Source organism: Leptotrichia sp. oral taxon 223 (genome assembly GCF_013394795.1).
Classification (GTDB): Bacteria; Fusobacteriota; Fusobacteriia; order Fusobacteriales; family Leptotrichiaceae; genus Leptotrichia.
In genome coordinates this window covers 173,015-288,357 of the sequence record NZ_JABXYU010000004.1, presented here as the reverse complement: position 1 = coordinate 288,357, position 115,343 = coordinate 173,015, and the positions used below count along the sequence as shown (strand labels likewise).

Below are 115,343 nucleotides of genomic sequence, written 5' to 3'. Positions count from 1 at the left end.
AAAGCCTGTGTTAGTTTCTGGAACTGACGGAGTTGGGACAAAATTAAAAGTCGCATTTGAAACAGGGATTTACAACACAGTTGGAATAGACTGTGTAGCAATGTGTATAAACGATATTTTGTGTCACGGAGCAAAGCCATTATTTTTCCTAGATTACTTGGCTTGCGGGAAATTAGACTCAAATGTGTCAGCTGAAATAGTAAGCGGAGTTGTGGAAGGATGCTTGCAGTCAGAAGCTGCCTTAATTGGTGGAGAAACGGCTGAAATGCCAGGATTCTATACTCCGGGAGAATACGATATTGCAGGATTTGCAGTAGGGGCAGTAGAAGAGGATCAAATTGTGAATGGTTCAGATGTTAAGGAAAATGATGTTTTAATTGCAATTCCATCAAGCGGAGCACACAGTAACGGCTTTTCACTAATCAGAAAATTATTTACTGACTTTACTGAAGTTTACAATGGGAAAACAATTGGAGAGCATCTATTGACTCCGACAAAAATTTATGTAAAACCAGTTCAAGCTGTAATGAAGGAAGTAAAAATCAACGGAATGGCCCACATCACGGGTGGAGGGCTTATCGAAAATGTTCCAAGAACAATACCTGATGGACTTTGTGCAAATATACAAAAATCAAAAATTCAAATTCACGAGTTATTCAAGCACGATGCATTTTCAAGAGTAAGTGAAGAGGAAATGTGGGGAACATTTAATATGGGTGTAGGATTTGTATTGATTGTAGACGCAAAAGATAAGGAAAAAGTGATTGAAATTTTAGGACAAAATGGAGAAAATGCTTATGAAATCGGATATATTGAAAAAGGTGATGAAAAAATATGTCTAAAATAATCGAAAATTCAAAAGATAAATCAAAAAATAAAAAAACACGTATAGCAGTCTTTATATCAGGTTCAGGCTCAAATTTACAGTCAATCATCAACAACATCGAAAATGGCAACTTAAACTGTGAAATTTCCTATGTAGTAGCCGACAGGGAATGCTTCGGACTGGAAAGAGCTGAAAAACATGGAATAAAAAGCATAATGCTTGATAAAAAATTATTTGGAAAAAATTTGTCAGATGAAATAAACGCTATTTTGGAAAATGATACAGAAAGAACGGATTACATCGTACTCGCAGGCTATTTGTCAATTTTATCAGAAAGTTTCATAAACAAATGGAATCGTAAAATTATAAATATCCATCCATCACTTCTCCCAAAATACGGTGGAAAAGGAATGTACGGAATAAAAGTCCACGAAGCTGTAATCGCAAACAAGGAAAAAGAAAGCGGCTGCACAATTCATTTTGTAGACAATGGAATCGACACAGGAGAAATCATAACAAATGTAAAAGTCCCTGTTTATGAAGAGGACACACCTGAAATTTTACAGAAAAGGGTGCTGGAAAAAGAGCATATTTTGTTAATTGAAGGGATTAAAAAGTTATTGGGACAATAATTTTGAAAAGTAAAGGAATGAGTTAAATATGGATTTAGAGGGAATACTAGTAGTTGTTGCGATGATTGCGGGAGGATTAACTGGATTCTTGATGGTAAAATTTATTCAGAAAAAAATAAAGGATAAAAATAGGAATAATTAGAAGGCGTAAAAGTAAAAATAGATATACGGTAATATTCTAGATAAATTTCTTTGATTAAATATTACCGTAGCTCTGGGAAATAGAAACATAAAAACTGAGAGGAGATGAAAATGAAACCTAAATTTTTAATTTTGATGCTGTTAATTTTTAGTTTTTCAATAATTTATGCAGCAAATGGCGATGAGGAATTTAAAAAAGGAAATAGTTATATTGATGAAAAAAAATATAACGAAGCGGAAAAATATCTTTTGGAAGCATTGAAAAAAGGCAATACACAGGCTTATAACGCTTTAGGATATTTATATTCTGTTCAAGGTAAGTTTGAAAAGGCAGAATACTATCTTTTGAAGGATTTAGAAAATACTAGAGATGAAAAATTAAAAGAAAGAATGAAAATTAATTTGGCATATATTTATATAAAGCAAAACAAGGAAAAAGAAGCAGAAAAGCTGTTAAGAAGCATTAAAAATAATGATGCTACGGTATTTAATACATTAGGAATCCTTTATTATAATAACCAAAATTATAAAAAAGCAATAGAATATTATAAAAAAGCATTGGATAAAGGAAATGACATTTCAATAAGTAATTTAGTAATAAGTTATAGTGAAATTGAAGAAGCAAACGATGAAATAAGAGAATTGGTAAACAAAGAATATAAAAGAGGAAATATATATGCTTATGGATTTTATGGAATAGCTAAAATTTATGATGAAGGAGCTGAAGAAGGTAAAAAAATATGTGAATTAGGTATTAAAAAAGGTGATCCAAATTCATATCTCTGTATGAGTGTATTTTATGAGAAAAAAGGTAATAAGATTAAGTCTAAAGAATTATTTGAGAAATATAAAGTAGAAATGGGAAAATTGGAAGATAAATTGGAAAAAAATGAAAAATAGAAAGAAATTTTTTAAATAGGATTTATAATATTCTCCATTAAAACAATGGATTTGTTATAAATTCTGTTTAGCAAGAAGTCTTGACTTCTTGTCAGAAAATAAATAAAATATTAGTTCTATTTTTCAAATGAGTATTAGATTAAATAAATATAATAAAAAATAGAGAGTTTTTTGAATAGCATTTTCAATTTTCTCTCTATTTTTATTTATCCTAATTTTTAAAATTCAAAAATATTATAAATTATCTTGAATAAACTTTTGTCAATTTAGCAATTCTTTCTGCCAATTCATCTGTCAATACACCGTCTTTTAATCTCCATTGCCAGTTTCCGCTAGCAAGTCCAGGGGTATTGATTCTAGCTTCACTTCCTAATCCTAGGAAATCTTGAATTGGGGCGATTGCCATGTTTGCAACTGAACTCCAAGCACCTCTTAGGGCGTCCCAGTGGATTTCGTTATCAGAGAATGAATGTAGATAATCTCTTGCAAATTGTTTATCTTCTTCTTTTGCTTTTGTAAACCATCCGATCAGTGTGTCGTTATCATGAGTTCCTGTATAGACTACACAGTTTTTTGTGTAAGTGTGAGGCAGGTATTCATTTTCTTCGTTAGAATCAAATGCAAAACCTAAAATTTTCATTCCTGGGAATCCAGTTGCATCTCTTAAGTCAATAACTCCTTGTGTCATTAATCCTAAATCTTCTGCAATAATTGGTAAATCTCCCAATTCTTCCTTTATTTTGTTAAATAAGTCAATTCCAGGCCCTTTTACCCATTGCCCGTTTATTGCAGTATCTTCTCCAAATGGAACTGCCCAGTATGCTTCAAATCCTCTGAAGTGGTCAATTCTTATGATGTCGCAAGTGGAAAGATTGGCTCTAACTCTGTCTATCCACCATTTGTAGTTTAGTTCCTTTAATTTGTCCCAGTCGTATAGAGGGTTTCCCCAAAGTTGTCCTGTAGCACTGAAATAATCAGGTGGAACACCAGCTACTTTAACGGGTTTTAGTTCAGGATCGAAAAGGAAAATTTCTGGATTTGCCCATGCGTCAGAACTGTCTACCGCAACGAAAATTGGTATATCTCCAATTACTTTGATTCCGTTGTCATTAGCATATTTTTTCAAGTTGTCCCATTGAGTAAAGAAAAGGCATTGAATAAAGTTGTTGTACTCAATTTCATCAGCTAATTCTTTTTTATATTTATTAACGGCAGCTTTTTTTCTAATTTTAATGTCGTGTGGCCATTCACTCCAAGGAAGCCCATTAAAGTGATTTTTCAAAGAGATAAAAAGGCTGTAGTCATTTAGCCAATCGTTATTTTTAGCTTTAAAAGCGTCTAATTTTTCTTTTAAATCCTTATTTCCATTAGCTTTAAAGTTTTCATACGCCTTTCTCAGCAAAGGGTATTTTTGATTATAAATAGCACCATAATCAATATATTCTTCGTTTCCTCCAAAATCAACATTTTTCAAATCTTCCTCAGTTAATAAATTTTGCTCGATTAACAAGTCAAAATCAATTAAATATGGGTTTCCAGCGAATGTTGAAAAGCATTGGTAAGGTGAATCCCCGTATCCAGTTGGCCCAAGCGGGAAAATTTGCCATAATTTCTGATTTGCTTTTTTTAGGAAATCCACAAATTTGTATGCTTCTTTCCCTAAACTTCCAATTCCATATTTCCCAGGAAGTGAAGTAGGATGTAACAAAATTCCAGAACTTCTCTCAAACATTTCTATATCCTCCTTAAAATTTATTAATAAAATCAAATTTTTTATTTCTCATACTAAATATACTATATTTTATGCCAAAAGTCAACATATACGTAAATGTATAATTGTTAAAATTTGAAAAAGGGGCGGGAGTATTGGAAATAAAGGACTTTCAGAGATTTAATAGTTTTTAAATTTTTAGAGAAAATTCTGTAAAAATACGTAATTTTTTAACGGTAGTATACAAGTAGTATACAAATTTGCTAGCGAGCTATGCATAAAAAATACCAGGATATTTGTTCCCGGTATTGCATTTATTAATTTATTTTCTCCATTTCCTTTCTCATTTTCTCAATATTAGTGTGAGTGTACTTTCTTGTCATTTTGATATTAGTGTGGCCTAAAATCTGAGTTATCGCACTCTCATTAGTTGACACATCTGTTATCATTGTTGCAAAGGTGTGCCTTGTATCGTGTACAGTATGCTCCATTCCCAGTTTTTTCATTATCTTCATAAATTCATTCTTTCTGAAATTATTGTATAGATAATATCCTTCTTCTGACTTATTTGGGATTAGGAAAAATGTTTTGTTGGACATTCTTCTAGTTATAAGTGGAAGTATTTTGGGGTGTATCGGGATTACTCTATTTTTACCTGCTTTAGTTTTATTTCCACCAATTATAGTATTTTCTTCAAGGTTTATATTTTCTTTTGGAAGTTTTAACAGTTCATTTATTCTCATACCTGTGTAAATTAATATGAGAATTACATCAACGTAATCAAATTCGTTCAGATTAGTCCATAATATAGCAATTTCCTCTTCTGTAAATACTTTTCTTTCAATTTTATTTCTATGTTTAGGAAGTTTTATAAACTGACTGTAGTCCTTATCTATAATATCCAGTTCCATAGCTTTTTTTAGCACCAGTCCAATAAATGATTTTAAATTCTTCAAAGTTCCAGTCGAGAGTTGAGGCATACTGTCGATAAAAGTTTGGAGTTCAATAGTTTTTACATCTCTAATTTTTTTATTGTGCAGCGGCTTTAAATACCTGTAATACATTTTATAAGACTTTAATGTTAAATTTTCAATTGTTTGTTCCTTTTCTTTAATAAATCTATCCATAACCTCTCTAATCGTAATTTTTTCCAGGTCTATGTCATAGGGATTGGCATTGTATTCAGCGAGGGCCTGCATAGCCGCTTTTCTTGTTTCAAAATATCCTATATATTTAAAAGTTTGTTTTCCGTTATTGCTATAACCAGTTGTAATTCTGGCACCAAAGGGCTTTCTTCTTTTTCCACCCAGTTTTATAACGGATCCATATCCATTTGGATTTTTCATAAAAAAATCACACTCCTTGTATTGAATTTTAAAGGTTTGTGTGATATACTTCTATTGGTGTTTGTGAGTATATCACATTGCTTAGTCCCTATTGCCGTAGGGGCTATTTTTTTGTTTATTTTAAATCAATTTCTATATTTCCACCTGTGTTAGAGAAAAAAGTACTTCCAAGTTTCAGTTTTAAATTCTTTGAATCCGCAATACCTTTTGGAATGTCAAAAAACACCCGCTTTTTGATTTTGACCCCAGGGTTAATGCTATCGTAGTTTAACCCATCATCCACCATAATCATAGTAGGCGAATATTGAGTGTCCTCTGAAAAAAGCTGGAAACTTCCCGAATCAAGAGAAATCATCTCTTTCGATATGTTTTTTATTGTAACGTGTAGAATCAAAAATTTATTATCCTCTCCATCAGGTTTGAATGATAAAAAACCACTTTTATCGCTAACACTAGATGCCGAAGTCTTATCGTTTACTGTAAGTTCAATATTTTTAGTATTCACAGTATCTCCTATTTTAAATTTTTCAATCTTATCTTTCTCGTTAGGTGTTGATGTTTTAGCTGTACTGGATACATTGTTTTTATCTTTTCCTATATTTCCAATAATCCCAATTACAATTAGTACAACCAGTAAAATAAACCACCATCGCTTGTAGATAGGTTTTTTCTCATAATAGATCTTTCCGTCCTCTCCAATAATTTTTCTTGCCATAATTCTTCCTTTCTATAATTGTGGTTTTATAAATCCGATAATCGTTTTCTTAACTAAACTTATCCAAGTTAATCTGCTAAGTTTAACAGTTTTTGTTGCGATGATTTTATTATAACGCATCTGATAGTAGGTTGGTAATTTCGTTGCAATCAACAAAAATTCCAATATTATTATTTGCTTTATTTAAAGTGGTAATATTAGAAATTATAATTCCCCCAATATAATACCTAGAGTTTCCAAAATTATCATTGGCAATATACACAGCGGGGCTTCCGTCGAACATATGGACATCCCAAGTTGCGATTACAGAATGCCCTGTGTCAGTTCTATCTAAAAACACTAGAACATTGTTTGATATTGGGTTTTTAGAAGCTCCGCCTAAATAACTGTATGTAATATATTGTACACTCCACTGGCTTGGTTGTAGGAAATTAGCTCTCATACAATATCTTATGCTAGTTAGTATATTTTTATTGTAAACTTTGTTTTTATGCACAATCTCATTTCCTGCCACTTTTAAATCGTTAAGGGGAATGTACATTAAATAATCACTTTGCCCAACATGAACCCTTGAAGAAACATTGAACTCTAATTCTTGAGTAAGATACTTTCCAATAACAGTTACAACGATGTCCCCGTCAAAATCTAAGATTTCATTGTTTTTAGGGACGATGAGCCCCATTTCATCATTTTCTCTAAAAAATACTCCTTGAGTAAAAATTTCATAATTTTTGTTGTTTTTCTTTATCATTATGTTCAATCCTACGATAGAATCCCCAGGATTATACATGCTTACACCATTATTATAGTTACCAAATACCATTTTATATTAGCCTCCATTTTTAATTTTATTTTATGATGTTGTTATAACTTGTTAATGTCCCTATATCCATGTCTATGAATTTCAGTAACATTTCATAAATAATAGTAATTTTATCGACATCTAAACGGTTTAACATATTTACTATATCAGATATTTTGGAATCCAAGTCAGCGTTTCCACCAAGGTTAATGTCCGACAATTTACGTTTTATGTTTGTTAATCCTATCAAATAATTCATGTCAACATCAAAGAATTTAGCGTATGCTATTATGTGTTTATTATCTGGAACTGCTGTTCCATTTTCCCAACGAGACATCATACTCTTATTAATTTTTAAGTCAAATTTAGATGAGAGTTTTTTACATAAATCATCCATGCTCAAACTATTCTCTGGGTGTCCGATAGGCTTTCGCAGTTCTTTTAATCTATCACCGTACTTAAATTTAACATTTTGCATAAAATTATCACCTCCTTAAAATTCTTTATTGTCAGTAGTATTATACCACAAGTTTCAGAAAAAGCAAGTTTTTGTTATTTTTTTAAAAAAGTTGTTGACAAAGAAACTTTTTTGTGATACACTTGTGTTATCGTAAGTGATAACAAAAAATAATTTGGGAGAGGATGTGAAAAATGACATGTACATTAGATTGAAGCAATTCCTGATAGAAAAAAACATAAAAAATAAGGACGTTGCTTCCCAACTTGGGATGTCTGAAGGTAGTTTCAGCAAGAAAATTAATAACAGAAAAGGTGCAGACTTTAATTTGATTCAGGTGAGAAAAATATGCAAGATGTATAATTTAGATCCAAATGTTTATTTTTTTTCAAACAAAAGTTTCTTAAACGACAACATAATGAAACACAAAACTTAAAAATAACAAAAGGCGAGTTAAAATTGATGAGTATTGCAAACATCTAAAAAAATGCTGGTTGGAACGAGAAAAATTAAATAAAGAAAGGTGGAGAGATGGAAAAAGAAACAAAAAATGAATGGAGACGATTTAAACCAAAAGGGACGGAAGAAGAAATGGAAGAATTAGATCGCCTAATGTCAGAAAAAGAACTAACAAGAGACGATTTAATCTTAATTTTTAAATGTTTAGAGCCTATATGGAAGAATATTTTGTAATCAATCTATCTAAAATATCTTTTAACTCTTCTTTGGAATAAGCGTACAGCATGTCTTGTCTGTCAAGACGATTGTCAGTATTCCAAACATAGATTATGGCTTTGTATGATCCTTTAGAATTTAACCCTGATATTTCAAAATCGTATTTGTCTAATTTAAGGTAAACGCAAGGTTCTTTGTCAACAGTTTTAACAGAATATTCAGGGCCTAAAAATTTCAAAGTTTCATTAAATTTTTTACCCATAATGAAATTAACCTCCTTTCAGTTGTAAGTTGTTTTTATTATACCTTGAAGGGAAAGGAAAATCAAAATAAAAGGAAGTGATTAAATGAAGCATAAATATCGTCAAGGGACTAAGTAATGAGAAAACAAACACCAAAAATTAAAGGGACGGCAATCCCAGAAAGGAAAAAAGCTATGGAAGTTTCGGAATCCTGGATAAGGAAACAGGCTACAAAATTGCAATTGACAATAAAGGAAGCCGCTGAATTTGTTGGAAAAGGGCAGCAATATGTAAGAGTCGGCTTACAGACAGGAAGACTTAAATTTGGAACTGCAATACCAAAATTCAAGGATGAAAAAGATGAGCAAGCAAGAAGAAGGGCTGGGAAGCACAATTGGGATTACGATATTCAACGTATTCAAGTTGAAAAGTACGTTGGGATAACATATGAAGAGTTTTTAAAAATGAAATTTGGAGGAATTTAAAATGAGATATGATGCTTTAGTAATGGTAAACAATCAAAATAAAGAAACAAGAAGAAAAATGGAAGAAAGAAAAATTAAGAACAGAATCAAGAAACTTGTAAGAAAGGTTGGGTTATCGAAATGACAGTCAGGGAAAAACTTGAAATAGAAATGGACAAGGAAGAGATTAAAAAATGGGAGGGAGAAAATGCTGACAGTGAAAAATCTGATAAAGATAATATTCCTGATAACAATGACAGTTCTTATACAGCTGGAAGTGATTAAGGAAAAAGGGCGATGGGTTGCTGGAGGAAACTTGGCATTTCCAATACTGCTGGCTGTACTTCTTTGGTGGAACTGGTTTTTTAAGAAATTGAAATAGTGGAGCAGGTTATGAAATTAAAAAGGAAATTAAGAAAGCAGAAAGAAAAGCGGGAACTGGTGTCAAAGGCACTGGACTATAAAGAGTTTTCAGCACAGAAGAACGAAAAGACAAAAGTTTTCTCAATGATGGCGTTGTCAAATCTGTGCAAGCATTACAGAAATTATTTCAACATACCGGGCATTACGGACGAAAATCTTGTAAATGGCGATACAAAAATACCTGTGCTGACTGAGAAAAATACCCTCTGGTGCACTTTTAAGCTTGAGGACATTATTCAAAGAACTTTCAGGGCTGTAAGCAGGCTCATACAGGAATATGAGTATGAGGATCTGCAGAATCCGAACCAGCGTAAGATAAAAGATTTTAAAAATGAATTTGTGATTGTTGAGTTTTCCAAGATGTATCAAAAAGAACTGATGGAATTAAAGTTCGGATTTGGTAAATATCTGAAAAGCAATTACAAAGAAACCGAGAAGGCTTTGAAAGAGATGATTGTGCTGTTTGCCTACTATGAAATATTTAAAAAGCAAATCCAGGACAAACTGAATGATTTTAGTAAAAACAACAGGATGTACATGAAAACTTTTATCACGAAGACAGACAGGAAATTTGAAGAAATAAAAGATGTCATTATAGAAGGCGGAGAACCTGACTTTAAAAAGGATATGTTGGAGCTTCTGAAATTTGAGGAGGCTGGAATTAAGATCAGATGGATAGGATACAACAGGAAAACAGCTTTGAAAATGAAGCTTCAAGGAAAAAAAGTGGAGGTATAGAAATGAGAGAAATTAAAGCCGATAAAGATGAACTTTTGATAGATGGAACTATTAAATGTGAATCAGAAGAGGATTATTATATGATACTTGATGAGCTTTACAGAGATAGAAGGGAGGAAATAGAAAATGAGAACTTTGACTGAGACTGATGTTCCGATAGGAATAAATGGTGAAATTCATTATGCTGATGTGATGGTGCATGGAAGCGTTTCAGAAAAGACAGAATGGATATTGGAAGAGTTTAAAAAGTTGCCACTACATCTTCAGGAAAAAATGCTGAATAATTTAGAAATTCTGCGAAAAAAAATGCCGATACTGCAAATATCGACAACATATAAAAAGAAACTAAGTAATTATACCACTAAGAAAGGAAAAATGCAACATGTCAGATAAGTTAAATGCGACAGTTAAAACTTGGGAGCTTTTGGAAGCCGTTAAAGTCGTGGAAAATTTTATAAGCAGTGAAAGAATAGGGAAAGACTACCTTAAAGGAGTCTGTATCGAAACAGACAGAAAGGAAAACACCTTGATTTTGAGAACTACGGATCTGAAAATGGCTGCAAAAGTTGAAATATTGGGACGAGTAAATAAGGATGGGAAAGCTGTGGTTTCGTGCAAAATCTTTAAAGGTTTATTAAAGGTCATCTCTGATACTGATGTCAGCATAGCAATTGAAAAAGATAAAATGATTATTCAAACGGAAAATTCTAAAAGTACAATTTCCTTAATGGAGGATGCGGAGTTCCCGGTATGGGTTGGGGTAGACAAACTAAAATATTATTCAGTGCGAATATCAGATTTGAAAAATCTCTTTGAGAATGTAAAATTCTCTGCCTCAGTTAATTCTGAAAATGAGGCAGTGAATTGTGTAAGACTTGAGTACGAAGAGGAAAAATTGAAAGCCGCTGGAACAGATACATACAGATTGTCCTACGCTGAAATTGATTTAAAGAATGTTGAGGGACACCCAGGAGAAAGACTTAATGCAAGCGTTCCTTTGAAAGCGATTGACGGGATTGTTAAGTCTATGAAATCAAAATTAATAATACCTAGAGTAAAAGTGCTGATCACTTGTGGCGAAGATAAGATCTTGTTTAAGTTAGCGGGAATTGAAATTGTGTCTGAATTAACTAGGCTAGAGTTTCCGGATTATAAAACTATAATTAAGAATTTGAATGTGGATAAACAAGCAATTCTTCATACAAAAGATTTTATTGCTGTACTTAAGAGGGCTTACTCCATAGCAAAAGGCAACAAGGAAGCTAAAAATGGTGCGATATTTGATTTTAGCCGAAATAAACTGGCAATAAAATCAATTGATGAATACTCGGAATTTAAAGAAGAAATCGCAACACTTTACACTGGAGAGGATTTAAAAATATCATTGAATGTAAAATTTTTAATTGACTTTATTGGTAAAGTTAAGGATAAAACGGCAGTGATGAAAATATTAAACAATAAAAGTACTGTACTCATAAAAGGTGAAACTGATGATAACTGGATATATCTGACAATGCCTTTGGCGTTGAGAGAATATTAATTAAGGAGGATAAAAGAAATGGCAGAAAAGTTAAAACTACCAAAAAGACCGGTATTAAAATATGAAAAGGATTACGGCTACCCTATCAGGATTAGGAAAGCGACACATACCCTGCTTGACACTGTGTCAGATGAAACTGGATGGAGCAAGGTGGATGTAATCGCAAAAATGGTGGAGTTCGCTTTTGACAATATTGAATGGGTAAGTGCTGAGGAGTACATAAAAAAGGACAAAGAAGGTGCTGAATAATGAAACTGGAAGTACAAAAAAACAATTGTCAAATGAAAGCAAAATAGATGAAATTATAAAATTGATGAAGGAGATATTAAACAATGGAATTAAAATTAGTGATCGAGATTGAAGAAGGAAGCAAACCGATAATTGAGAAATTTTCAGAGGCGTTACTGCTTTTAGGAAATACAACAACTATTTCAAATCCTGCCGGAACAGTAGTTGGAAAAATTCAGAAATTTATGCAGACGACACGTGCAGAAGATGAGTATGTTAAACAAGAGATGAAAAATTGGCAGACTAACGATGTAAAAGAAGTTGAAGAGAAAAATGACAATGCGGAAAAGTCTGAGAACATTGTGGAAAAAGCTCAAAAGAAAGTTGAAGAGAAGCCGAGAGCAGAAGCCAAAACTGTAGAAACAGAAGCGCCTAAAAAAGAAGAAGCAAGTGTTCCATCAGCAGCTGTTCCAACTTTAACACTTGAACAGTTAAGAGCTGGATGTGCTGAAATGTCAAGGCTTGGAAAAGGTGCTGAATTAAGAAATCTCATAAGAGGAGTTTACGAGATACAAAAACTGGATGACCTAGATCCTAAAAACTACGAAAGTTTTGCGGATAATTTAAGAGAGTTAGGAGTAAGAATCTAATGGAAGGAAACCACAAGGATAGAAACCACGCCCTGCTTAGTGCTAGCGGGGCCAGCAGATGGATGAACTGCAACCCCAGTGCAAGGCTTGAGGATATGTTCCCTGATTGTTCAAGCGAGTATGCGGAAGAGGGAACTTTAGCTCATGAAATATCGGAGCTGAAACTGTTAAAATATACAACTCCGATGTCGCAAAGGGCATTCAACAGCAAAATGAAAAAGCTGAAATCATATAAGCTGTACAAACCTGAAATGGAAAACTACACAGATGTTTATGTGGATAATATAAAGGAGCTTCTGATGTCATTTGATAAGCCAGGTACGGCTGAGATTGAAAAAAAAGTTGACTTTAGTGAATATGTTCCAGAAGGTTTTGGGACTTGCGACTTTGTTACAGTGGATAATGGCACTTTATACATACGTGATCTAAAGTATGGGAAAGGTGTGCCTGTATCAGCACAGGATAACCCACAGCTTATGCTTTATTCACTAGGAGCTTATCTTGAATTTTCACTGTTCAATGACATTGAAAATATAAATATGGGAATTATACAGCCGAGACTGGACATTGTAAGCATATTTGAGATTTCAGCAGACGAACTTGTGAAATGGGCAGAAAACGAAGTCAAGCCTAACGCTGAAAAAGCGTTTAATGGTGAAGGCGACTTTAAGATTGGGCAATGTACGTTCTGCAGGGCAAAGGCAATATGCAGGGCTAGGGCAGAAGCCAATATGTCGCTTGAAACAGAGATGAAACTTAAAGGGAACATATTAAGCAATGAAGAAATAGGGGAAATTCTTAACAGGGCAAGGGATGTCGTAAAATGGGTTAAGGATATTGAGAATTACTGCCAGCAAGCAATACTTCGAGGAGAGTATGTGCCAGGATGGAAAGTTGTCGAGGGCAGATCTGTAAGAGCGTTTTCAGATACTGAGAAGGCGATGGAAGTTCTGAAGGAAAAAGGAATTGCAGAAGAGCTGATGTATGAAAGAAAAGTGCTTACGTTGACACAGCTTGAGGGAGTAATAGGGAAAAAAGATTTCAATGAGTATGTAGGGGATTTCATAATAAAACCTAAAGGTAAACCTACATTAGTGCCGGAGTCAGATAAAAGGGCTCCGTATGTAAATGATGTTATCAATGCAAGTGATGATTTTATAAATTTAGACAATAATGGAAAGGATGATTAGAATGGAAAATTTAAACGGAACTAGAATAACAGTAAGAGGGAGATTAAGCTTTGTGCATGTATTTAAACCGCATGCGGCTACACCAGGGGCAGAGGAGAAATTCAGTACAACGATTCTTGTGCCAAAAACTGATGTGGAAACAAAACAGAAAATAGATGCAGCAATAAAAGCCGCTACAGAGTTAGGAGTATCAGAAAAATGGGGAGGAAAAATGCCAAATACAGTATTTACCCCAATTTGGGACGGAGATGGTGTGAATAATAGTGGAGACCCGTTTGGTCCTGAGTGTAAAGGGCATTGGGTTTTTACGGCCTCTGTAAAAGTTGACTATCCTCCACAAGTAGTTGACAGAAGAGTGCAGCCTATAACAGATCAGAGTGAAATCTACAGCGGATGTTACGCAAATGTGGCGGTTAATTTTTTCCCGTATTTGTTCCAAGGGAAAAAAGGAATAGGTGCAGGATTAGGAAACGTACAGAAAATTAAGGACGGAGAAAGCCTTGCAGGTGGAAGAACCGCCGAACAGGATTTTGATGTTGTCGATGACGAAGATGACGCTTTATATTAATAGAATTTTAGATAACTGCGTAGGAGTTTTTATCCTGCGTAGTTATTCCAGACTAAGGAAGGATAAAAATCAGATGGATGTATTAAACATAGATATCGAAACGTTCAGCAGTGTGGATATAGCAAAAGCGGGGCTTTATAAATATGCTCAGAGTGATGATTTTGAAATCCTTCTTTTTGCTTATTCGCTAAACGGTTCTGATGTAAAAGTTGTGGATCTAGCTCAAGGGGAAAAGATTCCCATTGAAATAATTGAAAGATTAAACGATGGGAAAACTTTACTGCGAGCCTACAATGCCGCATTTGAGTGGTACTGTCTTAATCAGGCTGGGTATTCAACATCATTAAATCAGTGGGAGTGTACAATGATTCATGCGTATTATGCAGGCTATCCTGGCGGACTGGAAAAAGTTGGTAAGGCACTAGGATTTAAGGATGACAAGAAAAAATCAGCAACAGGGAAGGCTCTTATAAAATACTTCAGTGTTCCCTGTAAGCCTTCAAAGAGAAACGGTGAGAGAACCAGAAATATGCCGCACCATGAACCTGAAAAATGGCAACTGTATATCGAGTATAACAGGCAGGATGTTGTGGCAGAAATGGCAATTGCCGATAAACTTAGAAGCGTCGTTGTTCCTGGATTTGAGTGGGATTTGTGGAGAACAGACATAAGAATGAATACAAACGGAATCAAGATTGATACAGAACTTGTTGATAGCGCTTTGTATGTAAGTGATACCTGGAATGAGCATTTAATGGAAACTGCAAGACAGATAACAAAGCTCGACAATCCAAACAGTACGGCTCAATTGTCAAAATGGTTAAAAGAAAATGGTGTAGAAGTAGAAAACTTACAAAAAGCAACTGTGAAAAAACTGATTGATGAAACTTCAGGAGATGTGAAAAAAGTGCTTGAGATAAGGCAGGAACTTAGCAAGACAAGTACTAAAAAATATGTGGCAATGAGAGAAGCGTTAGGAAATGATGGAAGAGTAAGAGGACTTTTACAGTTCTATGGAGCCAACCGTACCGGACGCTGGGCTGGAAGGCTTGTCCAGGTTCAGAATCTTCCACGAAACTACTTAGCAGATCTTGACGACGCAAGGGAAATTGTAAAAAGAAGAGATGTTGATACGTTAAGCGTTTTATATAGCAACATACCTGATACTTTGTCACAGCTAATACGTACGGCTTTTGTTCCAGAAGAGGGGAAGAAGTTTGTAATCGCAGATTTTTCGGCAATAGAAGCAAGAGTGATTGCCTGGCTTGCTGGAGAGCGATGGAGAACTGAAGTATTTAGAACTCACGGAAAAATTTATGAGGCGTCAGCTTCACAGATGTTTGGAGTTCCAATTGAATCAATCGCAAAAGGTAAAGAAAATTATCATTTGAGGCAGAAAGGGAAAATTGCTGAACTTGCACTGGGGTATCAAGGCGGACCAGGTGCATTGACCGCAATGGGTGCGATAGACATGGGGCTTACTCAGGAAGAGCTGCCTGAAATAGTACGGATGTGGCGAAATTCAAACCGCAGAATAGTTGACTTATGGTACAGCCTTGGAAACGCCGCAGTAGATGTAATTGAATCGGGCTCAAGGGTGGCAGTAAAAGACCTGTTACTAAGTAGGGAAGGTGATTTGGCAAATGGTATGGATTTTTTCACCATAACGCTTCCAAGTGGGCGTAAATTATATTATGCCAACCCTGGAACTAGGGAAAACAGCTGGGGTTCGCAAGTTATAACTTACAAATCGAGCAATCAGACAAGCGGAAAATGGGAAATTACTGAAACCTATGGCGGAAAACTAACGGAAAATGTAGTTCAGGCTATAGCAAGAGACTGCCTTGCGGTATCAATAAAAAGATTAACTGAAAAAGGATTTAAAATCGTAATGCACATTCACGATGAAGTGGTCATTGAAGCACCTATGGAAACATCTGTAGATGAAGTATGCGAAATAATGGGGCGGGATATTGAATGGGCTGAGGGGCTTATATTAAGGGCTGACGGATTTGAAACATCGTATTATAAAAAAGATTAACGAAAGGAGGAAAAAATGACAAACAGGGAAATAATAATATCGACCGCTGGAAGCAGGAGAGAATCACACTGGAAAACTGAAAAGCTACTGTGGAGCGAATTTATTAAAAGACTTGAAAATCCTACAAGGACAACTGAAACATATGAAAGTTTTATGAAGCTGAGAAAATCTCAGCAGGATAATCTGAAAGATGTTGGCGGATTCGTTGCTGGAGAATTAAAAGACGGGAAGCGAAAAAACACAAATTTATTAAGCCGTTCGTTAATCACCCTGGATCTTGACAACATTCCAAGCGGGAAAACAGCTGAAGTTATGGAAAAAGTGAAAGCTTTGAATGTGTCGCATGTGATACATCCCACCCGTAAGCATTCTGAAGCTGCTCCGAGATTGAGAGTTATGTTTCTTACAGACAGGGATATGACACCTGACGAGTATGAACCCGTATCAAGAAAAGTTGCCCAGAGATTGGGGATTGAAATGTGCGACCCTACAACTTTTGAACCCGCAAGGCTTATGTTCTGGCCAAGCTGTTCGCAGGATGTGAACTATAAAATATACTACGCTTTTAACCTTGATAATCCGCCAGTATCAGTTGATGGTACACTTGGCTTGTATGATGATTGGAAAAATATGAGTGAGTGGCCACAAGTTCCCGGAGCTGAAAAAGTTACAGAAAGACTTCTTAAAAAACAGGAAAATCCATTAGAGAAAAGCGGACTGATTGGGGCTTTCTGTAAAACTTTTACCATAGTGGAAGCGGTGGAAAAATTTATTCCGGAAGAGTATGAAATTTCTGATGATGGTAAAAGAATGACTTATACTCAGGGGAGTACGTTTGGCGGGGCAATAATTTACGATGATGTTTTTGTCTATTCGCACCATGCAACAGATCCTTGTGGTGGGAAACTATGTAATGCTTTCGATATGGTAAGACTCCATAAATTTTTTGATTTAGACGAGGATTCAAAGCAAGGGACGCCTACAAGCAAGCTGCCTTCATTTACTGAAATGTCAAGACTTGCAAGGGGAGTGAAAGAAGTGTCGGCAATACTGAATAAGGAACGGTACGAAAAGGCGGCACAGGATTTTACGACAATTGATGACGAGGACACGGACATTGAGTGGATGATCCTGCTGGCAGAAAATGAGAATGGAAAGTATTTAAAGACTATAAAAAATATAGAAATTGTACTGGAGAACGACGTAAACCTTAAAGGAAAGTTTGCAATAGATGAATTTGCAAACAGGGTTATGGTTACGGGAGCCACACCATGGGACAGCAGAAATGAGGTAAGACAGTACGAGGAAGTGGATGACAGCGGTTTAAGAAACTATCTTGAAAACAGGTACGGCCTTACCGGAGAAAACAAGGTCAATGACGCACTTCTGCTAGTTTCCCATAAAAGACGATACAACAGCGTAAGGAATTACCTGGAGAGCGTTAAGTGGGACGGCAAGCCTAGAGTGGAAACGCTTCTGAGAGACTATCTCGGTGCGGAGGACAGCATTTATACAAGGGAAGTAATGAAAGTATCTTTGGCGGCTGCAGTTGCGAGAGCCGTTGAGGGCGGAGTCAAGTATGATTACATGCCAATATTTACTGGAAAGCAGGGAATCGGTAAAAGCACGTTTTTAGCAAAGCTTGGAAAAGGGTGGTATTCTGACAGCCTTCAGACTTTTGAGGGCAAGGAAGCTGCTGAAATGATTCAGGGAACATGGATTAATGAACTTGGGGAGCTTACAGGGTTTAACCGAAGCGAAACCAATTTGATAAAGCAGTTTTTAAGTAAGCAGGACGACATATACCGTAAGGCTTACGGAAGGGTTACAGAGAGATACCCTAGGCGGTGCGTGTTCTTTGGAACTTCAAACGATTCGGAGTTTCTGAGGGACAGGACAGGGAACAGAAGGTTCTGGCCGGTTGAAGTTGGGATTGCGAAGCCTAGGAAGAGCATTTGGGATAATCTAGACAATGAGGTTGATCAGATATGGGCGGAATCCTATACAAATTATATTATCGGAACAGATTTATTTTTAACTGGAGAGGCGTTAAAGATAGCGGAACAGAAGCAGGAAGAGCACAAGATAGTAAATGTTAAAGAGGGGATTATCCTTGAATTTTTGGAAAAAGAAGTACCGGAAGACTGGCGTTTATGGGATGAAGAAAGAAGAGCTTTTTTCCATTCAGGAGCAGATAAGTCAGGAATAAAGTTGGTTCTTCGTGATACAGTATGCGCAGTTGAGATATTAGTTGAGTGCTTTGGGATGAAAAAAGGGTATATAAGAAATTCGGACAGTATTGAGATTAACGGAATATTGGAAAATATGAAAGGATGGGAACGGATAAAACACCCTTTGAGATATGGGAGTTACGGGAAACAGAGAGGGTTTAAAAGGATAAAAACATAGGACGGGCAACAAAGTCTACAATCTTTTTAGAACTTTTTAAAATTAAAGGAATTAAAGAGTGAAAATGGCAACAAAATGGGCAACAAAATGGGAAACAAACTCAAAAATGGCAACAAACTTTTGTTGCCGCAAAAATAATTAAAAAAATGAACTTTGTTGCCTGTTGCCGACTTTGTTGCCGAGATTGTTGCCGCATAAACCCTTTATTAATCATACTTACAGTATAATTGGCAACAAAGACTACAATCTTTCCTATATAGAGTACAAAATAAAGGAATTAAAGAGATTAAAGAGTATAAATATGCGTATATAGAGTATATAAATCCTTTATTTAATAGTCTCTATACGCGCGCATGAAAAGTTTGTAGCTCTGTAAAAATTTGGAGGTAGAAATGTCAGAAAAAGAAATCGAAAATTACCTAGTTAGAAAAATAAAAAATAAAAAAGGAACCGCATATAAATTTACAAGTCCTGGAAATTCAGGAGTGCCAGACAGGATATGCATGCTTCCGAACGGAAAAATATTCTTTGTTGAACTGAAATCTCCCGGAAAGAAGCCGAGAGCCCTGCAGGTAAACCAGATTAGAAAAATAACTAATTTGGGACAGAGAGTCTATGTGGTGGATTCCAAAGAAATGGTGGACAGGGTATTAGAAAACGAACTGCTTAGCTGGAAGGAGGATTAAATGGAGTTCAAGGCACACAATTATCAGAAATACTGCATTGAGAAAGTTATCGAAACACCAAAGGTTGGGTTGCTACTTGATATGGGGCTGGGGAAGACGATTATAACACTTACGGCAATTGATGAGCTTAAATTTAACAGGTTTGAGGTTGACAGGGTTTTGATAATAGCACCGAAGAAGGTTGCCGAAAGCACGTGGCTTAATGAAGCGGAAAAATGGGATCATCTGAAATACTTAAAATTTTCAAGAGTACTTGGTTCAGAGAAAAAAAGAATAACGGCGTTGAATACGCCTGCGGACATCTATGTGATAAATCGTGAAAATGTCCAGTGGCTTGTCGAGTATTATAAGAATGACTGGTCATTTGATATGGTTGTAATTGATGAATTTTCAAGTTTTAAAAACCATGCAAGCAAAAGATTTAAAGCGTTGAAACTTGTACTTGGGAAAATAGAAAGGGTAGTGGGGCTTACAGGAACGCCAGCACCGAATGGGCTAAAAGATATTTGGGCGCAAATATACCTGCTGGACAAGGGAAAAAGGCTTGGAAAGAATATAACAGCTTTTCGTGAGAGATATTTCAATTATTCAAAATATGGTGGAAATCCTTTTGGGGAATACGAACTGAAGGAAGGGTCAGACAAGTCAATTATGAACAAGATAAGCGATATATGTGTTTCGATGAAAGCGGAAGACTATTTGGAACTTCCAGATATAATCTACAACACCATAACAATTGAGCTTGATAACAAATCAAGAAAGCAGTATGAGGAACTTGAGAAGCAGATGATTTTAGAACTGAACGAGTCCGAAGAAATATCAGTTGCGAGTGCGGCGGCATTGACTGGAAAACTATTACAGCTTTCAAATGGAGCCATTTACGATGAAGAACGTAAGGTTCATAAGATTCACGACTGCAAGATTGAACGTTTTATGGAACTTATAGAAGAGCTTAATGGAAAACCTGCTTTAGTATTTTACAGCTTTCAGCATGATTTGGAAAGAATAAAAAAGGCATTGGAAAAATCAAGGTTAAGAGTAAGGCAGCTTAAAACCCCAGAGGATGAAAAGGACTGGAACAGCGGGAAAATTGACATACTTCTGGCACATCCGGCAAGTGCGGCATACGGTTTAAACCTTCAGGACGGCGGAAATCACGTAATATGGTTTGGGCTTAACTGGAGTCTTGAACTTTACCAGCAGGCAAATAAAAGGCTTCACAGGCAGGGGCAGAAGGAAAAGGTTATAATCCACCACCTTGTGACACAGGACACAAGGGACGAGGATGTAATGAAAGCTCTACAGAGTAAGGGAGACGTTCAGGAAGAACTTTTACAAAGCCTGAAGGCAAGAATTGATAGATATAGAGAGGGAAGATGATAAATGAAGATACTTGATGTATGTTGCGGCTCACGAATGTTTTGGTTTGATAAAAATAATAAAAATACAGTGTATATGGATAATAGGAAATTTGAGGGTGTTTTATGTGATGGAAGAGAGCTAAAAGTCAATCCAGATGTGGTAGGCGATTTCAGAAAAATCCCTTATCCTGATAACAAATTTAATTTGGTTGTATTTGATCCGCCCCATTTAATTAGAGCAGGAGAAAATTCATGGACAGCCAAAAAATATGGAAAATTAGATCCTGAAACTTGGAAAAATGACATAGAACAAGGATTTAATGAATGCATGAGAGTCTTAAAAGTGAACGGAGTTTTAGTTTTTAAATGGAGTGAAGAGCAGATAAAACTGAAAAGCATATTGGATGTAATTGACTATAAACCTTTGTTTGGGAACCGAAGGAGCAAGACACACTGGTTGGTATTTATGAAATTAGAGGAGGAATAATGGCTAGCGAAAATGTGAAAGAAGAGGCGTTAAAAGAATTTAATATAGAGGAACTGCTGAAGAGACAGGCAATGCTGGATAAGAAATTTGATGAAAAGAAAACTATCAATGCAAGAACAGCTAAGGGTATTCAAGTTGCGTTGATAACAGAAATTGGAGAACTGATCCAGGAACTTAAAAGTGAATGGAATTACTGGAAGAATAGCACTGAAAAATTCAATAAATCAAAAGTGTTAGAGGAATTATCTGACGTATTGCATTTTTATCTCAGCTACATAAATGCAAGAGACGAAGAAACCAGAGGCAGAACGGTGCCATTTTTAGACGAAGCTTTAGTTGAATACAACAGAGAGGTATTATCAGTAAAAAGTTTAGAAGACATATTAATTACATTATCAGATTTTAGAATATTGAACGAAAACAAGGTTTTAGGCGGCATTTTGGCTATTTCAGAATACGTAGGAGTAACAGAAGAGGGGTTCTTGCAAGTTCATCACGAGAAATGGCTTAAAAATATGAATGAACGTACAAAAGAGAGTTATTAACTTATGTGTATACAAGTAAAGAGTATAAGTAGAAAATTAGACAGGAGGAATTAGTATGAGAAAAGTAGTATCAGCAATAACAATGACAATATATGTGGTAATTATTTTAGGGAGTTTAGGATTGATAGTGTATAAAACAATAAACGATATTTCAAACGTAAAAACATTGTTAGAATTTGTAAAATTGATGTTAATAGATTTTATATTGTTTATTTTTTGGGGCGCAGGAGTCCAGGTTTTAACTTTTATTTTTGGGATATTCAAATTTAAGGAGTACAGATGATAGCAAAAACACTAAACGGGAACAGTCATTCAATCAGACAATTAAAATACAAACTGGTAAATGCTGGAGAAAAAAATTAAAGAATGCGAATTTCGGGGAGGAAAAATGACAGAAAAAGATATTGACAGAATAGCGGACAGAGTTGCAGAAAAATTAAAACAGATGAAAAAAATTGACAAGTACAAAGAAACCGAAGCGATGTTAAGAGCTTACCTAAATTACAAAAGAGTAATCTTGAAAAATAATGAACGTATTGATAACATACTAAAAAATGGATTAGGAGAAGCGAGAAAAGGTAAGACAGGTGAAAATGTTCAGGGGGGATTAAAAAAATATGAAGGCGTTCCGGAAAAAGAAATTGAAAAAGTGGAGCATTTAAAATCTGAAAATTTAAAAATGGAAAAAAGGATTATCAGGGTAGACAACGCCCTGATGAATATCAAGAATGACAAATATTATGATGTTATAGTATTGAGATATTTCAAGGAATGGACGATTGATGAAATAGCAGATGAAATGAATGTCGATAGAAAAACGGTAGGAAGAAACAGGACAAGATTGGTTAAAGAGCTGCAGTTTAACCTGTTTCCTGAAATACTTTTGGATTAAGGACTTGACAAAAATGTCCCATACGTGCCCCAAACGTGGTATTTACATTCCCCATTTATATGTTATAATATGTTAGAATGTGAAAAATGTAAAAGACATTTAATAAACCATTCCACTTATAAGTGTCAGTTATTTTAACTGTCAAAAGACGGTATTCTTTTTATAACCGTCTTTTTTTGTTCATAAATACTTTTAGTATATCGCCTTGTGATTCAGCAGCCGCTTAGAATTGCAAGGCACTATTATTTTTGAGGAGGTGGAGAACTTGACATGAAATTGACGGAGAAACAGAAAAGATTCGCAGATTACTACATTGAAACTGGAAATATAACAGAAGCAGCAGTAAAGGCAGGGTACAGTAAGAAGACAGCGAGAGTTATTGGGCAGGAAAACTTGCTTAAACCTGCTATAAAAGGCTACATCGACGAAAAACTGGAAGCCATGCAGGATGAGAGGACGGCATCTGCCAAGGAAGTGCTTGAGTTTTTAACTAAATCAATGAGAGGTGAAATCAAAGAGGAAGTTGTCGTTGTTGAAGGAACCGGGGACGGAACAAGCGAAGCCAGAATGATTGAAAAGCAGATAGGACTGCGTGACAGGATTAAGTCAGCAGAGCTGCTTGGCAAACGATATAGACTGTTTACAGATAGGGTTGAAGTTGATGGAGTTGTGCCGGTTATGATTGTGGGTGAGGATGAACTTGAAGAGTAGGAAAGTGAAGCTGCCGGAACTTGTTGGGAAAGGATATAAAGATTTTTGGAACTTCAAAGGAAGGTACAGAGTCTGTAAAGGTAGCCGGGCGAGCAAGAAAAGCAAGACGACGGCATTATTTTTTATTTATTCAATGATGAAATATCCTGGGGCAAACTTGCTTGTGATAAGAAAAGTTTATCGGACATTAAAGGATAGCTGTTTTACAGACTTGAAATGGGCAATAAACAGACTTCAAGTAAATGAGTATTGGGATGTCAAGGAAAGCCCGCTTGAAATTGTTTATGTTCCAACAGGGCAGAAAATACTATTTAGAGGATTGGACGATCCGCTTAAAGTTACTTCAATAACAGTTGAAACGGGGAATCTATGCTGGGCGTGGATTAATAAATTCAGTTCACGCCGTCAAAAAATAAACCACTTTAATTGCTGGAAAATCCAAACAAGTAAAGTTGTGGACAATCAGCAGCGAAGTTATTTGACAATGTAAAATGGATATGGTATCATTTACTTATGAAGGAGTGGTACTATGAAAGAGATTTGGAAAGAAATTGAAGGGTTTTACGGTTACTATTTAATCAGTAATTTTGGAAGAGTAAAAAGTACGGGTGGATGGTGTGGAACAGCAAAACGGAAAGAAAAAATCAGAAGTACGAGTTTAACTAAAGACGGATACGTAAAGGTTAGATTGAATAAGAAAGATAAAGATAAAACTGTGAGAATCCACCAGCTTGTAGCTGAGGCATTTGTTCCAAACCCAAATAAAAAAGATACAGTAAACCATATAGACGGGAATAAGCAAAATAATCACTACACCAATTTAGAATGGGTGGATAGAAGTGAGCAGATGTATCACGCATATAGATTAAACTTAAAAAATTCTCAGACAGGAGCAAATAATAAAAATTCAAAATTGACTGATGATGACGTTAGAGAAATTAGGAAAAAGTATGTTAGGCAAAGCAAGGAGTTTGGAACGGTTGCTTTAGCTAGAAAATACGGTGTTACTAATAGAGTTATAGGTTTGATAGTGAATTTTAAATCTTATAAAAATGTCAAATAAAACGTTCAACGACTATCGAAAACACACAAGAGCCTTTTGGCTCTTTTTTTTGTGGAAGTGAGTAGAGTAGGGTTTAAGTAAACTCGAAACGGGTGGCACTTATTGAATTAAGTGAAGATATAGTCTGAACTATATGGAAACATATAGAGGGTATACGGAAACGGTATATCTGTAACAGTATTGAGAAGAAGCCTATGAGATAAACAAGGAGCAGGATTTTAATATGCTTGACGAAAGTATCAGGGGTAAAATTGAAGAGCCTTTGTATAAGCAGATTACACTCACGTTTAACCCTTGGAACGAACGGCACTGGCTCAAAAAAAGATTTTTTGACGCAGAAGACGACAACATAATGGCAAAGACAACCAACTATATGTGCAATGAATGGCTTGATGATAGCGATAAAAAATTGTTTGAGGATATGAAAAAGAATAATCCTAGACGGTATCAGGTGGCAGGGCTTGGTAACTGGGGAATTGTTGAAGGGCTAGTTTATGAGAACTGGGAAGAAAAAGAGTTTGATGTCAATGAGATTTCAAAACGTAGAGGTGTAAAATCAGCTTTCGGACTAGATTTTGGATATACCAATGATCCGTCAGCATTTTTCTGTGGGCTGATTGACGTAGCGAATAAGGAAATTTATGTGTTTGACGAGATTTACAAAAACGCAATGAAAAACCGTCAAATTGCTGAAGAGATTATCAGAAAAGGCTATGGAAAAGAAAAGATTGTGGCAGATAGTCAAGAGCCTAAGTCGATTGACGAACTTTATGATTTGGGATTGAAGGGCATAAGAAAGTCAAGAAAAGGTAGGGACAGTATTAATAACGGAGTTCAATATATTCAGGATTATAAAATTATTATTCATCCCAGATGTGTGAATTTCATAACTGAAATATCAAACTATATGTGGGATAAGGACAAGTTTGACAACCCAATCAATAAGCCTGTGGACGATTTTAACCATTTAATGGACGCAATGAGATACGCTTTGGAAAGCTACTCAAAAGGCCCTACATTTTCTTTTGATTAAGGAGTAAGGAATGTTTGAATTTATTAAGAAATTGTTTAGGAGAAAAGATAAGATGGGAGAACAGAATATCAATCTTAGCGAAGTTGAGAGTATCATAATGTGGCATTTTGCAAGCCGGAAATACAGGGAGATGAAAGACGGAAACAACTATTATCGTGGAAGGCACGACATCCTTTCAAGGCAGAGAACGGCAATCGGGGAAGATGGGAAATTAACAGTAGTTCATAACTTGCCAAATAATAGAATTGTCGATAACCAGTATAAAAAACTGGTTAAGCAGAAAGTGAATTACATAATTTCTAAAACTCCAAGTATTAAAAGTGAGAACCAGGATTACGATAATAAATTGAATGAACTGTTTGATAAAAATTTTCTTAAAACATTGAAAAGAGTAACCACTGACGTCTATAACAATGGACTTGGGTGGTTATTTTTGTATGTGGATGAAATGGGAAATTTAAAATTCAAGAGGATAAATTCAGTTGAGGTTATCCCTGTGTGGCTTGACAACGATCATGAGGACCTGGACTACGCAATAAGAGTGTACAGCCGAGAACTTTATAAAAATGGGACGTATAATACTGAAAATTATGTTGAGATTTACAGAAAGTCTGGAGTTGAGTATTACAAAATGAACAATACAAAACTTACAGCAGTTGAGAAGAAGGCATACCTGAGTGTTGATGATAAGCCTTACAACTGGCAAAAAATACCTCTCATATGCTTCAAAGCGGATGAGCTGGAACAACCCCTGCTTAAAAGAGTAAAATCGTTACAGGACGCTTTAAACATGCTTATAAGTGATTTCATAAATAATATGCAGGAAGACAGTAGAAATACGATTTTAATTATTAAAAATTATGACGGTGAAAACTTGGGCGAGTTCAGAAAAAATCTTTCCACATTTGGAGCTGTTAAAGTAAGAGAGGATGGAGATGTATCAAGTTTACAAGTTGAAGTGAATGCGGGAAACTATGAAAGCATTGTGAAACTGCTGAAGAAAACCATAATTGAAAATGGCGGAGGATTTGACAGCAAAGCTGATACGCTTGGGAATAATCCAAATCAGCTTAACATACGTTCGATGTACTCGGACATAGATTTAGAGGCAAATGATTTTGAAACTGAGTTTCAGGCAAGTTTTGAGGAAATGGTATGGTTTGTAGCAAATCATTTGAAGAACACAGGGCAGGGTGACTTCATAAAGGAAAAAGTGGAGGTTGTGTTAAATAGAGATATACTTGTGAATGAAAGCCAAGCGATTTCGGATATTAGAAATTCGGTTGGGATAATTTCGGAGGAAACACTTGTTGCACAGCACCCTTGGGTAACTGATGTTCAGGAAGAGCTTGCAAGAATTAAGAAAGAAAAAACAGAACAGCAGATACAGGGACAGACTGATTACGTTAATTTTGAGGACGGTAAACATAATCATGACGGTGATTTAAATGAGTGATTATTGGAAAGATAGATTTGTTGAGGAAGAAAGCCGAGTTAATCAAATGGCTGTAAAAGAGATAAAGAAACAGCAGGCTGAATACGATAAGGCCATCACTAGGATAAATCAGGATATTGAAATCTGGTACAACAGGATTGCTAAAAATAACGATGTAACATTGGCAAATGCAAAGGAAATGCTTAACAAGAAGGAACGTGATGAGTTCAAATGGACTGTAGAAGAGTATATCAAAAAAGGTTCAGGAAAAGATAGTTTAAAGTTTGCAAAAGAACTTGAAAATGCAAGTGCCAAGTACCATATAGAGAGATTAGAAGCTATGAAACTACAGGTACGTGCTGAAATTGAAAAGTTGTACAATGATAACGGCAACGGATTTAAAAATTATCTAGGTAACTTATACGAGGATCAATACAACCATACGTTTTTTGAAATCGCAAAAGGTACTAGTATGGGAATTGGATCAAATATGTATAAACTAAATGGTAAATTAGTAAATACTGTTATTTCTAACCCTTGGGCTTCTGACGGAAAACATTTTTCAGGCAGGATATGGGAAGACAAAGAAAAACTTTTAAACGCTCTGCATACAGAAATGACGCAGGCTTTTATTCGTGGGGATAAACTTGATACATTAATAGAAAAAGTTGTTAAAAGAATGAATACAAGCAGAAGCAACGTGGCAAGGCTTGTCTATACTGAAAGTGCCGCCTATGCTTCTAAAGCTAGAATTAAGACTTATGAAGATTTGAATATTGAACGTTATGAAATTGTCGCTACTCTTGACAGCAGGACTTCCGAGACTTGCCAGGGACTTGACGGCAAAGTGTTCGAGTTTAAGGATTATGAGATTGGCACAACTGCTCCGCCATTTCACGTTAATTGCAGGACAACAACGGCTCCGTATTTTGAAGACGAGGAAGAAGGGGAACGTGCTGCAAAAGATAAGGACGGAAAAACTTATTATGTGCCAACCGATATGACCTATAAAAAGTGGAAAAGCAAGTATGCTATTGAAAACTCGGAAAATAAAACAATAAAAGTTCCTGAAGGGCGGTATAGACTACTTGGAAATATTAAAAATACAAGGTATAATAATGTTGAAGAGCTTTTGCAGAAATACGAGAAAAAAATAGTTAAGGATACCTATGAAAGTGCTATGGTTGTAACTGAGACTGGAGAAATATACGTTATAAAGGGCGATAAAGGTTCGATACCTATGCAAAGAATCGAATCAATACGTTTTGAGAACGCTTCTATAACTCACAATCACCCAAAAGGAAGGCACGAATGGGGATTCAGTGGTGGAGATTTTGACACTTTCAGAAATGGCAAGTTCAGGTATATGAGAGCGATTGATGAAAAATATGTGCATGAACTCTCAAAAGATATGTTTGAAATGGATATGACGAATTTTGATGATGACGTTCAAAAACTTCGAGAATCAGACTTTGAAGAAGTCGCACAGATTTTACAAAAACTAAATGCAAAAGATAAAAACCTGAAGTATAGGAGAAGAAAACATGCTATCAAGAGAACATAGGTTATATAAGGCATTTAAGAAAATGAGGGATAAAGAAAAAGAGTATCAGATAAAAAGAGAAGAAATGGGATGGATAGGGCTGGATGGGCCTTTTTCAGAGGAAGAGCGAGAGCTTCACAAGGAATTTTTTGAGTTTATGAAAAAGGTTTTGAAGGAAGAAAAAGACTTAAATTTTAAACTTTCAGATTTATGGGAAATGTATGAGGAAGACAATCAACAAAAAAAAGCTAATCACGGTTATTAATTTAATCGTGATTTTTTTGTTTAAGGAGGGAAAATGATAACACTTAATATCTATCATAGCGACGGAAACTACATGGGTGTTAAATATGAAAAAACATTGAAGAAATTTATTAAGGAAGCTGATAAAGGTAAAAATGTAAAGCTAATAAGTGGAAACAGAGAATGGTATATAAATACGGCTTTAATACTAGCGTTTGAGGAGGTGAAGGGAAAATGAAAATATTTATAAGTCAACCGATGAGAAATAAGAGTCACGCTAACATAGAGCAGGAAAGAGAAGAGATAGTTAGCCGATTGAAAGAAGAGTACGGGGAAATAGAGATTATAGACTCAGTTTTTCCGATAATAGCAAATAAAAGAAATATTTCTTTACGATATTTAGCAAAATCGCTGGAATTAATGTGTGATGCAGATATAGTTGTTTTTGCGCAAGGCTATGAGTATGCGAGAGGGTGCAGAATTGAATATGAATGTGCTGTTAATTATGGACTAGCAGTAAAACTTTTATAAAAAATCGCCTTTTTAGGATTTGTAGGCGTAAAAGAACAAATCAAAAATAATCTCGTTGGCATACAACGTAAAAAATGGATAGGAGTGAATAGATTATGAACAAAGAGGATTTGTTGAAATTAGGTTTGTCAGAGGAACAGGCGGAAAAGGTGCTGTCAGTAAATGCAGAACAGTTGAAAGGGTTTATACCGAAATCAAGATTTGATGAGGTAAATAACGCCAAAAAGCAACTGGAAAAGGATTTGAAGGACAGGGATGTGCAGCTTGAGAATTTAAAAAATAGTTCTGGAGATGTGGAAACAATGAAACAGACTATTGAAAATTTGCAAAGGGACAATAAGGCTGCAAAAGATAATTTTGAAGCTGAACTTGCTAAATTTAAATTGGAAAGCGCAATTGACACTACTTTGCTAAGTTCAAATGTGATTAATACTAAAGCGGTTAAGGCTTTGCTTGATATGGGTAAAATTAAACTAGATGGTGAAGTCCTGATTGGTATTAATGAGCAATTAGAAGCATTGAAAACTGCTGAAGACAGTAAAATGCTGTTTAAAGCGTCTGAATCAAAACCGAAGGAGCCTAACTTTTCAGGAGTTAAACCTGGAGAAGGGAACACGGGAACAGAAGGCACAAATCAATCAAAATCGCTAGCGGATGCAATAATGGCAAGACTAACGGTAAATAAAAATGAATAATAGGAGGTGGCTTATATGCCAATAACATTAGCAGAAGCTAAAAAGAACGTACAGGATGATTTGCAAATTGGAGTAATTGATGAATTTGCAAAGAGTAATTTTATTATGAGTAACATACCATTTGACAATGTGGTTTCGCCTACAGGTGGAGGTACCACAATGACTTATGGATATACAAGGTTGAAAACCCAACCTACAGCGACTTTCAGGGATGTGAATGAGGAATACACACCTGCGGAAGTTTCAAAAGAAAGACATAATGTTGACTTGAAAATATTTGGAGGATCATTTCAAATAGATAGGGTTATCGCAGACATGGGCGGAATTGTTTCAGAGGTTCAACTGCAAATGACTCAGAAAATCAAAGCTGCGTCAGCATTATTTAACGACACAGTTATTAATGGGGATTCAGGAGTAAATGCAAAAGCGTTTGATGGATTAGAAAAAGCGGTTACGGGAAGTACAACGGAATTTATCCCAACGGCAGCAATTGACTTATCAGACTCGACAGCGGTAGACACAAACTATAAACTGTTTTTAGATTTACTGGATGAATTTTTAATGGGGTTAGATGGAACACCGTCAATGTTAGCTGGAAATACAAAATTGATTGCCAGATTGAGAGCCTGTGCGAGACGTTCGGCTCAATATACTGTTACAATGAATGAATTTGGACAACAGGTTGAAAAATACGGAGCAATCCCATTTGTTGATTTGGGTACTAAAGCAGGAACTAATGACCCGGTTTCAATAATAAATGGACAAGGGGAAACATCTTTATATGCCGTAAGATTTGGTATGGACGGATTCCATGGAGTTGCGCCAACTGGAAATGCTTTGGTTAAATCGTGGTTACCCGACTATAAAACAGCAGGTGCGGTAAAAACAGGTGAAGTGGAAATGGTTGCGGCAGTTGCATTAAAAGCTACGAAAGCCGCAGGAATTTTCAGAAAAATCAAGGTTAAATAGGAGGATTTTGTATGGCTGTTAAAATATACGCACCAAATGAGAGTTATACTGGAAGTAGTGCTGGAGTAACTTTTGTAAATGGAGTTGGAGAAACGGATAATCTACATTTAATCGATTGGTTTAAGGAGCGTGGATATAGAGTGGATGAAGAAGATATTGATTCTGAAGAAAAAAGCAAAAAATCTAAAAAATAGGTGGTAGTTATGGATTATATCACGGACATCAAGGAAGATGTCAAAAAATATTTAAAGTCGCTGGGTTATGAAGTTGTAGATGGTGACTTATTTTTATTGGACAATTCCATTCAGACAGTAAAGTATTACATTTGCAACAAGACCAATCAGAGAAAAGTACCTGAAGGATTAAAATACGTTTGGTTAAATAGGAGTGCGGCGGAGTTTCTCAACTTCAAATTAAAAATGAATCAACTTGATATTCCTGGGTTAAATTTTAACCGTATAGCAAAAGAGATAAGTGAAGGAGAAACTAAAGTAGTTTTTGAGGACAGTAAGACCACAGGAGATAAATTTGAAGTATTTTTATCAACGCTTTTAACTTATGGAGAAAGCGAGATACTCAAGTACAGGAGGCTAGTATGGTAAGCGAAATCTTAAAAAGTGCAAGAGAAGCAATACACTCGATGTGGGACGGACTGTGTACTGCTTTTGAAAATAAAAAATCAAAAGATAAGTACGGAATAATAAGTTCTGAAAAAGTAGAAATATGTAAGAATGCGCCTTGCCGCCTAAGTTTTAAAAATATCAGCCAAGCTGAGCAGACAGGGCTGGGGGCGAATGTTTCTCAAGTTGTTAAATTATTCATTTCTCCAGAAGTTTACATCCCTCCGGGAAGTACGATTGAAGTGACTCAAAACAACGTGACAAGGAGATATAAGCACAGCGGAATATCAGCAGTTTATACGAACCATCAGGAAATCATACTTGAGGCGGAACAGGAGAAGGCATAATGGCGAGTTCAAAGATAAAGGTACAGTTTGATGGGCTGAAAGAGTTCCAAAAAATAATTGAAGAAATGGAGAAGGAAAAAGAGCAGTTGATGATTGATACTATAAAAGAGTTAGCTGGTAGACTTCTACGTAAAGTAATTAAAAGGACACCTGTAAGCTCTCCAAACTTTGGAATTGCTACCTACAAAAGAGATAATAAGAAAAAAGGCATAAAAAAAGGTGACACCATCTATGATAAAAAAGGTAGAGCCAGAGTTTTAAAAACCAAGACAGTTTCATATAAAAAAGGTGGTAAAACATTCTCTAAAACATACGGTGGGCAAGGTGGAACTCTAAGAAAAAACTGGACAGTATCAGATGTAAGAAAAAATGGTGGAAATTATGAGATAGAAGTTTCGAATTCTACTGAATATGCAAGCTATGTTGAATTTGGGCATAGACAAACGCCAGGCAGATTTGTTCCTGCTATTGGAAAACGTCTGAAAAAGACTTGGGTAAAAGGTAAGTTTATGCTTACGATTTCCGAAAACGAACTGCAAAAACAGGCTCCCGCTGTCATTGAGAAGAAAATTACTGAATGGCTTAAAAAATTAGGAGGATAAATGCTGAATGAAATTGTGAATGCGATAGGCTTGAAATTGTCGGAAAATTTTGAAGGGATAGATGTTCATAGAGAAGAACTGGAGCAAGGTTTTAAGGAGCCTTGCTTTTTTATTGACTTGTTGAATCCTAATGAAAAGCAGATTATTGGAAATAGATATTTGAGAAGTTATCTGTTTGACATTGTATATTTTCCTAAGAGTAAAAAGGCTCAAGATATATTTGAAACGCTGGACAAACTTTATACTGTGCTTGAGTATATAAAACTTGATGATGGCACACTTGTTCGAGGAACTGACAGGAACTCAAGGGAAGAGGACAAGGTGCTGCATTTCTTTGTTATGTATGAAATGTTTATCTATAAACTGGATGGAGAGAAAACTAAAATGGGAAAACTTGGAGTAAATACTGGATTGAAGGAGGAATAATATGGCGGATAATAACGGTGCTGAAAACAAGGCACAAGCAAAAAAAGAAAACACTGAAAATAAATCAGGTGAAACTAAATTTGTAAAAAGTCAGATTATAGGATCTGATAAATACAAAAATAGGGCTGATATATTAAACGTCTTATTGGAAGATGACAAGGAATATACGTTATCAGATGTCGATAAGAAATTAGAGGATTTTTTAGGTAAGGAGGTTAAATAATGGCTTATGGTGGAGGTACTTGGCTAGTACAGAATAAAGTTTTGCCGGGTACGTATATTAATTTTGTAAGCAAGGAAAGAGCGGAACTTGTATTCTCGGATAGGGGATATGTCGCAATTGGAGTTGAGCTTGACTGGGGCACTGATGAGGAAATTTTTAAGGTGGAAAATGGGGATTTTATTGAAAATTCTACAAAATACTTTGGGCATTCCTATGACAGCGACAAATTAAAAGGGCTGAGAGATTTCTATAAGCACGCTCAAACTGGTTACATTTATAAATTGAATGCAGGCGGAGTTAAAGCCTCGAACGCTTTTGGGACTGCAAAATATACAGGAGAAAGAGGGAATGATATTAAAATATCAATTCAGGCAAATGTTGATGACACTTCTCTTTTTGATGTTACAACTTTTGTTGATTCTGAAAAGGTGAACGTTCAGACTGTGGCTACTGCAAAGGATTTAAAAAGCAACGATTTTGTAATTTTTAAATCTGATGCAACCCTTGCAGCAACAGCAGGAACACCTATGACAGGCGGTACAAATGGAACTGTAACAGGTGCATCACATCAGAAATTTTTGGATAAAATCGACAAATATTTTATCAATGTTTTAGTTTGTACTTCAAATGAGAAAACTATAAAAGACTTGTATGTGCAGTACACAAAGAGAATGAGAGACAGAGTTGGGGCTAAATTTGTATGTGTAGTTTATCGTGCGGCTGATCCAGATTATGAAGGCGTGATTAATGTAAAAACTAAGACACTGGATTCTGATTTTCCTGAAAACTCAGCGGTGTACTGGGTTGGTGGAGCAGAAGCATATTGTGCGGTTAACAGAAGTTTGACAAATCATAAATACAATGGGGATTTTAAACTTGAAGTTGAGGAAACACAGACAGAGTTGGAGTTAGCAGTAAAAGCTGGATATTTTATTTTCCACAAGACTGGGGATGAGATAAGAGTTCTGAAGGACATCAATTCTTTTGTTTCTTTCATAAAAAGAAAGAACAGGGATTTTTCGTTCGCCCAAGTAATGAGAACTTTAGATCAGATTGCTATTGATGTGGCAACAATATTTAACAAGACGTATCTTGGTTCGTCAAACAATACCGAGTATGACAGAAATGACTTGAAACGTGATATTTCAAAGCACCACGAAACATTGGAGGACTTGAGAGCAATAAAAGACTTCAATGAGGAAACAGATATTACAGTTGTAGAAGGGGAAACAAAGGAAAGTGTACTGGTTACGACTAACATTAAGCCAGTTGTTGCTATGGAAAAACTTTATATGAATGTAATTGTACAATAATTTAGATAGAGGAGTGTGAGAATAGATGAGCGATACAGCAATAATGAAAGGGAAGGACGCCATATCTGGAAGTCTTGCCAAATGCTTTGTTACAGTTGGAAATAAAAGGTATAACTTTATGCAGGCTATAAATGTTAAGGCGGAAATGGAAAAAAACAAAGTTGAGGTTCCAATTCTGGGTAAAACTGGAAAAGGGAACAAAGCGGCAGGATGGAAAGGTACTGGAAGCGCAACCTTTCATTTTAATACATCTATATTTAGAGAAATATTGCAGGAGTACACAAGAACAGGTAAAGACATTTATTTTGATATGCAGCTTGTAAATGAAGATCCAACTTCGAGTGTAGGGAAACAGACCATAATGCTGATTGACTGCAATCTTGATGGTGGGATAATAGCACAGTTTGATGCAGATGCGGACTATCTTGAAGATGAGTTTGACTTTACGTTCGAGGACTGGAAACTTATGGATAAATTTAATGCCCTTGACGGCATGAACATATAAGGGTACTTTTTGGGGGCTTTAAGCTCCCTATTTCCCAAATAAATTTAGGAGGATAATTAAGAATGAAAGATTTAAAATTTTTTTTAAAACAGAATACAATCCCTGTGGAGAATCAGGAAGTGGAAGTGTCAAAAAGATTTAAGGACGATGCAGGAAATACTGTTAAATTTGAGATAAAGTCAATCTCAAATGAAATGGATGACGCACTAAGAAAGCAGAATACAAGACAGGTTAAAAAGGCTAAAGGCGTAATTGTTCCAGAACTAGATCAGCAGAAATACTTCGTTGATTTAGTTTTAAAATCATTGGTTTATCCGGATTTGGATGACAAGGAGCTGCAGGATTCCTGGGGAGTAATGGATTCAAGGGAACTGATAAATGCGATGCTGCTTCCAGGAGAATATACAGCTTTGCTTCAGGAAGTTCAAAAGATAAATGGATGGGATCTTAACGTAGAGGATATCAAAGATGAAGTAAAAAACTAATTGAGGCAAATGTGGCAGAGTATAACTATGCTTACTATTGCCTGCATAAACTGAAAATAAGGCCAAGTGAATTTGCTGAAATGGATATTTATGAGAAAGCGTTCATTATGGCCTGTATTGACATAAAAATAAAAAAAGAGAAAGAGGCTGAGAAAGAAGCTAAAAGAAAGGCTGGCCGTAAAAGGCGTTAGGAGGTGCGAAAAATGGCTACAATTCAGAACAGCATAATTTTGAATGACAGAATGACACAAACGTTCACGGCGATAAATAACGCTATAAGTGCAACTGTAAACAGCCTATCCAGTCTTGATGGAAAATCTATGAATATTAATACCACTAATTTAACAGCCGCAAGACAGCAGTTGGCATTAGCAGAAAATGAACTGCAAAAAATGAAAGGCGACAGTAAAGCGGTAAACGATAACTTAAGTAAGACGCCCGGTATTGTTGATAAAATACAGAAAAAAATGATGCAGGTAGGGGCAGCGATAGCAGGGGTTATGGGTGCAAAACAATTACTTCAGGCATCAGACCAGAATGCGCAGATAACAGCAAGGCTTAACTTGATAACGGACGCACCTGAACAGCTGAAAGAACAGATTTATCAGTCAGCAAATGACGCAAGAGTTGCGTATACAGAAACTATGGATCAAGTAGCACAACTAGGATTGCTTGCAGGAAACGCTTTTAGCAATACAGGAGAGATAGTTAGATTCACGAATCTCATGCAGAAAGCTTTTAAAATATCTGGAACAGGTGCCCAAGCGGCAACAGCTGCAATGTATCAGCTGACACAGGCAATGGCTTCCGGAAAATTGCAGGGAGATGAACTGCATTCTGTATTAGAGCAAGCACCTATGGTAGCTCAAGCCATAGCCAAGCATATGAACGTTTCATTAGGAGAATTAAAAAAGCTAGGAGCCGAAGGGCAAATAACAGCGGACATAATAAAAAATGCTCTATTTAATGCAAGTGATGATATAAATATGAAATTTAAACTGCTCCCATTGTTATGGCAAGATGCTTGGATTTTAGCAAAGAACTTTGCTTTAAAAGAACTGGATAGTATTCTGAAAATAATAAATCGAGTTGCAAACACTAGAGCATTTGATTCTTTCGTGACAAATATGAAAATTGCTTTCGTAGGTTTGAAAACAGTTGCTGAAGGTATTTTTAATGGGATTGCTATGGCGGGTAAATTTATAGCTGATAACTGGCAGGCAATAAGTCCAGTTGTTTATGGAGTTACAGCGGCATTGATGACTTATGTGATATGGCAGGGAATCTCAACAGCTTTAGAATGGCTGAGTGTGGCGGCTAAAACAGCACAGAGTGTAGCAACAACTATCCTGACAATAGCTAAAATAGCTTTAACATTTGCCCTTCATGGATATTCTGCAGCACAAACTGAAGCAAATGCGGCCGCTTGGGCTTTTCCTGGAACCTGGATTGCTGCAATCATAGTCGGCCTTATAGTTTTAATACTGTGGGCGGCAGTAGCCATAACTCAATGGGCAACAGGGACTCAAAGTGCATTAGAAACAGTAGGTGGAATGTGGTACTGGCTATGTGCGGTAGTTGTAGATATATTCATCATAATTTGGGATATAATAGTGATTTTTGTATCAGTGGTTATACTTGCATTCATAGGACTGGGTGCATTAATAGTAAACGTATTCATAGGAATATGGAATGCGGGAGTATGGCTTGTAAACGCACTTTTACAAGGCTGGTACTGGATGGTTAACGGTGCGGCAATGGTCTGGGCTTGGTTAAAAGTAACTATAAGCAATATCCTTAAAGGTATTTACAATTTCTTTGTTGGAGTTGCAAACGGCTTTATAGATGGATATAACGCTATAGGTAGAGCAGCGGTAACTGTTGCGAATGGATTCCACAACGCTTTTGCCAATGCGATAAATTCACTTGCAAGAATGGTTGAGAATTTCGTCAATGGATTTTTGCGGGGATTAAATGAAATCGGTAAAGTTGTGGATTCTGTTATCGGTACCCATTTCTCAAACGGTGGAGCTCTTCAAATAAGTCTTGGCAGAGTGGGTGGAGGAGGTGGTGCTTCATTTACCCCAGCTCAACACATTCAAGCTATGGCTTACGGGGACGCTAACGGAGTGAAAGTGGCACAAAAGCAGGCACCGAAATTTGGATATGCAGGATACGCAGACCCTTCAAGTCTAATGGAAGGTGTCATGAACGGTGCTGGACAGCTAACCAATTCGAAGCTCCACGACCCAAATAGAAATTTTGACAAGGGTAAAAGTGACGTTAGAAACGGAATCAAAGGCATAACTGATGGATTTGATAAAGCCAAAGAAGAGTTAATGAACATGGGAAAAAACAAACCAGTAGATAAAGGAGCTGGTGGCGATAAAGGATCAGGTGGAGATAAAGGAAAAGGCGGAAAAGGTGGTGGGGGTGGAAAAGACCCCAATAACAAAAAAACAGCCGATAACACAGGTAAAATGGCCGATAAAATGGATGACATGAATGAGGATATGAAATATCTAAGAGACATTGCAGAAAGGGAATATGTAAACAAATTCACAACTGCAGAAATAAAAATAGATATGACAAACTACAACAATATTTCAGAACAGGCAGACGCTGATGATTTTATCGACGCACTTGGTGAAAGGTTAGCAGAACATGTCTATACTGGAGCGGAAGGGGTGCATAGTGACTGATGAGAACACAGGGATATATATTTTATATTGGCAAGGTACTTTTGCCTGTTGCGCCTTCATCTGTTAATATTTCGCATAAGAATATGAACAGTATTATCAATTTGATAAATGATGCGGAGTTTAATATGTTAAAACAGGAAGGATTGCAAGAAATAAGTTTTAAATTTATGCTTCCTTCCCAACGTTACCCATTTGCCAGATACTTAGGATTTTATCAAAAACCGAGCTACTTTTTAAATAAGTTAAAGAATCTAAAAAAAAGAGCTAAGCCTTTTCAGTTAATTATAATAAGAACCTATCCAAATTCCGCACAAGCCTATTTCAACACAAATTTGAAAGTATCACTTGAAGATTTTTCAGTTGAAGAAAATGCTGAAGAGGGTATGGATGTATATGTGGAAATTAAACTGAAAGAATTTATAGACCCCCGTCCAAAACAATACATAGCGAATGCGGATGGAACTGTGAGTACACAGAACCAGAGATGGACAGATAAAGTTGAAAGCAGGATAAAGGAAATGAAGTATGGCGATAAAATTTGGCAAGTCATAAGACGTGAAACTGGCGGACTTGATCAGCTTGAAACAGTTATGGAAATAAATGGGATTTCTTCCTTAACTGGATTTGTAACAGATAAATTAAGGTTGTGGTAGAAATGCTTGAGGACGTAAAAAATAAAATAAAATCCTTTATATCAAAGCCGAATGAAGAAAGCTATGACATGGAAAAGGATATTGAGTTGGTAGTAGCAAGCCAAAGCACCAAAACCATAATCTCGCCAGTTGTTACAGACAGTATTGAGCTGTCTTTAGAAAGAAAAGCTGCACCAGGGAAACTTACATTCAAAATGATTTTCGATGAAAAGGCTCAGGAAGGTGATCAGGTAAGTTTAAAGTATCGAGGCCAAAATGTATTCTTAGGCTATGTATTTACTAGAAAACTTGGGAAAAATAATATCGTGACAATAACAGCATATGATCAGCTGAGATATTTAAAAAGCAAAGCATACTATGTTTTCAAAGGTAAAAAAGCAAGTGAAATCGTGCAGATGATAGCGGCAGACTTTAAGCTCACGCTTGGAGAAATAGAAGACACAAAGCATGTATTCGAGAAAAGACGTGAGGACGGAACAACTTTAATTGACATGATTCAAGGGGCTTTGAGTGACACTTTGAGATTTACAAATAAGAGATATGTGATTTACGATGATTACGGGAAGTTGACTTTGAAGGAAACTGAAAGCCTTAAAATAAAAGATTTAATATTTGACAACACTTCAGGGAAAGACTTTGACTTTGAAAGTAGTATTGACAAAGAAACCTATAATCAGGTAGTCCTTGACTACGTAAATGATAAAGAGAAAAAACTTGAGAAATACCAGGTGTTCGACAGCGAAAATATTACTAAGTGGGGACTTTTACAGTATTTTGAGAAAGTGAACAGAAGCAATGCAACAGAAGCCGAAAGAAGAGAACGTGCGAATAAAATGCTTAAATACTATAATCAGAGAACCAAAACCTTGAAACTGAAAGGAATATTCGGTGATGTAAGGATTCGTGGAGGTTCTTCTTTTATTGTCTATATGGATGTTGCTGAGTTCAAGCTCGCAAATTATATGCTAGTTGACAAAGTTACGCATAAATTTGGATTCAAGGAATACTTTATGGATTTGGACTTGGAAGGAAAAATAGGTAAAGAGGAGGGGCACGATGGCGAAATTAGAACAAGCACTCAAGAAAATGATAAATAATGCAATTGAATACAATAAACCTTCTGAAATCTATGCGGGGAAAGTTGAAAGTGTTGCTCCGCTTACTATAAGGCTTGATATAAACGTACCTGTTCTCGAAGAAGATGAGCTTATTTTGACACATCTGGTAAAGGATTATCAAATCGACATCACTGTCGGGCATTCCACTGAAGAAATGGAAGTTGTCGAAGGCGCAATGACCGATATAAAAAAACATAAGCACGAGTACAAAGGGCGTAAGAAAATAACAGTTCATAATGGTTTAAAAGTTGGGGAAGGTGTGCTACTGATAAGACAGCAAGGAGGACAAAAATTTATTGTCCTTGACAGAATTGATGATCCACAAACAGAAGGTGAGTGGCTATGATACCCAAAATTAAAACGAGTGCGGATATAACCGTGAAAGAACAGCCAACGAAAACTTATAAAATGGAACTTTACAAAGGTAACTATATTTTAGGATTTGTTGACAGTCAAAAGGCTATGGAGCAGGCAATTTATAAAATAATACGCACAGAACGCTATAAATACATAATATATTCATGGAATTATGGAATTGAACTTGAGGATTTATTTGGCATGCCTGTTGAATATTGTGTCGTGGAACTGGAACGTAGAATTTCGGAAGCATTGTTACAGGATAACAGGATAACAGCGGTACATACTTTTGAGTTCGATACTGAAAGTGAGAGAGGTACAGTTCTGATTAAGAAATTTATTGCTGAAACAGTGTTTGGGAAAATTCAGATTGATAATGGGCTGGCAGTAACAATAATCTAAGGAAGGAGGATAATATGTTTGAAGTTGTGACTTATGAAAAAATAATGGGAAGAATGCTTGCAAGGATTCCGAACAGCTTGGATAAGCGGGAAGGCTCTGTAATATGGGACGCTTTGGCTCCAGCGGCAATGGAGCTGGAAAGCATGTATTTTGTGCTTCAGGATTTCATAAAGGAAACATTTGGAGATACAGCAAGTAGAGAAAACTTAATACGTAGAGCTTCTGAACGTGGAATATCTCCATACAAGGCAAGTAAGGCTATTTTAAAAGGTATTTTTGATATTGAGATACCTTTAGGGAGTCGTTTCAGTTTGGAAGACTTGAATTACACGGCAGTAAAATTTATCCAGCACAATACCGCTACAAATCTTTATGAATATGAACTGGAGTGTGAAAGTCCAGGAAGGATTGGGAATGCAAAAACTGGTAAAATAATACCAATTGACTATATAAGTAATCTAGGACGTGCTGAAATAACAGAACTTTTAATTCCAGGACAAGATGAAGAGGGAACAGAAGTACTCAGAAAAAGATACTTTGACAGTTTTAACATGAAGGCTTATGGTGGGAATATTTCTGATTACAAGTTAAAAGTGCATGAAATAGAAGGTGTCGGAGCTGTTAAGGTAACTCCAGTATGGAATGGAGGCAGAACTGTCTTATTAACAATACTGGATAGCGATTTCAATCAAGCGAGCACTACCTTAATTAAAAAAGTACAAGATATTATAGATCCAACAAAAGATGCACAAGGTTTGGGCGTTGCTCCGATAGGGCATGTTGTAACAGTTCAAGGAACAACAAAAGTTCCAGTAAATATCACAACTACTATTTCTTTTGAGCCTAACTTCTCGTGGTCGCTCGTAAAATTAAAAGTTGAGGAAGTAATAAAGAATTACTTGTTGGAGCTTAGAAAAACCTGGGCATTAAAAAATGAAAAAGTGAGTAATAATCTTGTTGTAAGAGTATCAAGGATAGAAGCAAAAATACTTGACGTAAATGGAATTTTAGATATTCAGAACACGACAATAAATGGGAGTTCTAATAATTTACAACTTACTGAATATGAAATTCCTGTATGGGGAGGTATTACAGTATGAGGTTTTTAGAAATCATAAACGTGAACTTGCTGGAATACCTGCCTAGTTTTATGCAGGAGTACAGGGAAATTAGACGGATAATGCAAAGTGAGGAACCCGAGTTTAAAATCTTGTGGAACTTATTTAAAAAGGTATTTAATAATCAGTTCATACAGTATTGTGATGAGGATGGGATAAGCAAGTTTGAGGGAATGCTGGGACTGCACAGATATGAAAATGACACGTTAGAGATTAGAATTTTTAGAGTTTTAACATACTGGAACGACCAAATTCCATATACGTGGCGTGTACTTGTAAACAGAATGGACCAGCTTTGCGGAGCAGGAAACTATGAACTGAGACCCAATTTTAACGCATATGAGCTTAGAATTACTACGAAGTTTGACGATGCGAAAAAATATGACGAACTGAACAGCATGCTAAAGACAATATTGCCTGCAAATTTAGGATTTAATAGTATTAATATACTCACTCCGAAAACTGAAAACAGGATATACATAACAAACGGGGTAATAAATTACATGAAATATGAAATAAGGGCAAAATTACCTGATGCGGTATTTAAAATATTTGCCACTTCAGGATTTATATACAGTAAAAAATATGTGATAGGAGGTTAAAAAATGGCAATTTTTAGAGATACGACAGTAACGGATAACGGTCGTTCGCTGATAGCAAATGCTCTTGGAAATAACAAGCAAATCAGTTTTACTAGAATGGTAACATCAAGTAAGGTGTACGGTGATACTACTGATGTATCAAAGCTCATAAATATTGACGAAATAAAGCAGACAGTCAATCTGTCGAGAGTAAGCCAGGAAGGTACTAAAGTAAGGCTGAATGCGATATTTACAAATGCGTCTGTTAACAGTGCATATAAAATAGAAACAATAGGACTGTACGGAAAAATAGACTCGGGGAACGAAATACTGTACAGTGTAACAAGAGCGTCAGAGGCTGATACAATGCCGGCAACAAACGGAATTAATCTGGCCACAGTCGAGATTGATTTGATTACTGAAATAAACAATTCAAATGGGGCGACAATGGCAATTAATCCATCTACTTTGGTCACATTGTCAACTTTACAGGATTATATCAAGCACGAAGAAAAAATGAACTGGATGGGTACAGACGGATATGGGGGATTATTGCAGGATGCGGGAATTAAAAAAGTAAGAATAGCGTACTATGATAAGGCAAATAAACAGATGGTTGTTCCGACTGTTGAAAATAATTTAACTTATTTTGAGGGGTCAAAATTTATTCCAATTTCGGACTATCAAAATGCAAAGAAATTGGAAAATTTACACACAATGGGAAATAATTATATTGAATTTCCAGATGGTCTAATAATCCAGTGGGGAGAAAACTATTTTGAAGGACTTTCAAGTACACCTGGGGCATCTATTACTAAAAATATTAATTTCCCAAAAACTTTTAAACAGAAATGTGTTAATGTCCAAATTTCAGGGATTTACAACTATTCAGATGAAAGTTTGGAAGTTACTTTTGTCTCGTCAAATATCACTAAAGAAAAATTCTTACTGCAAGTAATGCGACAACGTGGCGGCGGTGGCGAAAAAGCTGGATTTTTCTGGACTGCTATCGGGTATTAACTAATAGCAAAAGGAAAGCTAAAGCTGAAACTATATTTAATATTTGCTGTTATAGTTCCATCTCCGACGACTTTGACTTCTCCGTTTTTATTGACTGAAAATCTTTCAGCACGAAGATTATTCTGAATGATTGCTGCCGTACCTTCGAATGCTGAAATTGGAGAAACAGGAAGTTTGCAAATTGTAGTATTTCCGTTTGAACTCACGGGGGAAACGTCGTGAAAATGGAACATAGCGATTATTTCCTATAGTATACCCATTTGCATTTCCGTGATTCACGTTAGTTAAAGCTAAGTTCTTATATTCTGTAATTTTGAATAAATTTTCCAATTTACACAGATTAAGAGAACAAAAAAAATAAAAAATAATAAGGAGGTAAATTATGATAATAAATATATACGATAAAAATAATTTACAGGTTATCGCACATCCTGTTGCGACAAGCTTGGAAGATTTTAAAGATAGTCCTGTTTTATTTTATCCCGACTGGGATAGCACGAGGCATGTCTGCTCCAATACAGAATTTCAAAATCCGATTTTAGCTGCAGGAACCATCAGAGAAATGACAAAAGAAGAACTGTATGCCGTTGGGAAATATACCCTTGCAGATAATGAACTCATAGAAAATAATAAAATTAAAACGGTTGAACTATCTGAATGCGAGTATGTTGAAAATAACACTATCAAGTTAAATAGGGAAAAACGCATAGAACAGATAAAAAATGAACTCTATGAGTTAAGACTTGCATACGACGTAGCTCCGTTTGAATTTGAAGTAGGTGGCGTGAAATATTTGCAGAATAACAGGAGCATAGACCAGTCAAACTTAACTAGAATTGTCGTCATGTGTCAAGCAATGAAAAAGACAGAATTTGAGAACTGGAAATTTTACACTAAAGATAACACCGAAAAGTATGTTAATTTAACATTGCAGGATATGATGAAAATGGCAAATATAATGCAATTACATACTACTAAAGCTATGACAACGGAAACACTGTTATCTCATAATTTAGAGAATTTAACGGACGCAGAGTTGAAAGAGTATGACGCTAAAGACAGATATGAAAAAGCGTATAAAAATATGTAGATTAATCATGAGAAAGTCGCACGATTAATCACACGAATAAAGGAGGTATTTATGCTTGAAAAAAACAAACTTTATATCAGTTTCCATAAGCCCAAGAGACTGATAGGGCATTTGATAGCACTATGGACACTAGGTAAATATTCACACACTGAATTTATCTATGACGGACAGGTGTTCTTATCTAATCCTGGTGGAGTTAGAACAAGAAAATTTGAATATCAAAAAAACATGGATATTTATGAGCTGCCCAACAACGTAGAAGCTAAAGATGTCATAGAATTTTTTAAAACAGCACAAGGTAAAGGTTATGATTATCTTGGAATATTAGGGCAATTTTTCTATGCTGACAAGGTACAAGATGCTGACAAATATTTTTGCAGTGAATTTTGTTTAAATGCGATAGATTATGCCCTGCAATTTACATTGACTTATAAATGCAAATCTCTAAAAGACAGGGTTGGCTATCAGTTCAATCCCTCAAAATTATTTAAGTATTTAAAAGATATGGAATTAATAAAAGAAAAGGAAGTGATTTAAATGTATGTATTAAGTAAACTAAGTTTAAGCAGATTGGAAGGAGTACATCCCAAGCTTTCAGAACTGTTCAAAAGAGCGATAGTGGATAGCCCTCATGACTTTATGCTAGTTCAAGGATTGAGAACCGCGGAATATCAGAGGGAGCTGTATAGGCAAGGAAGGACAAAACCTGGAAAAATTGTAACAAACTGTGATGGTTATAGAGCTAAGTCAAATCATCAAGCTAAGAGTGACGGTTACGGACATGCGGTTGATTTTGCAATTTATGATCCGACAATTCCGGGAAAAATTGATTGGGATAACGAGAAGAAATACCGGGAAGTTGCAGATCATTTAAAAGCTGTTGCAGAGAAAATGGAAATAAATATCGAATGGGGCGGAGACTGGAAAAAATTTAAAGATTATCCGCACATTGAAATAAGATAAAAAGGAGACGATAAAAATGGATAAACAATTACAAGTAATTTTAATAGGAATGCTGGTAGATTTTACAAGAAAAGAAGTTTTAGAAAAGGAAATAATCTTTGGGGCTAAAAAAGGAATAGAAAAACTGGAAGCTGTTAAAAACAACTTTTTTGGAAAGTTTAAGGACTTTGTAAAAAAGGCACAGGATATAAACAATCCATATATCCCTGATGACATTGAGAAATTTACCGAAGATTTATTACTAAAAGGTGCTGAAGCACTTGAAAAAACTGTAAATGTGGATGAAATAATACACAAAATACTTGGGGAAGAAAAAACAGCAATAGGGATATAAGGAGCATAATTAATGATAGAGGATTTAAAAGTAATAATAGACAATCACGGACTTTTCCTGATACTATTTTTTAGTGGTGTGCTATTTGGAGTAGTGGCACAAAAAATTGTGGACAATAAACCTGTAAAACCGTATTTAAAAAGATTTGTTGTAGCAGGAATGACTATGTCAATTACACTATCTTTAAATAAAGTTATCGGGCATTTTAAAGCGGGATATTTATATCCCTTTAGTCCGTTATTTGGTTTTTTTGGAGAAGCAATTATTGAGACGATAAACAAAAAAAGATATGGCATAAGCACAGGATTTTTGGAACTTCTGCTGGAAAAGCTCGGTTTTGTCAAGAAGAGGGATGATAAAGATGAAAATATATCACAGAAGTAGGAAATTTGTAATCATAATGTTTGCACTGATATTTCTAAATTCCGTAATCACACTGAAATTAAGAGGTTATCAAAGAAGGCAGAATTTAAACCTATTGCGGAGCAAGCTGAAAAACGAAAGCAACAAAGAAATATTTGATTCCATAGAGGAGAAGTCGAAGACAGAAGATTTAATACTTCTGATAGGTACAAATTTTATTGCTTTAATGATAACTGTTGGATTCGACAGATTCGGAGTGTTTGAGGAAAGCGATGAAACTATAAAGGAAAACAAGAAAAAACTTGTGAAATTATTTTTATAAATTTTTGGGTAGCCAAATTAATAGCTACCCTGTTTTTTTTGCTTCCCATTTAAATAAATTGCTGTAATTATTTTCTAGTAGTATACAAATAGTATACGAAATATTTATTTTCTATTTTATGAAGCCTGATTTTATGGTGCTAAAATTATATAAAAATTAAAATCAATTAAATAAAAAATCCTTTATGCCAAAAGTCAACATATACGTAAATGTATAATTGTTAAAATTTGAAAAAAGGGTGGGAGTATTGGAAATAAAGAGTTTTTGAATAATAATATTAAGAAAATTTAAATAAAAAATACTCAAACAGTGATGTGATTTATTGCCTGAGTATTTCTTAAATTTAGTCAATTCCCTCATATTTCTTTAGTTTAAGTACGAATTCTTTATCATAGTCGTTTAATTGAATTTCTGATTGATCTTCAATTGTTGGTGAGTACCAAGACTTGTTTTCAAAATATGTTCTCATTTCTCCACCTTTTTTAAACGCAAACCCTCTTTCTGCAAACATCATATTTCGTAAAATTTTCAATTGATATTTACTATATTTATTAAATGCAGATTCATTTCCATTATCCATAACTTCATGTTTTAAATTATTTAAATCTTCTAAATCTAAATCATTTGTATTTTTATTTGTTGATAAAGTTGAATCAGAATTTTCAGAGGTATTTTGATTTTCGTATTCAGAAGGATTTGAAGTTGCTTGTTCTGTTGTATCTGTTTCTTTTTTAGGTGCAGTAATAGTTCCGTCAGAATTATAACAAGCAGCTTCATTAATAATCTTTAATTGCTGTGCATATAGCATCCCTGCTATAAGTGGTATAGAATTACCATTCGTTACTGCATCGGGTGAAGTCAGTAATGCTTCTAATAAAACATCTTTTTGAGAGCAAGTTATTTTTGGTGTTCCATCTTCATTTAGTAAATCTTGTTGATTAACTTGATCTTTATTAGTTTTTAGAAAATTTCTTAATCTGTTAGTATATTCTGATAATTCATTTTCAGACAATCCTAGAGATTTTTTTTCGTTTTGTGTTTCGGATTGAGTACCGCAACCTGTCAGTATTAATAAAACTGTAAATATAAAAAATATTGTTTTCATAAAAATCTCCCTTAAATAAATTTTATATTATATTTTTTAGACAATATTTCTTGAATAATTGTAGCATTAATAAGATTAATTGTATCGCATTTTGTTGATGTTGAAGCAAATTGCCACTGTGGTTCAAAACTTTGTCCTGCCTGTCTTATATCACCTCTACCATTAGTCACATAGGCTTTTTTTCTTGTAGTTACATTAATAGCATCTCCATATTGTAACTGTATAATTTCATCAGCTAATCCACCCCAAAACTTAGTTCTTGTGAAATTTAATTTATCATTGCTGATTTGTTCAAATAAATATGGAGAAGTAATAATTTTTTCTAAATCATTGTTGTAATGTTCAAATACATAATTTTTAAATTGTTCTTTTATAATGTTAAATACGTTAATGAAATCTTTTTCCAATAATTCGTCATCAAAAATAATTGATTCTGATAAAGTATTCAAATTATTTGAAATATTATTTAATTCATTTTCATTGTATGCTGAAAATGGTTTTTTCAAATATAAAATTTTTACTTTTTGCCCTAATTCGCCTTTAATTCCTAAAACTCTATCAAAAGAAATATTTTTCAAATCTTTTCCTTCCGAAATAACAAATCCTGTTGTATAAACAATTACTTTACTTTTTTTGGTTAATAAATAAATTCCATAAGCGAGCATTAATATACCGATAAAAGAATAAATTCCTCCTCCAAATAATGCTATTGTTCCAAATCCAACAAATGTCCAAGCACCTTTTGATTTCATTCCACTTTTTTCAAATCTAAAAATTTCTTTTTCTTGCATAATTTTTTCCTCCTAAAATTTTTATTGTTTAGTTACTAATTAAATTCAAACAATGGTTTGTTATTTTTTCGGCTTCATCGTTAAGTCTCTTGTATTCAGCTTCATCTTCTGAATCATAGGCTCTCATAATTTGTTGCCGATAACTATTTATTGTTTTGTCACAATCTTCTTCAGATGTTGGGTAAGTTATTGTATGTACTTGAGATTTGGACAAATAACGTTGATAACGACTATACAGCAATCCAGCTCCTATTCCAATAATCAACGCTATTATTGCAATTAAAATTTTTTTAGTCATAATAATCTATTTCAAAACTTAAACTATATTTCGAAAAGTTTTGTTTTACCTCCCTTCTTCAAAAAATGTTATTGAAATTAAAAATGTACAAATTATTTTTTCTAAGTGTATTCATATAATCAAAACTTGATAAATAATGAGCAAATTCTTAATTTTTACTTTTTCAACAAAGAATTTTGAACAGATAATTATTGAGTATTTGAATTAAATATCGGTGTTTTATTTATATAAAATATTAGAAAATAAATAATTATAAATTTAATGTGATATAATACTTTTATAAGTATACCACCCATTTTTTTTTTTTGCTTATATAAAGGTTAATTTGAGATTAATTTTTATAATTATTGATACATTAATACCTAAAAATTTTAAATAAAATAATTTTTTTAATATTATGAGATTGTAAAAAAGTAAAAAAAAGTAATTTACAGAATAAAAATTTTACAGTATAATATGGGCAAAGAAAAACGGAGGAATATTATTGGAAATAACTGGTTAGGAAAGTTTTGAAATAATATTTATGAGAATAAGTTTATATTGAGGAGGAAAATTAATGGGAAAAAAAGCGTTAGTAATCGGAGCTGGAGGAGTGTCAAATGTAGTCTGCCATAAATGTGCACAAAATTCAGAAGTATTTAGTTCAATTATGATAGCCAGCCGTAGAAAAGTAAAATGTGATGAAATCAGGGAAAGAATTGAAAAAAGCAAGTATGCTGGAAGAATTGAGATTCAGACTGCACAGGTTGATGCTAATAATGTGCCTGAACTGGTGGCGTTGATTAATGAATACAAGCCTGATATTGTGATAAATGTGGCTTTACCATATCAAGACTTGACAATTATGGATGCTTGTTTAGAAACTAAGACTGATTATTTGGATACAGCGAATTATGAACCTTTGGACACAGCGAAATTTGAGTACAAATGGCAATGGGCTTATAAGGAAAAATTTGAAAAGGCTGGAATTACAGCTATTTTAGGAAGTGGTTTTGATCCAGGTGTTACTGGAGTATTTTCAGCGTATGCACAAAAGCATTATTTTGATGAAATAAATTACATTGACATTCTTGATGCAAATGCAGGGGATCACGGTTACCCGTTTGCAACAAACTTTAATCCTGAAATTAATATTAGGGAAGTTACGGCTAATGGAAGTTACTGGGAAGACGGAAAATGGGTGGAAACAAAGCCGATGGAAATCAAGAGGGTGTATAATTTCCCACAAATTGGTGAAAAAGATATGTACTTGCTGCACCACGAAGAATTGGAATCACTTGCATTAAATATTAAAGGGATTAAAAGAATTAGATTCTTTATGACTTTTGGGCAAAGTTACCTTACTCATTTAAAAGTGCTTGAAAATGTTGGAATGACTTCGATTGAGCCAATAGAATTTGAAGGAAAGCAAATTGTACCATTGCAATTTTTAACAGCGGTATTGCCTGATCCAGCTTCACTTGGGCCTAGAACAAAAGGTAAGACAAATATCGGAAATATTTTCAGAGGTAAAAAAGACGGCGTGGAAAAAACTTATTATGTGTATAATGTGTGCGATCATCAGGAATGCTACAAGGAAGTCAGCTCACAGGCGATTTCCTACACAACAGGAGTACCCGCAATGATTGGAGCCGCAATGGTGCTTACTGGAGAATGGAAAAAACCGGGAGTATTCAATGTGGAGGAAATGAATCCAGATCCATTTATGGATGCGCTTAATAAATTTGGACTGCCTTGGGTTGAGGACTTCAATCCGACGTTGGTTGACTAGTTGAAGAATTTGGGTTAATTTGCTGTTAAAGCGTTTTTAGCAATATAGAAATTAAATTTTTAGTAAAATAATGTTTTGAAAAAATCAGACTATTGGATGACGTGGAATTTGATAGTTTGATTTTTTTATAAAAAATTTTAAAAAAATTATGAAAATACTATTTTAAAATTGAAAAAAATAGGGTATAATTAAAAGTAGAAAATATAAAAATTTTTTAGGAGGAGAAAATGAAAAAGATTGTAACAATTTTTAGTGTAATTTTTGCACTGATGTTAGTTGTAGCTTGTGGAAATAAACCAGCTACTGGTGAACAAGTGAAAGATGGTAAAACATCTGCAGATGCGGCAAATTCTAAGAAAGCTGTCGCAGTAGTGTATTCTACTGGTGGAAAAGGTGACAAATCGTTTAATGATGCAACTTTCAGAGGACTAGAAAAAGCTCAGAAGGAATTGGGAATCACTTTTAAAGAGTACGAGCCAAAAGATCCGTCGACTGAAGCAAAAAATGCCTTGACGCAATTTGCTGAATCTGGAGAATTTGACTTGATTATTGCAGTTGGATACAGCATGAAAGATTCGCTAGTCGCAGTCGCTAAGACTTTCCCTGATCAAAAATTTGCGATAATTGATGAAACTGTAGAGGGTTTACCAAATGTTGCCTCTATTTTGTTTAAGGAACACGAAGGATCATTCTTGGTAGGAGCATTGGCTGGAATGATGGACAAAACAGGAACTATTGGATTTGTGGGTGCAAATGAAACTGAACTGATTAAGAGATTCTATGCAGGATATGAACAAGGTGCGAAATATGTAAAACCTGATATAAAAGTTTTGCCTGTTTATATCGGAGGGAATAATTCATTCAATGATCAAGCATCGGCTAAAGCTAAAACTGAAACATTAATTCAACAAGGTGCAGATGTTATTTACCATGCCGCTGGGGCAAGCGGACTAGGAGTTTTCCAGGCAGTTAAGGAAAAAAATGTTTATGGAATTGGAGTAGATTCTAACCAGGACAACTTATATCCAGGAATAATTTTGACATCTATGGTGAAATATGTCGATAACGCAGTATTTGACATTATAAAATCTGTTGTAGATGGAAAATTTGAACCAAAAATACAAACTTTTGGAATCAAGGAAAACGGATTAGGAACTACAAACTTTGAATTTACAAAAGATAAAATTGGTGAAGAAAACATCAAACGTCTTGAACAAATCAAACAGGATATTAAAGATGGAAAAATTCAAGTAAAATCTACATTATAGCTACAAGCATTTTTCAAAGTTCAGAATGTAAAATTTAGAGTGTAAAAATTTGCTGAAATAAGTTACTTGAATGCTAAATGCAGTGATAGATGGTTGTTTAAGAGTGGAAATTGGCTGATTCCATTCTTTTGCAACCTTTTTGTCTTTTTATTTTTAAAATTTTTAGGAGATGATTTTTTATGAGAATAGTTGATATAATCCAAAAAAAACGTGATAACGAAAAGCTTTCTGACAAGGAACTGGAGTTTTTATTAAATGAATATTTAGCTGGAAATGCACCTGATTATCAGATGTCAGCATTTCTTATGGCAGTTTATTTCAATGATATGGCACAGGACGAATTGCTGAAATTTACAATGCTGATGAGGGATTCTGGTGATGTTATAAAGTTTGATGAAATAAATAGGTTTTTAGTGGATAAGCATAGTACTGGTGGAGTTGGGGACAAGGTTACTGCTGTACTTTCTCCAATTTTGTCTGCACTTGGAATGGGGAATGTGAAGCTGTCTGGAAAAGGGCTTGGACATACTGGAGGAACAATTGATAAATTTGAGTCAATTAAAGGATTTAAATTTTCGACTACAAAAGAAGAACTTGTAAAAATTGCCAATAAAACTGGAATAGGGCTTATGGGCTACAGCGACAACATTGTCCCTCTTGATAAAAAGTTGTATTCCTTACGTGACGTAACAGCAACTGTACCAAGCATACCACTAATTGCAAGCAGTATTATGAGTAAAAAATTAGCAATCTATTCGGATGTTATAATTCTTGATGTAAAGGTTGGGGATGGAGCCTTTATGAAGGATTTGGAGCAGGCTAAAAAGCTGTCAGAAAGAATGATTGAGATTGGGAAAGGCGCTGAGAGAAAGGTTAAGGTTGTGCTTAGCAATATGGATGAGCCGCTGGGATATTCAATCGGAAATGCAAATGAAATCACTGAAGCAATTGAGTTTTTGAAAGGGAACTGTGCAGATGACTTGAAGGAAGTTGTTTATACAATTGCAAGCCTTGCCTTGAAGGAAAAAGGGGACGTAAAGGACTTTGATGAGGCTAAGAGCAAAATTGATGAAGTAATAAACAATGGAAGCGCATTGAAAATTTTAGGTGAGTTTATTGAAGCAAGTGGCGGAAATAAAGAACTTATCAATAACTATGATTTATTGCCAAAAGCCAAATCTGTAATGGAAGTTTTTTCTGAAAAGGAAGGATATGTAAAAAAAATAAAGACAGAGGAAATTGGAAAAGCCGCAATGATTATAGGTGCTGGACGTGCTAAAAAGGAAGATAAAGTTGATCATGCAGTTGGAATAAATATTTTTAGAAAAGTTGGAGAAAAAACAGGAAAAAATGAAAAAATAGCGGAAATTTATTACAATGATGACAAAAATGTTCAAGAATCCAAAAATATGATTTTGGATGCATTTGTGATAACGCCAGAAGAAGTCGAAAAACCAAGGGCGATTTTAGAAATAATAGAATAGTTTTAAGTCTTATAAGTGCATTTGATGGAATTATCAAAGTTAAATTTTTAATTTTTTATTCTGTCAAAGGCATTTTTTTATAATAGACAAAAAGCATAATAAATGATATAATAAATAAGTTTTTAATAAATTTAAAATATTGAAATTTCAGGAGTGAGAAAAATAGTTATAGATAAAAGGAAAAGTGTACTGCTTGTTATGACTTGCCTCCTCTTTATGATGACTTATTCGAGCCTTTTGGGGACACCTAGTTTTAGCCGTAAATTAAGTGTTTTTGTGGATGAGAATAATTTGAGCCATGAGGATATTCGGGATTTGATTGTGAAAATTAATCAGATTGAAAGTGTAAATAACAGGCGATTGACACAGGAACTGAAAAAAATTGGGAAACGTAAGGAAAAGGAAAAAGGAAAACAGAAAGATAGCCTTTTTTTATTATTTAAAAAAAATCAAAATACTGTCTTTTATAAAAATTCTGATAAAATTCCAAAAAATATTGGAAATATCAGCGCTTTTTTAATGAAAAAAGATGAAAATAATTTACGGACAAGAGAATAGGAATCAAATATTTTATAACCTGTAACTTTAGAAATTTAATATACGAAAGGAAAAATCAAAAAAATGTTAAAAAAACTAGGAGAAAAAATATTTGGTACATCAGATGAGAGAGAAATCAAGAAAATGCAAAAATTGGTGGATAAGATTAATGAGATTGAGCCGCTTTTTGAAAAAATGACAGATGAACAGCTGAGTCATAAGACAGTTGAATTTAAGGAAAGACTGCAAAAGGAAACGCTTGATGATATATTGGTTGAGGCATTTGCGACAGTCAGGGAAACTTCAAAAAGGCTTATGGGAATGCGTCACTATGATGTTCAGCTCATCGGAGGAATGATTCTTCATAAAGGCTGCATTGCGGAAATGAAGACAGGGGAAGGAAAAACCTTGATGGCAACGCTTCCAATTTATTTAAACGCATTGCCAGGTAAAGGAGTGCATGTTGTAACGGTTAATGACTATCTTGCAAAACGGGATAGAGATATTATGGCAGGACTTTTTGAGTTTTTGGGACTGACTTCTGGAGTTGTTGTTGGAAATATTACACCAGAACAAAGAAAAGCCGCCTATAACTGTGATATTACTTATGGAACGAATAATGAATTTGGATTTGATTACTTGAGGGACAACATGGTTGGGGAGCTTGACGAAAAAGTGCAGCGTGGGCATAACTATGTTATTGTCGATGAGGTAGACTCAATCCTAATTGACGAGGCAAGAACTCCGCTTATTATTTCGGGAGCGGCCGAAGAAACTACAGAATGGTACAACACTTTTGCAGAAGTTGCAAAAAAATTAAAAAGAAGCTACAAAACTGAAGAAATTAAGGATAAGAAAAATACTGTAATTCCTGACGAGGACTGGGAAGATTATGAAGTTGATGAAAAATCGCACACAGTTACAATTACTGATAAGGGAATTAAAAATGTTGAAAAGATATTAAAAATAGATAATTTATACTCGCCAGAATATGTAGAACTTACCCACTTTTTGACACAGGCATTGAAAGCAAAGGAATTGTTTAAACTGGACAGGGACTATATTATCAATGACGACAATGAAGTTATTATAGTAGATGAGTTCACTGGGCGTCTTATGGAAGGAAGACGGTATTCAGATGGGCTGCATCAGGCAATCGAAGCAAAGGAAAAATTGGAAGTTGCTGGAGAAAATCAGACGCTTGCAACAATTACATTACAAAACTATTTCAGAATGTATGAAAAATTGTCAGGAATGACGGGAACTGCAAAAACGGAAGAAGACGAATTTAAACAAATTTATAGCTTAAAAGTTATTGTAGTGCCCACAAATAAGCCTGTTGCCAGAGTAGATTTACCCGATGTTATTTATATGAATAAAAATGCCAAGTATAAAGCAATTGCAAGAAAAATCGAGGAACTTTATCACAAGGGTCAGCCTGTTCTTGTCGGTACGGCTTCAATTCAGCATTCAGAAGAAGTTTCCGCATTATTGAAGAAAGCTAAAATTCCTCACGAAATACTAAATGCAAAACATCATGAAAGGGAAGCGGAAATTATTGCACAGGCAGGACGTTTCAGAACAGTAACGATTGCAACAAATATGGCAGGACGTGGAACGGATATTAAACTTGGAGGAGATGCAGAGTCGTTTGCTGCAAAAGTTGCGGTAAAAGGTACGCCTGAGTATGAAGATGTCTATGCAGCATATGTAAAGGAATGTGAAGAAGACAAGAAAAAGGTGATTAAAGCTGGCGGATTGTTTATCTTGGGTACAGAAAGACACGAGAGCAGACGTATTGACAATCAGTTAAGAGGACGTGCGGGACGTCAAGGGGATCCAGGAATGTCAGAGTTTTATTTGTCACTTGATGACGATTTGATGAGACTGTTTGGTGGAGATAGGCTGAAAAGCATGATGAAAATGCTAAAAATTGACGAAGATGAGGAAATTCGCCACAAACAAATAAGTAAATCTGTTGAAAATGCTCAAAAACGTATCGAAAGTCGAAACTTTTCATCAAGAAAGAGCCTTATTGAATATGATGATGTAAATAATACTCAAAGGGAAGTTGTTTATGAGCAGAGGGATGCCATCTTGAAAAATGAAAACTTGAAAGAGTTAATTACAAACATGATTTCAGACACTGTGGATGACATTGTAAATTCTGCCTATGTTGGTGAAGGTAAAGGCGAAAAAGACTTTAATTTGCTGTCAGATAAACTTCAGGAAACATTTGAATATGAAATTTCGGAAGATTTGGCAAATGCAAGTGCAGATGAGATTTCAGACAAAGTTTACAATGATCTGGTAAGAATTTATGACGAAAAGGAAGCGGCTATTGGAGAAGAAATATTTAGAAGAATTGAAAGATATATTATGCTGGAAGTATTGGATTCCAAATGGCGACAACATTTGAAGGATTTGACAGAACTGCGTGAGGGAATAAGGCTACGTTCTTACGGGCAAAGAAACCCTATTCATGATTATAAAATTGTAGGTTATGAGATTTACAATGAAATGATTGACGCAATAAAACGTGAAACAAGCTCATTTATCTTAAAATTAAGAGTTCGTAGTGAAGAGGATACAAACAACTTGACTCATGAAGAAGTTTCAAATGTAAGATATGAACACGAAGAAAATGAAATGATAGGCGATGATGTACCAAATGAAACGCATCGTCCGCTTTCAAGAAGAGAAAGAAGAGAACGTGAAAGAAGAAATGTCTAATTTTGAACGATAAAAAAACTTGCTAATTTAAATAAAAAAATATTTATAATTTTATAAATTTTGGAATATTTTTTTTGTTTTTGATAAGAGTTATTGATTATAGTTGAAAATGAACACAAAAAATAAAACTTAGAAGATGGAGTTGATAAATATGGGATTTTTATTAGGAAATTTTGTTCCGATATCGATTGTTCTGATTATTTTTTTTATATTTTCGCTTATCGGATTTATTCGTGTACCGATGGACAGGGCGGCATTTATTAGCGGATTTAAAAGAAGAGTTGTAATTGGAAGACTGGCTTTCTATTTGAGATATTTTGAAAGAGTCGATTATCTGGATTTATCATTATTTTCTGTAGATGTTAATACATCAGTATTTGTACCCACAAATGATTTTATTAATATAAAGGCTGATGCAATTGTAAAATTGCAAATTTCACAGGAGCCAGAAATTTTGAATATTGCTTCTAAAAACTTTTTGAATAAAAAGAGTGAATATATTGGAGAGTCTGTAAAGGAAGTGCTGGAAGGAAATTTACGTGAAATTATTGGGCAGATGAACTTGAAGGATATGGTTCAGAACAGAAAAGAATTTAATGTGAAGGTTCAGGAGAATGTATCGCCAGACTTGCGTGAAATGGGGCTTGTAGTAGTTTCGTTCGCTGTGCAGTCATTTATGGATGAAAAAGGCGTGATTGACAACTTGGGAATTGAAAACATTTCGAAAATCTCAAAAGATGCAAGTATCGCCAAAGCTCAGGCTGAAAAGGAAATCGCTATTGCAAAGGCAAATGCGGATAAGGAAGCAAAAGACATTGAATTAAAAGTGGCAGAAGAAATTGCTGAAAAAACTAATAAACTAGAAATAAAAAAAGCCGACTTAAAAATTGAGTCAGATACGAAAAAAGCCTCTGCAGACATGACTTACCAGCTTGAAACTGAGAGAAAAAGAAAAGAACTGGAAGAAGTTCAGGGGGAAAGTAATTTTACCCGTGAAACACAGGCAATAAAAACTAACCAGGCAAAATTGGAAGCTGAAATCAAAGTTGACAACCAGATAAAATCAGACGCAGAACTTTATAGAAAGACAAAACAGGCTGAAAGTAAGCTGATTGAAGAACAGCGGGAAGCAGAAGCAATCCTTTACCAAAAGACGAAAGAAGCAGAAGCCTTGAAAATAATGGCGCAACAGGAAGGAGAAGCTTTGAAAATTAAGGCGGAAGCTGATTCTGAAAGCATAAAATTAAAGGCTCAGGCAGAAGCAGAAAGCATTAAACTAAAAGCATTGGCAGAAGCTCAAAGTAAACGTGAAATAGGACTTGCTGAAGCCGAAGCAATAAAAGCAAAAGCACTTGCCGAAGCGGAAGGGATAGATAAAAAAGCCGACGCAATGAAAAAATACGGAAATGCCGCAATTATGGAAATGTACTTCAAAGCACTGCCAGAAATCTCTAAAAATATTGCATCTCCGCTTAACAACATTGACAAAATCACAATGTATGGTGATGGTAATACTTCCAAGTTAGTTGGAGATATTACAAAATCAATCGCCCAAATTAATGATGGAATCACGGATTCGACAGGAATTGACTTAAAATCTGTACTGGCTGGAATGCTTGGAGGGAAAATAATTTCTGATAAGGAGAGATTAGATTCTGAAAGTGAAAATGGTGTCAATTCTGGAAAAAATAAAAAATAATAAAAGGAATTATTATATTCTTATATTAAACCCTATTTAAATAGTGTATAAAATCTATTCATAAAGAATTATGCTTTTTACTAATTCATCTTAAGTGAATTTATAGTATAACCACAGCATTTAGCGTCTTGAATATTTTTATTACCAAACCCTATAACCCCAATTGACTTATTTCCAAATTTGTTCAATGGGGTTCATTTTTAGTGTATGCAGCGTATGTGTGATATTATGATATTTAAATTCTTTGATTTATTCTATGCCGCTCGACTAGAATTACAATATCCTGCTATAATTTTATGCTGGTAGGAGATATAGGGACTAACCTTGTTATATTGCATTAGCAATAATGCACGGTTCAATTCTTCCAAAGTTTGCTTCATTTTAAAGCATCAGCCTTACTGTCTTATCTAGATTTTTTATTTTTGTTTTCTGCCTCAAATCACTTAAACTGTCTAACTTCCTCATCGCCCGCTTTTTTTGCTGTCGGCTTTTTCTGTAGCTACATCATATTAAAACTTTGTATACTTCTCGAACCTTTCTGTTCTTTCATTGACACCCAATATTTCAGTTTTTTTTACCTAATCCTCTTAATTCCACTGCATACATTAATCTTCACTTTTTTCTAACCGCTTCTTATTTACTTTAAAATTTCTTCTGTTATCTCAATGCTTCTGTCATTTCTATCACCTATTATATTATATTATTTGGTTTATTATTAAATGCCTGTGATAATTTCTTTACAGTAATGTACCTATTTTTAGATGAGAATATATTTACAATACAAATTGTGCTATTAAAATTCAAAGTAACCTAAATTTACATATTTCTGATAAGGTATTTACAATACAAATTGTGCTATTAAAATGTCGAGGCTTACATGCTTGACAGAAATAAAAGAATACATTTACAATACAAATTGTGCTATTAAAATCACGTTATGAAAATGGTATAACAGAAAGTATAAAAGATTTACAATACAAATTGTGCTATTAAAATCATATCATTATTAGTTACCCTAAATATAATATCATTTTTTAACAATTTTGTCGATACTTAATTTTTTCCAAAAATTTTAAAAGATGATTTTTTATTTTCAAAATAAAATATTTAAGAAAGTCAATAAAAATCAGTAATTTTAAGAATTTGTCGGTATACAGGAATTTTTTAGTTATTGGGCATCGACAGATTAATAATATTTAATATCTAAGAAAATTATCTATTAAATAATAATAAAAGTTTATTATATAAGTATTTACTTTTATAAAAAATAGGATATAATATATTATTATATTTCAAAGAAAAAAATAATGGAAAGAAAGGTACAATAAGAAAATGAGATTTAAGATTAATATTGAATTAACAGAAGGTAGCAGCTTTCCTATAAATTGGAGATCAAAAATTTTATGCGTCTTAAAAACAGGACTGAAAAAATGTGATAATGAAATTTTTGAAGAATTTTTTGGATCTGCAAAACAGAAAAATTATACATGGTCAGCTTATTTTCGAAATGTGAAATTTGAAAAGGATAAAGTTAAATTTTTAGGAGAGGAAAAAAAGATTATCGTTAACCTTTCGGCATATGATAATGTTGATAGTTTAAACATTTATAATGCTTTTTCAGGTATCAGGTTTAAAGAGATAAAAATTTCAGAAGAGACAAAGGTTGTGGTTACTAATATTTCGATTTTACCAAGGCAAATTATAAAGGATAACATATTAATTGTTAAAACTATGTCTCCAATAGTTTGCCGTGATCATGATCAAGAAACTAAAAAAGACACCTATTATACAGGGACAGATGATAAATTTTCTAAAATTATAAAAAGAAATCTTTATTTAAAACTTAAAGAATTAAAAGGAGAATATGTAAAAAAAGATATTGAAGATTTGATAATAGATTCAAGTCAGACTAAAAAGGTTGTTGTTAAGCATTATGATAAAACTAAAAAAGATAAAACTTTAAATTATGAAAATAAATTTAATGGTAAATTTTTGGATACTTCAGTTGGTATATTGAAATTGGAAGGAAAAAGTTACATTTTGGATTATATTTATAATGCAGGGATTGGGAGCATAACTGGAAGTGGATTCGGAATGCTGGAAAAATTGAAATAATTTAAATTAAGAAAAGGAAGAAAAATGAGTGATGAAAAAATAGAATTGAAATTGAAGGATTGATTATTTAATGCTGGGTTATTAGGATTTATAAATATTCTTGGAGAAGAAGCAAGGAATAATGGAGAACTGGAAATAGATGATAAAAATCGCTTAATAAGATTTTCTCCAAAAGTTTTGGAAAACTTCGAGTATAAATACTTTAATTTTTTTATAAAAAGATATGGAAAAACATTGACTTATGGTAAAATTTTAGAATTTGAGAAATATATTGATGAATTTGAGGAGAATGGAGAAAAAATTAGAAGTATTAATGAATTAAAAATGATAAATGATAAAATTACATTCTTTAAAGCTAAAATCAAATCTGAAAGTTATAAAAAGGCATATGATTTCATAGAAAAAAATGGAACTAATAAAATTTTAGGACTGGAAAAGGAATTAAAAAAAATAAAAGAACCTAAAGAAAATATTGCTGAAATTTCAAATGATAATGTAAAAAATTATCTTAAGACTATGAAGGAGATTATTGATTTTTTTAAAAGGAAAATAACTGATAAGGAAGGAAATGTAAAAAATTATCTTGCTGCCAAAAATATAGCTTATGTAATAATAAACAATGCTTGGAGCAGTGTATCATTTTTAAATAGGGCAAATGCCGCTAAAGATATTTATGACGAATATAAATCATATTTTGTAGAACCTGCATTAGAATATGTTAATGCTGACAAATCTAAATTTAAATATAAATGTGTAATTTCAAATATGCAGATGAAGGATTATAAAAATACATTAGGATTTTTAAATGACACAGGTTTTGATGTGAGTAGAAAACCATCACATGTCTGGAATTTTGTAAATGATATTGCAGTAACTCCTTTGGTTACATTGGTTTATTCCTGCGTTCCGGCAGGATTTATATATGGAGCCGATAAAGGAATATTTGTAAACGCAAATCATAATATAGATCAATTATGTAATATAAACAATGGAATTGCATATAATATTTTAGAAGATGAGTCAGAAGAAAAGAATATAAATCTGTATAAAAATTTATTAAAGGAAATTAAGAAGGAAAAAGACAATACAAAATATGAATTATCAGATATTCAGATTGTAAAGTTTGAGGAAGGACACTATAAGTTTACTTTGTTATCACGAAATATTTTAAAGCTTTTATCTGAAAATAAAGAAAAATTAGATGATTTATTAGATAAATGGTATTTAATTGATAAAAGATATTTTAATATTTACGATACGACAATAACAGAATTGTTAAATAATCAGAATTTATTCTCGCTAATAAACAAATTATGTTACTATAAAATTTCAAAAACAAAATTGTATTGTAAATTAAAAAATATAGAAGATTTACTAAAAATAAATTTAGATTATATCAGGAGGTTGAAGAAAATGGATAAGCAAGAAATAATTGAAAAAAAGGAAAATAAGAAAACGTCAGAAGAATTAACAGAAAAAGATATTTTCTATATAAGAAGAGATGCAATGATTTTTAGGGAAGAATATATAAGAAAAAGTGGAAATGATAAAAAGATTGGAAGTCTGTTATACAGACTTCAGAATGCTTTGAGAATTAATAATGTTGATATGTTTATGGATGCTCTGATTTCAGCTCATGCTTATGCAGGAAAAAATATCAGCTCACTTTTTGCTAAAGCACTTTTAAATGATGAAAATTTTCAGACATTAGGACATGGATTTTTATTAGGTTTATTAGGTGAAGATAAAAGTAAGAATGAAAATAAGACAGATAAAAAAGAAGGGAATGAATAATTATGAAGAAAAAAGGTTTAACTTTCACAGCAATATTTTTGGCACAAAGTGCTAACTATGGAGAAGGAATAGGAAATGTTGCAGCATTAAAGAAATTATCAAGAAATAAGGGGGAACAATATACATATATTTCCAGACAGGCAATAAGATATAACATTATAGAACAGCTTGGAGAAGAAAAGTCACCAGTAAAAGCAGAAGGAAGTGGAGACAAGAAAGTAGTTCAATTTTCAGCAGATACGACAATTAAAGATTATCCTGAACTTGATTTTTTTGGATATATGAAAACAATAAAAGGTGAAAATTCTAAGAACCGTTCTGCAATAGTAAGACTGTCAAATGCTATTTCATTGGAAACATTTAAAGGGGATCTGGAATTTTTAACAAATAAAGGATTAGCTGATAGAATCGGAGAATTTCCAAATATAGCACAGGCTGAAATACATAAATCTTACTATAAATATACAATTACTATAGATTTAGATAGAATTGGAATAGATGAATTGGATGAAATTGAAGTTTCAAATGAAGAAAAATCAAGAAGAGTGAAAAAACTTCTAGATACGATTTCATTGCTCTATAGGGATATTAAAGGAAGAAGGGAAGATTTGAAACCTTTATTTATAATAGGTGGAGTGTATAATATAAAAAATCCATTTTTTGAAAATATAGTGGATGTTAAGATTAACAAGATTCTAGTTGATAAACTATGCAGCGGAATCTACGATTATATTGAAGAAGATACAATATCTGGAATTGTGAAAGAACAATTTGAAAATGATACAGAAGTTGAAGAAAAATTGAAAGAAAAAAATATAAATGTGCTGAATGTTCCTGAATTCTTCAAACAGTTAAAAGAAAAGGTCGATAATTATTATACAGAGAAAGTTGATGGATAACTATGAAGGCAATTAAATTGAAATTGTATCAAAATATGGTGAATTATAAAGTTCCAACAAGTTTTCAGCTGAAAGAAAGCTATCCTTTGCCACCATATTCAACAGTAATTGGAATGGTTCATTCCCTCTGTGACTTTAAGGAATATAAACCGATGAAAATAAGTATCAGTGGAAATTATTTTTCTAAGGTTAATGACTTATATACAAGATATGAATTTAAAAATGGAAATCCTTTTGAAATGGGAAGGCATCAATTAAATGTAAATGGTTATGGTATTAATAGAGGAGTTGCAACTGCTGAACTGCTGGTTGACGTAAACTTGACAATTCATATTATTCCGGAAGACCAGTCAGAAGAATTTTTAAATACCATTTTTGAAGCATTCAAATATCCAAGAGAATACCCAAGCTTAGGAAGAAGAGAGGATATTGTATTAATTAAGGATGTTAGGATTGTAGACGTGGAAAAGAAAAAACTTGAAAAAGATTTAAGTAATGGAGAAGATAACTTTGCATATATCCCTGTTAATTTTATTCAAGAGAAATTAGTAAATCATGGAGACAAAAAAAGTGGAATGAACATATATGGAACTAGATATGAACTAACTAAAAATTATATTCTTAATAATATTGGGACAAAATCCAAGCCCAAGATGATAAGGTCATGGGAAAAAGAAGAGGTTATTTATTCTTCGAATATAAAAGGCTTCAAAAGAAGGGAAGTCCCTCTAGATACTGATAATGAAATTGTTTTTTGCGAATTATAAGTTAAATATTTTTATTATATATAGGAGTCTAATATGAAGAATAATTTTTTAGCTAAATCTAGTGGCGAAACAATATTAAGACACACAGAAAATCTGTTTAATAATTTTATGAAAATTTTTATGGTCTATCCTAAATTAAATGTTGAAAAAAAGCTGTTATTGCTTGCGTGTATCTATCATGATTTAGGGAAAATAAATCAGAAATTTCAGAGCAAACTGTCTGGTGAAAAGCAAAGTGGGGAAATTCCTCATGGGATACTCAGTACTTCATTTATAAATGATGATATTTTAATTGAATATCATCATTTTAGTGAAGATGAAATAAAAATTTTAGCTCATTCTGTAGCTTTACATCATGAAAGAAATTTAATGGAAATAAATGACAGTGATTTATCTGATGAGATATATTCAATGAACAATGAAGTTAAAAATTTTTCAAAGGAATTAAAAATTCTGGAAAATATTTATTTTGAATATTTTAAAAATACTGAGAATTATAAAGATAGAAAAGCAATTTTTAATTGGGAAGATGGAAAAGTTGAATTAGCACAATTAAGCTCTTTATTTTATGAAATAGGAAGTAGAGTCTATTCTGATGTAGAAGGTTCTGAAACTTTTCAAAAATATGTAATGTTAAAAGGATTACTGAATAAAATAGACTATGCTGCAAGTTCATATATTCCAGTTGAGGAAAAAAATGATTTTCTTGAAGAGAAAATGAATGCTTTTCTAAAAAATATATTGAAAAGGGATAATCCTGAGAATGACTGGAATGAGTTGCAGAAGTTTATGATTCATAATCAAAATAAAAATGTTGTAGTGGTAGCACAGACAGGATATGGAAAGACTGAAGCGGGACTACTTTGGATAGGTAATAATAAGGGCTTTTTTACATTGCCGTTAAGAGTAGCAATTAATGCAATTTTTGACAGAGTGAAAAATCAGATTGTAATTGAAAAACTGGAAAATAGAATAGGACTGCTACATTCAGATTTTAGAGAAATATATATAGAAGATATAAAAAAGAAGGAAAAAAATAATCCAGAAAAGATGGATAATGATGAGCTGTTTATATATATGGATAAAACAAAGCAGCTATCTTTACCATTGACAGTCTGCACAATAGACCAGCTTTTTGATTTTGTTTTCAGAGCACCAGGATTTGAATTAAAAGTTGCTACACTATCTTATTCTAAAGTAGTTATTGATGAAATTCAGATGTATTCAACGGATTTATTAGCTTATTTGATATATGGACTAAAATATATTACAGATTTTGGTGGGAAATTCGCTATAATGACTGCCACTTTACCAGGAATTATCACAGATTTGTTAAAAAAGGAAGAAATAGAATTTGAGACTAGAGAACCTTTTATAAATGATAAGAAAAGACATAATTTGAAAATATTAAAAGAAGTTATTAATGCTAAATTTATAAAAGAAAATTATAAAGATAATAAAATTTTAGTTGTCTGCAACACTGTCAAAAAATCCAAACAAATATATGAAGATTTAAAAAAATTAGGAATAGAATGTAAAGAATTGAATCTGCTTCATAGCCGATTTATAAAAAAGGACAGAGCTAAAAAAGAAAAAGAAATTTCTGAATTTGCCAATCCTAAAAGATTTAAGGAAAATGTGAAAAAGGAAAGAGAATTAAAAAATATTTGTGAAAATGGAATCTGGATTGGTACACAAGTAGTTGAAGCATCTCTTGATTTGGATTTTGATATTCTCGTTACAGAATTATCAGATTTGAATGGACTTTTTCAGAGAATGGGAAGATGTTACAGAAATAGAGAGATTTTGGATGAAAAATATAACTGCTATGTTTTTACAGAAGAGTGTTCCGGAATAAAAAGTTCCAAAGCAGTTATAGATAAAGAAATTCATCAAAAATCTAAAGAAGCACTGATAGACATTGACGGATTACTTACAGAAAAGGAAAAATTGGAATTGATTGATGAGGTTTATTCTACTGAAAATTTAAAAGATACAGAGTATTATGGAAAATTAGTAAAAAATATTTATGCTTTGAAAAATTATATAGTGGAGTATGAAAAAACAAAATCAGAAGTACAGAAAATTTTTAGAAATATTGCTTCAAAAGATATAATTCCAAAAATTATTTATCAGCAAAATGAAAAAGAAATAAAGAAAAATATTGAAATCCTGCAGAAGAAAGCAAAGGGATTGAATGAAAAAGAGCGGAAAAATTTAAGGAGTGAAAAAATAGAAGCAAGACGAGAAATAAATCAATTTAAAGTAGCAATTCCTGAATATGAATTTGATGATATTTCTCCTGAACAAGTAGAAAAAATGGAAATAAATGATTATGAAACATTGATTATTTTAGATTGTGATTATTCATATGAAAAAGGATTTGAAGTAAAAATGAAAAATCAAGATTTTTTTGAAGATAATACTTTTTAAATGTTATGAGGTGAAACAATGAAAATAACAGGACTTATGATAAATTATTATTTTGTATGTAAACGTAAATTGTGGTGTCAATCCAAAAATATTAATCTTGAAGAAGAAAATGAAAATGTTCAACTAGGAAAATTAATTGATGAAAACAGTTACAATTTGGAAACTAAACAAGTTATGATAGAAGAAACCGTAAATATTGATTTTATCCGTAAATGGCAAGTCGTTCACGAAGTAAAAAAAAGCAAGGCTGTAGAAGAGGCGGCAATTTGGCAAGTGAAATACTATATTTATTTTTTAAAGCGACGTGGAATAAAAATTGAAAAAGGAATCATTGATTATCCTGTAATTAGGGAACGTAAGGAAATAATTTTGACAAAAGAGGACGAAAATACATTGAAGGAAATTTTAATTGATATTGAAAAAATTTGTAAAAATGAAAAAGCTCCTCCTGTAATTAATGATAAAATTTGTAAAAAATGTGCATACTATGAATTTTGTTACATTTAAAATTAATAAAAAAATATCATAAAGAGAGGTATAAAATGGCAGAAAGTTATTTTATTTTTTCCAGCGGTGAATTAAAACGTAAAGATAATGTTATAAGAATAACAGCGCCAGATGGACGTTTTAAAGATATAAAAATAGAAGTTACAAGAGATATTTACTTATTTGGAGAAGTTTCATTAAATACAAAATGTTTAAATTACTTGGCACAGAATAAAATTCCTGTTCATATTTTTAATTATTATGGTTTTTACACTGGAACATTTTATCCAAAAGAATCAAATGTTTCTGGAAAACTATTCGTAAAGCAAGTTGAAAATTATACAGACAATGCCAAAAGAATTGAATTAGCACAATTAATAATAGATGCAGCAAGCACAAATATTTTGCGAAATTTAAGATATTATCAGGAACGAGGAAAAGATTTAGAATCCGTAATAACAGAAATTAAGGCACTGAAAAAAGGAATTTTTAGAACAAACGAAATTAATGAGTTAATGGGAATTGAAGGAAGTATCAGACGTACTTATTATACCGCATGGAATACAATTGTTAATCAAGAAATTGATTTTGAAAAAAGAGTAAAAAGACCGCCTGATAATATGATAAATACTATGATTTCTTTTTTGAACACATTAGTTTACACTGCCTGTCTGTCTGAAATATATGTTAGTCAGTTGAATCCTACAATAAGTTATTTACATAGTGTAGGAGAAAGAAGATTTTCATTATCGCTTGATATTGCCGAGGTATTTAAGCCTCTTTTGGCAGATAGAATTATTTTTTCTCTTTTAAATAAAAAAATGATAACAGAAAAAGATTTTTTCAAAGATTCAAATTATTTTTATATGAAAGAAAATGCACAGAAATTAATTTTAAAAACTTTTAACGAAAGATTAGAAACCTCAATAAAGCACAGAGATTTAAACCGAAAAGTTTCTTACCGGCATCTAATGCGTTTAGAAGCATACAAATTAGTAAAACATTTGCTAGAAGATAAAAAATACGAAGGATTTAAAATATGGTGGTAGTATGTATATAATTTTAGTTTATGACATCCTAACAGATGACAATGGCCCAAGAATTTCTCGAAATGTATTTAAAATTTGCAAAAAGTACTTAACAAATGTTCAAAAATCAGTATTTGAAGGAGAAATAACCCCAGTTTTATTAAAAAAATGAAATCTCGAACTAAAACGATACATTCGCAAAGACAAAGACTCATTAATAATTTTCAAATCACGTCAAGAAAAATGGCTAGAAAAAGAATTTTGGGGATTAGAAGACGACAAAACCTCAAATTTTTTTTAACAATCCCAGAAAAATCTGTCGATGTCCAATAACTAAAAAATCCCTGAATATTGACAGATTTCCTAAACCATTGATTTTTACAACTTTTTTTGATATTTTTATTTTAAAAATAAAAAATTATTACCAAAATTTTATAAAAAAATTGGGTATCGACAAAAATTGAAAAAAATGATATGATATTCAAAAAGAGTAATAATGGTTTGATTTTAATAGAACATTTTGTATTGTAAATTAAATTTATGAAAATTGGAAATACTAAAATAAATTTATTTTAATAGAACATTTTGTATTGTAAATCCCTGTATCGTTTCACATCTTCCAAATCTGTGAATAATTTTAATAGAACATTTTGTATTGTAAATTAAATTTATGAAAATTGGAAATACTAAAATAAATTTATTTTAATAGAACATTTTGTATTGTAAATCCCTGTATCGTTTCACATCTTCCAAATCTGTGAATAATTTTAATAGAACATTTTGTATTGTAAATTCATTAAAATAATATTGCCTACAATTATATATAGCTATTTTAATAGAACATTTTGTATTGTAAATATTTATAAACGATGGTGGTTTATTTTTTTAGTCGTAATTTTAATAGAACATTTTGTATTGTAAATCTCATTTGGCTTTGCAATAGTCACTATTGTCTCGTTATTTTAATAGAACATTTTGTATTGTAAATCATTATGACAAGGTTGAGAACATTACGGCATCAAACATTTTAATAGAACATTTTGTATTGTAAATTTGAAAGAAAAAACATTATAAAGAAACTCAATGCTAATTTTAATAGAACATTTTGTATTGTAAATTTTTATCTCATCTCCTTGATATATTTTAAGTTATGTATTTTAATAGAACATTTTGTATTGTAAATATATAACCAAAGCGGAGTGTGGTTTTTGTATCAAAAATTTTAATAGAACATTTTGTATTGTAAATTTGTAAGCAAGATTTACCCTACCTAGTAATTCGTTCATTTTAATAGAACATTTTGTATTGTAAATATTTATACATAAATGGAACAAACAATCTTGAAGGTGATTTTAATAGAACATTTTGTATTGTAAATACGATAGAGGAATAACGGATGATTTTCTTGATCTAAATTTTAATAGAACATTTTGTATTGTAAATTTGGAAGTGATATAAATTTTGAAGTATATTTTATTTATTTTAATAGAACATTTTGTATTGTAAATGTCCTTTAAATCTCTGTAAATTGCAGGAAACATTAAATTTTAATAGAACATTTTGTATTGTAAATCAGTTTACAATGGTATCACATTTTTTACAAAGAGAAATTTTAATAGAACATTTTGTATTGTAAATGGAAGACCAAATGCGCAATTTGACCCATTTGTGACAATTTTAATAGAACATTTTGTATTGTAAATTACTTTTTTTAATTTGTCAAATTTTAACAATATATTATTTTAATAGAACATTTTGTATTGTAAATTTTTCATAACGTGATAATGAAGATTCTGCATATTTTATTTTAATAGAACATTTTGTATTGTAAATTTGGACATTCGGAATTATGCACAGGCGGCATTAAGAATTTTAATAGAACATTTTGTATTGTAAATTTGGATTAATATGTTCCCGAGTTGTAAATGCCCCTCATTTTAATAGAACATTTTGTATTGTAAATTTTGCTGTTCCGTGATTTGTATTAGTAAGAGTCAAAATTTTAATAGCACAATTTGTAAATTTTAAAATATTAATATAGTAAAAACGGCTGCACTTTTATTAATAAAGTATGGCTATTTTTAGTTTACAAACGCTTTTTCTTGTTTATTTTATTTGAAATTCTAAGAAAAATAGGTTAGAATATAATGATAAAAAGAATATTAAAATTTAAATAAGGGGGAATGCGGATGAAAAAAAATGTAGCGGCATTTTTTGATATAGATGGAACAATTTACAGGGATTCTTTGCTGATTGAGCATTTTAAGATGCTTGTGCAGTATGAATATATTGATATGATGACTTGGGAAGGGAAGGTTAAGGAGAAATTTTCTAAGTGGGAAAACAGGACTGGGGATTATGACGACTATTTGGATGAGCTTGTGCAGACTTATATGGAGGCATTAAAGAATTTTAGCAAGGAGGATATGGATTTTATTGCTAAAAGAGTGATGAAACTCAAAGGAGACAAAGTTTACCGATATACACGTGAGAGGTTGAAATATCATAAGGAAAAAAATCATAAAGTTATAATTATCTCTGGGAGTCCAGATTTTCTAGTAAGTAAGATGGCTGAAAGATATGGTGTCAAAGATTACAGGGCATCTACTTATGAAGTTAATGAAAATGGGATTTTTACAGGAAAAGTGATACCGATGTGGGATGCCAAAAGTAAACAGAAGGCAATAGCGGATTTTTGTAAAATGTACGAAATAGACTTGACAAAATCGTACGCTTATGGAGATACAACTGGCGACTTGACAATGTTCAAAAATGTAGGAAACGCCATTGCCATAAATCCTGCCAAAAAATTGTTGCAGAAAATAAAGCGGGATAAGGAATTGAAGGAAAAAGTTATGATTGTTGTGGAAAGAAAAGATGTTATTTATAAATTAAGAGCAGATGTGGATATTATATAAATTTGTTTTCTATAAAAATCTTACAATTTCAGGAATATAATCCATAAATTTTATTTTTTTATAAAAATAATGAACTAAACTGATATTTTAATAAATGTGTTTTACAGAAAAATTTTACTAGAAATATGAAAGAGGTGGTTGATAATGCTGATAAATAATTTTAGTGGGATAAAACTTGAGTTTGATGGACTTTATTATGGGGGGAATTATGAAATTGAAATTTTTCCTGATGGGAGATTTTATTATTCATATATTGAAAATACATCAGTCGAGCTAAAAAAAGGCTCTTTTCAGATTAATCAAAAGGAAATTATGATTTTTGAGGAAATGATGGACTATTTTGAACTTTTGAAAAATCAAAGCAATTATATGATAAATGAGTTTAATTTTGGAAATGGAGTTCTTGTTATTCATAAAAATAACGGACGTGAGGAAAAAATTCGGCTTGGCAAGGAAATGATGTTTGAATACGCAAAGACATTAATTGATAAATATACAAAAAAATCAAAAAGACTTTTTCTGCTTGACACTTATTTGGAAGGGGCTAAATATATCAGAAATTTTGCAAATAAGATTAAGGATGAAGTACAGCTGGATTTATTTCGTGAATTTAACGGAATCTCATTAAATGCAGTGGCTGTGTACAATTCCAAAAAGGAAAAAGTTGGATATTTGCCAAAAAATCAAAGTGAAATTATTGCAAGAATGATTGATGCAGGGAAAAAGTTTGTTGCGGTATCGATTCCCTTCGATGAGGAGATAGCTTTAAAAATCTATCTTTTAGATTAATTAACAAAAAATTAAAAATTAATATTGACAAATGAATTTTTTTGATGTAAAATAATATCAGATAATTAAAATTAAATTAATTTAAAAATAGTGCTATTATTTAATTGTCAAAAATAAAACAGGGGGGGAATAATTATGGGATTCAGATTGAGCGTAAAAGGGCAGGAAAGTGAAATTTTACTTGATAAGGAAAGCATTCTGGATGTAAAATACATTTCTGAAACACCTGATGATTCAAATGCTAGAGCAACAGACTTGGGGGTAATTTTGGAAATTCGAGGCAAAATACTGGCAGCAGCAAACGGGGATGCAGAGGACGACACAAGAAAAGTTGCACAATGGTCATTAGTGCCGTCAGAAGCAAGTGATGCCTACAGACAAGCCAGCCTGGAAATCATTTCAGCAGGGCAGATGGTAAGAAAAATCGACATGACAAACGTATTTGTGGTTGATTATATTGAAGAATATGGAAATCAGGCTGGAACTGGAACTTTTTCACTAAAAATAAAACAGAAGAAGGAGAAAGTGAAGGAAGTGGCAATCGAAGGTGGATATGCAACACAGGAAGCATAAATTAGTAAATTAGAATTTTGAAAATTCTAAAAAATATCAGAAATATAAAAAACATTTTTGAACTTTGGGAAATTTTTGTAAGTAAAATTATATGAAAAAAATAATCTCTTTTTCTTGAAATTTATTTAAGACTGGAGGTTATTTTTTTTATAGAAAATTTTGTTATAGTAATATTAATCCTGTTTACATAGTGAATATTTACTAAATTTTGATTATTAGGGAATTAAAACTTCTTGTTTTTAATGGGGATGTTGGTATTAGGTTATTTTATTTAATAACGGTTTTTACTATTTTTATTGGAAAAGTTTGTAATAAATTTGTTATTTAAATGAGATTTAGTATGATAGCAGAATTACAAAATTAATATTTAGGGTGTATTATTAAATTAAGAAAAAATGCTTTGAGAAAAAATCTAAAAATGGTAAAATATACAAATATAAATGAATGTTAAAATTTAGAAAAAGAAAAGAGGAATAATTAAGTTGAAAAGAGCAGTTATATTGGATACGAGTGCGATTATGTATAGAAGCCATTTTGCACTGATGGGAATGAGAAATAGCAGCGGGATGTCTACTGGGGCGACATTTGGATTTATTAATACGCTGGAAAGCGTGATTAGAGAGTTTAGGCCTGATTATCTGGTGGCTTGCCTGGATGTGAAAAGGGACGAGTTGGAGAGAACTGGGGAGCTGGAAACGTATAAGGCACATAGGGAAAGTATGCCTGAAGAACTGGTTATGCAGATTGATACTATTATGAAGGTGTTGGATGGATATAGAATTCCGAAATATAAGAAGGCTGGGCAGGAAGCGGATGATGTGATTGCTACATTTGCTACCAAGTTTTCTAATGATGAAGATGAGCAGATTGAGGTTTTTGTAATAACTGGGGATAAGGATTTGGCACAGCTTGTAGATGGGAAAATTAACATTGCCTTGCTTGGAAAAGGGGATAAAAATTCTGCATTTAAACATATAAAGACTGATGAAGATGTAGTTGAATATTTGGGAGTTACACCTGATAAGATACCTGATTTGTTTGGGCTTATGGGGGATAAGTCGGATGGGATTCCAGGAGTTACTGGGATTGGGCCTAAAAATGGGGTAAAACTTATTACAACTTATGGAAATCTGGAAGGAATTTATGAAAATATTGACGAAATAAAAGGGAAACAGAAGGAAAAATTACTGACTGACAAGGAAAATGCCTTTATAAGTCGGGAACTTGCAACTGTGAAGCGAGAACTTGATATTGAATATGATAAAAATAAATTGAAATTTGAGGAAAAAGATTTTGACAGTCTTTTAAAACTTTATGAGGAGCTTGATTTTAAAAGATTTTCTAAAGCTGTTGAAGAAGAAAAGGAAAGATTCTTACAAAGTGGAAATCAAAAGGAGCTTACAGAAAAAGAGAAGTTAGTTTTAGAAAAAAATAAAAAAATCGCTGAAGAAAAATTGGAAAAAGAGAGATTTGAAAGAGAAAAAGTTGAAAAGCAGGAATTGGAATATGATAAGAAAAATCCGATTTTTGATGGAATTTCACATTTTTATGAGCATGTGGAGTACGAACATAATTCAGAAATAGACAAAAAAATTGATGAAATTCAAGTTTTAAAAGAAAAATTGGCAATAGAATATGAGACCCAGAAGAAAAAGGCAGAAGAGATTGCGTTAGAAAATCAGAAAACTGAAAAAACTAAGAAAATTAAAGATGAAAAAGTGTATTTTGAGAAAAATTATGGAAAAGTTATTAGTTGGAATAATGCTTATTCTGTGATTGAGAAAATGGATAAAAAAGTGGCTATTTTTGAAAATATGCTTGGACTTTCCATTTGTGATGAAAAAATGAATATTGTGCTTTTGGACAGCGAGCTTCAGTATATTTTGCAAAATGGGAATCAAAAAAATGCAGAGTCTGGAGTACAGATTAATTTGTTTAGTTTAAGTGATAATGCTAATGAGCAAAAAGATAATAAAAAAAATATTGAGAATATTTATAAATTATTGAGCAAGAAAGAAATTATTGCCTATAATGTGAAAGAGTATATGAAAAATGGGGAAAGTGAGTATTTTGGATATTCTGTTGGCGGTAAAACTTATGGGATAAATGAGGATAGGTTCGGAATAAAATGTACTGAATATTTTGATATTTTGCTTGCAAGATATGTACTTGGGACAGAAAGTTTGCAGGAAATTGAAGAAATAATACTTGATGAGTTTGGTGTTGAGATTGCAACTTTTGAGGAACAGTTTAAGAAGGAACGAAGAAAGAAGGATTTTAGCGATGTTTCCGATGATGTGATTTGTGAGTTTTTATCAAAGAGGACGTTTTTTATTTATAAATTGGAAACAATTTTTAGAAATAGATTACAAAATGAGCAGTTTTTAAATATATTTGATAAGCTGGAAAGTCGATTAATACCAGTATTGGCACAAATGGAAGAAACTGGAATAAAAATTGATAAAAGATATTTCAGTGAATTTCAGAATGAGCTGGAAGAAAAGATAAATATGCTTCAAAGTGATATTTATAAACTTGCTGATGGAGAATTTAATATTGATTCGCCACAACAATTAGGGGAAGTTTTGTTTGAAAAATTGCAGATTCCATCAGGTAAAAAGACAAAAACTGGATATTCAACAAATGTGGAAGTTCTGGAAATGATTGCAAACAATGGAGAATTGACAGAAGACAAACGGATGATTGGGAAAAAGTTGCTAGAATACAGGGCTTATAAGAAATTATTGTCAACATACATTGAGCCAATTCCAAAACTGGTGGATAAAGAGGACAGGATTCATACGACTTTTAACCAAAATGGGACATCTACTGGACGGCTTTCGTCAGCAAATCCAAATTTACAGAATATTCCTGTGAGAACAGATGATGGAATAAGGATACGTACAGGTTTTGTATCAAAAGAAGGACATAGTTTGATTTCATTTGACTATTCACAAATTGAATTGAGAGTTTTGGCTGAATTGTCAAAAGATAGGCATTTAGTACAGGCGTATCAGGATAATCAGGATTTACATAACTTGACGGCAAGAAAGATATTTTTCAAAACCGAAGAAGATGAGATTTCACGGCATGAGAGAAGTATTGCAAAAGTAATTAATTTTAGTATTCTGTATGGAAAAACTCCGTTTGGACTATCGAAGGAACTAGGGATTACAGTTCAAGAGGCTTCTCAATATATCACAACATATTTTGAGGAATATCCGAGAGTCAGAAAATTTTTGGATATTGTGACAGAAACGGCTAAACTTCACGGTTTTGTGGAAACTTTTTACGGTACGAGAAGATACATTAGCGGAATTAATGCTACAAATAAGAATGTACAGGCACAGGCTGTGAGAATGGCGGTAAATACTGTCGTTCAGGGAACAGCAGCAAATATTATAAAAAAAGTTATGATTGAACTTCATGAGGAATTTAAAAATGATGAAAATATCAAAATGCTTCTTCAAGTTCACGATGAACTGATTTTTGAAGTTCGTGATGAATTTGCTAAGGAATATATGAAAAAAATTGAAAAAATTATGGAAAATACGGTTAAATTTAAGAAAGTTCCGTTAAAAGCTAATGGAAGTGTGGCTAAAAATTGGGGATTATTAAAGTAATAATATATTTTATATATGATAGAAATATATATTATATATTTGACTAATTGTTTTGAAATTGTTAGAATAATACTATATAAGGAAGGAATCAGAACAAAAAATGGCACAAATAAGAAAACTCGAAAATTATTTAAAGGGACTAAAAGACGGTACTGGAATCGGAATTGCCTATATTCCCTTTGGAGTTGCAATTGGACTGATTTCAGCTAAAAGTTTTTCTCAAATTTTGCCAATGATTGGGCTTACATCGTTTGGAATGTATGCAGGAGGGGCTCATTCATTACTGTTAAAGGTGCTTTATGTGATGAAATCGCCTCCAGTTGAAGTAATTTTATCAATTGCTCTCATAAATTTAAGATATTTATTGTTAAATATCGTTATTTTTAGACAGCTTGGTGAAAAGACTCCTATTTTTCAGAAATTTCTGGTAGGTGTGGGGCTTACTGATGAAACGGTAACATATCTGACATTGAAAAAGGCAACAAATGCGTGGTATATGATGGGAGTAAATACAATTCCATATTTTTGCTACTGTTTTGGTACAATTTTTGGAGCGATATTTGGTGAAAAATTGCCAGAATCACTTATGACAAGTATGAATTTTGTGCTTTATTCAATATTTTTCAGTATGTTAATAATGGCTTTAAGCCAAAATTTTAAATATATAAGAATTGTTTTGCTGGCACTTATTATAAAAATGGCATTTACATTTTTACCAATTTTAAATAAGATAAGTTCAGGATGGGTTATGATTTTGACAATGTTTTTAGCAAGTTTTATATACGCACAGCTTTATTATAATGAAAATTCTGAAAAGAAGGAAAACGATGAAATTGATAAAGAGAAAGGAAGTGATAAGATTGAATTATAACGAAAATTTAGGGATTTTAACAATGATTTTGATGACACTCATAATCATGACGGTAATACTGAGGACATTGCCAATATTTGTAAAAATTCCAGAAAACAACCTAAAAGTTAATAAGTTCTTTGAAGCGCTTCCTTATACAGTACTGACAGTATTAGTATTTCCAGATATTTTCACTTCTACTGGAAGTACAAATTTTGACATAATAAGAGTTTTGATCGGAATGGCAATCGTGGCATATTTAACTTTTAGGAAGACAAATCTGGGAATAATAATAATTGTTTCTATTGCAGTGATATATTTTTTAGGAATGTTAAAAGGAAGTTTTTAAATAAAAATAGAAAAATTTTAAAGAAATATAAATTAAAATTGATATTTAAAAAGGATTTTTATGAGTTTAGATAATTATAAAAAATTTTTAGGACAAAAAATACATGTAAAGATGGATAGAAAAATGGGAGAAAGACATCCTAAATATAATTTTATATATCCAGTAAATTATGGATATATTCCAAATACTATTAGTGAAGATGGAGAAGAAATAGATGTGTATATTTTGGGAGTTTTTGAACCTGTTGATGAATTTTGTGGAATATGTAGAGCTATTGTGTATAGGTATGATGATGAAGAGAATAAACTTATAGTAATTCCAGATGGGAAAAATTATACAGTTTCCCAAATGGAAGTACTGGTTGAGTTTCAGGAACGTTTTTTCAAACATAAAATTTTAACTGAATAATAATTAAAATTATTTTTTATTTAACAACAGTCAATTTATTATTTTCAATTTTTATATCCTTTATCATTTGAAATTTTTCAATTCCTGATAAATTCAAAATTTCTTTTTTTTCAAGCTGACTAAAAGCATAATTTAACCCTGTTCTGATAATAGGTTTTTTATCAAGATCAATTTCTTTATTTTCTTTTGTCAGTTTTACAATTTGGAAATCTTCGAGATAAAGGTTTGATTTCATTGGATCATAACGAATGTCAGTTGCAAAGGTCATTGTTCCGCTAATCTGATCATTTAATGCATCATTTAGGTATTCTGCTTCAATAATTAACTTATCATTCTCAAAATGTACTTTTGGATTAAATAGTTTAATTTTTCCAAGAGGGTAGGATTTTTCTATTGGAAATTTGGAAGCGACAGCACTTTTTACCATAGAATCTGGAATTTTTAACTGGTTTTGAGTGTAAATGTAGTAACCTAAGCCTGCAATTAATACAATAATTGGAAAAAATAAAAATTTAAATAATTTCATAGTTGCAAACTCCTTTTCAAATTATGTTCTGTTTTGGAAATTTTACTAGATTTATAAATATTATTTCCAAAATCAAGTAACTATATCATTTAATTATTTAAAAAGATTTTGAAAAAATATTTAATCTTCTTTGAATGGGATAAATAGAAGAAAAGCAGTGAATCAGATAATAAAATAAAAAATTTTTATTGAAAAACCTATAAATATTAGGTATAATAATACTATAATAACTAAAATATAAGGAGGATATGAACAAAATTAAAGTTCATTAAATATAATGGAAGAATTGGAAAAAACACGAAAAATAGTAAAAACATCATTTTTTATAGCAGTTGTAACAGTTGCAGCGCTCCTTGCGTTTCCATATGATATGAAACCGAAAGAGTGGGAAATTTATGCAGGCAGCTATTTTGTGACTACGTTAGGACTTACAGTGGGAGGAGCTGCTATTGGTATTCTTTTTGGAATGCTGTTGGCATTTTTTAAATTTCAAAAGACAAAAAGTGAAACTGTTAATATGATAAAAGATGTTGTTATTGATGAATATGTTGATATAATGCGTGGTACACCAATGGTTCTACAGCTTTTGACATTATCTTTTGTAGTTGTGATATTTAATAATTACTGGATTGCATTAATTGCTTTAGGACTTAATAGTGCGGCTTATGTGGAGGAGACAATTCGCTCTGGGATTGAAAGTATAGACAAGGGGCAGATGGAAGCTGCAAGAGCGACTGGTATGCCTTATAGAATGGCAATGAACGAAATTATAATGCCACAAGCAATAAAAAATATTTTACCAGCACTTTTAAATGAATTTATAAACTTGTTTAAGGAAACAGCTGTTGTAGGATATATTAGTGTTGTAGACATTACAATGAACAGTAAAAGTTTACAAGCTGTGTATTATAGTGTAAAACCAATATTGTTTACTGGTTTGGTTTATTATATCAGCGTAAAATTATTCTCATTTATTGGGAAACGATTGGAGATGAGATTAAAGGAAAATGATTAAGATAAAAAATTTGAAGAAGAAATATGGAGAATTGGAAGTGCTAAAAGGAATTAGCACTGAAATCAAAGAAGGTGAGGTAATTTCAATTATAGGGCCTTCTGGAAGTGGGAAATCAACATTTTTACGTTGTATAAATAGACTTGAGGAGCCTACATCTGGAGAAATTACAATAAATGATAAAAATATTTTGGAACGTGGAGTGGATATAAACAAAATTCGTGAAGAAGTTGGAATGGTGTTTCAGCACTTTAATTTATATCCTCACAAAACAGTGATGGAAAATATTACTTTAGGGCCAATTAGGCTAAAAAAAATGTCAAAAGACGAAGCAGAAAAATTGGCAATGGAATTACTTGAAAAAGTAGGGCTTTCTGATAAAAGAGATGTTTACCCAAATAAACTGTCTGGCGGGCAGAAACAAAGAGTTGCTATTGCAAGGGCATTGGCAATGAATCCTAAGGTGATTCTATTTGATGAGCCGACATCGGCACTTGATCCCGAAATGATAGGGGAAGTTCTGGAAGTAATGAGAGAACTTGCAAATGCTGGCATGACGATGATTGTAGTAACACATGAAATGGGATTTGCTAGAAATGTTGCAAATAGAGTGTTTTTTATGGATGAGGGATATATTTTGGAAGATGCGAAGCCGCAGGATTTATTTGACAATCCAAAATCAGAAAGAGCAAGGATATTTTTAGATAAAGTGTTAAATCATTAAAATAATAAAAATATATTGACTTAGGCTGTATAGTGGAAAGGCGGTACAGAGATGAAAAAATTATTAATAGTAATTATGATGGCGATATTCGGGATAGTGTCATGTGGGAATAAAACCGAAGCAAAGCAAGATACGAAAAAACTTGTTGTGGGGACAGATGGAGTATTTCCTCCGTTTGGGTATATGGAAAATGGTGAATTAGTAGGATTTGACATTGATTTGATAAAACAGATTGGGAAGGATTTGGGATATGAAATTGAAATGAAAGTTCAGCCATTTGACGCTCTTATACCGTCACTTAAGACTGGAAAGCTGGATGCGATTATTTCTGGAATGAGTGCAACTGAAGAAAGAAAAAAATCAGTTGACTTTACAGATGAATATTTTAAATCAACACAGGTTTATTTGAGAAAAAAAGGGAATACGGCAGTAAATTCTAAAGAAAGCCTGGCTGGAAAAAAAGTTGGAGTACAGCTCGGGACAATTCAGGAATTAGAAGCTAAAAAAATACAAAATGCAAATGTTGTAGCAAATGATGCAACTGTTAATCTGATTCTAGACTTGAAAAGCGGAAAAAGTGATGCTGTAATACTGGAAAATATTGTTGCAATGGAATTTATGAAAAAAAATCCCGAGATAGAGATTTTTTATGAGGAAAAATTGCCGTATGGAATGGCAATTGCATTTGATAAAGGAAAACATTCGGAACTTATTAAACAGATAAATGAAGAACTGAAAAAATTGCAGGAAAATGGTAAATATGCAGAATTAATCAAGAAATATGGATTGGAAACAAATAAAAATTAAATAATAAAAAATAGAAAGCGAGGAAAATTATGAAAAAAGTATTTTTAATATTGACATTAGTAATTTTTGGAATTATGTCGTGTGGAAAAAAAGATAGCGGGCAGAAAAAATTAAGAGTAGGGCTAAATGCAGTTTTCGCTCCGTTTGAATATATTGAAAATGGTCAAATTACGGGATTTGATGTGGATATGATAAATGAAATTGGAAAAAATCTCGGATATGAAATTGAAATTGTGGATCAGTCGTTTGACGGGTTGATTCCAGCATTAAAGGCAGGGAAAATTGATATTATCGTTTCTGGAATGAGTTCGACTGAGGAAAGAAAAAAATCAGTTGATTTTACAGATGATTATTTTGTTTCCAAAGAAACTTACTTGAGAAAGAAAGGTAACACTGCGGTTACGCCAACCACTTTGAGCGGCAAGAAAATTGGAGTGCAGTTGGGGACAATTCAAGAAATGGAAGCAAAAACTATTAATGGAGCGACTGTTGTACCGAATGAAAGCACTGTAAACACAATTTTAGATTTAAAGGCAGGAAAAATTGATGCAATTATCCTGGAAAAGGCAGTGGCTGAAGAATATATGAAGAAAAATCCTGAAATGGAAATTTTTGACGAAAAGCCAGCTGCGATTGGAATGGCAATGGCTATAGACAAAGGTAAAAATCCTGAATTAATAAAACAAATAAATGCTGAATTGAAAAAAATGAGAGAAAATGGAAAATATAACGAATTAATTAAAAAATATGGTTTAGAAAAAAATCAAAAATAAAATACTTTACTTGAAAAGGGAGGAAGAATAAATCATGAAAAGGCCAACATTAGTTGCAGTTTCTTCAATGGTAGCAATGGCGGTACCGATGGTATCTGAAAAAATGACTACTTCCGATATGAGAAAAGATATAATTCGTGCAAATGTGGCAGATATACAACAGGATGTAAAAAATGATGTTCCTACGCTAGATACACCAAATCCTGAAAAAATGGCGGAGGCAGCATCAGATAATCCAGATTTAATCACAGTTACCTTGACACAGGACGGTACTGGAACACAAATTGTTAATAAAAAAACTCAAACGCCAGAACAAAATCAGCAAATATCTCCATCTGCTCCTCAGCAGGAGCCAGCAGAAACACCAATACAGTCTAAACAGTTATCTTCTGATATTCAGAAAAGTCCGATTAATAATCCAGAAAGGGTACAAATTTCAAAATCGGAAATAATAACGTTGAGAACAAATGATCTGAGCTTTCATAAAAATAGTGTTGACGTACGCAAGGAAGCATATCCTGTTTTACGTGATATAAAGGATTATATTGAAAGAAATGATTTTCTTGTATCAATAATTGGATATACGGATACAAGCGGCGCCTCTTCATATAATAAAAGATTATCTCTTAGGAGAGCTGAAAAAGTGAGTTCAAAATTGATAGAATTAGGGCTTTCCAAAGACAGAGTCTTGGACTTGGTAGGACGTGGAGAAAGCAATCCAATCAGGACAAATGACACAGAAGAAGGAAGAGAAGGGAATCGAAGGGTAGAATTCAGATTTGTGAAAAAAGGGCAAGTATAATGAGTTAACTTAATAATTTGTTATGGGGGATTATTTCTAATTTAACTGAGATAATCCCCTTTTAGGTTTGTATAAATAGTTATTGCGGACAGAATTAAATAAAACTTAGGCTAAAATAAATTTTTGGTATTAAAAAATATTAATAATAGAATTTTGAAACAGAAGGGATAAATAAAGAATGATAAAATTAATTGCAATTGACATGGATGGGACTTTGTTAAATGATAAAAAGCATATTGAAAAAGCACAAAAGGAAGCAATTCACGAAGCAATAGAAGATGGCATAAAGATTGTATTGTGTACAGGCAGACCTTTATATGGGATTTTACCGTTTTATAAAGAACTTGGATTGCAGAAGCTGGATCAGGAAGGATATGTTATTTTAAATAACGGATGTTCAGTTCATAAAACAAAGGACTGGGAACTGATAAAATGTGCAGAGATTACACCCGACGATATGGAATATTTATATAAATTTTCTGAAAAATATGACATAAACTTTACATTAGTTGATGAAATGCATTATTTTAATATTGGCAGAAAACCGACTAAAGAGCTTGTTATGGATGCCCAGTTTGTATTCTCTGACATTACGAATATAACTTTGGAAGAAGCAAAAAGTGGAAAATATAAAATAGTTAAAGCTATGTTTTTAGGAAATCCAGAAGATATGAAAAAATTTCAGAAAGAATATGAAGACATATTAAAAGAGAGATATGAAGGCGTATTAAGTCAGCCATACGTTTATGAAATATTGCCAAAAGGGAATAATAAAGGAACTGGATTAAAGGCTTTGGCGGAAAAGTTGGGAATAAAGCAGGAAGAGGTAATGGCAATCGGGGATGGAAACAACGATGTGGAAATGCTCGAATATGCAACTTATGGTGTTGCAATGGGAAATGCTTCCGAATTAGCAAGAAACGCCGCTAAATATACAACTGACACTAATGAAAATGATGGAGTGGCAAAAGCAATTAGAAAATATGCTTTAAATAAGTTATAGTTATTATACAGGGAATTGTAAAAGTAAAAGAAATAAAGATTGAATAACAGCAGTATTTATAATTACAAGAGGTTAAAATTTTTTGTCTGAAAGTGGAGAAAACAAGAAAAATAGAATTATAAAAATGCTATATTTATTTAGATTTTTTGATTTTTACAAATGACTAAAATAAAAATAGACAAGGAGGCAGAATGAGAACACTGTTACTGCTACGTGGGACAGTCGGAAGCGGGAAGAGTACCTTTATTAAGAAAAATAATTTGGAGCCATACACTCTTGAGGCTGATAAATTTAGGCTTTTAATTTCCAATCCTAAATTAACAAAATTTGGGGATTTTGAGATTTCGCAGAAAAATGACAGGCTGGCTTGGGAAATGCTTTTTAACTGTTTGGAAGAAAGAATGAAAAAGGGAGAATTTACAGTTGTTGATGCGACACATACTACAAAAAGGGCAATGAATTCCTACAAGGCTCTTGCAGACAAGTATAAATATACAATTTATTATTACCAGCTTGATACACCGCTTGAAGAGTGTATTGAAAATAATAAAAAGAGAGAAAGCTATAAGCAGGTTGATGAGAATGTTATAGGCAGAATGTTTAGGAATATTCAGAATGAAAAACTTTCAGGAAGTTTTAAAAGAATTTTTGACATAAATGAAATTATAAATTTTTATGTTGCTGATGTGACGGGAAAATATGATAAAGTTCGGATAATTGGGGATATTCATTCATGCTTTACAGCGATTTCTGAAATTGTGAAAGATTTTGATAAAAATACCTTGTATGTATTTTTAGGAGATTTCTTGGACAGAGGAATTGAGCATAAACAGACGCTTTCATTGATACTGGAATTGTACAATCGTGAAAATGTTATAATGATTGAAGGGAATCATGAAATTCACTTGGAAAATTTTGCCAATGATTTTAAAATTAACTCAAAGGAATTTTTAAATGTAACTTTGCCAGCAATTTTGGAAAATGAAAAAAATATTGATAGTTTTAAAAGGGAAATTCGTAAATTTTATAAAAAATTAAGACAATGTTATGCTTTTAAATTTTACAATCATAAAATTCTTTGTACACACGCAGGGCTGTCTTTTGTACCTAATTTAGCACTTGTGTCGACTAACGAAATGATAAACGGTGTTGGAAGCTTTGAAACCGAAATTGGAGAATTTTATGAGGAAAATTATTTGAAGGGAAAATGTCAGGATTTTGTACAGGTTCATGGGCATAGAGGTGTAAATTCGACTGAGCATTCAATTTGCCTGGAAGGGGAAGTTGAATTTGGAGGAGAATTAAAGTATTTAGATGTAATGCCTGATGAAATTTTACAAAAATCTGCTATAAATACAGTTTATGACAAAGACTATTTACAGCACGAACTGGAAAAGGCAAAAGAAAACAAGCAGATAAATTTGACGGCAGATGAAGATGTGAATAAACTAATTGTAAGTAAATTAATCAGTGTCAAAAATACAAAGCCGCACTTGTATTCGTTAAATTTTGGAAGAAATGTGTTTAGAAAAAAGTTGTGGAATGATTCGACAATCAAGGCACGTGGATTATTTGTGGATGCAGAAACTGGGAAAGTGAGAATAAGAAGCTATAACAAGTTCTTTAATTATGGCGAAAATAAATATTCTACGAGAGAATATATTGAAAACAACATAGTTTACCCAGTTACAGCCTACGAAAAATACAACGGATTCTTAGGAATACTTTCAGTTATTGATGAAAAATTTGTATTTGCAACAAAAAGTGTGACAAATGGAACGCACGTCAAATATTTTGAAACTCTTTTTGAAAAGGCAAGTGAAAAGATGAAAAATGAGATTTTTAGAATTTGCAGCGAAAATGATGTTTCCATCGTATTTGAGGTGGTTTCAAATGAAGACAGGCACATAGTTGATTATTTTGGAAAGGAACGTCTTTTTATCCTGGATGTTATTGACAACACTTTATTTATAAACGGTGTGCATGTGGACAACAATTTTAGTGAAAGATTTTTAAAAGAGCTGAATTTTGATGATGATGTTATTAAAATGAAAAAGGAAATCAAAAAATGCAATAACTTTGACAAAATAATTAACTTAATGGAAAATTACGATAATTTTGAAAATGCTGAAGGTGTTGTATTTTGCGGTAAAAATGGATTTATGTTTAAATATAAGGCAAAACATTACAGTCTGTGGAAAAAACGGCGTGGAATTCTGGAATTTTATAAAAAAGATTTTAATAAAGCAAAACTTGCTGTAAGATATAAGGACGAACAGGAGTTTATTGAATGGCTTACTGGACTTGATAATGATAAAGTTGAAAATGCGCATATTATTGACTTAATGAATGAATATGAGAAGAAAAAATAATTAATAATAAAAGCGGCTTCACATTCCTTATCCAATTTTTCCTGAATTTTATCTTTATTTTGGTAAATGCTCTTTTCATTCAAAAATGACTTTCTTAATTAAACTATACTGAAATAAGCGGAAAAATGTAAAAAAGATGAAATTTTTAAAAAGGATGTGTAAATTACTCCAGAATAAAGTAAAAATGTCAAAAAAATAAAATAAACCCCTTGAATAATTTCAAAAAGTGAAGTACAATATAGTGAGTAACAAAACTTTTTAGAAATATTAAAAAATTTAGGAGGTAATGAAATGGGGACACCGCATATTGGAGCAAATAGAGGAGATGTTGCAGAAACTATATTATTGCCAGGGGATCCGCTTAGGGCAAAATATATTGCAGAAACATTTTTGGAAGATGTTGTTCAGTATAACAATGTTAGAGGAATGCTAGGGTTTACAGGAACTTATAAAGGGAAAAAAATATCTGTGCAAGGAACTGGAATGGGAGTACCTTCGATTGGGATTTATTCACATGAGCTGATAACTGAATTTGGAGTAAAAAATTTGATTAGAATCGGAACTGCTGGTTCTTATCAGGAAGATGTAAAAATTAGAGATGTTGTTATTGCAATGTCAGCTTCAACTGACTCTGCTATTAACAAATTGAGATTTAATGGAGCAGATTATGCGCCTACAGCAAGTCCAAAATTACTTTTCAAGGCTTATGAAGTTGGTAAAGCAAAAGGATTGAATGTAAAGGCTGGAAATATATTTACAAGTGATACTTTTTACGGAGAAGATCCTAATGCTTGGAAAAAATGGGCTGAATTTGGAGTATTGTGTGTAGATATGGAAACAGCTCAACTTTATACAACTGCTGCAAAATTAGGAGTAAACGCCTTGACATTGCTTACAATCAGTGATTCATTCATTACTCATGAGGTTACAAGCGCTGAGGAAAGACAGACAAGTTTTAATGACATGATAGAAGTGGCCTTGGAAACAGCGATACAATTATAAAAATAATTAAGGAAAATAACTAGGGGAGAAAAAATAGTGGAATTTTACAAAAGATTAGTTATAAAGATTCTGGAATGCAGTTCAGTCGGTTCTGATAATAGAATTTTGAAAAAGCTGAAAAGCGGATACGATTTGACACAAAAGGAAATGGTGGAACTGGAAGAGCTGCTGGAAAATATTTTATGACATGAAAATGTTTAGTAATCTATATTCTCAAAAGCAAGGGGCTTGTCCCCTTGTTATTAATTTATTTATAGAAAGGAAAACAGAATGAAAATAGAAAATTTATATCCTGAAAAAGTTTTTCAGTATTTTAGTGAAATATCAAAAATACCGAGAGGTTCGGGAAAAGAAAAAAAAATTAGTGACTGGATTGTACAATTTGCAAAGGAAAGAAATCTGGAAGCTATTCAGGACAAGGCATTGAATGTATTAATAAGAAAGCCAGCAACAGCAGGGTATGAAGAATATTCGCCACTTATCCTGCAGGGGCATATGGATATGGTTTGGGAAAAAAATAAAAATACAGAGTTTGACTTTGAAACACAGGGAATTGAGCTTGTTGTGGAAGGTGGATATTTGAAAGCAAATGGAACGACACTTGGAGCGGATAATGGAATTGCTGTGGCTTATGCACTTGCGATACTTGACAGTAATGACTTGAAACATCCAGCACTTGAAATTATTATCACAACTGACGAAGAGGACGGAATGAGCGGAGTTAATAACCTTGACTTTGGGATTTTTTCTGGAAAGACACTTATAAACTTGGATACTGAAGAATACGGACAAGTTTATGTAAGCAGTGCAGGTGGTGCGAGAATCTTTAATGAGTTTAACTTTGATGCAGAAAAGCTCGAAGATGATGACACTGTGATAAGTGTTGATGTGAAAAGGCTTCTAGGTGGACATTCAGGAGCTGAAATTCATTTAGGATTAGGGAATTCAAATAAAATTTTGGCAGAAGTTCTGAATCACTTAAATAAAAAATACACTCTTGCAATAATGGACATTGACGGTGGGGAAAAGACTAATGCGATACCAAGAGAGGCAGTGGCGTTGCTGGCTGTGAAACTTGAGGATGAAAAAGTCAGCGATTTTGAAAGATTGGCAAAACTGGCTTTTGAAAATATAACAAAAGATTTTAAAATTATTGACAAAAATCCAGTTATTGAAGTGAAGGAAGTTAAAAAAGAGAAACTGAAAAATGAAGGGAAATTGTCAATTTCTAATACAAATGCCGTTATTTTATTCTTGCATGAATTTCCAAATGGAGTTATTTCGATGAGCAAGGATATCGAAGGGCTTGTGGAAACTTCAATAAATCTTGGAGTTATAAAAACTGAAAATGAAGATGGGAAAATTGCAATAAAAACTCAGGCATTGCCAAGAAGTTCGGTGAATAAATCGCTTGAAAGGTTATTAAATGATGTAAAGGAACTTTCTGAAAAATATGAAGTGGCAGTAAAAATAAATTCTCCATATCCATCTTGGGAATACCGAAAAGACTCAAAAATTCGTGATATTGTAGTAAATTCATTTAAGAAAATAACAGGGAAGGATCCTGAAATTAAGGCAATTCACGCTGGACTGGAATGTGGAATTTTTGATAACAATATGGAAAACATCGATATTGTTTCAATCGGGCCTAATATTTATGGTGCTCACACTCCAGAAGAAAGAATGGAAATAGAGTCAGTTGGAAAAACTTGGAAATTACTGCTAAAAGTTATGGAAGATTATAATATTAAATAAAAATAAAAAATCAGAAGGAAATATTAAATGAAAAAAGAGCCAAATAAACAAAAAGAAAAACTGAAAATAAACGAAATTATAGTAGTCGAAGGGCGAGATGACATAACAGCCATAAAACGAGTTGTAGATGCACATATTATTGCCTTAAACGGCTTTTCCGCATTATCTAAAAAAACAATAAATAAAATAGTTGAACTGTCAAAAAATAACGATTTAATTTTATTTACAGATCCTGATTTTGCAGGAAAAAAAATTCGTGACATATTAAAAAGATATATTCCGAATATAAAGCACGCTTTCGTGAGTCAAAGAGATGCAACTAAAAATGATAATATCGGAGTGGAAAATGCTAATGACAAAGTAATTTTAGAGGCTTTGAAAAATGTTATTACAGCTAATCAAGATGGTGAAAATAGATTTAATATTAGTGATTTGATTGATAATGGATTTGTTTTGGGAAGTAATGCAAAGGAACGTAGAATAATGCTTGGAGATATTTTAAAAATTGGCTATTATAATGCAAAACAGCTTTTGAAGGCTCTTAATTCATTTAATATTTCAAAAGAACAGTTTGAGGAAGCTGTTGAAGAAATAAATAGTTTATCCCGATAATTAAAATTCGAGAAGCAGGGTTGTAAGGGCATGGCGTCTAGTGCCCTTACGATAAAAAAAATCAAATATGAATAAAATTTTATAAATAATTATTTAGCTGATTTTTTATAAGGACAACTAATTAAATGGTCATCAACTATTCCGATTGCCTGTAAGAAAGAATAAATGATTGTAGATCCAACAAATTTAAAGCCACGTTTTTTCAAATCTTTACTAATTTTATCCGATAATTCAGTAGTAGCAGGCACTTCTGATATGTCTTTCCAGCTATTTATAATTTGCTTATTATCTGTAAAATTCCAGATGTACTTGTCAAATGAGCCAAATTCCTTTTGTACTTCCATGAATGCAAGGGCGTTTTTAACAGAAGCAGCTATTTTTAATTTATTTCTAACAATCCCTTTATTTTCAGATAGTTCAGCCAACTTGTTTTCATCATATTTTGCAATTTTTTTATAATCAAAATTATCAAAAGCACTTCTAAAATTCTCTCTTTTATTCAAAATAAGATTCCAGCTAAGTCCAGCCTGAAAGCCCTCCAATATTAGCATTTCAAAAATATAACTGTCATCGTGGGAAGGCACTCCCCATTCAGTATCGTGGTAGGCAATGTCATTTTCAGATTTTGCCCACGGACATCTAGTATTTTTCATATTTTAAGCCTTTCAATTATTTTAGTTATTATAAGTAAAATTATTTTAAATTTTAAGTACATTATTAGGATTTAGCGTATTTTAAATATTCATTTATAAATAAGTCGATATCTCCATCCATAACTTTTTCCACATTTCCTTCTTCTGCCTTTGTCCTATGATCCTTTACCATTTTGTAAGGTTGGAAGACATATGAACGGATTTGGCTTCCCCATTCGATTTTTGATTCGGTTCCTTTTAATTCTGCCATTTCCTTTTCACGCTTTTCTAATTCCAGCTCGAATAATTTGGATTTTAAGATTTTCATTGCAGTTTCACGGTTTTTTAGCTGTGAACGTTCGTTTTGGCAGGTAACTACTGTATTTGTTGGAATATGTGTGATTCTTACAGCTGAGTCTGTTGTGTTTACATGCTGCCCTCCAGCACCGCTTGCCCTGTAAGTGTCAATTTTCAAGTCTTCTGTGTGAATATCTATTTCAACGTCATCTTCTATTTCTGGGGTAACATTTACTGCGGCAAATGAAGTATGGCGTCTGGCATTCGAGTCAAACGGGGAAATTCTGACAAGTCTATGTACGCCTTTTTCCCCTTTTAGATATCCATAAGCGTAATTTCCCTTTATATTTAGTGTTATACTTTTTATTCCAGCTTCTTCTCCAGCTAGGCTGTCAAGAATTTCAACTTTGAAATTATGCCGGTTTGCCCACCTGTCGTACATTCTGTAAAGCATTTCAGCCCAGTCACATGCCTCGGTTCCGCCAGCTCCCGAATTTATCGTAAGAATAGCATTATTTATGTCGTATTCCTCATCCAGAAGCAATTTTGTCTTAAAATTATCAATTTCATTCTTTAAATCCTGTGCCTTCTGCTCAAGTTCATTTGCAAATGAATTGTCCCCCATCTCAATAAATTCAATGATTGTAGAAACATCTTCAAAAAGCCCGTTTAAATTAGTATATTCTTCAAGCAGCTTTTTTTTCGTACTGATATTTTTCAATATTTCCTGACTATTCTTATTATTCCAAAAATCTGCCTCAAACGTCTTTTTTTCCAAGTTATCAATTTCATTTTTTAAATTTTCAATGTCAAAGATGCCTCCTGATTTCTTCAATATTAGTTTCATTTATTTCATTCTGTTTTTTTATTTCAAATAAATCCATATTTTTAAACCTCTTTTTTTTCAAATTTTAGGAAAGTATTAAAAGAAGCTGCTTTTTAAAACAGCCTCTCTTTAAGTTTTTATTTTCTAAAAACTTTTTTAAATATTTTAAATGACAATTATTTTCTTAAACCTTCAACAACTTTACCAGTTTCTTCGTTGTACCAAACTTCGTTTGTCAATGGTTCTTCTTTTACATAGGATAAAATATTGTTAAATGTTGCTTCAGCAATATTGTCTAACGCTTCTTTTGTTAGGAATGCCTGGTGAGAAGTTAAGACAACATTGTTAAATGACAGCAATCTAGCCAGCAAATCATCTTCTAGCACGCTTGCTGATTCATCTTCAAAGAAATAGCTGCTTTCATTTTCATAAACATCAAGTCCTGCTCCACCGATTTTTTTATCTTTTAATCCTTCAACTAGCGCTTCAGTATCAATTAATCCACCTCTGGCAGCATTGATGATAATAACGCCATCTTTCATTTTAGCAATAGTTTCTTTGTTAATTGTGTGTCTTGTTTCAGGGAATAATGGGCAATGTAATGAAATCACATCAGAATTTGCAAATACTTCATCTAATGTTACATAAGTGAAGTTACCTTCTTTTGCAGCTTGTTCATTAGGGAATTTATCATAACCAATGACTTTCATTCCTAATCCATTTAAAATTTTTATGAAAATTCTTGCGATTCTACCAGTTCCTATAATTCCGGCAGTTTTTCCATTTAAATCCATTCCAGTTAATCCTGCCAAGCTAAAGTTACCTTCTCTTGTTCTGTTATAAGCTTTGTGAGTTTTTCTGTTTACTGACATAAGAAGAGCTAATGAATGCTCAGCAACAGCATATGGAGAGTATGCAGGCACTCTTAACACAGTAATTCTGTTTTCACGGGCAGCCTTTAAGTCAATATTGTTATAACCGGCACATCTTGCAGCAATAACCCTAACTCCATTTTTTGAAAGTATGTTCAATACTTTTGCATTCAAATCATCATTTACGAATGTGCAGACAACATCTTGGTATTTTGTAAGCATCACATTTTTCAGGCTTAATTTTTCTTCGAAATACGTAATATTTGCCCCAAATGTTTCATTCCATTTGTCAAAAAACTCAATATCATAAGGTTTTGCATCGAAAACTACAATTTTCATTTTTACATTCCTCCTAAAATTTATTATCTCTTATGTTTATTATAGCAAAAAGAATTAGGCTAAGTCAAATGATTTTACAAGATTTTTATTATTTTTAAAAATTTTCTATAAAGTTAGTTTTATATAAAGTAAAAAATAAAAATATTTAAGTAATTTAACTTTATGATATGGAAAAAATGCAACAAATAAATTTTTTTGTAAAAAATTAAGTAAAATATGTTAAAATATCTTATAAATCTTGAAATCATGTAATCTAAATTTATAATTAAAAAAAGGATTTTAAGGAAATTTTTTAAAAATGAAAGGAGAGATTATCCTTTAAACATAAAAAATAAAAAGGGTAATAAAAGCTATGAAAGAATTAATTGAATTATTTTTTGTATTTGCAAAAATAGGATTATTTACATTTGGTGGCGGATATGCAATGTTGCCGATGCTGCAAAAGGAAATAGTGGAAAGGCATAAATGGGCAAAAGAGGATGAAATTATGGATTATTTTGCGATTGGACAAGTTACTCCAGGAATTATTGCCATAAATACATCTACTTTTGTTGGATATAAAACAAAAGGCATTATCGGGGGGATTGTTGCTACGGCAGGCATGGTGTTTCCGTCATTAATCATTATTACAGTAATTGCGGCTTTTTTGAAAAATTTTGCCAGCTATAAGCCGGTGCAGTATGCTTTTAATGGTGTTAGAGCCTGTGTCTGTGTACTTATTTTTGAAGCAGTGAGAAAAATGGCAAAAAAATCGGTAGTTGATAAATTTTGTTTAGTAATTTTTATCACAGTGATTGTGTTGTCAATTACAAATTGGATTTCTCCAGCTTTAATTGTAGTTTTGGCAGGAATTTCAGGTATTCTTATAAAAAATTTTGTGAAAAAGGAGGATAAATAATGAAAGTAGAATTAATCAAATTGATGGCATTATCGTTTGAATTTTTTAAAACAGGCTTATTTGCAGTAGGTGGCGGACTTGCAACGCTTCCGTTCCTATATGATATTGGGAAAAGAACTGGCTGGTACACGGCAGGGGACGTGTCAAATATGATTGCCATTTCACAATCCACTCCCGGCCCTATGGGAATAAATATGGCAACCTATGTGGGATTTTCAATATCTGGCTTAGCAGGTGCAGTAACAGCTCCGACAGCTTTGGTATTCCCGTCAGTAGTTATAATAATTGCAATTTCAAAAGCCTTGACAAAATTTAAAGAAGCAGCTTTAGTGCAAAAAATATTTTACGGATTACGTCCCGCATCAACAGGGCTAATTGTAGCGGCAGGTTTAGGGGTTGCAAAAATAACGCTTTTAAACTTGCCAAAATACCAAATTACTCAGAATTTGGCTGATTTGCTGAATTATAAGTCAATAATTTTAGCGGCTGCTATTTTTGGGATAATGAAAAAATTTGACTTGCATCCGATTGTATTAATTTTAATTGCGGCTATTGCCGGGATAATATTCAAATTTTAATTAATAATTTTATTCAGTTTTCATAGCAAAAAAAGATAGCAAATTTAGAAAAAATATGATATAAGTATAACTGGAGAAGAAATTAAGCAAATTAAAAATTTAAAATGTAAGAGAGGATTGATTTGATGAATGGAGTAGCAGTCAGTGTGATTAACTACCAGCAGATGGCATTTGGATTCCTGGGTGGACTGGGATTATTCCTGTTTTGTATAAAGTATATGGGGGACGGGCTGCAAATGGCGGCTGGAGATAGGCTTCGATATATTTTGGATAAATATACAACCTCACCATTCTTAGGCGTTTTAGTTGGGATTTTGGTAACAGCTTTAATACAATCGAGTTCAGGAACAACAGTTATTACGATAGGACTAGTCGGAGCAGGACTTTTGACTTTAAGACAGGCGATTGGAATTGTTATGGGAGCCAATATCGGTACAACAATTACAACTTTCATAATTGGATTTAATATTACGCATTATGCATTGCCAATATTATTTTTAGGGGCTGCATGCCTGTTTTTTGTAAAACATAATTTTATAAATAATTTAGGTAGGATTTTATTTGGTTTTGGTGGGATATTTTTTGCATTAACATTGATGTCAAGCGCAATGGAACCACTTAAACATCTGCCAGCATTTACGGAATTGACAGTAAAGTTAAGCAATAGTCCAATTTTAGGAGTATTTATTGGAACAATAATCACAATGCTGGTTCAGGCTTCAAGTGCTACAATCAGTATTCTGCAAAATGTATATAAAGAACACCTTATAACGCTAAAAGCAGCATTGCCTGTACTTTTTGGAGATAATATAGGGACAACCATAACAGCAATCATCGCAGTAATTGGGGCAAATACTTCGGCAAAAAGACTGGCCTTGTCGCATACAATGTTTAATGTTATCGGAACAGTTATTTTTATGATTTTATTATCACCATTTTCAATATTTGTAGAAAAAATGGCTCACTTTCTTCATTTGAATCCAAAAGTAACAATAGCATTTGCACATGGTTCATTTAACATTATGACAACAGTTTTATTATTTCCATTTATCGGTGTGCTTGAGTACGTTGTTGTAAAACTGATTAAGGAAAAAGATGAAGATAAAGTTGAAAACAAGCCAAAATACTTAGATACGGCGTTAATATACACACCTTCAATTGCATTGGGGCAAGTAAAGCAGGAGATGCTTTCAATGATTTCACTTGCACTAAAAAGTTTAGAAAGATCAGTTGAATTTTTCCATGATCACAATGAAAAAACAGCAGAAAAAGTAGAAAAAACAGAAGATGCAATAAATAATATTGATCAGGAAATTACAAAATACTTAACTACGTTGTCACAGGAGCATATAACTGAAAAGGATGGAGAAGAAATCAGCATGTATCTTGATATGTGCCGTGATGTAGAGCGTATAGGAGATCATGCAGTCGGAATCGTAAGAGATACTAGATATGAAATTAAGAAAAAATTAGTATTTACAGAGATAGCTCATGAGGAAGTACAAAAATTATTCCTAATCTCAAAACAAATAATCGAAACGGCTGAAGAAGCGTTAAAAAACAATGATACAGAAAAAGCATTCACAGTAGTCGATTTACATAATAAACTTTACACTAAAGAAAAAGAAGTTAGAAAAGCCCATATAAAACGGGTAAGCAAGCATGAGTGCGATGTAAAAGCTGGACTTTATTACATAGATGTTGTATCACACTTCACAAGAATCGGGGACCATGCCAGAAACTTAGTTGAAAAAATGATTGAAAACAAGGCAAATTAGAGTATATGAGGATAGGCTAACGATAGCCTATTTTTATATTTGGGGACAAAATTTAGGGACAAAAAATTTTTTTAGGGCGTGTATGAAAACCCTGAAATCAGTGATATTTTTAATGATTGTCAAATAAAATACTTATAATCAAAAGTTAAAACAAAAAAAGGAGAAATATCTTTACCAAGATATAACTCCCTATTCCAAAGTTTTTTTATTTTTCAAAATCTATCTGATTTTATGTTTTCTTGTTATACACAAGATTTTATGTAAAGAATATATTTATTTATAAGAAATTAATTCATAGATTAACTAAATGGATTAATTGCCCATCTAAATGTCTTGTTGTAAAAATTACTGTCTAAACTAGAAACTGTTACCCTTCTACTTCCAGAAGAAGCGTGAATGAACTGTCTATTACCCATGTAGATACCTACGTGAGAAATACGACCTTTTCCAGTTGTTTCAAAAAATACCAAATCGCCTTTCGTCATATTCATTGATGAAATTCTTGGTTTAAATGTTGCTTGTGAACTTGATACTCTAGGCAAGTTTACATTAGCAGCTTTTTTGAATACGTAACCAACGAAGCCTGAACAATCAAAACTGTTAGGACCAGTTGCTCCCCAAACATATGGTGAACCTAATTTTGTCTGTGCAAAAGAGATAATTTGATCTCTTACTGCTGTAGAAGAATTTCCACTACTGCTCACCTCGCTATGTCTTGGTCTTGATACAACAGTCAAGTCTATTGTTTTATTGCTATAATGATTTTTGATTGTACTTTGTAAATCTGCAAATGATACTGCAGATATAATTATAGCTCCAGCTAGCATCAATATTTTTTTCATTAGAACCTCCAATCTACCTTTGAACTTTGGTAAATATATTATAGCAATAATTCCTTTTATTTTAATTTTTAATTAGTTAATTTTTACTTAAAGTTATTGAAATTTATCTTTGTTTTTTAGATTGGAACATGTATCATATGCCCAGATCTTTTAATATTGGACTGCTATAATTGAATATTTTCAGGTTTGGATAAAATAATTATAACTTTTGAGTTTTAAAGAGTTTTTACTATGACTTTTCCGTTAGCGCTATTTGATTCAAGGTATTGATGTGCCAAGGATATTTCATCTAGTGTAAATATTTTTGAAATTCGTGGCTTTATATTATATTTTTCCATAAAATCAAACATTTCTTTTATTGTGGTCCTATTTACATTTGTGCTGTCAAATGAAGTCAAGTAAGATTCTGAAGGAATATCGCTAAGTGGCTCAAAATTTTCAATTACCCATCCTCCAAGACAGCCTGTCATACAGACTATTCCGCCTTGTTTTACAGATTTTAGGGAATTTTTCAATGTTGGTGTGCCGATTAAATCGAGAACTTTATCAATTCCATCAGGAAAATGTTTTCTTAACTGACTGTCAAAAGTATCATCTTGAATTAAGACGAAATCTGCTCCAATTTCTTTTAAAAATTCAGCTTTAGTTTGACTTCTTGAAGTTGCGATTACGGTATTTCCAAAACTTTTGGCAAGCTGAATTGAAGCAAGGGCCACTGAACTTGTTCCACCACGAATTAATAGGGTGTCAGTATTTTTTAATTTTAAGCTTTTGAATAAAGAGCCATAAGCGGTATAGTAAAGTTCAGGGTATGCTGCAAGTTTTGTCCAGTCTGTTTCTGAAATAGTTATTGGATAAACTTGTGAAGACGGTACAAGAGTGTATTCGGCGTAACTTCCGTTAAATTCACGTCCCAAGCCATTCATCATTGTGAAAACTCTATCTCCCTTTTTAAAATCGCTGTCGGAAGCGTCTTCAATAACGCCAACGCATTCAATTCCAATCACACGTGGCAATTTTACAGACGGAGAAAATCCATTTCTAGTAAATATTTCAGCCCGATTTATTCCAAATGCCTTAATTTTTATAAGTACCCAGCCTTCTTTAACTTTTGGAATTTCAATATTTTGAATTTTTAATTCATCAGCAGTACAAGGTTTTTCGAGAACAACTGCTTTCATAGTATTTTTTTTATTTATCATAACAAAATTCCTTTCTTAATTTTTAAATTTTAAATTGACAAATATAATTCTTTATAGTATTATACTATATAGAACTAAAAAGTCAAGAAATTTTTTAATGAATGGAGGTAAAGATGTATAAAAAAATAAATTTAGGAATATACATAAGCAAAATTAAGCAAATACATGACAGAATCTTAAATCATATTTTGTCAAAAAGGGAAATTACAGTATTTAATGGAGAACGTGGGAAAATACTGCATATACTTTGGGAAAAGGATAATATCACATGTAAGGAATTGTCAGAAAAAACCGGGCTTGCGATAAATACGCTTACACCGATGTTGGATAGGATTGAAAAGGTTGGGCTGATAGAAAGAAGGCCTCATCCTGGTGACAGACGTAAAGTATTGATAAAGCTTACAGAGTATGCACAGGGCTTTAAAAAAGAATATGAGGAAATTTCTGAAACCATGGCAAATTATGTTTATGAAGGGTTTTCTCAAGAGGAAATTGAGATGAGTGAAGGGTTTTTGGAAAGGATTTCACAGAATTTAGAGAAGGTTGAAAAGGAAAGAAGTAAGAAATAATGGGAAGGAGAGAATATGAACAAAATTATAGAATTTCAGAATGTGAATAAAGTGTATCCGAATGGAAATGAAGCTGTAAAAGATATAAATTTTTCAATAAATGAAGGAGAATTTATTGTGTTTATTGGAACTTCTGGCAGCGGGAAAACTACGGCTTTGAAAATGATAAATCGGCTGGAGGATGCGACTTCTGGGGAAATAAAAATAAAGGGTAAGGATATTTTTGAATATAATATTCATAAAATGCGTTGGAATATGGGGTATGTCTTGCAGCAGGTAGCTTTGTTTCCGCATATGACAGTAGAAGAAAATATAAGTATTGTGCCTGAACTGAAAGGGTGGAAGAAAGAAGAGATTAAGGCAAGGACAGAAGAACTTCTGGAAATGATTGGGCTGGAAAGCGAGAAATATTTGAAGAGAATGCCGTCTGAGCTGTCTGGTGGAGAAGCACAGAGAATTGGTATTGCAAGGGCATTGGCAGGGGATCCTGAAATTATGCTGATGGATGAGCCTTTTAGCGCATTGGATCCGATTACAAGGAAAAGTTTGCAAAAGGATATAAAGGAATTGCAGCAGAAAATTAATAAGACAATTGTCTTTGTAACACATGATATTGAGGAGGCCTTTTATTTGGGAGATAGGATTTTAATAATTAAGGATGGGAAAATTATTCAGTCTGGAACAAAATCCGAATTAATTAATAATCCAAAAGATGAATTTGTAAGGGAATTTATCAGTTTGGAGGCAGATAAGAATATTGAAAATGAAATTGATAAAAAAATTATTGAGAAATTGAAGGAAAATGGGGAATATGAGAAATTGGCCTTAGAAATAGAGAAATTATAAAAACAGGTTTAGGGCTAAAAAATCTGATTAATGACAGTAAAAAAATCAAAATTGAAAACATTGAATTAATTGAATTTTGTAGGCTTTTATAAATTATTAAATTTTAGAAATTAAAGGAGAAAATTATGAATAATCACTTTTTTCAAGTATTTTATGAGCGTAAAGAGGAGTTTTTCAAGGCTGTCCTTGAGCATATGCAAATTTCGTTTTATGCACTTGTAATTGCCTTGATTATTGCGATTCCGCTTGGAATTTACTTGACTTACAAAAAGAAAATAGCAGAAATAATTATCGGACTCACAGCAATAATGCAAACTATACCTTCACTTGCACTACTTGGACTTCTTATTCCGATTATGGGAATTGGTAGAAAACCTGCAATTACAGCACTTGTAATATATGCGTTGCTTCCAATTTTACGAAATACATATACGGGAATAAATGGCGTTGATCCAGTGTATATGGTGGCTTCAAGGGCTATGGGAATGAACAAGGCACAACAGCTCTTTAAAATTCAGCTGCCACTTGCAATGCCTGTAATTATGGCGGGAATCCGTACAGCGACAGTGCTTATCATTGGAACGGCGACACTTGCTTCGTTAATCGGTGCAGGAGGGCTTGGGAAATTGATTTTGCTTGGACTTGACAGGAATAATATGGATTTGATTTTGCTTGGGGCGATTCCATCGGCGTTACTAGCGGTTCTGTTTGATTTTGTATTAAAGAAACTGGAAAATAAAAACTGGAAAGTGATTTTAATTTCATTTATTGCTTTATTTATGGTATTTTTTGCCGGAAATTCAGTTATGAATAAGCAAAGCAAGAGAGATAAAATTGTAATTTCAGGAAAATTGGGGACAGAGCCGGAAATATTGATAAATATGTATAAACTTCTGATTGAGGATGAAATGAATGTGGATGTGGAACTAAAATCAGGCTTTGGAACTACGTCATTTAACTTTAATGCCTTGAAATCAGGAGAAGTTGATATTTATCCTGAATTTACAGGAACTGTAGTATTCACATTTCTTAACGAAACGCCAGTCAGCAATATTAAGGAGCAAGTTTATGAGCAGGCTAGAAATGGAATTTTGAAAAAATATAACATGGTTCTGTTAAAGCCAATGGCATACAATAACACTTATGCAGTTGGAGTTTCACAAAAATTTGCAAGTGAAAATAATCTTACAAAAATATCCGACTTAGCAAGAGTTAAAGATAAAGCCAAAGTTGGTTTTACAAGAGAATTTGTTGACAGGGAAGACGGATACAAAGGCATGAAGAAACTTTATAATTTTGAATTTCCTGATGTTAAGGAATTTGAGCCGAAATTACGATATGTGGCGGTGCAAAGCGGAGATATAAATGTGATTGATGCTTATTCAACAGATAGTGAGCTGGAGCAGTATAAAATGGTGGTTTTGGAAGATGACAGAAATTTATTCCCTCCATATCAGGGAGCACCTTTAATGCGAAGCGAAACCTTGAAGAAATATCCTAAATTAGAACAGATTTTAAATAAACTGTATAATAAAGTTACAGATGATGAGATGCGTAAGATGAACTTTGAAGTGGGAGTCAACGGGAAAAAGGCTTATGATGTGGCAAAGGAATACTTGATAAAAAATGGATTAATTAAAAATAAAAAATAAAATTTGCTTATTACTCAAGATAAGCAGAAATATAAAAAATGACAGTCCAAAATTATAATTTTTTATAACTTGCTGGATTGCCATTTTTTTCCTTAAATAGCGAATATGGAGAGAGAATTAGAATAATTCACTATTCAAGATATAAATTGTTAAAAATATATTTGTTAGCATTATTATTAGTATGATTGATTTTTTATTAGTCTAAAGGCGGCATATCATCAGGTTTAGGTCCTTTAGGTTTATGATTTAGCATTTCTATTAATTTAGCAGCTTCTTCTTTTGTAACTTTTCCGCTGTTTAACGAATTTGTTAGTGACTGAATTTCCGTGTCAGTTAATCTTTTGGGTGCGTCTTTTGGCTTGCATTTATCATTCGGTTTTTCATGAGGCCCTTTTCTTTCCAGAATTTTTGCAATTTCAGCACCTTCAGCTTTTGTAATTTTTCCATTAGTCAGCTTTTTCTTTAATTCTTCAATTTTAGCGGGATCAAGTTTTTTTATAATGTTTCCGTTTTCATCTACAAGATTTCCATTGCTGTCTTTTTGTAATTTATGTGGCGGTTTACATTCATCGTCAGTTGTACTGTTTGCAGTAGCAGTTGTTCTGCCGGTATTATTCGCCGCTGTAAGGGTAGTGCCTGCAAATACTGACAATGAAGTTAATATAGCGAGTCCTAAAATTCTATTTTTACCTATTTTTTTCATAGTAATTCCTCCGATTATCTATTTTATAGTTTTATTTTTGTGTCATTTCTTATTGACAAAAATATAATATCACTAAATTTTGACAAAAAAATGAAGAAATTGTGTCTTTTTTGTGAAATTTTATTTTTTTTACTAAAATCGTTTTAAAACAGTTTTATTATGTATTCAAATTCTTTAAATATTCAGCTGTTAAAATTAAATGTTCTCGAGATTTGAGGCGGAATAGTAACTTCTGAGTTCAATTTTAAAATGATTTTACTATAATTTAGATATTCAAAATATTATAATTACAAATATAAAATAAATAAAATTCATTATGGACTTTTTTATATATTTATGTGATAATTTAATATAAGAAATTTTTCACAAATAAATTTAACAGGAAGGGAGAATGTAATAAAAAATAGTTTTATTACAGTAGAAAAGAATGAAGAATAAAGAAACTTTGGAATTAGTAACGAATGCTGCAAAAGGTAAAATAGGACTTTTAAAAGAAAGTAAAGGGAAATATTTTTTATCAGCCTTTTTGGCTGGAATGTTTATTGGTATTGGAATTTTATTGACATTTACGGTTGGTGGGGTTAGTAGCGGCTTGCCAACTAACAAAATTCTTATGGGAGTCAGCTTTGGGATAGCGCTTAGCCTTGTAGTTGTGTTTGGAACAGAACTTTTTACAGGAAATAATATGATCGGGATAGCGGGACTTCTGAACAAGGGCATAAGTTTTAAGGATATGGTTCTCATGTGGATAGCGGCTTATGTGGGAAATATCGCAGGATCAGTCGTACTTGCGTGTATGTATGTGTTTTCAAATTCCGCCTCAAAACCTGTTGTGGAATTTATTGTAAAGGTTTCCAAGGCAAAAGTTACTGCACTGCCGCACGAACTGTTTTTTAAAGGAATTTTATGCAATATTCTTGTATGTCTTGCAGTTCTGGCTGGGATAAAACTGAAGGAGGAAACTGCCAAGCTGATAATGGTATTCTGGTGTCTATTTGCCTTTATAACTGCTGGATTTGAGCATAGTGTCGCTAATATGACGCTTTTTTTTAATGATGGGAATAATGTATAATGGAGCAAAAGAAATAACATTAAATGGCTATTTTTATAATTTATTATTTGTAACATTTGGGAATATTGTTGGGGGAGGATTTGTTGGTTTTGCCTGTTATTATTTGGCGAAAAAGGATAAATAGCAGTTGAAATAAAAAGCAATATGATTTTTAAATGGAGAGATAAAGCAAAATTTAGGAGGGAAAATGAAAATCAGTTTAAATCGTGAAAATTTTAATCTGGCACTTGAAAAGCTGAAAAAAGAATACAAGATATATGCACCAATTGAGATACCATTTCGTGGTACATTTTCAGATACTTCTGTAATCAGATATTCTGAAATTGAAAAAATTGATGAAATATGTTTTGACAAGAAATCTCATTTTTCAGCAAAGGAAATAATGCTGCCAATAACGCAAACAATGTTCTATTTTACAGAAGAAGGATGTAAGATGCCCAAAGAACAGGAGCAAAAATATCTTATATTTCTTAGAAGCTGTGATTTACACGGTGTCAAAAGAGTTGATGACATTTACTTGAATAATAAGTTTTTGGATATTTACTACAAAAGAGTCAGAGATAAAGTTAAATTTGTAGTGTTTGGATGTCCAAATTCATTTGAGAACTGTTTTTGTGTAGATATGGGCACTAATAAGACAGATGAATATAATATTGGAATAAAAGTTACAGAAGAGGAAATATTTGCTGATATAAAAGATGACGAGCTGAAGGTTTATTTTAAAGAACTTATCGCTGAGAAAAACAATGGAAATAATGATGAAAATAAAATAAATGAAATGTACCTAGATGTAAAAGATGAAAAAATGAAAAAATATCTTGAAGAAATAATTGCTGAAAATAATAGCAATAAAATAAGTGAAAATGTTGAATTTGAAATGGAATTCGTAGAAGATAACGAAATTCATGTGGATATTCCTGACAATATTGAACTTGAAGATATAATAAATCTGGATTTATGGCGTGAATATGACAGCCGTTGCATAGCCTGTGGAAAATGTAACTTTGTTTGTCCAACTTGTACCTGCACGACTACACAAGACGTTTTTTACAGTGAAAATGAAAACAATGGGGAAAGAAGGCGTGTATGGGCTTCATGTCATGTGAACGGCTTTACAGATATGGCTGGCGGTCATTCATTCAGACAAAGACATGGAGATAGAATGAGATTTAAGGTAATGCACAAAATATCTGATTTTAAGAAAAGATTTGGATATCAGATGTGTACAGGATGTGGAAGATGTGATGATGCGTGTCCTGAATACATTTCATTCTCAAATTGCATAAACAAGCTAAGTGCCGAACTAAAAAGAATATCGGCTGAAAAAAGAGGTGAAGAATCAGAATGAGTATAATTAACACATTAAATACAATAAATATGGATGAACAGGCTATAATGGATATGAACGTATTTTTACCGGTTGTTCACAAACTTTTGTCCATCGAGAAAGTTACCGAGCTGGAATGGCTATTTCGTGTGGAATATAAAAAGGGAAGTGTAGAAGCTGGACAGTTTATGCAAGTTTCATTACCAGGAGTTGGAGAAGCTCCTATTTCCATTGCAAATTTTGACTTGGAGGAAGGTTATCTTGATTTCCTTATTAGAAAAGTTGGGAAAGTTACAGACAAGATTTTTGAACTGAAAGCAGGAGATAAAATTTTTTTGAGAGGGCCTTACGGGCATGGATTCCCAATTGAACAATACAAAAATAAGCATATTGTAATGGTTATTGGAGGAAGTGGAATTGCACCAGTTCGTCCGATTATCGAATATTTTACAAAACATCCTGATCAAATGAAGTCCTTTAAAATCATTGTTGGATATAAAAATTATGAAAGTGTTATTTTTGAAGAGGAATTTTCACGTTGGAGAGAAAATATTGAAATACTTGTAACATTGGATAACGTAGAAACAGCAAGAAATATTGGAAAGACAGAAGACGAAATGCACGAAGGAATGGTTACTAAATATATTCCAGATTTAAAGATTCCTGAAAATATGGATGAAGTTGAATACATTGTTGTAGGTCCTCCAGTAATGATGCATTTTTCTTGCCTTGAAATCCTAAAAACAGGTGTTCCAACTGAAAAAATATGGGTTTCATTTGAAAGAAAGATGTCCTGTGCCGTTGGGAAATGCGGACATTGTAAAATTGATGAAACATATATTTGCCTTGAAGGGCCAGTATTTAGATACGATTTTGCAAAAAAACTGCTTGATTAAGATATGAATTTTAAGAAAAAACAAAAGAAGAGGTAAAAACAATGAGCATGGATTTAAATAGAAAAATTGTTACCAAAAACGCATTCAGGGTAACAAAGGACAGATCTAAAACAGCATTGCGTGTGAGAGTGCCAGGAGGAGCAATTACTGGGGAAATAATGGAAATGGTTGCAAAAATAGCTAATACTTATGGAGATGGAAATGTTCATATTACAACTCGTCAAGGTTTTGAAGTGTTGGGAATTTCTTGGAATGATATTGAGAAAGTAAATAAAATGGTGCAACCAATCATGGAAAAATTGGAAATTAATTATAAGGATAAAGATAAAGGATATGCCGCTGCTGGTACAAGAAATATTGCCGCTTGCATCGGAAACAAAGTGTGTCCAAAAGGTGCCTATAATACGACGGAATTTGCAAAGAAAATCGAAAAAGCAATATTTCCAAATGATTTTCACTTTAAGGTAGCATTAACAGGCTGTCCAAATGACTGTCAAAAAGTCAGAATGCATGATTTTGGAATAATTGGAATGGCAAAACCCGAACTTGATGAATCTAAATGTGTTTCTTGCGGAATGTGTGAAAGAAAATGTAAAAAGCTCTCAACAGGAGCAATTTCATATAAAAACTATAAACCTGTAAGAGATCATCAAAGATGTATAGGCTGTGGAGAATGTGTCTTAAACTGCCCAACAGGCGCATGGACAAGATCCCCTAAAAAATATTACAAACTTGCAATAATGGGAAGAACTGGGAAGCAAAACCCAAGACTGGCAGAAGACTGGCTATTCTGGGCAGATGAAGAGTCAATAATAAAAATTATAAAAAATACTTACGAATACGTTGACAAATATATCGACAGAAGTCTTCCAAAAGAACATATAGGTTATATCGTTGACAGAACAGGTTTTGAAGAATTTAAAAAATGGGCATTAAAAGGAGTTAATTTACCTGAAGAAACTGTGATGGTAAATAATGTGTATTGGAGAAATGGCATAAAGTATCAAGGAATATTGTAAATATAAGATTAACGTGAATTATAAAGAAATATAAGGAAGTGTGATTTGTATGTCTTTAGATTGGATAGATAAATACAAAAAGTATAAAAAAGATTATCACGGAGAAGATCCTAGTGAAGTTAATGAATATGACGAATATGAAGAACATCAGGATAACGATGACGAAACTAAAGAATAAAATTTGGTAAATGACACAATTAATATTGCAATTTATAATAGTAAGAATTAAATTTAGAAAAAGGCTATTTTGGAAAATAAAATTCAAAGTAGTCTTTTTATTTTAAAAGTAATTTTTATTTGAATATAAATTTGTAAAAATTTCAAAATACCATTGATTTTTTTTCAAAATATAGTATAATTAAAATAGATTGAGAAAAAAATAATTTGATTTAAAAATTATTGGAATTTGATATAAAATTTAAAATTAGAGATTGTAAAGGAGAATTAAAAAGCATGAAAGTTGTAGTAATTGGATGTACGCATGCTGGGACGGCTGCCATTGTGAATTTGAGAAAAACTAACCCTGAGGTTGAGATAACAGTGTTTGAAAGAAATGATAATATTTCGTTCTTATCTTGTGGAATTGCATTGTATGTGGGAGGAGTTGTGAAAGATCCTCAAGGATTGTTTTATTCTTCGCCTGAAAAATTGAAAGAAATGAATGTTGAAACAAGAATGAAACACGAGGTGAAAAGTGTCGACATTGAAGGTAAGAAAGTGCGAGTTGTAAATCTGGAAACTGGAATTGAATTTAACGAATCTTTTGACAAATTGATTATCACATCTGGTTCTTGGCCTATTATTCCACCAATTGAAGGAATTGACTTGAATAATATTTTGCTTTGTAAAAATTACAATCATTCAAATGAAATCATTGAAAGAGCAAAACATTCACAAAAAGTTGTTGTTATTGGAGCAGGGTACATTGGAGTGGAGCTTGTTGAAGCATTCAGAGATAATGGGAAGGAAGTTGTCCTAGTTGATGCAGAAGAAAGAATTTTGAGCAAATATTTTGACAAGGAATTTACAGATGTTGCTGAAGAATCGTTTAAACATAGAGGAATTGTAATTGCGACTGGAGAAAAAGTTGTTAAATTTGAAGGAAGCAATGGAAATGTAACAAAGGTAGTTACCGATAAAAATAAATATGAAGCAGATATGGTAATTATGTGCGTTGGATTCCTGCCAAGCACTTCATTGTTTAAAGGACAGCTTGAAATGCTGCCAAATGGAGCGATTAAAGTTGACGAATATATGAGAACAAGCAATAAAGACGTTATGGCTGCAGGAGACTGCTGTTCGGTATTTTATAATCCATTGCAAAGGGAAAGATATATTCCGCTTGCAACAAATGCTGTAAGAATGGGAACATTAGCAGGTATAAACTTACTTGAAAATAAAGTTAAGCATCTCGGGACACAAGGTACTTCAGGAATTAAAATTTATGAAAACAATATGGCTGCAACTGGATTAACAGAGGAAATTGCAAAACAAGAAGGAATAGAAGTAGAAAGCGTAATTGCAGTTGACAACTATCGTCCTGAATTTATGCCAACTTATGAAAAAGTAACATTAAAAGTGGTATTTGAAAAAAATAGCAGAAGAATTTTAGGAGCGCAATTAACTTCTAAAATCGACTTGACACAATCAATTAATACATTGTCAGTATGTATTCAAAATAAAATGACTGTAGAAGAATTGGCATTTGTAGACTTCTTCTTCCAGCCTCATTATAACAAGCCTTGGAATTTCTTGAATTTAGCAGGGTTAAATGCTTTAAAATAGGAAATATTTCTGATATGGAATAGATAAGGTAAAAAATAGATAAGATGAAAAAAGGAGCAATCTCAAAATTAATAATGAGAAAACTCCTTTTCTGTTACATTAACTTTTTAATTTTGAAAAAATGAAAATTCCACTTGTAATATTTTTATTGATTACATTACATTTTGAAATTTCCAGTGTTACCACTATTAGCCTTATTAATTAAAAAGTTTGCCATTTCTTTAAATTCTGATACTGCTTTTGCGTCTTTTCCTTTTACGGAACTTACGTTTTGGGAATTTACAAGATTTCTTGAAATTTCAAGAGCTATGTCTCTAAATGAATGTTGGCTCATTGAGAACAATTCTCCTTTTTTGTTTTTCCTGTCATATTGAGCACCGATTATTTTTCCGTCTTTAATAGTTAATTTTACGAAAGAATTCCAATTGCTGTCGTATTTTTTTTCAACGGAATAAATACCATTTTTCATTGCTGAAAATCCCAAAACATTTAGTAAAAACATTAATGTAAATAATAATTTTTTCATATTTAACACCACTTTCCAAAATAAAAATTTTTTCTTAAATCTCCTTAAATATATATTCGGATTATTTTAAATTGAATTATAAAAATTAATAAAAAATCACATATAAACTAATTTTTCTTTAATATTTCTATTTCTTTTTAAAGTCTTCCTACTATTATTATACACCATTTTCTAAAAAAATCAACTTATTTTTAATAAAATCCTTGAGTATCAGTCAAGTATCCGTCTTTGTTGTAGAAGCTCCAGTTTCCATAGGCTTTATAGTTTCTTAATGCGCCTTGTACTTTAACTTTTCCGTTATCATAATACTGGGTAAAATTGCCGTTTCCATTTACAAGTTTCATTTCACGTTCTTTTCCACCGTTTCTTGAATATCCTAAAATTTCTGTAACTAAACCATTTTGATAAGTTTCAATTAGTTTTTTTGAACCATTTTCATAATTCCAAGTCCATTGTCCATTTCTAAAGTTACGTGAATAATTCCCGTTTGAACGTAAATTTCCATTGGAATAGTATGATTTTGCTTCACCGTTTAACTGCCCATTGGCATACGTATTTTCATTTGTTACAACGCCGTTTGAAAATTTTAGTTCCTTTCCATTTTTAGCGTTGTTCACATATTCAAGAGAAGTGGTTAAACGTCCAAATTCGTCAAATTCATAACTTTTTCCATTTAATAAACCGTTTTGGTAATTTTTTAGCACTTTTGAATTTCCATTTCCGTAAAAGTCAATGTCTTCACCGTTTCTTATACCATTTACATAGTTTACTACTTTTTGTATGTTACCATTTCCATAATACAAAAACATAAGCCCATTTAATGTCCCATTTTGGTAATTTCTTACTGCTTGAGCATTTCCGCTTTCACTAAATTCAACATAAGTTCCAGTAAATGGTTGTCCAGTTTCTTTTACAGTCGCAAGGTTTCCAGAAATGACAACATCAGCAACTGTGCTGTAAGGTGAACTTAATGCACGGGATGATTGTGATAAGTACTCACTGCTTCTTTTTGGTGTAACATTTGGGGTTGCAGCTGAAGCTAGAATACTCACAGATACACATGAAAATAAAATAATCATTGATTTTTTGAATGATTTTAGCATAATAAATTTGCCTCCTTTTTCTAACATTATTTTCATTATATCAAAAATTAATTATATTTATCTTAGAATAAAAATGAAAATTTTTCCTTTATCCGATTATACAAAATAATTTTTAAAAACAAATAAAATATGTTATAATTTTAACATTAGAAAATTTTAAACTTAATTTTATAGAAAGAGGTAGTTTTGATGAATTTAAGAAATGATTTATAAGGAAAATATCTTTCCATCTGGGAATATGTGAATAACAGCTTTGATGTTTTTGGAGCATTTGTAAAAAAGCATCCTCTGATAATATTTTTTCATTTTTTATTTTCTGTTACTTTAAGTTTTTTATATTCATTTATTTTATGGACACCATTAGGAAAATTATACAAAATAACTTTACAAGGTAAAAGATACACCAGCGAGTATGATTCGTTATTTTTTCCAGTTATTATTTGTTTATTGAGTTGTATTATAGTTTCTGGAATTATTGAACTTTTTGTTGCAATTATAAGAAAAAAAATAGGATTGGAAATAGAGAACAGAATTAAGGAATTTAAAGTGTCAGAAATTATTGTTAAATTTATAATAATGGTTTTTATAAATATATTGATAGGAGCAATTATAGGAATTAGTGCGGGTATGCTTTTAAAATTTATAAATCCATTAATCCTAGTATCAGTTATTTTTTTTATTTTAAAATTAAATTTTTTATACTTTAAACAGGCATATTATTTAAGAGATATAAATATTATTGAAGCATTAAAATATAACTTTCATTTAATCAAAAGAAAAAGATTAGTAATACTAATTCCGCTAGCGATAATTTTTTTTATTGCACTTTTAGTTAATCAGTTTTATGGATTAATTTTGGAATTAATGATAAAAAATCTGCTAATATTAGGAATACTTAGTTCTATAGCTACTGGGATAATTAAAACAATTTCTGAAATTTTTGCAACTACGATTGAAAATGTTGTTTATTTGAATTTGGAATATATGGATTTGAAGAAATTGGAAGATAATAAATTTGAGGGAGAAATTTTGTAACGGTAATGGGGGTTACAATATTTTTTAATGTAGAATATGATTATTTGAAAAAGCAGAATAAAAATTTAAAATAAATTTGAAAGGAAGTGAAATAAATTATGGATTTTGAAAATTTACAAAGAGAGTTATTTGAGAGAAAGTTAAAAATGGGAGAATATTTTAAGCGGACATTCGGAGTTTTGAAGGTATTTATGAAGGAAAATGTGCTTTGGGTAATGTTTTTTATAATGGTAAATGCAGGATGGTTATTTTTAGGTGTAATTAATTCTATGTTTATGTTAAAAATTTCAATATTTGAATACATTGGAATTTTTACGATTCGTCAGGCATTAATACCGATATTTGTTAATATTTTTAGTGCAGTTGTAATTACAAACGTTGCTAAAAAAATTGAAAATGATGAAGAGAATTATAAATTTAAAAATATTTTTTTAAAATTTGTAAAATATACAGCAATATATGTGTCAGTTACATTTATACTTGGTTTTGTAGGAGATAATGTGATTTTTAAAACAGGAAATAATCAAATTTTGATGATTATTTTATCTGCAATATCGGGTATAACAAGTTTTTTATGGCTAATAATCGTATTAAATGCTCTATATTTTGTGCAAACTTATTATACTAAAGATATGAAAATAATGGATGCACTAAAGTATAATTTAAAATTATCCAAAGGGAATAGGTTAAGAATACTGATACCTATTATTATATTAGGATTTATGGAAGTTAGAATTATGGTGCCGTTTTTTAATGGATTTTTTGTTTCCCATAATGTTCCATTACCTGTTGTGTGTGGAATCTCTATTTTTTCTGGAATTATTTTAAGTTGTATAAGAAGTTTTGCAACTGTAATGGAGGTTATAATATTTTTTAATGTAGAATATGATTATTTGAAAAAGAAAAATAAAAATTAAAAATAAATTTGAAAGGAAATGAATAAATTATGGATTTTGAAAATTTACAAAGAGAGTTATTTGAGAGAAAGTTAAAAATGGGAGAGTATTTTAAACAATCATTTGGAGTTTTGAAGGTTTTTATTACAGAAAATAAATTGTTGGCAGGTTTATTAGCTGCTGCAAACATTTTTATGTTCTTTTTTAATTTTTTGCAGCAAAATATTAGTTTAGAAGTAAAAATTGCAACTCAGATTGGAGATATGGATACTATTGTAAAAAAGACTATTTTAAATCTTGTAATTTCGCTTGGAATTTTAATAATTTCAATTGGTGTGGGATTTATAAGAGCAATTATATATTCAAAAGTGACTTATAAAATAGAAGGTAGAGAAAATGAATATAAACTTAAAAATATAGCTTTTAAATATTTGAAATTTATTGGGGTATATTTCTTACTTTTAATGTGTATTGGAATTGTAGTAGCTGTATTAGTAATGTTAGGAGTTATTCTTTTATTATTAACAAGAAATGTAGAAATAGATTTTTTAAAATATCTGATATTTGGAATATTGATAGCAACATATGTGATTATTATATTGCTGCTGACATTAAATACGCTTTACTTTATACAAACTTTCTATGTGAGAGATATGACAATAGTAGACACATTTAAATATAATTTATGTTTATGTAAAAAGAATAGATTAAGAATACTAGTTCCTCTTCTTATTATAGTTTTGATAAATTGTATATTTACAATACCATTTTTCATAGGAGTATCTGTTTTTATGCCAAAATATATTGTATTTTTTATTTCAGTAGTGTCTGGAATAATTTCTGTAGTTCTGAGTTTAATTGCTACAATAATGAATATAATAATATTCTTAAATGTGGAATACGATTATTTAAAAAAACAAGATGAAGAAATGAGAAAATTGACAGAATGAAAAAATTAGTATATAATTAACAAAATATAAAAATTGAAAGGAAAAATAAATTATGGATTTAAAAAATTTACGTGAAAAGGTTTTTGAAAAAGATCTTGGAATTGGCGGGTACTTTAGTGCAGCGTTTGATTTGTTTAAAATTATTCTTAAAGAAGATAAAATGTTTGCATTTTTACAATTTGTCTTTGTATTGATGTCGTTTATTGGACTTTTAGTTGCGTATGCATTGCTTATAATGTTTCTTTATTCTGGAAATTTTGTTCTAATTTTTCTATTATATATACCAATGTTTTTCATTGGTAAGTTTGCACTTTCGATAGCTTATAGTTATTTTGTAGCATATTTTTTTAGAAAAGTTGCATTAAAGGTGGAAGGGAAGGATAACAAATTTTCACCAAAAGGAATTTTTACAAAGGCTCTTGTAATATCTGGAATAGGTGCTGGTGTACAGATAATTTTATTTGTGCTGGAAAAGATTCCTTTCATAGGCTCTTTTTTTAATTTTTTAGTAAGTATAGGGATAATAGTTATCTTCATATGGGCTTTGCTTTATTTCTGTGACGTATACTATATTCGTGATCTCGCCCTTTTAGAATCATTTGACTACAGTTTGGAATTGTCTAAAGGGAACAGGCTGAAAAAGATAATTACTGAAATAATACTTGTAGTAGGAATAGTTATAGGGCTTGTAATAATTATCTTGCCATTTTCCAATATCATAAGAAGTTTTTCTAACGGAATAGGATTATTGCCGTTAGTTATTATTTTTTCATTAATCCTTTCTTTAATTTTTTTGTACTGTCAAACCATACAAATCGTGATTTTTTTGAATGTTGAGAACAGCTATCTTCAAAGTAAAGAGGAAAACAGCAACTATAATTTTGAAAACAGGGAAGAAATTGATTATACTGATAATCAAAGTTTGGAAAATATTCAAAACGAATATGAGAATAAATAAAAGTTTTAAAATGGTGAGATTTTAATTGTCTCACTTTTTTCTTTTATTATATCTTGATGAAATATCTGTAATTTATTAGACCTGTTCGACAACTAACTATATGTGCTTATAATTTAATAAAACAAATATTCTGAAGCAAGGGGTCTTGACCCCTTGTGGAAATAAAAAAACTTAAGTTATCGAACACGTCTATTAAAATAAAAAAACAAAAATATTTAATTTATGGAAAGGAAAGTGAAATTATGAGTCTGGAAAATGTAAGAGAAAAATTAATGGAGAAAAAACTGACTACTTTGGAATATTTTGGTGTGGCTTTTGAGGCGTTTAAAGGGTTTTGGAAGGAAAATCCTGTAATGATGGTTTCAATGTTTGTATTTATGGTTGTATCAATTGTAATAGGAATTGTGCATTCAGAATTGAATGAGGAATTTCTGGTTTATTATGGGGCTAATGAAATAATGATATTATGGGCTAAAATATTTAATGTTTTAAATGCAGTCGCTTCGACAGTTTCATTTTTTGTTACAGCCTATTTTTTTAGAAAAGTAGCATTAATGATCGAAGGAAATGGAAAAAATATGAAATTAAAAGAATTGTTTTTAAAAACTTTGATACTGTCAGTCATATTTTTTGTAGCAGGGATTATTGGGAATAAGATGGAAAATTCAATAATTGGGAGTATTTTTTTAATTATATTCTCTATTGTTGTGCTTTGTGTGGCACTTTGGGCTTTCTGGTATTTTGAGGCTTATTATATTCGTAATTTCGGACTTATGGAATCAATCGATTACAGTTTGGAATTGTCTGATGGAAACAGAATTAGAAAATTTTTACCGGGATTTTTTATTGCTTTAGGAGTTCTGATTTTTATTATTATGACAAGGATATTTTTCAATGTTTTAAACATAGAGAATTTTGCAGCAGGTTTAATAATAGCATTTGTTTTTGTGATGATTTTTAGTTTATTAGCACTGTATTCACAAATTTTAAATACTGTAATATTTTTAAATGTGGAATATGATTATTTGGGAAAAAATTTGAATAAAGAATTAAAATTTGGAAGCGAAAATAAATCAAATGAGAATAATCAAATTTTGAATGATAACGAGAATAAAAATAAAGCTGATAATGGCTAGATAAAGAGAGGAAAGTAGAATATGAACTTGGAAAATATACATAGTAAGCTGGCTGTGAAGAAATTGCGGATTATGGAATATTTTGGAGTAGCATTTGATGTATTTAGAGTAATTTTGAAAGAAGATAAACTGTTTGTAGTTTTTGCATTTTTGATAATAGGGGCAAGAATTATAATGGGTGGATTAGAATATAAGTATACAATAGACATAGATTATTACAATATTTCTTGGGAACAGTTTGAGGTAATTGCAACATTAAAAAAAGTTTTTGATGCTTTGAATTTCGTGATTTTTATAATTACGGTTATTTTTTCGGGATATTTTCATAGAGTAATAGCATTGAAGATTGAAAATAGGGAAAATGAAATGGATTTAAAGGATTTTTCCCTAAAGATGTTAAATTTGATAGGGTTAATTGTTTTTGGAGAGGTTATTTTGGTGATTTTAGGATTTTTAGGAATGTTTGGGGCAATTATAGCTATGTTTTGTATTGTTATGATTTTGTGTCTGAGTGTAGGGATATTTTTGTATTTTGAGGCATATTATATTCGGGATATTGGACTTTTGGATTTAGCGGATTACAGCTTAAAATTATGTGATAAAAACAGGTTTAGAAAAATATTTCCTACGATTGTTTTTGAAATTGGAGCAATAGGAGTTTATTATGCCATTTTACAAATTTTTATAACAGATGTTTCTGTTGTTTCTGTAAAAATATTAATTTCTGTCGTTTTAGTGATTATTCTAACTTTCATTGGTATTTATACATATGCTTTGAACACAGTAATATTCTTAAATGTAGAATATGATTATTTCAAAAATCATAAAGATAGTCAGTTTAATTTTAAAAATGACGATAAAATTGAAGGAAATCCTCAAGTCTTAAATAGATTTTTGAGTAAGAATAAAGATGAAAATACTAGCAAAAGTGATGAAAATAAATAGAAATATAAGATTAAAGACAGGAAAAGTGAATTATGAATTTAAAGAGTTTACAGCAGGAATTGTTTGAAAGAAAAATAGTATTTTGGAGTAGCATTTGATGCTTTTAAAATACTTTTATACTAAACCCCATTTGAATAACGAATACATTATAAATCTTTTTAGTAGGTTAAATCTAATATTTATCTTCAAATAATTAGAATAAATATTCGCTTTTTAAACGGGGAATAGTATTAAAAGAAAATAAATTTTTGATGTTTTTCTCGTTTCTGATTAGGTTTTTTACTGTAACGTTGGTGGTTGTAGTACAGATTTTAAGATTGTATTGGAAATCGGAGGATGGGATCAGGATGTCGTGGTTGGATTGATGATAATGAGTATTATATTGTTATTGTTTAATACGATTTCTAGCTTTTTTAGATGATAACTTGGAATAAAATATAAATTAAATGGAATTTTGAATAGTTTTAATTTTATAAATTGATGGTCAGAAATGGCTGTCTTTTTTGTAAAATAACAAATAATGTAGTATAATTTATAGAAATTAAAAAATTAGAAAGGGGACAAATGGAAGAAAAAGTTATTGATTTTGTAAGTAAATTAATTGAAAAATCAACTGAAGCATTTATAATGGAGTTGGAAATTTATAATAAACCAACAATAAAATATAGGGTAGAAGGATTTAGTTTTTTTATTTGTAATGCTTGGGAACTGATGTTAAAAGCTAAGTTGTTAAAAGATGGAAAAAGTATTTATTATAAGGGTACAGGCAGAACTATTTCATTGGAATCGGCTATACAAAAGATATATACAGATAAAAACAAAAAATATCATATTTAATTATAAAAATAGTAAAGCTCATAGTGAATTTAATGAGTATACTTTAAATTTAATAATGGGTTTCTATAAATTAAAAAGAAATGATAAGTATTGTTTTGAATTTGGATATGCAAGAAGATACTCTCAACAGCTGGTGGATTTTTGTGTAGATTTGATAAACAGTAATCCGAATATTATTGAAGATTTGAGAAATAAAAAATAAGATAACCCCAGGGTCATAGGAATTCTAAGCATAAAGCCTACACCCATTCGGGAACCCAGAGCGAATCCTTCACAAGTTAT

General features: G+C 32.3%; 129 protein-coding genes, 2 pseudogenes and 2 CRISPR repeat arrays (1 of these 133 cut by a window edge). Of the genes and pseudogenes, 112 read left to right on the top strand and 19 right to left on the bottom strand.

Going from position 1 to position 115,343, the window contains the following annotated elements; all coding sequences use genetic code 11:
- The 3 genes from purM to HW275_RS11640 form a co-directional block, all read left to right on the top strand.
- Positions 1-847, top strand: partial view of a phosphoribosylformylglycinamidine cyclo-ligase gene (purM, locus tag HW275_RS11650; RefSeq protein ID WP_178936713.1) — the 3' portion only. 152 nt of this gene lie to the left of the window's left edge; the window shows 847 of its 999 coding nt (coding positions 153-999); its start codon lies beyond the left edge, outside the window; it ends in the stop codon at positions 845-847.
- Entirely contained in the window at positions 835-1,458 is a 624-nt protein-coding gene (purN, locus tag HW275_RS11645; RefSeq protein ID WP_178936712.1) for a phosphoribosylglycinamide formyltransferase, read from the top strand. Before purM ends, purN begins: the two co-directional genes overlap by 13 nt.
- A 252-nt stretch (positions 1,459-1,710) precedes the next feature.
- A complete protein-coding gene (locus tag HW275_RS11640) occupies positions 1,711-2,499 on the top strand; it encodes a M48 family metallopeptidase (protein ID WP_178936711.1) in 789 nt (262 codons plus the stop codon).
- Positions 2,500-2,740: 241 nt separating this feature from the next.
- On the opposite strand, the gene malQ is transcribed toward HW275_RS11640, so the two are convergent.
- From malQ to HW275_RS11615, 5 genes are all read right to left on the bottom strand, one after another.
- A complete protein-coding gene (gene malQ / locus HW275_RS11635) occupies positions 2,741-4,237 on the bottom strand; it encodes a 4-alpha-glucanotransferase (protein WP_370464359.1) in 1,497 nt (498 codons plus the stop codon).
- Positions 4,238-4,527: 290 nt separating this feature from the next.
- On the bottom strand, positions 4,528-5,556 hold the full coding sequence (locus HW275_RS11630) for a site-specific integrase (protein ID WP_178936709.1): 1,029 nt from the start codon (positions 5,554-5,556) through the stop codon (positions 4,528-4,530).
- A 115-nt stretch (positions 5,557-5,671) separates the two neighbouring features.
- Positions 5,672-6,271 (bottom strand): DUF4352 domain-containing protein, encoded by a 600-nt coding sequence (locus HW275_RS11625; protein ID WP_178936708.1) that lies wholly within the window; start codon positions 6,269-6,271, stop codon positions 5,672-5,674.
- Positions 6,272-6,380: 109 nt separating this feature from the next.
- Positions 6,381-7,094, bottom strand: coding sequence for a hypothetical protein (locus tag HW275_RS11620; protein ID WP_178936707.1), 714 nt, complete (start codon positions 7,092-7,094; stop codon positions 6,381-6,383).
- Positions 7,095-7,119: 25 nt separating this feature from the next.
- Complete coding sequence (locus HW275_RS11615) at positions 7,120-7,551, bottom strand: helix-turn-helix domain-containing protein (RefSeq protein WP_178936706.1); 432 nt, start codon at positions 7,549-7,551, stop codon at positions 7,120-7,122.
- 166 nt (positions 7,552-7,717) lie between these two features.
- Between HW275_RS11615 and HW275_RS11610 the strand changes: the two genes are divergently transcribed.
- Positions 7,718-7,966: a helix-turn-helix transcriptional regulator gene (locus HW275_RS11610; RefSeq protein WP_178936705.1), complete on the top strand. Its 249-nt coding sequence runs from the start codon at positions 7,718-7,720 to the stop codon at positions 7,964-7,966.
- Between the two features lie 95 nt (positions 7,967-8,061).
- Positions 8,062-8,223 (top strand): hypothetical protein, encoded by a 162-nt coding sequence (locus HW275_RS11605; protein WP_156436617.1) that lies wholly within the window; start codon positions 8,062-8,064, stop codon positions 8,221-8,223.
- Here HW275_RS11605 and HW275_RS11600 read toward each other — a convergent pair.
- Complete coding sequence (locus HW275_RS11600; protein ID WP_178936704.1) at positions 8,201-8,467, bottom strand: hypothetical protein; 267 nt, start codon at positions 8,465-8,467, stop codon at positions 8,201-8,203. The genes HW275_RS11605 and HW275_RS11600 overlap by 23 nt on opposite strands.
- A 117-nt stretch (positions 8,468-8,584) precedes the next feature.
- Between HW275_RS11600 and HW275_RS11595 the strand changes: the two genes are divergently transcribed.
- The 48 genes and pseudogenes from HW275_RS11595 (at position 8,585) to HW275_RS11365 (ending at position 43,364) form a co-directional block, all read left to right on the top strand.
- The gene (locus HW275_RS11595; protein ID WP_178936703.1) at positions 8,585-8,932 is read left to right on the top strand and encodes a hypothetical protein; all 348 of its coding nucleotides are present in this window, start codon (positions 8,585-8,587) and stop codon (positions 8,930-8,932) included.
- A gap of 1 nt (position 8,933) precedes the next feature.
- Complete coding sequence (locus HW275_RS12495; protein WP_255460108.1) at positions 8,934-9,056, top strand: hypothetical protein; 123 nt, start codon at positions 8,934-8,936, stop codon at positions 9,054-9,056.
- Between the two features lie 63 nt (positions 9,057-9,119).
- Positions 9,120-9,293: a hypothetical protein gene (locus tag HW275_RS12615; RefSeq protein WP_370464355.1), complete on the top strand. Its 174-nt coding sequence runs from the start codon at positions 9,120-9,122 to the stop codon at positions 9,291-9,293.
- An 11-nt stretch (positions 9,294-9,304) separates the two neighbouring features.
- Positions 9,305-10,072 (top strand): hypothetical protein, encoded by a 768-nt coding sequence (locus HW275_RS11585; protein WP_178936701.1) that lies wholly within the window; start codon positions 9,305-9,307, stop codon positions 10,070-10,072.
- Positions 10,006-10,215: a hypothetical protein gene (locus HW275_RS11580; RefSeq protein WP_178936700.1), complete on the top strand. Its 210-nt coding sequence runs from the start codon at positions 10,006-10,008 to the stop codon at positions 10,213-10,215. Before HW275_RS11585 ends, HW275_RS11580 begins: the two co-directional genes overlap by 67 nt.
- The gene (locus tag HW275_RS11575) at positions 10,199-10,465 is read left to right on the top strand and encodes a hypothetical protein (protein ID WP_178936699.1); all 267 of its coding nucleotides are present in this window, start codon (positions 10,199-10,201) and stop codon (positions 10,463-10,465) included. Before HW275_RS11580 ends, HW275_RS11575 begins: the two co-directional genes overlap by 17 nt.
- Positions 10,455-11,612: a DNA polymerase III subunit beta gene (gene dnaN / locus HW275_RS11570; RefSeq protein ID WP_178936698.1), complete on the top strand. Its 1,158-nt coding sequence runs from the start codon at positions 10,455-10,457 to the stop codon at positions 11,610-11,612. The genes HW275_RS11575 and dnaN overlap by 11 nt, the downstream gene beginning before the upstream one ends.
- A gap of 18 nt (positions 11,613-11,630) precedes the next feature.
- A complete protein-coding gene (locus tag HW275_RS11565; RefSeq protein ID WP_178936697.1) occupies positions 11,631-11,861 on the top strand; it encodes a hypothetical protein in 231 nt (76 codons plus the stop codon).
- Between the two features lie 83 nt (positions 11,862-11,944).
- Entirely contained in the window at positions 11,945-12,490 is a 546-nt protein-coding gene (locus tag HW275_RS11560; RefSeq protein WP_178936696.1) for a hypothetical protein, read from the top strand.
- On the top strand, positions 12,490-13,680 hold the full coding sequence (locus tag HW275_RS11555; protein ID WP_178936695.1) for a DUF2800 domain-containing protein: 1,191 nt from the start codon (positions 12,490-12,492) through the stop codon (positions 13,678-13,680). The genes HW275_RS11560 and HW275_RS11555 overlap by 1 nt, the downstream gene beginning before the upstream one ends.
- Before the next feature lies 1 nt (position 13,681).
- On the top strand, positions 13,682-14,248 hold the full coding sequence (locus HW275_RS11550; protein WP_178936694.1) for a DUF2815 family protein: 567 nt from the start codon (positions 13,682-13,684) through the stop codon (positions 14,246-14,248).
- Entirely contained in the window at positions 14,187-16,289 is a 2,103-nt protein-coding gene (locus tag HW275_RS11545; RefSeq protein ID WP_370464354.1) for a DNA polymerase, read from the top strand. Before HW275_RS11550 ends, HW275_RS11545 begins: the two co-directional genes overlap by 62 nt.
- A 15-nt stretch (positions 16,290-16,304) precedes the next feature.
- On the top strand, positions 16,305-18,698 hold the full coding sequence (locus tag HW275_RS11540) for a virulence-associated E family protein (RefSeq protein ID WP_178936693.1): 2,394 nt from the start codon (positions 16,305-16,307) through the stop codon (positions 18,696-18,698).
- Between the two features lie 392 nt (positions 18,699-19,090).
- A complete protein-coding gene (locus HW275_RS11535) occupies positions 19,091-19,384 on the top strand; it encodes a VRR-NUC domain-containing protein (protein ID WP_178936692.1) in 294 nt (97 codons plus the stop codon).
- Positions 19,385-20,764, top strand: coding sequence for a DEAD/DEAH box helicase (locus tag HW275_RS11530; RefSeq protein ID WP_178936691.1), 1,380 nt, complete (start codon positions 19,385-19,387; stop codon positions 20,762-20,764).
- A 3-nt stretch (positions 20,765-20,767) separates the two neighbouring features.
- Positions 20,768-21,232, top strand: a complete 465-nt coding sequence (locus tag HW275_RS11525) for a class I SAM-dependent methyltransferase (protein WP_178936690.1) — start codon at positions 20,768-20,770, stop codon at positions 21,230-21,232.
- Positions 21,232-21,777 carry a dUTPase gene (locus HW275_RS11520; RefSeq protein ID WP_178936689.1) on the top strand — a complete coding sequence of 182 codons (546 nt, stop codon included), beginning with the start codon at positions 21,232-21,234 and terminating at the stop codon, positions 21,775-21,777. The genes HW275_RS11525 and HW275_RS11520 overlap by 1 nt, the downstream gene beginning before the upstream one ends.
- A gap of 55 nt (positions 21,778-21,832) precedes the next feature.
- Positions 21,833-22,060, top strand: a complete 228-nt coding sequence (locus HW275_RS11515) for a hypothetical protein (RefSeq protein ID WP_178936688.1) — start codon at positions 21,833-21,835, stop codon at positions 22,058-22,060.
- 105 nt (positions 22,061-22,165) lie between these two features.
- Positions 22,166-22,669 carry a sigma factor-like helix-turn-helix DNA-binding protein gene (locus HW275_RS11510; protein WP_178936687.1) on the top strand — a complete coding sequence of 168 codons (504 nt, stop codon included), beginning with the start codon at positions 22,166-22,168 and terminating at the stop codon, positions 22,667-22,669.
- Positions 22,670-22,939: 270 nt separating this feature from the next.
- Positions 22,940-23,380, top strand: a complete 441-nt coding sequence (locus HW275_RS11505) for a terminase small subunit (RefSeq protein WP_178936686.1) — start codon at positions 22,940-22,942, stop codon at positions 23,378-23,380.
- Positions 23,370-23,870: a phage terminase large subunit gene (locus HW275_RS11500; RefSeq protein WP_255460107.1), complete on the top strand. Its 501-nt coding sequence runs from the start codon at positions 23,370-23,372 to the stop codon at positions 23,868-23,870. Before HW275_RS11505 ends, HW275_RS11500 begins: the two co-directional genes overlap by 11 nt.
- Before the next feature lie 39 nt (positions 23,871-23,909).
- On the top strand, positions 23,910-24,443 hold the full coding sequence (locus tag HW275_RS11495; protein ID WP_178936684.1) for an NUMOD4 domain-containing protein: 534 nt from the start codon (positions 23,910-23,912) through the stop codon (positions 24,441-24,443).
- A gap of 196 nt (positions 24,444-24,639) precedes the next feature.
- Positions 24,640-25,476, top strand: a pseudogene (locus HW275_RS11490) (PBSX family phage terminase large subunit); the annotation flags it as partial.
- Positions 25,477-25,486: 10 nt separating this feature from the next.
- Positions 25,487-26,932, top strand: a complete 1,446-nt coding sequence (locus HW275_RS11485; RefSeq protein WP_218975162.1) for a phage portal protein — start codon at positions 25,487-25,489, stop codon at positions 26,930-26,932.
- Entirely contained in the window at positions 26,925-28,475 is a 1,551-nt protein-coding gene (locus tag HW275_RS11480; RefSeq protein WP_178936682.1) for a minor capsid protein, read from the top strand. The genes HW275_RS11485 and HW275_RS11480 overlap by 8 nt, the downstream gene beginning before the upstream one ends.
- On the top strand, positions 28,456-28,719 hold the full coding sequence (locus tag HW275_RS11475; protein ID WP_178936681.1) for a hypothetical protein: 264 nt from the start codon (positions 28,456-28,458) through the stop codon (positions 28,717-28,719). The genes HW275_RS11480 and HW275_RS11475 overlap by 20 nt, the downstream gene beginning before the upstream one ends.
- A gap of 33 nt (positions 28,720-28,752) precedes the next feature.
- Complete coding sequence (locus tag HW275_RS11470; RefSeq protein WP_146961784.1) at positions 28,753-28,935, top strand: hypothetical protein; 183 nt, start codon at positions 28,753-28,755, stop codon at positions 28,933-28,935.
- Positions 28,932-29,228, top strand: a complete 297-nt coding sequence (locus tag HW275_RS11465) for a hypothetical protein (RefSeq protein ID WP_178936680.1) — start codon at positions 28,932-28,934, stop codon at positions 29,226-29,228. Before HW275_RS11470 ends, HW275_RS11465 begins: the two co-directional genes overlap by 4 nt.
- 95 nt (positions 29,229-29,323) lie before the next feature.
- Positions 29,324-29,923 carry a phage scaffolding protein gene (locus tag HW275_RS11460; protein WP_178936679.1) on the top strand — a complete coding sequence of 200 codons (600 nt, stop codon included), beginning with the start codon at positions 29,324-29,326 and terminating at the stop codon, positions 29,921-29,923.
- Positions 29,924-29,938: 15 nt separating this feature from the next.
- Positions 29,939-30,892 (top strand): major capsid protein, encoded by a 954-nt coding sequence (locus tag HW275_RS11455; protein ID WP_178936678.1) that lies wholly within the window; start codon positions 29,939-29,941, stop codon positions 30,890-30,892.
- Positions 30,893-30,903: 11 nt separating this feature from the next.
- Positions 30,904-31,086, top strand: a complete 183-nt coding sequence (locus HW275_RS11450; protein ID WP_178936677.1) for a hypothetical protein — start codon at positions 30,904-30,906, stop codon at positions 31,084-31,086.
- A gap of 9 nt (positions 31,087-31,095) precedes the next feature.
- Complete coding sequence (locus HW275_RS11445) at positions 31,096-31,494, top strand: hypothetical protein (protein ID WP_178936676.1); 399 nt, start codon at positions 31,096-31,098, stop codon at positions 31,492-31,494.
- Positions 31,488-31,859: a hypothetical protein gene (locus tag HW275_RS11440; RefSeq protein ID WP_178936675.1), complete on the top strand. Its 372-nt coding sequence runs from the start codon at positions 31,488-31,490 to the stop codon at positions 31,857-31,859. The genes HW275_RS11445 and HW275_RS11440 overlap by 7 nt, the downstream gene beginning before the upstream one ends.
- A complete protein-coding gene (locus tag HW275_RS11435; protein WP_178936674.1) occupies positions 31,859-32,461 on the top strand; it encodes an HK97 gp10 family phage protein in 603 nt (200 codons plus the stop codon). Before HW275_RS11440 ends, HW275_RS11435 begins: the two co-directional genes overlap by 1 nt.
- Entirely contained in the window at positions 32,462-32,887 is a 426-nt protein-coding gene (locus tag HW275_RS11430; protein ID WP_178936673.1) for a DUF6838 family protein, read from the top strand.
- A gap of 1 nt (position 32,888) precedes the next feature.
- Entirely contained in the window at positions 32,889-33,110 is a 222-nt protein-coding gene (locus tag HW275_RS11425; protein WP_178936472.1) for a hypothetical protein, read from the top strand.
- Positions 33,110-34,423, top strand: coding sequence for a phage tail sheath family protein (locus HW275_RS11420; protein ID WP_178936672.1), 1,314 nt, complete (start codon positions 33,110-33,112; stop codon positions 34,421-34,423). The genes HW275_RS11425 and HW275_RS11420 overlap by 1 nt, the downstream gene beginning before the upstream one ends.
- 25 nt (positions 34,424-34,448) lie before the next feature.
- On the top strand, positions 34,449-34,928 hold the full coding sequence (locus tag HW275_RS11415) for a phage tail tube protein (RefSeq protein ID WP_178936671.1): 480 nt from the start codon (positions 34,449-34,451) through the stop codon (positions 34,926-34,928).
- 62 nt (positions 34,929-34,990) lie between these two features.
- Positions 34,991-35,413, top strand: a complete 423-nt coding sequence (locus HW275_RS11410; RefSeq protein WP_178936670.1) for a phage portal protein — start codon at positions 34,991-34,993, stop codon at positions 35,411-35,413.
- A gap of 11 nt (positions 35,414-35,424) precedes the next feature.
- Complete coding sequence (locus HW275_RS11405; RefSeq protein ID WP_178936669.1) at positions 35,425-35,604, top strand: hypothetical protein; 180 nt, start codon at positions 35,425-35,427, stop codon at positions 35,602-35,604.
- 12 nt (positions 35,605-35,616) lie between these two features.
- Positions 35,617-38,115 carry a tape measure protein gene (locus HW275_RS11400; protein WP_178936668.1) on the top strand — a complete coding sequence of 833 codons (2,499 nt, stop codon included), beginning with the start codon at positions 35,617-35,619 and terminating at the stop codon, positions 38,113-38,115.
- Entirely contained in the window at positions 38,115-38,768 is a 654-nt protein-coding gene (locus tag HW275_RS11395; RefSeq protein ID WP_178936667.1) for a hypothetical protein, read from the top strand. Before HW275_RS11400 ends, HW275_RS11395 begins: the two co-directional genes overlap by 1 nt.
- Before the next feature lie 2 nt (positions 38,769-38,770).
- A complete protein-coding gene (locus HW275_RS11390; RefSeq protein ID WP_178936666.1) occupies positions 38,771-39,865 on the top strand; it encodes a hydrolase in 1,095 nt (364 codons plus the stop codon).
- Positions 39,825-40,232, top strand: a complete 408-nt coding sequence (locus HW275_RS11385; protein WP_178936665.1) for a DUF2577 domain-containing protein — start codon at positions 39,825-39,827, stop codon at positions 40,230-40,232. The genes HW275_RS11390 and HW275_RS11385 overlap by 41 nt, the downstream gene beginning before the upstream one ends.
- Complete coding sequence (locus HW275_RS11380) at positions 40,229-40,645, top strand: DUF2634 domain-containing protein (protein WP_178936664.1); 417 nt, start codon at positions 40,229-40,231, stop codon at positions 40,643-40,645. The genes HW275_RS11385 and HW275_RS11380 overlap by 4 nt, the downstream gene beginning before the upstream one ends.
- A gap of 14 nt (positions 40,646-40,659) precedes the next feature.
- Positions 40,660-41,745, top strand: a complete 1,086-nt coding sequence (locus tag HW275_RS11375; RefSeq protein ID WP_178936663.1) for a baseplate J/gp47 family protein — start codon at positions 40,660-40,662, stop codon at positions 41,743-41,745.
- Positions 41,742-42,365 carry a putative phage tail protein gene (locus HW275_RS11370; protein ID WP_178936662.1) on the top strand — a complete coding sequence of 208 codons (624 nt, stop codon included), beginning with the start codon at positions 41,742-41,744 and terminating at the stop codon, positions 42,363-42,365. Before HW275_RS11375 ends, HW275_RS11370 begins: the two co-directional genes overlap by 4 nt.
- Positions 42,366-42,368: 3 nt before the next feature.
- Positions 42,369-43,364 (top strand): hypothetical protein, encoded by a 996-nt coding sequence (locus HW275_RS11365; RefSeq protein ID WP_178936661.1) that lies wholly within the window; start codon positions 42,369-42,371, stop codon positions 43,362-43,364.
- Here the strand turns inward: HW275_RS11365 and HW275_RS11360 are convergent.
- The gene (locus tag HW275_RS11360) at positions 43,361-43,570 is read right to left on the bottom strand and encodes a hypothetical protein (protein ID WP_178936660.1); all 210 of its coding nucleotides are present in this window, start codon (positions 43,568-43,570) and stop codon (positions 43,361-43,363) included. The genes HW275_RS11365 and HW275_RS11360 overlap by 4 nt on opposite strands.
- Before the next feature lie 176 nt (positions 43,571-43,746).
- On the opposite strand from HW275_RS11360, the gene HW275_RS11355 reads away from it, so the two are divergent.
- Genes HW275_RS11355 through HW275_RS11330 form a run of 6 tightly spaced genes read left to right on the top strand, consistent with a single transcriptional unit; the run spans position 43,747 to position 46,436 of the window.
- A complete protein-coding gene (locus HW275_RS11355; protein WP_178936659.1) occupies positions 43,747-44,454 on the top strand; it encodes a hypothetical protein in 708 nt (235 codons plus the stop codon).
- Positions 44,455-44,505: 51 nt separating this feature from the next.
- Positions 44,506-44,991 carry a cytoplasmic protein gene (locus HW275_RS11350; RefSeq protein ID WP_178936658.1) on the top strand — a complete coding sequence of 162 codons (486 nt, stop codon included), beginning with the start codon at positions 44,506-44,508 and terminating at the stop codon, positions 44,989-44,991.
- A complete protein-coding gene (locus tag HW275_RS11345) occupies positions 44,992-45,417 on the top strand; it encodes a M15 family metallopeptidase (RefSeq protein WP_178936657.1) in 426 nt (141 codons plus the stop codon).
- 16 nt (positions 45,418-45,433) lie between these two features.
- A complete protein-coding gene (locus tag HW275_RS11340) occupies positions 45,434-45,751 on the top strand; it encodes a hypothetical protein (RefSeq protein WP_178936656.1) in 318 nt (105 codons plus the stop codon).
- Between the two features lie 12 nt (positions 45,752-45,763).
- Positions 45,764-46,135, top strand: a complete 372-nt coding sequence (locus HW275_RS11335) for a hypothetical protein (RefSeq protein WP_178936655.1) — start codon at positions 45,764-45,766, stop codon at positions 46,133-46,135.
- Positions 46,113-46,436, top strand: a complete 324-nt coding sequence (locus tag HW275_RS11330) for a hypothetical protein (RefSeq protein ID WP_178936654.1) — start codon at positions 46,113-46,115, stop codon at positions 46,434-46,436. The genes HW275_RS11335 and HW275_RS11330 overlap by 23 nt, the downstream gene beginning before the upstream one ends.
- A gap of 343 nt (positions 46,437-46,779) precedes the next feature.
- On the opposite strand, the gene HW275_RS11325 is transcribed toward HW275_RS11330, so the two are convergent.
- From HW275_RS11325 to HW275_RS11315, 3 genes are read right to left on the bottom strand one after another with little or no spacing between them, the layout of a single operon-like run.
- Positions 46,780-47,541 (bottom strand): YARHG domain-containing protein, encoded by a 762-nt coding sequence (locus HW275_RS11325; RefSeq protein WP_178936653.1) that lies wholly within the window; start codon positions 47,539-47,541, stop codon positions 46,780-46,782.
- Between the two features lie 11 nt (positions 47,542-47,552).
- Entirely contained in the window at positions 47,553-48,332 is a 780-nt protein-coding gene (locus tag HW275_RS11320; RefSeq protein ID WP_178936652.1) for a hypothetical protein, read from the bottom strand.
- Positions 48,333-48,360: 28 nt separating this feature from the next.
- Positions 48,361-48,573, bottom strand: a complete 213-nt coding sequence (locus HW275_RS11315) for a hypothetical protein (protein WP_178936651.1) — start codon at positions 48,571-48,573, stop codon at positions 48,361-48,363.
- Positions 48,574-49,186: 613 nt separating this feature from the next.
- Here HW275_RS11315 and HW275_RS11310 point away from each other — a divergent pair.
- The 21 genes and pseudogenes from HW275_RS11310 (at position 49,187) to HW275_RS11210 (ending at position 77,154) form a co-directional block, all read left to right on the top strand.
- A complete protein-coding gene (locus HW275_RS11310) occupies positions 49,187-50,401 on the top strand; it encodes a saccharopine dehydrogenase family protein (protein ID WP_178936650.1) in 1,215 nt (404 codons plus the stop codon).
- 227 nt (positions 50,402-50,628) lie between these two features.
- Positions 50,629-51,669 (top strand): BMP family protein, encoded by a 1,041-nt coding sequence (locus HW275_RS11305; protein WP_178936649.1) that lies wholly within the window; start codon positions 50,629-50,631, stop codon positions 51,667-51,669.
- A 179-nt stretch (positions 51,670-51,848) separates the two neighbouring features.
- Complete coding sequence (locus tag HW275_RS11300) at positions 51,849-53,153, top strand: thymidine phosphorylase (protein WP_178936648.1); 1,305 nt, start codon at positions 51,849-51,851, stop codon at positions 53,151-53,153.
- Between the two features lie 153 nt (positions 53,154-53,306).
- Positions 53,307-53,711: a hypothetical protein gene (locus tag HW275_RS11295; protein ID WP_178936647.1), complete on the top strand. Its 405-nt coding sequence runs from the start codon at positions 53,307-53,309 to the stop codon at positions 53,709-53,711.
- A 63-nt stretch (positions 53,712-53,774) separates the two neighbouring features.
- Positions 53,775-56,423 (top strand): preprotein translocase subunit SecA, encoded by a 2,649-nt coding sequence (secA, locus tag HW275_RS11290; protein ID WP_178936646.1) that lies wholly within the window; start codon positions 53,775-53,777, stop codon positions 56,421-56,423.
- A 151-nt stretch (positions 56,424-56,574) separates the two neighbouring features.
- Positions 56,575-58,122, top strand: a complete 1,548-nt coding sequence (locus HW275_RS11285; RefSeq protein WP_178936645.1) for a flotillin family protein — start codon at positions 56,575-56,577, stop codon at positions 58,120-58,122.
- Between the two features lie 771 nt (positions 58,123-58,893).
- A CRISPR array of direct repeats spans positions 58,894-59,118; the repeat unit is 29 nt; unit sequence ATTTACAATACAAATTGTGCTATTAAAAT.
- 336 nt (positions 59,119-59,454) lie between these two features.
- Entirely contained in the window at positions 59,455-60,237 is a 783-nt protein-coding gene (cas6, locus tag HW275_RS11280) for a CRISPR-associated endoribonuclease Cas6 (RefSeq protein WP_178936644.1), read from the top strand.
- 234 nt (positions 60,238-60,471) lie between these two features.
- Positions 60,472-62,031 carry a Cas8a1 family CRISPR/Cas system-associated protein gene (locus HW275_RS11275; RefSeq protein ID WP_255460105.1) on the top strand — a complete coding sequence of 520 codons (1,560 nt, stop codon included), beginning with the start codon at positions 60,472-60,474 and terminating at the stop codon, positions 62,029-62,031.
- 2 nt (positions 62,032-62,033) lie between these two features.
- Entirely contained in the window at positions 62,034-62,930 is an 897-nt protein-coding gene (cas7i, locus tag HW275_RS11270) for a type I-B CRISPR-associated protein Cas7/Cst2/DevR (protein ID WP_178936643.1), read from the top strand.
- A 2-nt stretch (positions 62,931-62,932) separates the two neighbouring features.
- The gene (cas5b, locus tag HW275_RS11265; protein ID WP_178936642.1) at positions 62,933-63,697 is read left to right on the top strand and encodes a type I-B CRISPR-associated protein Cas5b; all 765 of its coding nucleotides are present in this window, start codon (positions 62,933-62,935) and stop codon (positions 63,695-63,697) included.
- 33 nt (positions 63,698-63,730) lie between these two features.
- Positions 63,731-66,130 carry a CRISPR-associated helicase Cas3' gene (gene cas3, locus HW275_RS11260; RefSeq protein WP_178936641.1) on the top strand — a complete coding sequence of 800 codons (2,400 nt, stop codon included), beginning with the start codon at positions 63,731-63,733 and terminating at the stop codon, positions 66,128-66,130.
- 18 nt (positions 66,131-66,148) lie between these two features.
- Entirely contained in the window at positions 66,149-66,637 is a 489-nt protein-coding gene (cas4, locus tag HW275_RS11255; protein WP_178936640.1) for a CRISPR-associated protein Cas4, read from the top strand.
- A 35-nt stretch (positions 66,638-66,672) separates the two neighbouring features.
- On the top strand, positions 66,673-67,665 hold the full coding sequence (cas1b, locus tag HW275_RS11250) for a type I-B CRISPR-associated endonuclease Cas1b (protein ID WP_178936639.1): 993 nt from the start codon (positions 66,673-66,675) through the stop codon (positions 67,663-67,665).
- A gap of 1 nt (position 67,666) precedes the next feature.
- A pseudogene (gene cas2 / locus HW275_RS12610) lies at positions 67,667-67,945 on the top strand (CRISPR-associated endonuclease Cas2).
- A gap of 203 nt (positions 67,946-68,148) precedes the next feature.
- Positions 68,149-69,667: a CRISPR direct-repeat array (repeat unit 29 nt; unit sequence ATTTTAATAGAACATTTTGTATTGTAAAT).
- Positions 69,668-69,833: 166 nt separating this feature from the next.
- The gene (locus HW275_RS11240) at positions 69,834-70,562 is read left to right on the top strand and encodes an HAD family phosphatase (protein WP_178936638.1); all 729 of its coding nucleotides are present in this window, start codon (positions 69,834-69,836) and stop codon (positions 70,560-70,562) included.
- A 144-nt stretch (positions 70,563-70,706) separates the two neighbouring features.
- Positions 70,707-71,351, top strand: coding sequence for an HIRAN domain-containing protein (locus HW275_RS11235; protein WP_178936637.1), 645 nt, complete (start codon positions 70,707-70,709; stop codon positions 71,349-71,351).
- Positions 71,352-71,486: 135 nt separating this feature from the next.
- A complete protein-coding gene (locus tag HW275_RS11230; protein WP_178936636.1) occupies positions 71,487-71,924 on the top strand; it encodes a hypothetical protein in 438 nt (145 codons plus the stop codon).
- A gap of 482 nt (positions 71,925-72,406) precedes the next feature.
- Positions 72,407-75,547 carry a DNA polymerase I gene (polA, locus tag HW275_RS11225; RefSeq protein ID WP_178936635.1) on the top strand — a complete coding sequence of 1,047 codons (3,141 nt, stop codon included), beginning with the start codon at positions 72,407-72,409 and terminating at the stop codon, positions 75,545-75,547.
- Between the two features lie 100 nt (positions 75,548-75,647).
- Entirely contained in the window at positions 75,648-76,418 is a 771-nt protein-coding gene (locus HW275_RS11220) for an AzlC family ABC transporter permease (protein WP_178936634.1), read from the top strand.
- Positions 76,375-76,746, top strand: coding sequence for an AzlD domain-containing protein (locus tag HW275_RS11215; RefSeq protein ID WP_255460103.1), 372 nt, complete (start codon positions 76,375-76,377; stop codon positions 76,744-76,746). The genes HW275_RS11220 and HW275_RS11215 overlap by 44 nt, the downstream gene beginning before the upstream one ends.
- Positions 76,747-76,806: 60 nt before the next feature.
- Entirely contained in the window at positions 76,807-77,154 is a 348-nt protein-coding gene (locus HW275_RS11210) for an inorganic diphosphatase (RefSeq protein WP_006803784.1), read from the top strand.
- Positions 77,155-77,170: 16 nt separating this feature from the next.
- On the opposite strand, the gene HW275_RS11205 is transcribed toward HW275_RS11210, so the two are convergent.
- On the bottom strand, positions 77,171-77,680 hold the full coding sequence (locus tag HW275_RS11205) for a DUF1439 domain-containing protein (RefSeq protein ID WP_178936633.1): 510 nt from the start codon (positions 77,678-77,680) through the stop codon (positions 77,171-77,173).
- Between the two features lie 277 nt (positions 77,681-77,957).
- On the opposite strand from HW275_RS11205, the gene HW275_RS11200 reads away from it, so the two are divergent.
- From HW275_RS11200 to rnmV, 11 genes are all read left to right on the top strand, one after another.
- Positions 77,958-78,695: an amino acid ABC transporter permease gene (locus HW275_RS11200; RefSeq protein ID WP_155282666.1), complete on the top strand. Its 738-nt coding sequence runs from the start codon at positions 77,958-77,960 to the stop codon at positions 78,693-78,695.
- A complete protein-coding gene (locus tag HW275_RS11195) occupies positions 78,688-79,416 on the top strand; it encodes an amino acid ABC transporter ATP-binding protein (RefSeq protein WP_178936632.1) in 729 nt (242 codons plus the stop codon). The genes HW275_RS11200 and HW275_RS11195 overlap by 8 nt, the downstream gene beginning before the upstream one ends.
- Positions 79,417-79,467: 51 nt before the next feature.
- A complete protein-coding gene (locus tag HW275_RS11190) occupies positions 79,468-80,223 on the top strand; it encodes a basic amino acid ABC transporter substrate-binding protein (protein WP_178936631.1) in 756 nt (251 codons plus the stop codon).
- 29 nt (positions 80,224-80,252) lie between these two features.
- The gene (locus tag HW275_RS11185) at positions 80,253-80,996 is read left to right on the top strand and encodes a basic amino acid ABC transporter substrate-binding protein (protein ID WP_178936630.1); all 744 of its coding nucleotides are present in this window, start codon (positions 80,253-80,255) and stop codon (positions 80,994-80,996) included.
- A 34-nt stretch (positions 80,997-81,030) separates the two neighbouring features.
- A complete protein-coding gene (locus HW275_RS11180) occupies positions 81,031-81,798 on the top strand; it encodes an OmpA family protein (RefSeq protein ID WP_178936629.1) in 768 nt (255 codons plus the stop codon).
- Positions 81,799-81,976: 178 nt separating this feature from the next.
- Positions 81,977-82,801 (top strand): Cof-type HAD-IIB family hydrolase, encoded by an 825-nt coding sequence (locus HW275_RS11175; RefSeq protein WP_178936628.1) that lies wholly within the window; start codon positions 81,977-81,979, stop codon positions 82,799-82,801.
- A gap of 191 nt (positions 82,802-82,992) precedes the next feature.
- Positions 82,993-85,173, top strand: coding sequence for an RNA ligase (locus tag HW275_RS11170; RefSeq protein WP_178936627.1), 2,181 nt, complete (start codon positions 82,993-82,995; stop codon positions 85,171-85,173).
- Positions 85,174-85,464: 291 nt separating this feature from the next.
- A complete protein-coding gene (gene deoD, locus HW275_RS11165) occupies positions 85,465-86,175 on the top strand; it encodes a purine-nucleoside phosphorylase (protein WP_178936626.1) in 711 nt (236 codons plus the stop codon).
- Between the two features lie 36 nt (positions 86,176-86,211).
- Positions 86,212-86,361, top strand: coding sequence for a hypothetical protein (locus HW275_RS11160; protein ID WP_178936625.1), 150 nt, complete (start codon positions 86,212-86,214; stop codon positions 86,359-86,361).
- 84 nt (positions 86,362-86,445) lie between these two features.
- On the top strand, positions 86,446-87,930 hold the full coding sequence (locus HW275_RS11155) for an aminoacyl-histidine dipeptidase (protein WP_178936624.1): 1,485 nt from the start codon (positions 86,446-86,448) through the stop codon (positions 87,928-87,930).
- Between the two features lie 27 nt (positions 87,931-87,957).
- Complete coding sequence (rnmV, locus tag HW275_RS11150) at positions 87,958-88,542, top strand: ribonuclease M5 (RefSeq protein WP_178936623.1); 585 nt, start codon at positions 87,958-87,960, stop codon at positions 88,540-88,542.
- Positions 88,543-88,631: 89 nt separating this feature from the next.
- On the opposite strand, the gene HW275_RS11145 is transcribed toward rnmV, so the two are convergent.
- From HW275_RS11145 to HW275_RS11135, 3 genes are all read right to left on the bottom strand, one after another.
- Entirely contained in the window at positions 88,632-89,195 is a 564-nt protein-coding gene (locus HW275_RS11145) for a DNA-3-methyladenine glycosylase I (RefSeq protein ID WP_178936622.1), read from the bottom strand.
- Positions 89,196-89,259: 64 nt separating this feature from the next.
- Positions 89,260-90,355, bottom strand: a protein-coding gene (gene prfB, locus HW275_RS11140) for a peptide chain release factor 2 (protein WP_178936621.1) whose coding sequence is annotated in 2 segments (ribosomal slippage) — positions 89,260-90,282 and positions 90,284-90,355 — 1,095 coding nt in all. Because the reading frame shifts where the segments join, the coding sequence is not laid out codon by codon here.
- A gap of 118 nt (positions 90,356-90,473) precedes the next feature.
- Positions 90,474-91,508, bottom strand: a complete 1,035-nt coding sequence (locus tag HW275_RS11135; protein ID WP_178936620.1) for a 2-hydroxyacid dehydrogenase — start codon at positions 91,506-91,508, stop codon at positions 90,474-90,476.
- A 352-nt stretch (positions 91,509-91,860) separates the two neighbouring features.
- On the opposite strand from HW275_RS11135, the gene HW275_RS11130 reads away from it, so the two are divergent.
- From HW275_RS11130 to HW275_RS11120, 3 genes are all read left to right on the top strand, one after another.
- Positions 91,861-92,406, top strand: coding sequence for a chromate transporter (locus HW275_RS11130; RefSeq protein WP_178936619.1), 546 nt, complete (start codon positions 91,861-91,863; stop codon positions 92,404-92,406).
- A complete protein-coding gene (locus HW275_RS11125) occupies positions 92,406-92,984 on the top strand; it encodes a chromate transporter (RefSeq protein ID WP_218975161.1) in 579 nt (192 codons plus the stop codon). The genes HW275_RS11130 and HW275_RS11125 overlap by 1 nt, the downstream gene beginning before the upstream one ends.
- Before the next feature lie 125 nt (positions 92,985-93,109).
- Positions 93,110-94,762, top strand: a complete 1,653-nt coding sequence (locus HW275_RS11120; RefSeq protein ID WP_178936618.1) for a Na/Pi cotransporter family protein — start codon at positions 93,110-93,112, stop codon at positions 94,760-94,762.
- Between the two features lie 299 nt (positions 94,763-95,061).
- Here the strand turns inward: HW275_RS11120 and HW275_RS11115 are convergent, their stop codons facing one another.
- Entirely contained in the window at positions 95,062-95,604 is a 543-nt protein-coding gene (locus HW275_RS11115; protein ID WP_178936617.1) for a C40 family peptidase, read from the bottom strand.
- A gap of 215 nt (positions 95,605-95,819) precedes the next feature.
- Positions 95,820-96,806 carry a zinc-binding alcohol dehydrogenase family protein gene (locus HW275_RS11110; RefSeq protein WP_218975160.1) on the bottom strand — a complete coding sequence of 329 codons (987 nt, stop codon included), beginning with the start codon at positions 96,804-96,806 and terminating at the stop codon, positions 95,820-95,822.
- Between the two features lie 113 nt (positions 96,807-96,919).
- On the opposite strand from HW275_RS11110, the gene HW275_RS11105 reads away from it, so the two are divergent.
- The 3 genes from HW275_RS11105 (at position 96,920) to HW275_RS11095 (ending at position 99,873) form a co-directional block, all read left to right on the top strand.
- On the top strand, positions 96,920-97,375 hold the full coding sequence (locus HW275_RS11105) for a MarR family winged helix-turn-helix transcriptional regulator (protein ID WP_178936616.1): 456 nt from the start codon (positions 96,920-96,922) through the stop codon (positions 97,373-97,375).
- Between the two features lie 15 nt (positions 97,376-97,390).
- Positions 97,391-98,221, top strand: coding sequence for an ABC transporter ATP-binding protein (locus HW275_RS11100; protein ID WP_178936615.1), 831 nt, complete (start codon positions 97,391-97,393; stop codon positions 98,219-98,221).
- 125 nt (positions 98,222-98,346) lie between these two features.
- On the top strand, positions 98,347-99,873 hold the full coding sequence (locus tag HW275_RS11095) for an ABC transporter permease/substrate-binding protein (RefSeq protein ID WP_178936614.1): 1,527 nt from the start codon (positions 98,347-98,349) through the stop codon (positions 99,871-99,873).
- A gap of 196 nt (positions 99,874-100,069) precedes the next feature.
- Here HW275_RS11095 and HW275_RS11090 read toward each other — a convergent pair whose 3' ends face one another.
- Positions 100,070-100,576: a hypothetical protein gene (locus tag HW275_RS11090; protein WP_178936613.1), complete on the bottom strand. Its 507-nt coding sequence runs from the start codon at positions 100,574-100,576 to the stop codon at positions 100,070-100,072.
- A gap of 427 nt (positions 100,577-101,003) precedes the next feature.
- On the opposite strand from HW275_RS11090, the gene HW275_RS11085 reads away from it, so the two are divergent.
- From HW275_RS11085 to HW275_RS11065, 7 genes are all read left to right on the top strand, one after another.
- The gene (locus HW275_RS11085; RefSeq protein ID WP_255460102.1) at positions 101,004-101,648 is read left to right on the top strand and encodes a formate/nitrite transporter family protein; all 645 of its coding nucleotides are present in this window, start codon (positions 101,004-101,006) and stop codon (positions 101,646-101,648) included.
- Positions 101,641-101,772: a formate/nitrite transporter family protein gene (locus HW275_RS12485; RefSeq protein ID WP_255460101.1), complete on the top strand. Its 132-nt coding sequence runs from the start codon at positions 101,641-101,643 to the stop codon at positions 101,770-101,772. Before HW275_RS11085 ends, HW275_RS12485 begins: the two co-directional genes overlap by 8 nt.
- 63 nt (positions 101,773-101,835) lie before the next feature.
- On the top strand, positions 101,836-102,996 hold the full coding sequence (locus HW275_RS11080; protein ID WP_178936612.1) for a 4Fe-4S dicluster domain-containing protein: 1,161 nt from the start codon (positions 101,836-101,838) through the stop codon (positions 102,994-102,996).
- On the top strand, positions 102,993-103,871 hold the full coding sequence (gene asrB, locus HW275_RS11075; RefSeq protein WP_255460100.1) for an anaerobic sulfite reductase subunit AsrB: 879 nt from the start codon (positions 102,993-102,995) through the stop codon (positions 103,869-103,871). The genes HW275_RS11080 and asrB overlap by 4 nt, the downstream gene beginning before the upstream one ends.
- Before the next feature lie 41 nt (positions 103,872-103,912).
- A complete protein-coding gene (gene asrC, locus HW275_RS11070; RefSeq protein ID WP_178936611.1) occupies positions 103,913-104,890 on the top strand; it encodes a sulfite reductase subunit C in 978 nt (325 codons plus the stop codon).
- A gap of 49 nt (positions 104,891-104,939) precedes the next feature.
- A complete protein-coding gene (locus HW275_RS12480; protein ID WP_255460099.1) occupies positions 104,940-105,068 on the top strand; it encodes a hypothetical protein in 129 nt (42 codons plus the stop codon).
- A gap of 275 nt (positions 105,069-105,343) precedes the next feature.
- Positions 105,344-106,675 carry an FAD-dependent oxidoreductase gene (locus HW275_RS11065; RefSeq protein WP_178936610.1) on the top strand — a complete coding sequence of 444 codons (1,332 nt, stop codon included), beginning with the start codon at positions 105,344-105,346 and terminating at the stop codon, positions 106,673-106,675.
- A 157-nt stretch (positions 106,676-106,832) separates the two neighbouring features.
- Here HW275_RS11065 and HW275_RS11060 read toward each other — a convergent pair whose 3' ends face one another.
- Complete coding sequence (locus HW275_RS11060; RefSeq protein ID WP_178936609.1) at positions 106,833-107,201, bottom strand: pheromone cAD1 o protein; 369 nt, start codon at positions 107,199-107,201, stop codon at positions 106,833-106,835.
- Positions 107,202-107,392: 191 nt separating this feature from the next.
- Positions 107,393-108,304: a toxin-antitoxin system YwqK family antitoxin gene (locus HW275_RS11055; protein ID WP_255460098.1), complete on the bottom strand. Its 912-nt coding sequence runs from the start codon at positions 108,302-108,304 to the stop codon at positions 107,393-107,395.
- A gap of 240 nt (positions 108,305-108,544) precedes the next feature.
- On the opposite strand from HW275_RS11055, the gene HW275_RS11050 reads away from it, so the two are divergent.
- The 8 genes from HW275_RS11050 (at position 108,545) to HW275_RS12605 (ending at position 115,263) form a co-directional block, all read left to right on the top strand.
- On the top strand, positions 108,545-109,339 hold the full coding sequence (locus tag HW275_RS11050) for a hypothetical protein (protein ID WP_178936607.1): 795 nt from the start codon (positions 108,545-108,547) through the stop codon (positions 109,337-109,339).
- Positions 109,340-109,437: 98 nt separating this feature from the next.
- Entirely contained in the window at positions 109,438-110,256 is an 819-nt protein-coding gene (locus tag HW275_RS11045; protein ID WP_178936606.1) for a hypothetical protein, read from the top strand.
- Between the two features lie 29 nt (positions 110,257-110,285).
- A complete protein-coding gene (locus HW275_RS11040) occupies positions 110,286-111,185 on the top strand; it encodes a hypothetical protein (protein ID WP_178936605.1) in 900 nt (299 codons plus the stop codon).
- Positions 111,186-111,237: 52 nt separating this feature from the next.
- Positions 111,238-112,143 carry a hypothetical protein gene (locus tag HW275_RS11035; protein WP_178936604.1) on the top strand — a complete coding sequence of 302 codons (906 nt, stop codon included), beginning with the start codon at positions 111,238-111,240 and terminating at the stop codon, positions 112,141-112,143.
- 242 nt (positions 112,144-112,385) lie between these two features.
- On the top strand, positions 112,386-113,279 hold the full coding sequence (locus tag HW275_RS11030; RefSeq protein WP_178936603.1) for a hypothetical protein: 894 nt from the start codon (positions 112,386-112,388) through the stop codon (positions 113,277-113,279).
- A 21-nt stretch (positions 113,280-113,300) separates the two neighbouring features.
- Positions 113,301-114,224, top strand: coding sequence for a hypothetical protein (locus HW275_RS11025; RefSeq protein WP_178936602.1), 924 nt, complete (start codon positions 113,301-113,303; stop codon positions 114,222-114,224).
- Positions 114,225-114,788: 564 nt separating this feature from the next.
- Positions 114,789-115,061 carry a DUF3644 domain-containing protein gene (locus HW275_RS11020; RefSeq protein WP_178936601.1) on the top strand — a complete coding sequence of 91 codons (273 nt, stop codon included), beginning with the start codon at positions 114,789-114,791 and terminating at the stop codon, positions 115,059-115,061.
- Positions 114,961-115,263 (top strand): hypothetical protein, encoded by a 303-nt coding sequence (locus HW275_RS12605; protein WP_178936600.1) that lies wholly within the window; start codon positions 114,961-114,963, stop codon positions 115,261-115,263. Before HW275_RS11020 ends, HW275_RS12605 begins: the two co-directional genes overlap by 101 nt.
- Positions 115,264-115,343 lie beyond the last annotated feature (80 nt).

Bases quoted from the DNA above. Each gene is read 5' to 3' on its own strand.
- purN (WP_178936712.1), top strand. From the start codon at position 835: ATGTCTAAAATAATCGAAAATTCAAAAGATAAATCAAAAAATAAAAAA.
- HW275_RS11640 (WP_178936711.1), top strand. From the start codon at position 1,711: ATGAAACCTAAATTTTTAATTTTGATGCTGTTAATTTTTAGTTTTTCA.
- HW275_RS11630 (WP_178936709.1), bottom strand. From the start codon at position 5,556: ATGAAAAATCCAAATGGATATGGATCCGTTATAAAACTGGGTGGAAAA.
- HW275_RS11625 (WP_178936708.1), bottom strand. From the start codon at position 6,271: ATGGCAAGAAAAATTATTGGAGAGGACGGAAAGATCTATTATGAGAAA.
- HW275_RS11620 (WP_178936707.1), bottom strand. From the start codon at position 7,094: ATGGTATTTGGTAACTATAATAATGGTGTAAGCATGTATAATCCTGGG.
- HW275_RS11615 (WP_178936706.1), bottom strand. From the start codon at position 7,551: ATGCAAAATGTTAAATTTAAGTACGGTGATAGATTAAAAGAACTGCGA.
- HW275_RS11605 (WP_156436617.1), top strand. From the start codon at position 8,062: ATGGAAAAAGAAACAAAAAATGAATGGAGACGATTTAAACCAAAAGGG.
- HW275_RS11600 (WP_178936704.1), bottom strand. From the start codon at position 8,467: ATGGGTAAAAAATTTAATGAAACTTTGAAATTTTTAGGCCCTGAATAT.
- HW275_RS11595 (WP_178936703.1), top strand. From the start codon at position 8,585: ATGAGAAAACAAACACCAAAAATTAAAGGGACGGCAATCCCAGAAAGG.
- HW275_RS12495 (WP_255460108.1), top strand. From the start codon at position 8,934: ATGAGATATGATGCTTTAGTAATGGTAAACAATCAAAATAAAGAAACA.
- HW275_RS12615 (WP_370464355.1), top strand. From the start codon at position 9,120: ATGCTGACAGTGAAAAATCTGATAAAGATAATATTCCTGATAACAATG.
- HW275_RS11585 (WP_178936701.1), top strand. From the start codon at position 9,305: ATGAAATTAAAAAGGAAATTAAGAAAGCAGAAAGAAAAGCGGGAACTG.
- HW275_RS11580 (WP_178936700.1), top strand. From the start codon at position 10,006: ATGGATAGGATACAACAGGAAAACAGCTTTGAAAATGAAGCTTCAAGG.
- HW275_RS11575 (WP_178936699.1), top strand. From the start codon at position 10,199: ATGAGAACTTTGACTGAGACTGATGTTCCGATAGGAATAAATGGTGAA.
- dnaN (WP_178936698.1), top strand. From the start codon at position 10,455: ATGTCAGATAAGTTAAATGCGACAGTTAAAACTTGGGAGCTTTTGGAA.
- HW275_RS11565 (WP_178936697.1), top strand. From the start codon at position 11,631: ATGGCAGAAAAGTTAAAACTACCAAAAAGACCGGTATTAAAATATGAA.
- HW275_RS11560 (WP_178936696.1), top strand. From the start codon at position 11,945: ATGGAATTAAAATTAGTGATCGAGATTGAAGAAGGAAGCAAACCGATA.
- HW275_RS11555 (WP_178936695.1), top strand. From the start codon at position 12,490: ATGGAAGGAAACCACAAGGATAGAAACCACGCCCTGCTTAGTGCTAGC.
- HW275_RS11550 (WP_178936694.1), top strand. From the start codon at position 13,682: ATGGAAAATTTAAACGGAACTAGAATAACAGTAAGAGGGAGATTAAGC.
- HW275_RS11540 (WP_178936693.1), top strand. From the start codon at position 16,305: ATGACAAACAGGGAAATAATAATATCGACCGCTGGAAGCAGGAGAGAA.
- HW275_RS11535 (WP_178936692.1), top strand. From the start codon at position 19,091: ATGTCAGAAAAAGAAATCGAAAATTACCTAGTTAGAAAAATAAAAAAT.
- HW275_RS11530 (WP_178936691.1), top strand. From the start codon at position 19,385: ATGGAGTTCAAGGCACACAATTATCAGAAATACTGCATTGAGAAAGTT.
- HW275_RS11525 (WP_178936690.1), top strand. From the start codon at position 20,768: ATGAAGATACTTGATGTATGTTGCGGCTCACGAATGTTTTGGTTTGAT.
- HW275_RS11520 (WP_178936689.1), top strand. From the start codon at position 21,232: ATGGCTAGCGAAAATGTGAAAGAAGAGGCGTTAAAAGAATTTAATATA.
- HW275_RS11515 (WP_178936688.1), top strand. From the start codon at position 21,833: ATGAGAAAAGTAGTATCAGCAATAACAATGACAATATATGTGGTAATT.
- HW275_RS11510 (WP_178936687.1), top strand. From the start codon at position 22,166: ATGACAGAAAAAGATATTGACAGAATAGCGGACAGAGTTGCAGAAAAA.
- HW275_RS11505 (WP_178936686.1), top strand. From the start codon at position 22,940: ATGAAATTGACGGAGAAACAGAAAAGATTCGCAGATTACTACATTGAA.
- HW275_RS11495 (WP_178936684.1), top strand. From the start codon at position 23,910: ATGAAAGAGATTTGGAAAGAAATTGAAGGGTTTTACGGTTACTATTTA.
- HW275_RS11485 (WP_218975162.1), top strand. From the start codon at position 25,487: ATGTTTGAATTTATTAAGAAATTGTTTAGGAGAAAAGATAAGATGGGA.
- HW275_RS11480 (WP_178936682.1), top strand. From the start codon at position 26,925: ATGAGTGATTATTGGAAAGATAGATTTGTTGAGGAAGAAAGCCGAGTT.
- HW275_RS11475 (WP_178936681.1), top strand. From the start codon at position 28,456: ATGCTATCAAGAGAACATAGGTTATATAAGGCATTTAAGAAAATGAGG.
- HW275_RS11470 (WP_146961784.1), top strand. From the start codon at position 28,753: ATGATAACACTTAATATCTATCATAGCGACGGAAACTACATGGGTGTT.
- HW275_RS11465 (WP_178936680.1), top strand. From the start codon at position 28,932: ATGAAAATATTTATAAGTCAACCGATGAGAAATAAGAGTCACGCTAAC.
- HW275_RS11460 (WP_178936679.1), top strand. From the start codon at position 29,324: ATGAACAAAGAGGATTTGTTGAAATTAGGTTTGTCAGAGGAACAGGCG.
- HW275_RS11455 (WP_178936678.1), top strand. From the start codon at position 29,939: ATGCCAATAACATTAGCAGAAGCTAAAAAGAACGTACAGGATGATTTG.
- HW275_RS11450 (WP_178936677.1), top strand. From the start codon at position 30,904: ATGGCTGTTAAAATATACGCACCAAATGAGAGTTATACTGGAAGTAGT.
- HW275_RS11445 (WP_178936676.1), top strand. From the start codon at position 31,096: ATGGATTATATCACGGACATCAAGGAAGATGTCAAAAAATATTTAAAG.
- HW275_RS11440 (WP_178936675.1), top strand. From the start codon at position 31,488: ATGGTAAGCGAAATCTTAAAAAGTGCAAGAGAAGCAATACACTCGATG.
- HW275_RS11435 (WP_178936674.1), top strand. From the start codon at position 31,859: ATGGCGAGTTCAAAGATAAAGGTACAGTTTGATGGGCTGAAAGAGTTC.
- HW275_RS11430 (WP_178936673.1), top strand. From the start codon at position 32,462: ATGCTGAATGAAATTGTGAATGCGATAGGCTTGAAATTGTCGGAAAAT.
- HW275_RS11425 (WP_178936472.1), top strand. From the start codon at position 32,889: ATGGCGGATAATAACGGTGCTGAAAACAAGGCACAAGCAAAAAAAGAA.
- HW275_RS11420 (WP_178936672.1), top strand. From the start codon at position 33,110: ATGGCTTATGGTGGAGGTACTTGGCTAGTACAGAATAAAGTTTTGCCG.
- HW275_RS11415 (WP_178936671.1), top strand. From the start codon at position 34,449: ATGAGCGATACAGCAATAATGAAAGGGAAGGACGCCATATCTGGAAGT.
- HW275_RS11410 (WP_178936670.1), top strand. From the start codon at position 34,991: ATGAAAGATTTAAAATTTTTTTTAAAACAGAATACAATCCCTGTGGAG.
- HW275_RS11400 (WP_178936668.1), top strand. From the start codon at position 35,617: ATGGCTACAATTCAGAACAGCATAATTTTGAATGACAGAATGACACAA.
- HW275_RS11395 (WP_178936667.1), top strand. From the start codon at position 38,115: ATGAGAACACAGGGATATATATTTTATATTGGCAAGGTACTTTTGCCT.
- HW275_RS11390 (WP_178936666.1), top strand. From the start codon at position 38,771: ATGCTTGAGGACGTAAAAAATAAAATAAAATCCTTTATATCAAAGCCG.
- HW275_RS11385 (WP_178936665.1), top strand. From the start codon at position 39,825: ATGGCGAAATTAGAACAAGCACTCAAGAAAATGATAAATAATGCAATT.
- HW275_RS11380 (WP_178936664.1), top strand. From the start codon at position 40,229: ATGATACCCAAAATTAAAACGAGTGCGGATATAACCGTGAAAGAACAG.
- HW275_RS11375 (WP_178936663.1), top strand. From the start codon at position 40,660: ATGTTTGAAGTTGTGACTTATGAAAAAATAATGGGAAGAATGCTTGCA.
- HW275_RS11370 (WP_178936662.1), top strand. From the start codon at position 41,742: ATGAGGTTTTTAGAAATCATAAACGTGAACTTGCTGGAATACCTGCCT.
- HW275_RS11365 (WP_178936661.1), top strand. From the start codon at position 42,369: ATGGCAATTTTTAGAGATACGACAGTAACGGATAACGGTCGTTCGCTG.
- HW275_RS11355 (WP_178936659.1), top strand. From the start codon at position 43,747: ATGATAATAAATATATACGATAAAAATAATTTACAGGTTATCGCACAT.
- HW275_RS11350 (WP_178936658.1), top strand. From the start codon at position 44,506: ATGCTTGAAAAAAACAAACTTTATATCAGTTTCCATAAGCCCAAGAGA.
- HW275_RS11345 (WP_178936657.1), top strand. From the start codon at position 44,992: ATGTATGTATTAAGTAAACTAAGTTTAAGCAGATTGGAAGGAGTACAT.
- HW275_RS11340 (WP_178936656.1), top strand. From the start codon at position 45,434: ATGGATAAACAATTACAAGTAATTTTAATAGGAATGCTGGTAGATTTT.
- HW275_RS11335 (WP_178936655.1), top strand. From the start codon at position 45,764: ATGATAGAGGATTTAAAAGTAATAATAGACAATCACGGACTTTTCCTG.
- HW275_RS11330 (WP_178936654.1), top strand. From the start codon at position 46,113: ATGAAAATATATCACAGAAGTAGGAAATTTGTAATCATAATGTTTGCA.
- HW275_RS11325 (WP_178936653.1), bottom strand. From the start codon at position 47,541: ATGAAAACAATATTTTTTATATTTACAGTTTTATTAATACTGACAGGT.
- HW275_RS11320 (WP_178936652.1), bottom strand. From the start codon at position 48,332: ATGCAAGAAAAAGAAATTTTTAGATTTGAAAAAAGTGGAATGAAATCA.
- HW275_RS11310 (WP_178936650.1), top strand. From the start codon at position 49,187: ATGGGAAAAAAAGCGTTAGTAATCGGAGCTGGAGGAGTGTCAAATGTA.
- HW275_RS11305 (WP_178936649.1), top strand. From the start codon at position 50,629: ATGAAAAAGATTGTAACAATTTTTAGTGTAATTTTTGCACTGATGTTA.
- HW275_RS11300 (WP_178936648.1), top strand. From the start codon at position 51,849: ATGAGAATAGTTGATATAATCCAAAAAAAACGTGATAACGAAAAGCTT.
- secA (WP_178936646.1), top strand. From the start codon at position 53,775: ATGTTAAAAAAACTAGGAGAAAAAATATTTGGTACATCAGATGAGAGA.
- HW275_RS11285 (WP_178936645.1), top strand. From the start codon at position 56,575: ATGGGATTTTTATTAGGAAATTTTGTTCCGATATCGATTGTTCTGATT.
- cas6 (WP_178936644.1), top strand. From the start codon at position 59,455: ATGAGATTTAAGATTAATATTGAATTAACAGAAGGTAGCAGCTTTCCT.
- cas7i (WP_178936643.1), top strand. From the start codon at position 62,034: ATGAAGAAAAAAGGTTTAACTTTCACAGCAATATTTTTGGCACAAAGT.
- cas5b (WP_178936642.1), top strand. From the start codon at position 62,933: ATGAAGGCAATTAAATTGAAATTGTATCAAAATATGGTGAATTATAAA.
- cas3 (WP_178936641.1), top strand. From the start codon at position 63,731: ATGAAGAATAATTTTTTAGCTAAATCTAGTGGCGAAACAATATTAAGA.
- cas4 (WP_178936640.1), top strand. From the start codon at position 66,149: ATGAAAATAACAGGACTTATGATAAATTATTATTTTGTATGTAAACGT.
- cas1b (WP_178936639.1), top strand. From the start codon at position 66,673: ATGGCAGAAAGTTATTTTATTTTTTCCAGCGGTGAATTAAAACGTAAA.
- HW275_RS11240 (WP_178936638.1), top strand. From the start codon at position 69,834: ATGAAAAAAAATGTAGCGGCATTTTTTGATATAGATGGAACAATTTAC.
- HW275_RS11235 (WP_178936637.1), top strand. From the start codon at position 70,707: ATGCTGATAAATAATTTTAGTGGGATAAAACTTGAGTTTGATGGACTT.
- HW275_RS11230 (WP_178936636.1), top strand. From the start codon at position 71,487: ATGGGATTCAGATTGAGCGTAAAAGGGCAGGAAAGTGAAATTTTACTT.
- HW275_RS11220 (WP_178936634.1), top strand. From the start codon at position 75,648: ATGGCACAAATAAGAAAACTCGAAAATTATTTAAAGGGACTAAAAGAC.
- HW275_RS11215 (WP_255460103.1), top strand. From the start codon at position 76,375: ATGAAATTGATAAAGAGAAAGGAAGTGATAAGATTGAATTATAACGAA.
- HW275_RS11210 (WP_006803784.1), top strand. From the start codon at position 76,807: ATGAGTTTAGATAATTATAAAAAATTTTTAGGACAAAAAATACATGTA.
- HW275_RS11205 (WP_178936633.1), bottom strand. From the start codon at position 77,680: ATGAAATTATTTAAATTTTTATTTTTTCCAATTATTGTATTAATTGCA.
- HW275_RS11200 (WP_155282666.1), top strand. From the start codon at position 77,958: ATGGAAGAATTGGAAAAAACACGAAAAATAGTAAAAACATCATTTTTT.
- HW275_RS11195 (WP_178936632.1), top strand. From the start codon at position 78,688: ATGATTAAGATAAAAAATTTGAAGAAGAAATATGGAGAATTGGAAGTG.
- HW275_RS11190 (WP_178936631.1), top strand. From the start codon at position 79,468: ATGAAAAAATTATTAATAGTAATTATGATGGCGATATTCGGGATAGTG.
- HW275_RS11185 (WP_178936630.1), top strand. From the start codon at position 80,253: ATGAAAAAAGTATTTTTAATATTGACATTAGTAATTTTTGGAATTATG.
- HW275_RS11180 (WP_178936629.1), top strand. From the start codon at position 81,031: ATGAAAAGGCCAACATTAGTTGCAGTTTCTTCAATGGTAGCAATGGCG.
- HW275_RS11175 (WP_178936628.1), top strand. From the start codon at position 81,977: ATGATAAAATTAATTGCAATTGACATGGATGGGACTTTGTTAAATGAT.
- HW275_RS11170 (WP_178936627.1), top strand. From the start codon at position 82,993: ATGAGAACACTGTTACTGCTACGTGGGACAGTCGGAAGCGGGAAGAGT.
- deoD (WP_178936626.1), top strand. From the start codon at position 85,465: ATGGGGACACCGCATATTGGAGCAAATAGAGGAGATGTTGCAGAAACT.
- HW275_RS11155 (WP_178936624.1), top strand. From the start codon at position 86,446: ATGAAAATAGAAAATTTATATCCTGAAAAAGTTTTTCAGTATTTTAGT.
- rnmV (WP_178936623.1), top strand. From the start codon at position 87,958: ATGAAAAAAGAGCCAAATAAACAAAAAGAAAAACTGAAAATAAACGAA.
- HW275_RS11145 (WP_178936622.1), bottom strand. From the start codon at position 89,195: ATGAAAAATACTAGATGTCCGTGGGCAAAATCTGAAAATGACATTGCC.
- HW275_RS11135 (WP_178936620.1), bottom strand. From the start codon at position 91,508: ATGAAAATTGTAGTTTTCGATGCAAAACCTTATGATATTGAGTTTTTT.
- HW275_RS11130 (WP_178936619.1), top strand. From the start codon at position 91,861: ATGAAAGAATTAATTGAATTATTTTTTGTATTTGCAAAAATAGGATTA.
- HW275_RS11125 (WP_218975161.1), top strand. From the start codon at position 92,406: ATGAAAGTAGAATTAATCAAATTGATGGCATTATCGTTTGAATTTTTT.
- HW275_RS11120 (WP_178936618.1), top strand. From the start codon at position 93,110: ATGAATGGAGTAGCAGTCAGTGTGATTAACTACCAGCAGATGGCATTT.
- HW275_RS11115 (WP_178936617.1), bottom strand. From the start codon at position 95,604: ATGAAAAAAATATTGATGCTAGCTGGAGCTATAATTATATCTGCAGTA.
- HW275_RS11110 (WP_218975160.1), bottom strand. From the start codon at position 96,806: ATGATAAATAAAAAAAATACTATGAAAGCAGTTGTTCTCGAAAAACCT.
- HW275_RS11105 (WP_178936616.1), top strand. From the start codon at position 96,920: ATGTATAAAAAAATAAATTTAGGAATATACATAAGCAAAATTAAGCAA.
- HW275_RS11100 (WP_178936615.1), top strand. From the start codon at position 97,391: ATGAACAAAATTATAGAATTTCAGAATGTGAATAAAGTGTATCCGAAT.
- HW275_RS11095 (WP_178936614.1), top strand. From the start codon at position 98,347: ATGAATAATCACTTTTTTCAAGTATTTTATGAGCGTAAAGAGGAGTTT.
- HW275_RS11090 (WP_178936613.1), bottom strand. From the start codon at position 100,576: ATGAAAAAAATAGGTAAAAATAGAATTTTAGGACTCGCTATATTAACT.
- HW275_RS11085 (WP_255460102.1), top strand. From the start codon at position 101,004: ATGAAGAATAAAGAAACTTTGGAATTAGTAACGAATGCTGCAAAAGGT.
- HW275_RS12485 (WP_255460101.1), top strand. From the start codon at position 101,641: ATGTATAATGGAGCAAAAGAAATAACATTAAATGGCTATTTTTATAAT.
- HW275_RS11080 (WP_178936612.1), top strand. From the start codon at position 101,836: ATGAAAATCAGTTTAAATCGTGAAAATTTTAATCTGGCACTTGAAAAG.
- asrB (WP_255460100.1), top strand. From the start codon at position 102,993: ATGAGTATAATTAACACATTAAATACAATAAATATGGATGAACAGGCT.
- asrC (WP_178936611.1), top strand. From the start codon at position 103,913: ATGAGCATGGATTTAAATAGAAAAATTGTTACCAAAAACGCATTCAGG.
- HW275_RS12480 (WP_255460099.1), top strand. From the start codon at position 104,940: ATGTCTTTAGATTGGATAGATAAATACAAAAAGTATAAAAAAGATTAT.
- HW275_RS11065 (WP_178936610.1), top strand. From the start codon at position 105,344: ATGAAAGTTGTAGTAATTGGATGTACGCATGCTGGGACGGCTGCCATT.
- HW275_RS11060 (WP_178936609.1), bottom strand. From the start codon at position 107,201: ATGAAAAAATTATTATTTACATTAATGTTTTTACTAAATGTTTTGGGA.
- HW275_RS11055 (WP_255460098.1), bottom strand. From the start codon at position 108,304: ATGCTAAAATCATTCAAAAAATCAATGATTATTTTATTTTCATGTGTA.
- HW275_RS11045 (WP_178936606.1), top strand. From the start codon at position 109,438: ATGGATTTTGAAAATTTACAAAGAGAGTTATTTGAGAGAAAGTTAAAA.
- HW275_RS11040 (WP_178936605.1), top strand. From the start codon at position 110,286: ATGGATTTTGAAAATTTACAAAGAGAGTTATTTGAGAGAAAGTTAAAA.
- HW275_RS11035 (WP_178936604.1), top strand. From the start codon at position 111,238: ATGGATTTAAAAAATTTACGTGAAAAGGTTTTTGAAAAAGATCTTGGA.
- HW275_RS11030 (WP_178936603.1), top strand. From the start codon at position 112,386: ATGAGTCTGGAAAATGTAAGAGAAAAATTAATGGAGAAAAAACTGACT.
- HW275_RS11025 (WP_178936602.1), top strand. From the start codon at position 113,301: ATGAACTTGGAAAATATACATAGTAAGCTGGCTGTGAAGAAATTGCGG.
- HW275_RS11020 (WP_178936601.1), top strand. From the start codon at position 114,789: ATGGAAGAAAAAGTTATTGATTTTGTAAGTAAATTAATTGAAAAATCA.
- HW275_RS12605 (WP_178936600.1), top strand. From the start codon at position 114,961: ATGGAAAAAGTATTTATTATAAGGGTACAGGCAGAACTATTTCATTGG.